We start from the raw sequence: 115,343 nt of genomic DNA on the forward strand, positions 1-115,343 counted from the left end.
GAAACCGAACGCGCAGCCGCCTACCCCGCCTGGCTGCACACCTACAATCACCACCGCGGCCACACCGCACTCCGCGGCAAGTCACCCATCCAGCTCGTGCCCAACCTGCGTGGACAGAACACCTAGGTCAGGTCAGCGCCTGCACCAGCAGGGCGAGCGCGGAGGCCGCGCAGACCAGCAGGACGCCGGTGCGGAACGCGTGGCGGGGCAGCCGGTCGCGGACGGCGGAGCCGGTCACGGAGCCCAGCACCACCAGCGGCGACATCAGCAGCCCGAGGTGCCAGGAGGCGGTGGTGAGCGCGCCGGACCAGGCGAGCCCGACCAGGCTCACGCACACGCCCAGGAAGAAGAACACCGACAGCGTGGACCGGACCACCTCCGGCTCCCGCCTCTGGAAGAGCAGCGCGATCGGTGGTCCGCCGATCGAGGTGGCGGTGCCGGAGACCCCGGCGACCAGTCCGGCCACGCTCAGCGAGACCGGGTTCACCGGGACGTGCACCGCGCGCACGGTGACCGCCACCGCCACCAGGACCATCACCCCGATGGCGACCGCGATGACCTGGTCGCTGAACGACACCACCAGCCACGCACCGATCACCGTCCCGGGAACCCGTGCCGGCAGCGCCCAGGCCAGGGAGCGCCAGTCCACGTGCCGCCGCTCCCCCAGCAGCATCGATCCGGAGATCAGCAGGGCCAGCCACAGCGGCAGCGCCGGGACCAGGCCGGGCTCGACCATCGCGACCACCGGCGCGACCAGCAGCCCGAGTCCCAGGCCCACGACGGACTGGACGAACGCTCCCACGCAGGTCACCCCCGCGATCAGCAGCACCACGTCCCACGGCACCCCGTCCACCGGCGCTCCTCCTCTTCGTCGTCCAGGGCCCTCCATGACTCCGGCCCGCAGCTCATGGGGAGCGGCGGGCCGGAGATCAGCGCGGGACGGGCGTCACGCCTTGCGGAGGCTCCGCAGGACGTACTGCATGATGCCGCCGTTGCGGTAGTAGTTCGCCTCGCCCGGGGTGTCGATGCGCACCACCGCGTCGAACTCGGTGTCGCCGGCCTTCACCTTGACGGTCTTCGGCGTGCGGCCATCGTTGAGCTCGGTGACACCGGTGATGGAGAACTCCTCCTCGCCGGTCAGGCCGAGCGACTCGGCGGTCTCGCCCTGGGGGAACTGCAGCGGCAGCACGCCCATGCCGATCAGGTTGGAGCGGTGGATCCGCTCGTAGGACTCGGCGATGACGGCCTTCACGCCCAGCAGCGCCGTACCCTTCGCCGCCCAGTCGCGCGACGAGCCGGAGCCGTACTCCTTGCCCGCGAGCACGACCAGCGGGGTGCCGGCGGCGAGGTACTTCTCCGAGGCCTCGAAGACCGTCGTGACGTCCCCTCCCCCAGATCCAGCAGAGCCCGTGAAGTCGCGGGTGAAGCCGCCCTCGGTGCCCGGCGCGAGCTGGTTGCGCAGCCGGATGTTCGCGAACGTGCCGCGGATCATCACCTCGTGGTTGCCGCGGCGCGAGCCGTAGGAGTTGAAGTCCCGCTGCTCGACGCCGTGCTCGGCGAGGTACTTGCCCGCGGGCGAGTCCTTCTTGATCGCACCGGCCGGGCTGATGTGGTCGGTGGTGACCGAGTCGCCCAGCTTCAGCAGCACGCGGGCGCCGTCGATGTCGGCGACCGGCTCCGGCTCGTCGGGCATGCCGTCGAAGTACGGGGGCTTCCGGACGTAGGTGGAGTCCTCGTCCCACGCGAAGGTCTTGCCCTCGGGCGTGGGCAGCGACTGCCACTGCTCGTCGCCGGCGAAGACGTCGGCGTAGTCGGTGGTGAACATGTCCGAGGTGATCGCCTCGGCGATCACCCGCTCGACCTCCGACGGCGCCGGCCAGATGTCCTTGAGGAACACGTCGTTGCCGTCGGTGTCCTGGCCCAGCGGGTCGTTGAACAGGTCGACGTCCATCGAGCCGGCCAGCGCGTAGGCGACGACCAGCGGCGGGGACGCGAGGTAGTTCATCTTCACGTCCGGGTTGATCCGGCCCTCGAAGTTGCGGTTGCCCGACAGCACCGACACGACCGCGAGGTCGTTGTCGTTGACGGCCTGGCTGACCTCGGGGATCAGCGGCCCGGAGTTGCCGATGCAGGTGGTGCAGCCGTAGCCGACCAGGTTGAAGCCGAGCTTGTCGAGGTACGGCGTGAGGCCGGCGCGCTCGTAGTAGTCCGAGACCACCTTCGACCCGGGGGCGAGCGTGGTCTTGACCCACGGCTTGCGCTGGAGGCCCTTCTCGACGGCCTTCTTGGCCAGCAGGGCGGCACCGATCATCACCGACGGGTTCGAGGTGTTGGTGCACGAGGTGATCGCCGCGATCGCGACCGCCCCGTGGTCCAGCTCGAACTTCGTGCCGTCGGACAGCTCGACCATCGCGGGGTTGCTCGGGCGACCGCCGTCGCTCGGGGCCGAGGAGTGGTAGTCCTTCGGCGGGGCCGAGCCGTTGCCCTCGTGGGACGGGGCGTCGGAGGCCGGGAAGGTCTCGGCGACGGACTCGTCGTACCCCTTCTCCTCGCCGGCCTCGTCGACGTAGTCGGTCAGCGCGCCGCGGAAGGCGTCCTTGGCATCGGTGACCTCGACGCGGTCCTGGGGCCGCTTCGGGCCGGCCAACGACGGCACCACGGTGGCGAGGTCGAGCTCGAGCTTCTCGGAGTAGCGGGGCTCGGCCGCCGGGTCGTGCCAGAGGCCCTGCGCCTTGGCGTAGGCCCCGACCAGCTTCAGCTGCTCCTCGGAGCGGCCGGTGAGCTCGAGGTACTTCACGGTCTCCTCGTCGATCGGGAAGACCGCGATCGTCGAGCCGAACTCCGGGCTCATGTTGCCGATGGTGGCGCGGTTGGCCAGCGGCAGCGCCGAGACCCCGGGTCCGTAGAACTCGACGAACTTGCCGACCACGCCGTGCTTGCGCAGCATCTCGGTGATCGTGAGCACCAGGTCGGTGGCGGTGGAGCCCTCGGGCAGGTCGCCGGACAGCTTGAAGCCGACGACGCGCGGGATCAGCATCGACACGGGCTGGCCGAGCATCGCGGCCTCGGCCTCGATGCCGCCGACGCCCCAGCCGACCACGCCGATGCCGTTGACCATCGTGGTGTGGGAGTCGGTGCCGACGCAGGTGTCGGGGTAGGCCTGCACCTCACCGTCCACCTCACGGGTGAAGACGGTGCGGGCGAGGTGCTCGATGTTGACCTGGTGCACGATGCCGGTGCCGGGCGGGACGACCTTGAAGTCGTCGAAGGCGCCCTGGCCCCAACGCAGGAACTGGTAGCGCTCGCGGTTGCGCTCGTACTCGATCTCGACGTTGCGCGCGAACGCCTCGGGGGTGCCGAAGACGTCGGCGATCACGGAGTGGTCGATGACCATCTCGGCCGGCGCGAGCGGGTTGATCCGGGACGGGTCGCCGCCGAGGTCGGCCATCGCCTCACGCATCGTGGCGAGGTCGACGACACAGGGGACGCCGGTGAAGTCCTGCATGATCACGCGCGCCGGCGTGAACTGGATCTCCTTGTCCGGGTCGGCGTTCTCGTCCCAGCCGGCCAGCGCCACGATGTCGTCGGCGGTGATGTCGGCACCGTCCTCGGTGCGCAGCAGGTTCTCCAGCAGGACCTTCAGGGAGAAAGGAAGCGACTTCACTGCGTCATCGGGCAGGCCCTCGCCGGTCACGGCGTCGAGCCGGAAGATCTCGTAGGACTTGCCGTCCACGTCCAGGGTGCTCTTGGCACCGAAGCTGTCCTGACTGGCCATCAGTCGTCTCCTCGTTGGGTGCTCGTCGTGGGTCCGGGCCCATCTTGCCGCCGCGCGCGCACACGGGGGAAGGCAGGGTTCCCTTGCCCGGACACGGTGGCGATATGTCTTGACGTCAAGATACACGATGCCGAGGGATCGTGGCGAGCGGTGTCCGGATCGTGTCCGGCTCAGGCCGGGACGAGGCCGTACGCCGCGAGGGCCGCGCACACGTCCGCCCGCGCCGCGGCGGCCAGCGCACCCCCGGTGAACCGCTCGTCGGCGGTCACCTCCGCCACGGGGTCCAGACCCGCGTCGGCGGGCGAGAGATCGCGCGCGCCGTCGATCTCCACCAGGACCAGTCCGGCGCAGTCCCCCGCGAAGACGTCGACGGCGACGACCCGCCCGTCGATCCGCAGCCGGCGGCGCTCCTTGCGCAGCTCGGCGGCCGGGAGCGCAAGGAGCAGCCCCCACTCCCCCTCGTCGAGGTACAGCGAGGTGCAGGCGATCTCCTCGGGCCCCTCGCCCAGGCGCACCTTGTGGCCGAGCTTGCGGACCCGGCTGCCGTCCACGGCGAGGGTCTCGCGCAGGCGCAACCGGCTGCCGAGGACGTACCGGTCGACGATGGTGAGCACGTCGTCGCCGCCCGGCAGCGGCGTGGTGGGGTCGAGCAGCCAGCGGCGCTCGCGCTCGACGTTCGCGTACTTCAGGGAAGGGTCGCTCACGCCGGCCGCTCGAGCAGCGCCACGCACTCGACGTGGTGCGTCATCGGGAAGAGGTCGAAGGCGCGCAGGCCCTTCAGCGCGTAGCCGTGCTCGGCGAAGTAGGCCACGTCCCGGGCCAGGGCGGCCGGGTCGCAGGCGACGTACGCCACGGCGCGCGGCGCCCGGTCCACGACCTGCTCGACCACGGGTCTGCGGGCCCCCTCGCGGGGCGGGTCCAGCACCACCAGGTCGAACGGCTCGTCGTACGCCGTCGCCAGCACCTTGTCGACGGCACCGGCCTCGACGGCGACCGCGCGGCCGAACTCGCCGAGGTTGGTCCGGGCGTGGCCGCAGGCGACCCGGCTGCCCTCGACCGCCACCACCCGGCCCCGCTCCCCCACCCGCTCGGCGAGGAAGGCGGCGAAGAGGCCGACCCCGGCGTAGAGGTCGAGCACCTTCTCCCCGGGCCGGGGGTCGAGCTGCTCGAGCACCGTCTCGACCAGCACCCGGGGCGCACCGGGGTGCACCTGCCAGAAGCCCTCGCCCGACACCACGAAGTCGCGCCCGAGCACGGACTCGTGGACCAGCTCCGGCGACGGCTCGCGGGCGTCCTCGCGGGCGATCAGGCAGTCGTCCACCGGGATCACGACGCGCGAGCGGTGCAGGCGCATGCCGCGCCGGCCCTGCTCGTCCTCGGCGTACTGCACCCGGGTCCGCCAGCGCAGGCCGTCCCGGTCTCCCGCGACCGGCTCGACCACGACGGGCACGTCGAGGTGGGCCAGGCGGCTGAGCTGCTCCCGGACGACGGCCGCCTTGAGCTCCCGCTGGGCCGGCAGCGACACGTGCTGGAAGTCGCAGCCCCCGCAGCGGCCGGGGCCGGCGTACCGGCAGGGCGCGGGGACCCGGTCCGGCGACGGCTCGAGCACCTCGACGGCGTCGCCGCGCCAGAACCGGTCGCCCTCGGTGCCCTCGGTGATCTCGAGCAGGACCCGCTCCCCCGGGATCGCGTGGCGGGTGAAGACCACCCGGGTCTCGGCGGGCTCGACCGACGGGTCGGTCGTGACCCGGACGATGCAGTGGCCGCCGTGGGCGACCGGCCCGACGACCGCCTCGAAGCGCTCGCCGACCCGGGACCGGCCACGGGCCTTGCGCCGGCGCGGGGTGCGGCTCACCGGTTGATCTGCCCGCGCTTGCTGCGGTCCCCGACCTGGCCGCGCCGGAGGTCGCCGGGGCGGACCCGCGCCAGCTCGCGCTCCTCACGCTCGCGCGCGATCTGCGAGGAGCGCAGCTGGTAGGGAACCGAGGTGACCATCACGCCGGGCGCGAAGAGCAGCCGGCCCTTGAGCCGCAGCGCGGTCTGGTTGTGGAGCAGCTGCTCCCACCAGCGGCCGACGACGTACTCGGGGATGTAGACCGCGACCACCCCGCGCGGGTTGGCCTTCTTGATCTCCATGGCGTAGTCGACGATCGGCTTGACCAGCTCGCGGTACGGCGAGTGCAGCACCTTGAGCGGGACGCCGAGGTTCCGCTCGTCCCACTCCTGCAGCAGCCGGGCGGTGGCCTCGGGGTCCGCGGCGACGTAGACGCCCTCGAGCACGTTGGGCCGGGTCGCCTTGGCGAAGGCCAGCGCCCGCAGGGTCGGCTTGTGCAGCTTGCCGACCAGGACGATGGCGTGCACCCGGGTGGGCATCACCTTGTCCTCCTCGTCGGCGGCGAGCTCTGCGTTCACGTTGTCGTAGTGCCGGCGGATGCCGCGCATGATCACGAAGAAGATGATCATCGCCAGGATCGTGATCCAGGCGCCCGCGAGGAACTTGGTGATCAGCACGATCACCAGGACCACCGCGGTGAACACCAGGCCGACCGCGTTGATCATCCGGGACCGCACCATCCGGCGCCGGACCGTCGGGTCCTGCTCGGACTTCAGGTGCCGCGTCCAGTGCCGGATCATGCCGAGCTGGCTGAGGTTGAACGAGACGAACACACCGACGATGTAGAGCTGGATCAATCGCGTCGTCTCGGCGTTGAAGGCCTGGATCAGGATGATCGCCATGAAGGCGAGGAAGACGATGCCGTTGCTGTAGGCGAGGCGGTCGCCGCGCGAGCCGAGCGCCCGCGGGGCGTAGCCGTCCTGGGCCAGGATCGATCCCAGCACCGGGAAGCCGTTGAACGCGGTGTTGGCGGCCAGCACCAGGATCACGCCGGTGACGGTGACGACCAGGTAGAAGCCGGGCGGGAAGTCGCTGAACACGGCGCGGGCGATCTGGGCGATGACCGCGTGCTGGTCGTAGCCGGGTGGCAGCGGCTGGCCGTCCAGCGTCAGCCGGTCGAGGTCGCTGGGGTCGACGTACTTCAGCCCCATCTGATTGGCCAGCACGATGACGCTCATCATCATCGTGATCGCGATCATGCCGAGCAGCAGCAGCGTGGTGGCGGCGTTCCTGCTCTTGGGCTTGCGGAACGCCGGCACCCCGTTGGAGATCGCCTCGACACCGGTCAGCGCCGCAGACCCCGAGGAGAACGCCCGGGCAAGCAGGAAGACCAGGGCGAACGTGGTGAGCGAGCCGCCGTACCCGGGCGCCGGGTCGATGTGGAGGTCGGCGCTCTCGACCTGCGGCAGGTCACCGGCGGCCAGCTGGAACATCCCGAAGGCGCACATCCCGAGGATGGCGACCATGAAGGCGTAGGTCGGGAACGCGAAGAAGGTCCCGGACTCGCGGATGCCGCGCAGGTTGATGGCCATCAGGACCAGCACCATGATCGTGGCGAACGTCGCCTCGTGCCCGCTCAGGGCGCCGATCGCGGAGGCGGCGTACTGGGCGCCCGAGGAGATCGACACCGCGACCGTGAGGACGTAGTCGACCAGGAGCGCGCTCGCGACGGTGGTGCCGGCGGTCGCGCCGAGGTTGACGGTGGCGACCTCGTAGTCGCCGCCACCGCTGGGATAGGCGTGCACCGTCTGCCGGTAGGACATCACCACGGCCGCCATCACCAGGGCGACGGCGATGCCGATCTTCCAGGACCAGACGTACGCCGACGCGCCCGCCAGCGACAGCATGATGAAGACCTCGTCCGGGGCGTAGGCCACCGACGACAGCGCGTCGCTGGCGAACACCGGGAGCGCGATGCGCTTGGGGAGCAGCGTCTCTCCCAGCTGGGAGCTGCGCAGCTTGCGCCCCAGCAGGATCCGCTTGGAAACGTCGCCGACACCCACGAGCGGAAAGGCTAGACCCCATCGGCGCCGGAGCGTGCGTCGCCACCCGAGCCGCGCCCGGCGCTGCGTGTAGCGTCTGCCCCGTGCACGTCGTGATCATGGGCTGCGGCCGCGTGGGTTCCACGCTCGCCCGCAGCCTCGAGGACCGCAACCACACTGTCTCCGTCATCGACAGCGAGCCAGACGCGTTCCGACGCCTCGGGCCCGGTTTCAACGGGGACAAGGTGACCGGCTACGGCTTCGACCAGGAGGTCCTCGAGAAGGCCGGCATCCGGCGCGCCGACGCGTTCGCCGCCGTCTCCAGCGGGGACAACTCCAACATCATCGCGGCCCGCGTGGCCCGCGAGACCTTCGGCATCGAGCAGGTCGTGGCCCGGATCTACGACCCCGGGCGCGCGGAGGTCTACCAGCGGCTCGGCATCACCACGGTGGCGACGGTCAAGTGGACGGCCGACCAGGTCCTGCGCCGGTTGCTGCCCGCGGGTGCCGAACCCGACTTCCGCGACCCCTCCGGCACCATCCGGGTCGACCACGTGCCGGTCACCGAGGCCTGGATCGGCCACCGCACCGTGGACTTCCAGTCCCAGTCGCAGAGCCGGATCGCCTGGATCGACCGGCTCGGCGAAGGAATGCTGCCCACCAAGGACAGCGTCATCCAGGAGGGTGACCTGCTGCACCTGGTGATGCGCGAGGAGAACGCCGCCCACGCCTACGCCGTCTTCGACCGCGGCCCCGAGGAGAGCTGACATGCGCGTCGCCATCGCCGGAGCCGGGGCCGTCGGCCGCTCCATCGCCCGCGAGCTGATCACCAACGGCCACGAGGTGCTGCTCATCGACAAGCAGCCGAGCGCCATCAAGCCCGAGCGCGTCCCCGACGCCGAGTGGCTGCTGGCCGACTCCTGCGAGATGTCCTCCCTGGAGGAGGCCCGCCTGGACCGCTGCGACGTGGTGATCGCCGCGACCGGCGACGACAAGGCCAACCTGGTCACCTCGCTCCTCGCCAAGACCGAGTTCGGGGTGCCCCGCACCGTCGGCCGGGTCAACCACCCCAACAACGAGTGGCTCTTCACCGAGGCCTGGGGCGTCGACGTCAACGTCTCGACGCCGCGCATCATGTCCGCCCTCGTCGAGGAGGCGGTCACGGTCGGCGACCTGGTCCGGCTGTTCACCTTCCGCCAGGGCAACGCCAACCTGGTCGAGCTGACGCTGCCGGCGGACTCGCCGTACGTCGGCAAGCCGATGGGGCTGATCCCGTTCCCGGAGAACTGCGCGCTGGTCACGATCCTGCGCGACGGGCAGGTCTACGTGCCCGAGCCGGAGCAGCCGGTCGAGTCGGGCGACGAGCTGCTGTTCGTCGTCTCGGCGGACGTCGAGGACAAGCTCGAGCACCTGCTGGCGCCCACCGGCCACCCGGGCTGACCCTAGGCGACGACCGGGGTCCGGTCGCGGGACAGCAGCCAGACCATCCCCGCCAGCGCGGTCAGCTGGAGCGGCCAGCCCATGACCACCTTGAGCACGCCCAGGACGGCGACCGCCGTGCTGGGGTCGACCGTGCCGGAGTGCCCGCCGAGCCACAGCGGAGCCTGGACCACCACGCGCAGCAGGCACGGCAGCACCAGCAGCCAGGTGAGCTGGGTGCACAGCTTCACGACCTGGCGGTCCTTGTGCCAGGCCGTGGGGTCACCGGTGACGCTGCCGACCATGAAGCCGACCAGCGGCCAGCGGGCCAGGCAGGTCAGCGACAGCACCACGGTGTAGCCGGCGTTGTAGATGATGCCGGGCAGGAAGTAGGCCAGCGCCTGGTCGTTGGCGTCGCCGCCGTTGCGCGCCGACATGGACACGAACAGCCAGCCGATGCCGATCCCGACCATCGCGTTGACCACGAACTGCACCGTCGACCGCTGGACGAGGCGCACCACGAGCAGCACCACCGCCGCGGCCACGCTGACGCCCAGCGCGAGCCGCAGCTCCTTGGTGGTCAGGAACATGATCGTGAACAACAAGGTGGGTGCCGCTGCCTCCAGCATGCCGCGCCGGCCGCCGAGCGCCTTGCTCAGCTGGGCGCGCACGACCGCCTCGACCGTGTCGACCGACGCGGCGCGCGCGTGGGCCCCCTCGGTGGGGTCGGCGGGCAGGGCGGCGGGCTCGCGGGTCTCGTCGGGCTCGGTCATGGCATCAGCTCGTATCGCGGGTTGTACATGATCCTCTGGCCGTCGTGCTGCCCGATCCGGCCCTGGATCTCCATGGACCGGCCCGGGGAGACGCCGGCGATCCGGCGCCGGCCCAGCCAGACCACGGTGATCACGCCGGAGCCGTCGAACAGCTCGGCCTCCAGCGCCGGGACGCCACCGCGGGGGCGCAGCGTGACCGTGCGGAGGGTGCCGCGCAGGCGCACCCGCTCCCGGTCGGGAGCATCCGCGATCTGCAGGACCCCCGAGTGGGCATAGGTCTTGCGCAGGTCGCGGGCATGCTGGTCACTGGTGTTGGCCCACTTGCTGATGCTGCGTCGCAAGCGGCTCTTCTCGGGCATGTTTCGAGCCTAGGCGGTGGGTGGGTCGACCCGGCGCGCATTGTCGGGCAGCACCACGGGCAGCACGTCCCCGACCGGCATCGCGCCGCTGCCACGGCGGACGGCGACCTTGGTGATCGTGTCCTCCCAGGCCGCGGAGTCCTCGACGTCCATGGCCGGACGGCCGAGCAGGGTGGCCCGCAGCATCCAGCGAGGGCCGTTGATGCCGATGATCCGGGAGGGCTGCTGGGCGGTGCTGCCGTCCTCGCGGCGCACGCTGAGCCGGCAGACCAGCTCGGTGCCGAAACGCCCCTCGCGCTCGCTGGCCACCCCGCCGTGCTGGGCCATGTCGGCCGCGATCTGCGGGCGCACCGTGCTCCACAGGTCACCGTTGCGGGGCGCGGCGAACGCCCGCAGCTCCACCGCGCCGTCGGCGCCGGCGAGGATCACCGACTGCACCTCGCCGGTGGACTCGTCCACCTGCAGGCGCAGCTCGCGGCCGGCCTCCGGCTCGATCAGCAGCGAGCCGAGGTCGAGCCGCTCGACCCCGTCCTCGGGGAGGTCATCGACGTCGTAGGGGCCCTCCACCGGGTCGGCCTGCTCCTCGAGCAACGCCTCGTCGGCGACGTCTGGCTCGGTGGACTTGCGACGGAACTTCACTGACACTCCTCCGTTCGGGACTCGGTCAGGACCGACCGAAGCCTCCGGTAGAACCGTATCCCCCGGACCCGCGCGACGAGTCGGGGAGTTCCCCCACCTCCACGAAGCGCGCGCGTTCCACGCGCTGGACGACCAGCTGGGCGATCCGGTCACCGCGGCGCAGCTCGATCGGCTCCCCGGGGTCGTGGTTGATCAGCATCACCTTGATCTCGCCGCGGTAGCCCGCGTCGACGGTCCCGGGCGCATTCACGATCGACAGGCCGTGGCGGGCGGCCAGGCCGGAGCGGGGGTGCACCAGCGCGACGTACCCGGCCGGCAGCGCGATCGCCACGCCAGTGGGGACCATGGCCCGCTCCCCCGGGCCGAGGGTGACGTCGACGGTGGTGAGCAGGTCGGCGCCGGCGTCGCCGGGATGGGCGTACGACGGCAGCGGCAGGTCGCCGTCGAGGCGGACGACCGCGATGTCGAGGTCGCCGGCAGTGTCGCGGGGCTCAACTCCGGGGGTCACGGCGGGAGACCCTACTCCGGCGTGAAAGTGTTCTCCCCGTGGAGTATCAGGAGCGGCTGGGCGTGCCGCTGCGGTGGTGGGCGCAGGGCACGATGCTGGTCGCCAGCCTCTGGTTGGCCGTCGTGGTGGCCCTGCCCGCCGTGGTCGCCTGGGGGGTCTCGGCGGCGGCGCTGGCGCTGATGGCGCTGGGACTGCTGTCCTACGGATCCGCCCGGGTCAGCGTCCACGACGGCGTCTTCCGGGCCGGCCGGGCCCGGATCGAGGCCACCCACCTGGGGACGGCCACCGCGCTGGACCCCGAGGAGACCCGGCGCACGGCGGGCCGGGACGCCGACGCCCGCGCCTACCTGCTGCTGCGGCCCTACCTCAAGCGCGCGGTGCGCGTGCAGATCTCGGACCCGCGCGACCCCACGCCGTACTGGCTGGTCAGCACCCGGCACCCGGAGGAGCTGGCCCGGGCGCTGCGCGCCCTCGCCGCCGCGGAATGAGCCACCGCCTCGCTGGGTAAGGTCGTGGCATGGCATCTGGTTCGAAGGTCTGGACGATCTTCTCGCTCGGCGCGGCGCTCGGCGCGGCCGCGATGGCGAAGAAGGCACTGAACACCTCCTGGAAGGCGGCGACGGGCAAGAACCCGCCCGCGAACCCCGCGGATCCCGACGTGGACCTGTGGGAGGCGGTCGCCTGGGCGGCCGTGAGCGGCACGGCCATCGGGCTGGCGCGCATGCTGGCCACCCGCAAGGCGGCGCACTACTACGCCCGCTCCACCGGGCACCTGCCGCCCGACCTGCAGAAGGACGACCAGGACGCCGACAAGGCGCCGGCCGCCACCACCTGAGGGTCGCACCCCACCCACGCAGAGACGCAGAAGGGCCGCAACCTCCGGGTTGCGGCCCTTCGTGACGTCAGGGGCGAGCGAGACGGGGTGATCCGTCAGGCACAGTCCTTGCAGATCATCTTCTTGCTGTCGGCGAGCTGCGAACGGTGGTGCACGAGGAAGCAGCTCATGCAGGTGAACTCATCCTCCTGCTTGGGCTTCACCTCGACCGCGAGCTCCTCGTGCGACAGGTCGGCACCCGGCAGCTCGAACGACTCCGCGGCCTCGGCCTCGTCCTCGTCGACCTTGCCGGAGTTCTTGTCGTGACGTCGCGCCTTGAGCTCTTCGATGCTCTCCTCGGACTGTTCGTCCTCGTTCTTGCGCGGTGCGTCGTAATCGGTGGCCATGCCTCACTCCACTCCCCTGGTGCGGCTACCCCACGCAGCCGCCCCAAACACGTTGTCTCTTCCCCGCCGTCGGCGCCAGATTGTGCACCATCCGCTGGCGATCGCGCACACCGTCCCACGACGTGTCCCGTGAACATCAGGGGCGTGAGGCCTATTCCCCCAAAACCGGGGCCGTCGGGGCCAGGAACCCCGCCTGGAGCACCGCCGCGCGGAACTCGTCGAAGCCGCGTGACGGTGCACACACCAGCGCCTGCCGGCCACCCGCCCCCGGAGAGAGCTCGGTGCGGGCACCGGCGGCCCGGGCCACCAGGGCGCCGGCGGCGAAGTCCCAGAGGTTGACGCCTTCCTCGACGTAGGCGTCGACGGACCCCTCGGCCACGTGGCAGAGGTCCAGGGCGCACGACCCCAGCCGCCGGATGTCGCGGACCCGCGGCAGCAGCCGGACCAGCGCCCGGGCCTGGACCTCGCGCAGGCCCGCGTCGTAGCTGAAGCCGGTGGCCACCAGGCGCTGGGACAGCGGCGCCGGGGCGCGTACGCCGATCGGCTCGCCGTCCCGGGTCGCCACCGCCCGGCCGTCGGCGGCCACGTGGGCCACGAACTCGGTGCCGGTGGCGGCGTTGAGGACGACCCCGGCCACCACCTCGCCGTCCAGCTCGGCCGCGATCGACACGGCGTACTGCGGGAGGCCGTAGAGGAAGTTGACGGTGCCGTCGATCGGGTCGACCACCCAGCGCACGCCGGACGTGCCGGCCTCCTCGGACTCCTCCTCGCCGAGGATCGCGTCGTCGGGACGTGCCTTGCGCAGCAGCTCCCGGACCAGCGCCTCGCAGGCCCGGTCGGCCTCGGTGACCACGTCGACGTCGCTGGACTTGGTCGCGGCCACCGTCACCCCGCGGCGGGCCCGGTCCCGGACCAGCGCGGCCCCGGCCCGGGCGGTGTCGAGGGCCAGCTCGGCCAGCTCCGCGCCGGCCGGGGTCACGAGTCCGACCCGCACAGCGCCGGGCGGTCGCCCCGGGGGTTCGGGCAGCAGCCGACCGGGCAGCGGTCCCAGAGCGCGTCCATGCTGCCGACGGCGGCCCGCTCGCGCTCGTCGCCGCGCTCGACCGCCGCCCTCTCGAGCAGCAGGTCCCGCACGGCGGAGACGAAACGGGGGTCGACCCCGGCGGTCGCCGCGCGACGGGTCGGCAGGCCGATCTCCTCCGCGGTCGCCATCGCCTCCGTGTCGAGGTCGTAGATGACCTCCATGTGGTCGGACACGAACCCCACGGGCACCATCACCACTCCCGGGACGCCCCGGTCCTTCAGGGCGCGCAGGTGGTCGTTGACGTCTGGCTCGAGCCACGGGACGTGCGGCGCCCCCGAGCGGGAGCAGTAGACGAGCTCGTGCGCGTGCCGCCGTCCGGTCTCCTCCCGCACCCGGTCGACGACCTCCTGGGCGACGCTGCGGTGCTGGGCGACGTAGGCGCCGCCGAGCGGGCCGCTGGTCTCGTTCATCACCACCGGGATCGAGTGCGTGACGAACGCCAGGTGCGCCCCCTCACGGGCGGTGTCGGGAAGCTCCGCGAGCGCCGCCAGCGTCGCGTCCACGACCGCCTCGACGAAGCCGGGGTGGTTGAAGTAGTGCCGCAGCTTGTCGAGGCGCGGCGCGTCCTCGCTCTGCTCGTCCATGGCCGCGACGGCGTCGGCGAGGTTCTCGCGGTACTGACGGCAGGAGGAGTACGACGAGTAGGCGCTGGTCATGAAGCAGGCGGCGCGGGTGACCCCGTCGGCCGCCATCTGCCGGAGCGTGTCGGTCAGGTAGGGGTCCCAGTTCCGGTTCCCCCAGTAGACCGGCAGGTCGATGCCGGCGCCGTCGAGGTCCTCACGCAGCGCGGCCAGGAACTCGCGGTTCTGGTCGTTGATCGGTGAGCGGCCGCCGAAGAGGAAGTAGTGCTGGCCGACCTCCTCGAGCCGCTCGCGCGGGATGCCCCGCCCGCGGGTGACGTTCTCCAGGAACGGCACCACGTCCTCGGGCTTCTCGGGGCCACCGAAGGACACCAGCAGCAGGGCGTCGTACGGGCTGGTGTCGGCCTTGTGGTTCTCGCGCTGGGGGGTCGGCGGCATGCGCCCATCGTAGGGAGGGCCAGGAATTGGTCGGGCGTGCTCCCGCGGTCCTACGCTCCGGACGATGCTGTCGTCCTATCGCCGGGTGCTCGCCGAGCCCGGCACGCTGCGCTTCAGCGCGACCGGGCTGGTCGCGCGGCTGCCGATGTCCATGGCCGGCCTCGGCATCGTGCTGCTCGTCTCCGCCGCCACCGGCTCGTACGGCGTGGCCGGCGCGGTCTCCGCGGCGTTCATGGTGGCCAACGCCGGCCTGGCGATCCTCCAGGGCCGGCTGCTCGACAGCTTCGGACAGGCCCGGGTCCTGGCCGGGGCCGGAGCGCTCTTCGGCGTCGCCATGGTCCTGCTGGTGGTCTCGGTCGAGGCGGACTGGCTCGGCGCGGCGTACGCCAGCGCCGCGCTGGCCGGTGGCTCGCTGCCCCAGATCGGGTCGGCGGTCCGGGCCCGCTGGTCGCACGCGCTGACCGCGGACCGCGACGGGCTCCAGACCGCCTACGCCCTCGAGGCCGTCGCGGACGAGGTGGTCTTCATGCTCGGCCCGATCGTGGTCACCGTGCTGGCGGCCGCCTGGGACCCGGTGGCCGGGATCGCGGTGGCCGTGGTCGCCTGCGTCGGCGGGACCCTCGCGCTCTGCGCCCAGCGCGCCACCGAGCCGCCCGTCCACCGGCACCGCCGGTCGACCGGCCGTCGACCGCGGATGCCCTGGGCCACGGTCGCTCCGTTGACCGTGGTGTCGGCCGCGCTGGGCATCCTCTTCGGCGGCGCCGAGGTCGCCACGGTGGCGTTCGCGGGCGAGCAGGGCCGGCCGGCCTGGGCCGGAGGCCTGCTCGCGCTGTGGGCGCTGGGCAGCCTGCTGGCCGGGCTGCTCACCGGCGCGGTGACCTGGCGTCGCGGGCCCACGGTCCGGGTCCGCTGGGGCGCCTTCGGCATGTTCGCCGCGATGGTGCCGCTCCACTTCGTGGGGTCGCTGCCGCTGATGGGCCTGGTGCTGCTCATCGGCGGCTTCGCGATCGCGCCGACCCTGATCGCGGCGCTCTCCCTCACCGAGAGCACCGTCCCCACGGGGCGGCTCACCGAGGGCATGGCGATCATGCAGACCGGCCTGGTCGCCGGGGTCGCCCCGGGGGCCGCCGTCGCCGGCGTCGTCATCGACGCGCACGGCGCGGCGGCGGCGTACCTGGTGTGCGCCGCCGCCGGCGCCGTGGCGGCGATTGCGGCCCAGGTGCTGCCACGTTCCCGCTAGCCTCGGCGGCGTGACGGTGTGGCGGAACTGGTCGGGCCTGGAGTCGGCGACGCCGACCCGCGTGGCGGAGCCGGAGGACACCGCCGCGGTCGTGACCGCGGTCGAGCGGGCACGCGCCGAGGGCGGCACCGTGAAGATGGTCGGGACCGGCCACAGCTTCACCGCGATCTCCGCCCCCGAGGGCACCATGCTCACCCCCCACCGGATGAGCGGCATCGTCGCCGTCGACCGCGACGCGATGACCGTGACCGCCCTGGCCGGCACCCCGCTGAAGGTGCTCAACGCTGAGCTCGAGCGGCTTGGGCTGAGCCTGCACAACATGGGCGACATCGCCGAGCAGACGCTGGCCGGCGCCATCTCGACCGGCACCCACGGCACCGGCGGCGTCGCGGCGGGGCTCGCCGCACAGGTCGCGGGCCTCGAGCTGGTCACCGGCACCGGCGAGGTGCTGCGGGCCACCGCCGAGGAGAACGCCGACGTGCTCGACGTCGCCCGCGTGGGGCTCGGCGCCCTCGGCGTGCTCACGACGGTCACCTTCCGGGTCGAGCCGCTGTTCCTGCTCGAGGCGACCGAGCAGCCGATGTCGTGGGACGAGGCGCTGGGCTCGTTCGACGAGATGGTGGCGGAGAGCCACCACGTCGACCTGTACTGGTTCCCGCACACCGACCGGATGCTCACCAAGCGCAACGTCCGCCTCGACGCCGACCTCGGCGAGGCCGAGCCGCTCCCCCGCTGGCGGGCCTGGCTCGACGACGACTTCCTGTCCAACACCTTCTTCGGCGCGGCGACCGCCGCCGCCAACCGGGCCCCGGCGGTCATCCCGCGGATGAACCGGCTCTCCGCCCGCGCCCTGTCCGCACGCCGGTACAGCGACGTGGCGCACCGGGTGTTCACGGCCCGGCGTGACGTCGTCTTCCGCGAGATGGAGTACGCCGTGCCGCGCGAGGCGGGTCTCGCCGCGCTGCGGGAGGCCCGGAAGGCGGTCGAGGGCTCGTCGTGGCGGATCAGCTTCCCCGTCGAGGTCCGGGTGGCCCCGTCCGACGACGTCCCGCTGTCGACCGCGGGCGGCCGCGACACGTGCTACCTGGCCTTCCACACCCACCGCGATGCCGACCACACGTCGTACTTCGCCGGCATCGAGGCCGTGATGCGCGCCCACGACGGCCGCCCGCACTGGGGCAAGGTGCACACCCGCACCGCCGCCGACCTGGCCCCCGCCTACCCGCGGTTCGGCGAGTTCCTGGCGATGCGCGACCGGCTCGACCCCGACCGGGTGTTCACCAACGCCCACCTGCGTCGGGTCCTCGGCGACTGACCCGCCACGCGAGTGATCCTGACGGGGCCCGGGCGCCGCCGAACCTTTCGGGCCCGCCATCGCGTCACAATGGGCACGGGACAGCACGACCCGTCGACGAGAGGACCAGGGTGAGCCGGGACAGGGCCCAAGACAAGGCGGAGTTCGCGGAGTTCGTGGCCGCGCGCTCGGGTGCGCTGCACCGCGCGGCCTACCTGATGGTCGGCGAGACCTCGCTGGCCCAGGACCTGGTCCAGGAGGCGCTGGCCAAGACGTACGCCGCGTGGCCGCGGCTGCGCGACAAGGGCAACGCCGAGGCCTATGCCCGCAAGGCGATCACCACGACCGCGATCTCGTGGTTCCGCCGGAAGGGCTGGTCGCACGAGCGGAGCACGGCCGCGCCCCCGGACCGGGCCACGCCCGGACATGCCGACCAGGTGACCCAGAGCGCCTGGCTGTGGGAGTGCCTGCTCGCCCTCCCGGTCCGTCAACGCGCGGCGATCGTGCTCCGGTACTACGAGGACCTGACCGAGGCCCAGACGGCCGAGACCATGGGCTGCGCGGTGGGAACCGTGAAGAGCCAGGTCTCGGCGGGCCTCGCGAAGCTCCGCCAGCAGCTGGGGGACGACGCCGACGTCCTCCCCCTCGACACTCTCACGACCGGACGGTGACCCCATGACCGAGAAGCTCAAGAACCTGCTCCACGAGCGTGCCGCCGACGTGGACTTCGCCGTCCCCGACGTCGACTCCCTCACCCGCGCCGGGGACCGCCGCCGCCGGCGCCGCACCGCGGCGGTCGTCGCCGGCAGCGTGGCCGTCCTGGCCGTCGTCGGGAGCGCGGTCGCGCTGCCCCGGCTCGTGGGCGGCGACGGCTCGCCCGAGCCGGCCGGTGGCACTGCGCAGACCCCGGCGCTGTCGTGGGTGATGGGCCGGACGTTGTACGCGCCCGCGATGCCGGGCGGCCAGGTCGACCTCGGGCACGACGTGCGCGCCTACGTGCGGACCGAGGCCGGCTTCGTCTACGCCGACCCCGACGGCACGGTCTGGTCGTGGACCGACGGGTCCGAGACCCGGGTCGGCAGCACCGACGCCAAGGACCCGCACCTGGTCTCCGACACCGACGGCACGCTCGCCGGCTGGCTCGACAGCGGCAGCGGGAAGCCGGCGTACGTCGTGCTCGACCAGGCGACCGGCGACACCACGACCTGGGACGACCAGCCGGCCGGCTCCAGCGACGCCGCCGGGCCCGGCAGCTCGCCGTACTTCTACGCCCTCGACGGCCGGACGGCGTACTGGCGCGACGCCCGGGGCGCGGTCGCCACCGACCTCGACTCCGGGGACGCGACCGTCGTCGACCCGCGCACGAACGGTGACGTCGACATCTCCGCGGCCGAGGACGGGCTGATCGCCTTCGCCGGCGCGAACGGCACCTCCCTCGGCAGGACGCCCGAGCAGGCCAAGGAGCTCAAGTACTCCTTCGGCGGCCCGGCGGCCTTCAGCCCGGACGCCCGGTGGTTCACCGAGGACGCCGACGAGCCCAAGGTCTACGACACCCGGTTCGGCGAGAAGGTCGCCCTGGACCTCCAGTACAACTTCGCGTCGGGCTACGGCTGGTTGGACGACAGCACCCTGCTGCTGCTCGGCCAGGACGGCTGGCGCGACAAGGTCGAGCTGCTCAGCTGCACGGTGCCCGCCGGCACCTGCAAGACCCTCGAGCCGGACCTCGGCACCTTCAACCAGCTGGACCGCGAGGGCTTCGCGCTCCCGGTGGGCTCGACGATGGGGCAGTGACCGGCGGTCGGGGGGCGCGGCGTCAGACGCTGGCCGAGCCGGCAGGCACCGGTGCCTGCCAGTTGCGCCACATCGCGACCAGGCGCCAGACGATGCAGACCCCCGCGCCCGCGACGGCGACGACCAGGACGGGCAGGTCCAGCCGGGAGCCGGCCACGGTGACGAACGCGCCGGCCAGGGCCGGGGTGGCGTAGAGGTCGCCGCGGAACACCACCGGGACGCGCGCGGACAGCAGGTCGCGCGCCATGCCGCCGCCGATCCCGGTGACCATGCCCATCAAGGCCGCGGGCACCGGCCCCAGGCCGTACTCCAGCGCCTTGAGGGTCCCGGTGACGCAGAAGAGGCCCAGCCCGAAGGCGTCGAGCACCGTGACCGCGCGCTCTCGGCGTCCCACGGCGGGGTGGAACCAGAAGGTCAGCAGGCCCGCGGCCACGGGGACCAGCAGGTAGCGCCAGTCCTCCAGGGCCGCCGGGGGCGTCGCGCCGATGAGCACGTCGCGCAGGAATCCGCCGCCGAGACCGGTCGTGCCGGCGAGGATGAGGATGCCGAACACGTCGAGGTCCTTGCGGACACCGACCAGGGCGCCGGTGATGGCGAAGACGAAGATCCCCACCAGATCCAGGACGACCAAGGTCACGCAGGGAGGTTACCGGGGCACGCCGCCACGGTGACGCATCCGGCTCCCCCGCTGGCGTAGGCTCGGCGCACCGATGAACACCGCTGACCAGCACAGGAAGGACCAGGCCACCTCCATGGTGCACCTCACGCTCGCCGGAGTGAGCGACGACGGACAGCGCCTGCTCCTGGTCAGCGATGCAGGCGTCGAGTTCACCCTCGACATCGACGCCCGCCTCCGGGCCGCTCTGCGCGGCGACACCGCACGCCTCGGTCAGTTGGAGACAAAAATGGACAGCACCCTCCGTCCCCGCGACATCCAGGCCCGCATCCGTGCGGGCGAGACGCCGGAGGTGGTCGCCCAGGCGGCGCAGACCAGCGTCGACAAGATCATGGCGTTCGCCGCGCCGGTGCTGGCCGAGCGCCAGCACATCGCCGAGCGGGCGCAGCGGTCCTCCGTACGCCGGCGCTCGGGCGGCGACCAGGCCGCGGCCGCGGCGCGCACCCTCGGCGACGCGGTCGCGGGGCACCTGCGCTCCCTCAACGTCGATCCCGAGACCGTGCTGTGGGACGCCTGGCGGCGCGAGGACGGCCGCTGGTCGCTGACCGGGGAGTTCGCCTCGACCCGCAAGAGCGGGCACGCCCAGTTCACGTTCGACGCCCCGGGCAACTACGTCACCGCCGAGAACGACGACGCGCGCTGGCTGCTCGGTGAGGTCATCGCGACGATGCGCGCGCCGGAGCCCCGCAACGACCTCGAGCAGGCTCGCCAGCGCCGGCTGTCCGCCATGAACCCGACTGCGGCCGAGGAGCTGCCCCTGGGCGACGACGCCATCGAGCTGGTCACCGGGTCGGGCACCGACCTCGGCGCCGAGCAGCCGCTCGAGGCGTTCCTCACCGAGGAGCCGCCGCCGGCCCAGGAGCGCGAGCTGCGCGAGGAGGCCGCGGACGCGGCCGCCCGGGACACCTCTGGTGCTGCCGAGGCGACCGCCGCCCAGGGCCAGGCTCCCGAGGCCCCGGCTCCCGACGCCCCGGCGCCGGCCGACGACGAGCCGCCGGCGCGGCGCCCGGTGCGCAAGAGCCGCGGACGGGCGTCGGTGCCGAGCTGGGACGAGATCATGTTCGGCGGCGGCAAGTCCGACTGAGGCTGCTTCCCGGGACGGGTGTGACGACAGCCGTCACATCGCAGCCCCTGCCCGTGGAGGTTTCCGGCCGGTAGTCTCCCGGCATGTCGTACTTCGTCACGGGTGCCACGGGGTTCATCGGCCGACATCTCGTCCAGGAGCTGGTCGACCATCGCGAGGGCGAGATCTTCGTCCTGGTCCGCGAGGGGTCCCTGGCGCGCATGGAGACGCTGATCCGCCACTGGGGCAGCGACCGCGTGACCCCGGTCGTCGGTGACCTCGGCGAGGCCGACCTCGGCGTGGCGAAGAAGTGGGTCACCGAGCACCGGGGCTCGGTCGACCACTTCTTCCACCTCGCCGCGATCTACGACATGACCGCCGACGACGCCACCAACGAGGCGATGAACGTCGGCGGCACCCGCCACGCCCTCGGTCTCGCCGAGGCGCTGGAGGTCGGCTGCTTCCACCAGGTCTCGTCGGTGGCGGCCGCCGGCGACTACCACGGCCGCTTCGACGAGACGATGTTCGACGAGGGGCAGTCGCTGCCCTCGCCGTACCACCGGACCAAGTTCGAGTCCGAGAAGATCGTCCGCGAGGAGGCCACCGTGCCGTGGCGGGTCTACCGGCCCGCCGTCGTGGTCGGTGACTCGCAGACCGGGGCCATGGACAAGGTCGACGGCCCCTACTACTTCTTCCCGCTGATGAAGCGGATGCGCGACAACCTGCCGGCCTGGCTGCCGCTGGTCGGCGTCGACCTCGGTGACACCAACGTCGTCCCGGTCGACTACGTCGCCGCGGCGATGGACCACATCGCCCACCTGCCCGACCGCGACGGCGAGGCCTTCCACCTCGTCAACCCCGAGCCGCAGCCGGTCGTCGAGACGATCAACGCCCTCTGCGCGGCCGCGGGGGCGCCGCAGTTCGCGACCCCGATCGACCGCCGGCTGACCCGCTCGGGGCCGCTGGGGCTGGTGCCGCGCGCCCTGCGCCCGCTGACCGTGCTCAACGGAGTGGTCCGGTCGGCGCCGGCCCAGCTGGTGCTCGAGCAGACCATCGGCCGGCTCGGCATCCCCGCCGAGGTCGTGGCGCACACCTCCTTCAACGCGGTCTTCGACTCCCGCCGCACCGAGAAGGCGCTCTCGGGCTCCGGGATCGGCGTCCCCGAGCTGGAGTCCTACGCGCGCACCCTGTGGACCTACTGGGAGGAGAACCTCGACCGGTCCACCGGCCGCGACGCCGCGGTCCGCGAGGCGCTCACCGGCAAGCACGTCGTGATCACCGGGGCCTCGTCCGGCATCGGCCACGTCACCGCACTGAAGGTCGCCCAGGCCGGGGGCATCCCGGTGCTCGTCGCCCGCGGCAAGGAGAAGCTCGAGGACACCCGCGACGCGATCGAGCTGCGCGGCGGCACGGCGTACGTCTACCCCTGCGACCTCTCCGACCTCGAGGCGATCGACCGGCTCTGCGAGGCGATGTCGGCCGAGCTCCCCTCGATCGACTTCGTGGTCAACAACGCCGGCCGCTCGATCCGCCGGTCGCTGCGGCTCTCCCAGGACCGGTTCCACGACTTCGAGCGCACCATGCAGCTCAACTACTTCGGCGCGATCCGGCTGGTGATGGGCCTGGTCCCGAAGATGCAGGAGCAGAAGCACGGCCACGTCGTGAACGTCTCCTCCATCGGCGTCCAGACCAACCCGCCGCGCTTCTCGGCGTACGTCGCCTCCAAGGCCGCGCTCGACTCGTGGAGCAACGTGGTCGCCTCGGAGCTGGTCGGCGACGGCATCACCTTCACCAGCATCCACATGCCGCTGGTGCGGACGCCGATGATCGCCCCGACCAAGCTCTACGACAAGTTCCCCACCATCTCACCGGCCCAGGCCGCGGACCTGGTGGTCAAGGCGATGGTCGAGCGCCCGCACGAGATCAACACGCTGCTCGGCAACGCCGGCGCGGTCGCCCACACGGTCGCCCCCAAGCTGGCCTTCCGGGTGCTCAACATGGCCTACCAGGTCTTCCCCGACTCGGCCGCGGCCAAGGGCGAGGTCTCCGGCGGCACCCGGGAGTCCGAGCAGATCATGCTCGCCAAGCTGTTCAAGGGGATTCACTGGTAGTGGCGAGGGGCCGGCGCGGGTCGGTGATCCAGCCGCTCCAGCTCCCCGGGTAGAGCGCGGCGCGCACCCCGGCCACCTCCATCGCGAGGATGTCGTGGACGGCGGTGACGCCGGAGCCGCAGTACGCCGCGACGTCGCCGCGGTCGCCCGCCTCCGGGGTGGCGCCGACGGAGCCGTAGAGCGCCTGCAGCTCCTCCGCGGGCAGGAAGCGCCCGTCGGCGCCGAGGTTCCGCGACGTGGGCACGTTCACCGCGCCGGGGATGTGGCCGGCGACCGGGTCGATCGGCTCGGTCTCGCCCCGGTAGCGCTCGGGTGCGCGGGCGTCGACGAGCACCTCGATGTCGAGCACCTGCTCCGCCTCGACCACGGCCAGGTGACCCGGGTCGGCGGTGAAGTCACCCGGCGTGACCGCCGTGGTCGAGCCGGTCTCGACCGGCCCGCCACCGGCGACCCAGGCGTTCCACGCGCCGTCCAGGACGCGCACGTCGGCGTGTCCGTGGTACCGCAGCAGCCACCACGCGCGGCCGGCCGCCAACCCGGACCAGTCGTCGTACACGACCACCGGGCGGCCGTCGCAGACCCCGGCCCGGCGCATCGCCGCCTCGAGGACCGCGACGTCCGGCAGCGGGTGCCGGCCGCCCGCACCCGGAGGCGAGGCGAGCGCGGTGTCCATGTCGACGTACACCGCGCCCGGCACGTGGCCGGCGGCGTACTCCCCAGGGCCGGACGGCCCGCCCGTCCGGTAGCGGACGTCGAGGACGGTGGGCGTCGACGGGCCCGGCTCCCGGGTGAGGGCGGAGCGCAGCTCGTCGACGGAGATCAGCGGACCGGTCATGGCGGCCATCCTGCAGGACCGGGGCTGTGAAAGGATCGCGACCCGTGGCTGAACTGCATTTCTTCACCGGGACCATGGACTCGGGCAAGAGCACCCTCGCGCTCCAGACGAATCACAACCACGCGGCGCGCGGGCGGGTCGGCCGGATCTTCACCACCCGGGACCGGGCCGGCGCGGCCATGCTCTCCAGCCGCCTCGGCCTCACCCACGAGGCCCTCGAGGTCGACGACACCTTCGACTTCTGGACCTACGTGGTGCGCACCCTCACCCAGGGCGCCCGGATCGACTACCTGATCTGCGACGAGGCCCAGTTCTACACCCGCGACCAGATCGACCAGCTCGCCAAGCTCGTCGACGAGCTGCAGATCGACGTGTTCGCGTTCGGCATCCTCACCGACTTCCGCACCGCCCTGTTCGAGGGCAGCGCGCGCCTGGTCGAGCTGGCCGACCGGATGAACGTGCTCCAGGTGGAGGCGTTGTGCTGGTGCGGCAAGCGGGCGACCCACAACGCCCGCACCGAGAACGGCGTGATGGTCGTCGAGGGCGACCAGATCGTGGTGGGCGACGTCGAGCAGCCCGACGAGAACCCCGCCGAGGTCGCCTACGAGGTGCTCTGCCGCCAGCACCACCGGCGCCGGCTCACCGCCGCCCGCGCCAAGGCGGTCAGCCTCGCCCCCGAGCCGTTGCCGTTCGGCTGAGGTTCGCCCAGGATTTCTGGAACAGGTTCTTCCCCCGGGACCGGATCTCCCCCTAGGTTGCTGGACGGCGCCGACCCAGGCGTCAGCATCGCCACGCCTCAATCTCGGGAGATCACGTGTCGTCCTCACCCCGTCCCCTGCCCGCACGACCTCGTCGGACCGTCCCGGCCACGCTGGCCGGCCTGCTCCTCACCCTGCTCGGCGGGCTGCTCGTCGCCGTCACCCCGGCCGCACCCGCCCGGGCCGACGGCCCCGGAGTCGGCATCCCCTGGGTGGTGACCGTCGGCGACTCCTACATCAGCGGGGAGGCCGGCCGCTGGGCGGGCAGCTCCAACAGCTCCACGACCACCGCCGACGCGCTCGGGTCCACGGCGTACTACGACAACGGCAACAGCGAGAGCATCCCGCGCTGCCACCGCAGCAAGTCCGCCGAGGCCTACGTCGGCGGCGGGGTCAACGGCTACAACCTGGCCTGCTCGGGCGCCACGACGGCGACCACCACCGGTACCTACTTCAAGCCCGGCCTCGACTTCTACGACGACGGCGCCGGTCACCTCGGCCAGGCGAAGTCGCTGCAGCAGTTCGCCGCGGGCCACAACGTCGGCATGGTGGTCGTCTCGATCGGCGGCAACGACTTCCACTTCGGCGACGTCGTGCAGACCTGCGTCACCGACTTCCTCAGCTCCTTCTCCTGGGCCAAGGACTACTGCAAGGACGACAGCTCGGTCACGTCGAACTTCACCGCCGGCAACATCGCCGCGGTCCGCGCGCGGATCGCCGCGGCGTACACGAACCTCCGCACGGCGATGCGCAACGCCGGCTACGCGGACGACGCCTGGACGCTGCTGGTGCAGAACTACCCGTCCCCGCTGCCCCGCGGCAGCGGGTTCCGGTACTCCGAGTCCGGCTACTCGCGCCAGGACACCGGCGGCTGCGGCTTCTGGAACGCCGACGCCGACTGGGCCAACGACAGCGCCCTCCCCACGATCAACACGGCGGTCACCGGGGCCGCTGCCGACGCCGGGCTCACCAACGTGCAGACCCTGGACCTGGCCTCGGCGTTCAACGGCCGGCGGCTCTGCGAGAGCACCGTCGGCCTCTACGAGGAGAAGGGCCTGTCCAGCTGGACCCAGGCCGGCGCGGTCGACCAGACGGAGTGGGTCAACCAGATCCGCACCGTCACGACCTGCTGCTCGGGCAGCCCCTACTACGTCCAGGAGTCGCTGCACCCGAACTACTGGGCCCAGCTGGCCACCCGTTCGTGCGTGCGCCAGGCCTGGAACGGCGGGGCGCCGCGCGGCGGGAGCTGCTCGATCGCCGGGACCGGGCTGCTGAACGGCGAGCCGCGGATGTCGCTCGGCTGAGGTCGCGCGCGGGTCGCCGGCCTCAGAATCCAGGCTCAGCAGACCAGCATGGGGATGAGCATCTCCTCAGGGGTCAGCGACCCGTGCAGGCCGACCAGCGTCGCCTCGTAGGGGAAGTCGGTCGTCGAGAGGATCGCGGTGTCGCCGTGGCAGGCCACGACGACGTCGCCCAGCCGCGGGAGCACGGAGGGCTGGACCGGGCCGAACCAGCCGCGGGCGACCGCGGCGTCGCGGGTCATCACCTCGGCCCGGTCGCCCAGCAGCCCCGCCCAGGTCGCCGCCACGTCGGTGACGGCGCCACGGTGGCAGTAGAGGTGGCGGAAGCGCGCCTCGCCGCCGAGCAGCGCGACCCCGTCCCGCAGCTCGTGCAGCTCGTCGACGTCGACCCGGCTCTCCAGCGGGGAGTCGACCATCCCGTGGTCGGCCACCACCAGCAGCCGGGTGGAGCGCGGCAGCGAGTCGCGCAGCTGCTCGGCCTCGGAGTCGATGATCGAGAGCTGCTGCAGCCACGGGCTCGAGGCGACGCCGTAGCGGTGCCCGGTCCAGTCGAGGTCGCCGTCGTAGAGGTAGGTCAGCGACGGGTCGTCCCGCGAGGACGCGACGGCCGCGGCGATCCGCTCACCCACCTTGTCGGCGCCGACGTAGTCGGCGCCCCGGTGCGCGGCGACGGTGAGCCCGCTGCCCACGAACTCGCGCTTGTTGACCACGGTGACCGACGCGCCGCGGGCGCGCAGCCGCGAGAACGCCGTGGGGTGCGGCTGCCACTCCAGCGGGTCGACGTCCTTGTCCCACAGCAGCGCGTTGAGCAGCCGCTCGGTGCCGGGCACCCGCGAGGTGAAGCCCACCAGTCCGTGGGCGCCCGGCGTGAGGCCGGTGCCCAGCGAGGTCAGGCTGGTGGCGGTCGTCGACGGCACGCCGGCGGTGGCGGTCCGCTGCTCGGCCAGCAGGCTCGAGAGGTACGGCGCGGCGTGGGCGTAGCGCTCCAGCAGCCGGGCCCCGAGCCCGTCGACGAGGAACACGACGTACGCCGCGGCCTCGGGCAGCAGCAGGTCGGACGGCTCGTCCCCCACCGACACGCCGAGCGCCGCCGCCACCGCGGGCACCACGTCGCCGAGCGAGCGCTGGTGGTAGGCCGGCTCGACGAAGCCGGCCCCGGGAGCGTGGTTCACGCCCCGTGGGTCCGCGCGGAGAGCGACTCCGCGAAGGACAGCAGCCCGGCCACCGCGTCGGTGCCGTCGGCGGCGGCGGAGACGCGCAACGAGAAGTCGTCGGAGGCGAGGACACCGGTGTAGCCGTGGTCGGCGTCGCACTGGGGGTCGCTGCACCCGGCCGGCTCGAGGTCGACCCGGCTCACACCGCCCCAGCCGATGGTCATGACCGCCTCGGCCGGCGGGGTCGGCCCGGAGGTCGGGTTGGCGATCATCCGGGTCACGACGACGGACTTCACCGCCGTGAGCCGCACCGCCTCGGTCGAGGTGGAGGTGTAGGGCTCGGGCAGCAGGTCGTCACCGGTGTGCTCGTCGGTGTGCGCCAGGACCAGCCGGGTCGGCGTGAGCACGACGACGCTGAGGTGGCGGCGCACCTCGTCCCGCTCGAAGGTCGGCTCGTGGTGGACGAAGAAGGAGACCACCTGCTCCCCCGCGACCGCCGCCTCCACGCCGTCGGCCACCACCTCGGGGTAGTAGCCGGTGCGGTCGATGGCGTCCCTCAGCTCGAGGGTCCGGTCCCGGTCGTCGGTGGTCCTGCTGCGCATGCGTGCAGTCTGTCACGCGGCGCCGACGACGACCGGCTCGGACTCCCTCAGCCCGGGATGGTGTCGCCGGGGTGCTCCGGCATCCGGCGCACGAACCAGTCCGAGCGCGAGTCCGCGACCGCGTCGACGCGGGCAGCGGCGGTCAGCACCGTGGCGCCCTCGGCGCCGGCCAGGACCAGGGACAGGTCCAGCGAGCTCACCTGCGGCAGGTCGTTCTGCAGCTGCGCGACCCGGCGGATCAGCCGCTCGACCTCGGCGACGTCGACCACCTCGCTGCCGCGGTAGCCGAACAGCATCGGCGAGGACTTGATCTCCCGGACCATCGCGGCGGCGTCCCGCTCCCCCAGCGGCGGGATCCGGTAGGACTTGTCGGCCAGCAGCTCGATCAGCGGCCCCGAGATCCCGAACGACACCACCGGGCCGAACAGCGGGTCCTCGATGCTGCGGATCGCGATCGGCACCCCGGGCGTGGAGTTCTTCTGCACCACGAAACCGGCCTTCTCGGGCTCGGTGATCCGCAGCGCCAGCGACTCCCAGGCGTCCCGCATCTCCTCGGGGGTGTCGATGTTGCGCCACACGTGCGCCTGGTCCGGGCGCTCGCGCAGGTGGTCGGCGGTCGCCTTGAGCACCACGTCCCAGCCGAGGTCCTCCCCTGCCTTCTCGGCCTCCTCGAGCGTGGTGACCCGGCGGTTCTCCCACAGCTCGATGCCGTACGCCCCCAGCAGGGACGTCAGCTCGTCCTGGTCGAGGTGGGTGCCCTCGGGGTTGCGCCGCAGCAGGTCGTTGACGAGCCGCTTGGCGGCCTGCTGGTCGACCTCGTCGGGGCCCACCGGCGGGCCGTCCGGGGTGCGCAGCCACACGGCGTACTCCACGACACGCGCGAGCGCCCGGACCGCGGCCTCGACGGCGGGGTACGACGGGACCGAGCCGCGGCCGGCCGTCGAGCCGGCCACATCGGGGACGCGGAGCAGCTCGGGCACGCCCTCGGCGCCGAGGAAGGAGGAGACCAGCGGCTTGTCGGACTGCTCGCCGACCGCGGCCAGCACGTTGGCGACGTCCTCGCCGGAGACGTTGAGCGGCGGGATGTAGACCGCGACCACCGAGTCGACCTCGGGGTCGTCGATGGCCGCGTCGAGGGCGTCCTCGAAGTCCTCGGCGGTCGCGTCGGCCCCCAGCGCGACCGACTTGTTGACCACCAGCCCGACCGCGGCCGCCGCGTCGGCGGCCAGCAGCCCGAGCGCGTCGGAGTTCCCGACGATCGCGACCCGGCGGCCGCGCGGCAGCGGCTGGTGGGCCAGCAGCTGGGCGACGTCGAACATCTCCTCCAGGGTGTCCACCTGGATCACCCCGGCCTGCCGGAACATCGCGTCGACGGCCTGCGGCGGCGCGGCGATCTTCCGCACCGCGTGGCCCATCGGCACGCCCTGGGTGGTGCGGCCCGAGCGGACGGCGATGATCGGCTTGCGCAGCGAGACCCGTCGGGCGATCCGGGAGAACTTCCGGGGGTTGCCGATGGACTCGAGGTAGAGCAGGACGACCTCGGTGGAGTCGTCCTCCTCCCAGTACTGCAGCAGGTCGTTGCCGGACACGTCGGCACGGTTGCCGGCGCTGACGAACGTGGAGAGGCCCAGGCCCCGGTTGTTGACCTTCTCCAGGATGGCCGAGCCGAGCGCGCCGGACTGGCAGAAGAACCCGGCGCGACCGCGGGGCGGCATCACGCCCGACAGCGAGGCGTTCAGCGAGACACCCGGGTCGGTGTTGATGATGCCGAGGCAGTTGGGGCCGATGAGGCGCAGGCCGTAGGACCGGGAGAGCCCGACCAGCCGCCGCTGCCGCTGCCGGCCCTCCTCGCCGGTCTCCGCGAAGCCGGAGGAGATCACGACCAGGCCGTGCACCCCCTTGGCGGCACAGTCGAGCACCACGTCCTGGACCGCCTCGGCGGGCACCGCCACGATCGCCACGTCCACCTCGTCGGGGATGTCGCCCACGGTGGCGAACGCCGGCATCCCGGAGACGGCCGCCGAGCTCGGGTTGACCACGTAGACCCGGCCGGTGAAGTCGCCCATCACCAGGTTGCGCACCAGCGCCTGCCCGATGGTGTCCTGCCGCCGGCTGGCGCCGATGACCGCGACCGAGCGCGGGTTGAAGAACCGTTCGATCGAGGCGGACTCGGCGCGGTGCTCGCGATTGACCATCAGGCCGATGGCGGTGTCGGTCGGCTCGATGGGGAACTCCAGCGCGAGCACGCCGTCCTCGTACTCGCTGGCGACCCGGTAGCCCGCGTCGCGGAAGGTCTGGATCATCCGGCTGTTGTCGGGCAGCACCTCGGCGACGAACTTCTCGACGCCGCGCTCCCGGCCGGCCTGGGCGAGGTGCTCGAGCAGCAGCTGCGCGATCCCCCGGCCCTGGTGCTGGTCCTCGACGAGGAACGCCACCTCGGCCTCCCCCGGGCGGACCACGTCGTACCGCCCGACGGCGATCATCTGGCCGGACAGGGTCAGCACGAAGGCCACCCGGTTCACGTGGTCGACCTGGGTGAAGCGCGCGACGTCGCGCTCGGACAGCTTGGGCATAGGTGAGAAGAACCGGTAGTACTTCGACTGGTCCGAGACCCGCGCGTAGAAGTCCACCAGCAGGGCGGCGTCCTGGGGACCGATCGGCCGGATGTGGGCGGTCCGGCCGTCGCGCAGCAGGACGTCGGCCTCCCAGTGTCGGGGAGCGGGCGGGCCCTGCTCGGTGTCCTCGGTGCCGGTCACGAGGCGCAAATCTAGCGTGCGCGGCCCAATCGGCGTGCCCCCGGCGGATCCGTGGGACCCACCGGGGAGAATGCCCCCATGGCTGGGCGCAAGACGACGAAGGATCTCCCCGACGACTTCGAGGAGCACATCCTCGACACCGACATCAAGCAGGAGATGGAGTCCTCGTTCCTCGAGTACGCCTACTCCGTCATCTACTCCCGGGCGCTGCCCGACGCCCGGGACGGCCTCAAGCCGGTCCAGCGCCGCATCCTCTACACGATGAACGACATGCGGCTGCTCCCCGACCGCGGTCACGTCAAGAGCGCCCGCGTCGTCGGTGAGGTGATGGGTCGGCTGCACCCCCACGGCGACAGCGCGATCTACGACGCGATGGTGCGGATGGCCCAGCCCTGGTCGATGCGGGTGCCGTTCATCGACGGCCACGGCAACTTCGGCTCGCCGGACGACTCCCCCGCCGCCATGCGCTACACCGAGGCCCGGATGGCGCCCGCGGCCGTCGCGATGACCGCCTCCATCGACGAGGACACCGTCGACTTCAAGCCCAACTACGACAGCCGTGAGTTCGAGCCGTCGGTGCTGCCGGCCGCCATCCCGAACCTGATCGTCAACGGCACCACCGGCATCGCGGTCGGCATGGCCACCAACATGGCCCCGCACAACCTGGTCGAGGTGGTCCAGGCGCTGCGGCACCTGATCAACCACCCGAACACCGACGTCGACGGGCTGATGCGCTTCATCCCCGGCCCCGACCTGCCGACCGGAGGCAAGATCGTCGGCCTCGAGGGGATCCGCGACGCCTACGAGGCCGGGCGCGGCACGTTCCGGATGCGCGCCACCGCCCGCGTCGAGTCGGTCACCCCGCGCCGCAAGGGCATCGTCGTGACCGAGCTGCCCTACGGCGTCGGCACCGAGAAGGTCATCGAGCGGATCAAGGTCCTGGTCCAGGGCAAGAAGCTGCAGGGCATCTCCGACATCAAGGACCTCACCGACCGCGAGAAGGGCCTCCGGCTCGTGATCGAGGTCAAGAACGGCTTCCACCCCGAGGCCCTGCTCGAGCAGCTCTACAAGCAGACGCCGATGGAGGACACCTTCGGCATCAACAACGTCGCCCTCGTCGACGGCCAGCCGCGCACGCTGGGCCTCAAGGAGATGCTGCAGGTCTTCCTCGACCACCGCTTCGAGGTCGTACGCCGTCGCTCGCAGTTCCGGCGGAACAAGAAGGCCGAGCGGCTGCACCTGGTCGACGGCCTGCTGATCGCGCTGCTCGACATCGACGAGGTCATCCAGGTCATCCGCACCAGCGACGACTCCGGAGCCGCCAAGGAACGCCTGATGTCGGTCTTCGACCTCTCGACGGCCCAGGCGGAGTACATCCTCGAGATGCAGCTGCGCCGGCTGACCCGCTTCAGCCGGATCGAGCTGGAGAAGGAGCAGGAGATCCTGCGCCGGGAGATCGAGGAGCTCGACGCGATCCTCAGCGACGACAAGCTGCGCTGGAAGGTCGTCTCCGACGAGCTCGCCGAGGTCGCCAAGACCTACGGCACCCCGCGTCGTACCGTGCTGCTGGAGTCTGCCGGCACCACCGTCACCTCGGCGGCAGTGCCGCTCGAGGTCGCCGACGACCCCTGCTTCGCGTTCCTGTCCTCCAGCGGCCTGCTGGCGCGCTCCACGACCGACGAGGCCCTCGGCAGCGGCGGCGGCCGTGCCAACCACGACGTCGTGGTCTCCGCGGTCCGCACGAGCGCACGCGGCGAGATCGGGCTGCTCACCTCGCGGGGCCGGCTGGTCAAGCTCAGCGTCCTCGACCTGCCCGCGATCCCCGCCTCGGCCAACGACCCCAACCTGCAGGGCGGCGTGCCGCTGAGCGAGGTGCTCTCGCTGGAGGCCGGCGAGCGTGCCCTCGCGCTGTCCGCGCTGGCCGGGGACGGACCGGGCCTCGCGCTCGGCACCCGCCAGGGTGTGGTCAAGCGGGTGAACCCGGAGGTCCTGGGCCGCGACGAGTGGGAGGTCATCTCGCTCAAGGACGGCGACGAGGTCGTCGGCGCCCTCGACCTGGCCACAGGTGACGAGACGCTCTGCTTCATCACCTCCGACGCCCAGCTGCTCCACTTCGGCGCCGACGGCGTGCGACCCCAGGGGCGCTCCGGTGGCGGCATCGCCGGGGTCCGCCTGACCGCGGGCCAGCACGTCGCGTGGTTCGGGGCGGTCGATCCCACCGACGCGGTCGTGGTCACGGCCTCGGGCTCCTCGACCGCGCTGCCCGGCACCGAGCCCGGCTCGGTCAAGGTCACCCCGTTCTCGGAGTACCCGCCCAAGGGCCGCGCGACGGGCGGCGTCCGTTGCCACCGCTTCCTCAAGGGCGAGGACGCGCTGGTCCTCGCCTGGGCCGGCACCGGGCCCGCCCGCGCAGCCGCCTCGAGCGGCGCGCCGGTGGACCTCCCGGAGGCCAACGGCAGGCGGGATGGTTCGGGCGTGCCCGGCAGCCAGCCGATCGCGGCCTGCGCCGGACCGGTCGCGGTCAGGCTCGCCACCGCCCGTGTGGAAGGCTGATCGCATGCTGACGCGTCCCCGACGTACCGCCGCACTGGCGGCCGCCGTGCTGATCGCCCTGGCGCTGACGTCGTGCACCGACGCGAGCTCCTCGGCGGGTGACGGGAAGTCTCCCGAGGACGTCCTGGCCGCCGCCAAGGCGAAGCTCGACGAGACCAGCGGGGTCAACCTCAGCCTGACCACCGACGACCTCCCCTCCGACGTGACCGGCGTCGAGAAGGCGTCGGGCGTCGGCACCCACGACCCGGCCTTCGACGGCTCGATCACCGTGGTGCTGTCCGGGCAGGCGTTCGAGGTGCCCGTCGTGTCGGTCGACCAGAAGGTCTGGGTGCAGCTCCCGCTGACGCCGGGCTGGCAGGACATCGACCCGGGCGACTACGGCGCACCCGACCCGGCCCGGCTGATGAGCGACGACGAGGGCTTCTCCTCGCTGCTGCCGGCCACGACGGACGTCCAGAAGGGCGACAGCGTGCGGGGCGGCTCAGACAACAGCGAGGTGCTGACCGAGTACACCGGCACGGTCTCCGGCGACGTGGTGAAGAACATCATCCCGACCGCCTCCGGCGACTTCGACGCGACGTACACCGTCAGCGACGACGGCGAGCTCCGCGAGGCCGACCTGACCGGGGTCTTCTACAAGGACTCCGACTCGATGACCTACACCGTCACCTTCGACGACTACGGCACCGAGAAAACCATCACCGCGCCGTGAGGCGCCGATGACCGGCCGGCCCCGGCTGCTGCTCGGACTGGCGGCGATCGCCGTCGCCTTCGCCGCCGCCGACACCTACGTCGTGGTGCTCGCGCTGCCCGACATGATGGACAGCGTCGGCATTCCGATCGACCAGCTCCAGCGTGCCGCGCCGATCGTCTCCGGCTTCCTGCTCGGGTACGTCGCGATGCTGCCGCTGATCGGCAGGATCGCCGACCTCCGCGGCCGGGTCCCGGTGCTGGTGGCCGCGCTGGTGCTGTTCGCGCTCGGCTCCCTGGTGACGACGCTGGCCTACGACATGCCGACCCTCGTCGGCGGCCGGTTCCTGCAGGGCGTGGGGGGCGGCGGCCTGGTGCCGGCGACGCTCGCCCTGGTCGCCGACCTGTACCCCGCCGACCGCCGGGGCGTCCCGCTCGGTGTCGTCTCGGCCGTGCAGGAGCTCGGCAGCGTCCTCGGGCCGCTGTTCGGTGCGCTGGTGCTCGCCGTCGCCGACTGGCGGGCGATCTTCCTGGTCAACCTGGTCGTGGGGCTCCTCCTCGCGGCCGCCATCCGGACCGCCGCGCGCACACCCGCGGTCGAGGCGAGCGCGCAGCGAGTCCCCCGACCCCGCTTCGACTACGTCGGCCTGCTGCTGCTCCTGGTCACCCTCGCGTCCGGGGCGCTGGTCTTCGTCCGGCCGACGCCGGTGCTGCGCGACCTGACCTGGGGACAGATCTTCATCCCGTTCGTCGCCGACGGCCGCTGGCTCACGCCGGTCGGCGTGGTGGCCATCGCGGCCGCCCTGCTGCTCGTGGTGCGCTGCGCGACCGCGGCACGGCCGCTCGTGGACCTGCCCGCCTGGGTCCGGACCATGCGCGAGGCCGACCTGGTGGGGGCGCTGTTCCTGGCGGTCGCGCTGGCCGGCGTGATCCTGGCCTTCGCGACGGCCGACCCGAAGGTCCAGGTCTTCTCCGACCAGGGGGCGTGGTACCTCCTCGGCTCCGCCCTCGCGACGGTGGCCTTCGTCCTGCACCTCCGGCGCGCCGAGGCGCCGCTGGTGCCGCGCGGCGCGCTGCGGCGTACCCCCGCCTGGGGCGCGATGCTGGTGTCCTTCTTCGTCGGCGCCGCGCTGATCGCGGCCCTCATCGACATCCCGATCTTCGCCCGGACCACCGTGCACGCCGACTCGCAGCTGATGGCCGCCCTGGTGCTGGTGCGCTTCCTGGTCGCGCTGCCGGTCGGCGCGGTGGTCGGCGGCTACCTGACGCGCACGCTGAACGCCGGCCTGGTCACCGCCGGCGGGATGCTGCTCGCCGCGCTCGGCTTCGGGCTGATGAGCCGCTGGGGGCTGGACAGCCTCGACCACCTCTCGTCGAACCTGCCGCTGCTGCTCGGCGGCCTGGGCTTCGGCCTCGCGCTCGCGCCCGTGAACGCGGCCGTGCTCGCCAGCACCGACGACCTGGTCCACGGCCTGGCCAGTGCGCTGGTGGTCGTCGCCCGCATGGTGGGGATGCTGGTCGGCATCTCCGCGCTGACGACGATCGGGCTGCGTCGCTACTACGCCGAGCAGGCCGACCTGCCCTCCGCCCGCCAGGTCTGCGGCGACAGCACCCGGTGCGACGAGTTCACGCACCTGCTCAAGGTGGCCGGCATCGCCCAGGAGCACACGGTCTTCGCCGGCGCCGCGATCTGCGCCCTCGTGGCCGCGGGACTCGCGCTGCTGCTGTTCCGCGGCGCCCCCACCCGGGCGCTGGACCCGGGTGAGATGCTGCGCACCGCCGGATGAGGGTCGGCTAACGTGCTCCCCGTGGCTGACTTCGACGACCTCCTCGCCGCCAACAGGACCTACGCCGACGCCTTCGAGATCGGTGGCTTCGACGGCATTGCACACGCAGGGGTGGCGATCGTCACCTGCATGGACTCGCGCATCGACCCGCTGAACATGCTCGGCCTGCGCGCCGGCGACGCCAAGATCTTCCGCAACCCCGGTGGCCGGGTGACCGACGCGGCGCTCGAGGCGCTCGTGCTCGGCGTCCACCTGCTCAACGTGAACCGCATCCTGGTGGTCCCGCACACCCGCTGCGCGATGGCGTCCAGCACCGAGCAGGAGCTGCACGAGCGCGTGGGCCAGTCCGCCGGCCAGGACGTCTCCTGGCAGCGGTTCAACGTGGTCGAGGACCAGCTCACGGCTCTCGAGGAGGACATACACCGGGTGCGCGCGCACCCGCTGATCCCCGAGTCGGTCAAGATCGGCGGCTTCGTGTACGACGTGGACTCGGGGCTGCTCGACCAGAAGTTCTGAGCCACCTCAGCCGACCTCAGGCATCGAGCGCCTCGACGTCGACCTCGTAGGCACCCTGCACGATGAACTCCTTGCGGGGCGCGACCTCCGAGCCCATCAGCAGCTCGAAGATCCGCGCGGCGTCGTCGGCGTCGTCGACGGTGATCCGGCGCAGCGTCCGGTGGCGCGGGTCCATGGTGGTCTCCGCGAGCTGGTCGGCGTCCATCTCACCGAGACCCTTGTAGCGCTGCACCGGGTCCTTCCAGCGGACGTTCTTCTTCTTCAGCTCCGCGAGCTTTCGCTGCAGCTCGTCGTCGGAGTAGGTGTAGACGTACTTGTCCATCCCCTTCTTCGGGTTGGAGATCTCGATCCGGTGCAGCGGTGGCACGGCGGAGTACACCCGGCCCTCCCGGATCAGGTCCGGCATGTACTTGAAGAACAGCGTCGCGAGCAGGCAGCGGATGTGGGCGCCGTCGGAGTCGGCGTCGGCCATGAAGATGATCCGCCCGTAGCGGGCCGCCTCGAGGTCGAAGGTCCGGCCGGACCCGGCGCCGACGACCTGGATGATCGAGGCGCACTCGGTGTTCTTCAGCATGTCGCCGACCGAGGCCTTCTGGACGTTGAGGATCTTGCCGCGGATCGGCAGCAGCGCCTGGAACTCCGAGTTGCGGGCCAGCTTGGCGGTGCCGAGCGCGGAGTCACCCTCGACGATGAACAGCTCGGTCCGCTCGTTGTCGGCGGCCCGGCAGTCGGCGAGCTTGGAGGGCAGCGCGGAGGACTCCAGCGCGTTCTTGCGGCGCTGGGTCTCCTTGTGCTGGCGGGCCGCGATCCGCGTCTTGGACGCGCCGACGACCTTCTCCATCACGAGCTTGGCCTGGGCCTTCTCGTCCCGCTTGGTGGAGGTCAGGAACTTCTTCAGCTCCGCCGAGACCACCTTGCGCACGACGGTGCGGGCCGCCGGGGTGCCGAGGATCTCCTTGGTCTGGCCCTCGAACTGGGGCTCGGCCAGCCGCACCGTCACGACGGCGGTCATGCCCTCCAGCACGTCGTCCTTGATGACGTCGGCGTCGTTGACCTTGAGCGCCTTGGTGGTGCGCATGACGTCGTTGAACGTCTTGGTCACCGCCTGCTCGAAGCCGCTGAGGTGCGTGCCGCCCTTGGGGGTCGCGATGACGTTCACGAACGAGCGCAGCTCGGTGTCGTAGCCGGTGCCCCAGCGCGCTGCCACGTCGACCTGCAGCTCCCGCTCGACCTCCTGCGGGGTCATGTGCCCCTGGTCGTCGAGCAGCGGGACCGTCTCGGTGAAGGTGTCCATGCCCTGCAGCCGCAGGATGCCGGTGACCGGCTCGTCGGCGGCGAGGTACTCGGCGAACTCCGCGATGCCGCCGTCGTGGCGGAACTTCTCCTCGACGGGCGTCTCGCCCCGCAGGTCGCGGATCACGAGCTCGAGGCCCGGCACGATGAAGGAGGTCTGCCGGGCCCGCCCGAGCAGGCCCTCGAACTCGAATGTCGCGTCCTTGGTGAAGATCTGCCGGTCCGGCCAGAACCGGATGCGGGTGCCGGACTTCCCCTTCGCCACGCGGGCGCCCTTGCGGGTCAGACCGGACTGCGCGGTGAACTCCGCCGTCGGGCCGTCACCCTCGAACACGCCCGGGACACCGCGGCGGAAGCTGAGGCCCTGCTGCGCGGGCGAGCGGTCGACGTCGATGTCCATGCGCGAGGAGAGCGCGTTGACCACGGAGAGCCCGACACCGTGCAGGCCACCGGTCGCGTTGTAGGAGCCGCCGCCGAACTTGCCGCCGGCGTGGAGCTTGGTCGCGACCACCTCGACACCGGGCAGCCCGGTCTTGGGCTCCTTGTCGGTGGGGATGCCGCGCCCGTCGTCGTACACCTCGACGGAGCCGTCCTGGTGCAGGGTCACCTCGACCCGGTGGGCGTGCTCGGCCAGCGCCTCGTCGACGCCGTTGTCGATGATCTCCCACAGGCAGTGCATGAGCCCGCGGGTGTCGGTCGACCCGATGTACATGCCGGGACGCTTCCGGACCGCCTCGAGGCCCTCGAGGACCAGCAGGTGTGCGGCGTTGTACGTGTTGTCGATCGTCGGCTCCCAGCGTGCGCAAATCCGGTTGTCGTGCGGGGACGAATCTACCCGCGACACGCCGGACGACGCAGAAGGCTCGCCTGCCGGGGCGTGACGGTGGCCGGGTCTAGCGTGGGCGCCAGTCATCAGCAGCGCCCCACGGTGTGGGTGACGTCACGATGTGGACACGATCGGGTCTCCGGCTCGGCGTTCCGCAACCCGACTCAGCACCCACGCGTCACACTCGCAGGGCCGATCCAGTGCCAACTGAACAGGGCTAGACAACTTCCTCCCCAATATTGGCTTCCCGATGTGTGGGAACCGGGAGGGCGGGGAAGACCCACCATGATTGGATGACGTGTCCGGTCACACGGGGGGACGGGAATCTTTGGGGCCCGCCACTACGTTGAGCAAGACACGATGATCAGAAATGAGGCCGATGTGACCACTGCAGTTGCCCCCAGCCCCGCCGCGCTGACCGCCGCGGACCGCTGTGACCGGTGCGGAGCGCAGGCCTACCTCCGTGTGGAGCTCCAGACCGGCGGCGAGCTTCTCTTCTGCGCCCACCACGCGCGGGAGCACGGCGACAAGCTGCGAGAGATCGCGGCCAACGTCGTCGACGAGACCCACAAGCTCTCCAACACCCCCGCCATCGCGCCCGAGGGCGAGATCTGACCGACACCCCCAGCGACTCGACGGCCCCGGACCTGTGTCCGGGGCCGTCGGCATTTCCCCGTGTGCGAGGGTGTGCGGCGTGAGTCCGCTGGAGGTCTGCGTCGCCCTGCTCATCCTGGTCGGGATCGTCGGCGTCGTGGTGCCGGTGCTGCCCGGCTCCGTGCTGGTCCTCGGCGCCGTGCTCGTATGGACGCTCGTCCAGGGCGGGGCGACCGCGTGGACGGTCCTGGTGGTCGCCACCGCGTTCCTCGCCGCGGGCGCGGTGGTCAAGTACGTCGCGCCGGGCCGCCGCCTGCAGCAGGCCGGGATCCCCTCCTCGACCCAGTGGTGGGGGGCGCTCGGGGCGCTGGTCGGCTTCTTCGTGGTCCCCGTGGTGGGCCTGTTCCTCGGCTTCGTCGTCGGGGTGTACGCCGCGGAGCGCCGCCGCGTCGGGCACGCCGACGCCTGGCCGTCCACCCGGGCGTCCCTGCACGCGGTCGGCCTCAGCATCCTGATCGAGCTGGCGGCGGCCGTGCTGGCCGCCGCGACCTGGGTCGTCGGGGTGGCCGTCAGCTGATGGCCGTCCTGCTGTCCCTGCTCGCGGCCCTCTCCTACGGCCTGGCCGACTTCGTCGGCGGGGTGACCTCCAAGCGGGTCAGCCCCTGGTCGGTGGCGCTGGTCGCCCAGCTCGGCGGCGCCGCGCTGGTCTTCCTGGTGACCCTGTGGGTGCCGGGGTCGCCCACCCGCTCCGACGTCGCCTGGAGCGTCGTGGCCGGCCTGGGCAACGGGTTCGGCACGGCGTTCCTCTACCGCGGTCTCGCCGCGGGCCGGATGGGGGTCGTGGCCCCGATCTCCGGCGTGGGCGCGGCCCTGGTCCCCGTCGCCGTCGGCGTCCTCACCGGCGAGCGCCCGGCCGCGCTGGTCTGGGCGGGCATCATCCTCGCGCTTCCCGGCATCTGGCTGGTCGCCCGCGAACCCGCCACCGGTCCGGGGCCGCTGGGCGCCGGCCTGACCGACGGTGTCCTGGCCGGCCTGGGGTTCGGCTCCCTGTTCGCGGCGCTCGCGCAGATCCCCGAGGGCGCCGGGCTGGTGCCCCTGGCCCTCAACCAGGTGGTCGCGGCCGTGACGATCGTCGCGGTGGCGGTGCTGCTCCGCTCCCCCTGGCTGCCGCGGGACCCGCGCGTCCTGGGCGGTGTGGTCAGTGGCGCCCTCGGCGCCCTCGCCACCGGTGCCTTCCTGGTGGCGACCCACAGCGGCTACCTGACGGTCACCGCGGTCATCGCCTCCCTCTACCCCGCCGCGACCGTGATGCTCGCCGCGTCGCTCCTGCGCGAGCACGTCCATCGCGCCCAGGCCCTGGGCCTGGGCCTGTGTGCCGTGGCGGTGTCCCTGGTGGCGGCGGGCTGAGGGTTGCATTCCAGGGCCCGGGGTACACAGGTGACATGAGTGACGCGTCCGCCACCCCGCCGACCGAGCCGGCCACGGAGCCCACGACGAAGCCCGAGCCGGTCCCGGGCCGCGATCCGCTGCGCGGCTCCCGGACCAGCGGCATCTGGGTCGCGGTGGTCGGGCTGGGCGTCGTCCTGCTGCTCCTGATCATCTTCATCGCCCAGAACACCCAGACCGTGAACGTGTCCTACTTCGGCTGGGACGGCGAGGCGCCGCTCGCGGTGACCCTGCTCATCGCCACGGCCGCGGGGCTCTTCCTGGCCGCGGTGGCCGGCAGCCTGCGGATCCTGCAGCTGCGGCGGCGGGTGCGCCGCGAGAAGAGGCACTGAGCCCCTCAGGCGGGCGTCGAGAGCGACAACGCGAAGTCGCCCGCCTGATCGGTCCACCAGTGGGTCAGCCGCAGCCCGGCCTGCGCCAGCTCCGCCTCGACGCTCTCCCGGCGGAACTTGGCGGAGATCTCGGTGCGCATCTCCTCCCCCGCGGCGAAGGTCACGTCCAGGTCCAGCCTGCTCACGTGCACGGTCCGGTCGCGCACCGAGCGCAGCCGCATCTCGATCCACTCCCGCTCGGCGTCCCACACCGCCACGTGCTCGAAGGCATCGGGGTCGAAGTCGGCACCCAGCTCCCGGTCGAGCACGACCAGGACGTTCTTGTTGAACGCGGCCGTGACGCCCCGGGCGTCGTCGTACGCCGCCACGAGCCGTTCCGGCGACTTCACCAGGTCGGTGCCGAGCAGGAAGTGGTCGCCGTCGGTCAGCGTGGCCCGGACCTCGGCGAGGAACGCCGCGCGCGCGTCGGGCTCGAAGTTGCCGATCGTGGAGCCCAGGAAGGCCAGGAGCCGGTGGGGCCCACCGGGCAGCTCCCCCAGGTGGCTCTCGAAGTCCCCCACCACCGGGGCCACGTCGAGGCCCGGGAACTCCTCGGCGACCGCCGTGCTCGCCTCGCGCAGCACCGCCGGGTCGACGTCGAAGGGAACGAAACGGGTCAGCGTGCCGGCGTCGCGCAGGGCCCGGAGCAGCAGCCGGGTCTTCTCCGAGGTGCCGCTCCCGAGCTCGATCAACGTCTGCGCCCCGGTGGCCGCCGCGACCTCCTCGACCCGGTCGCCGAGGATCTCGCGCTCGGCTCGGGTCGGGTAGTACTCCGGCAGCCGGGTGATCTCGTCGAACAGCTCGCTCCCGCGGGCGTCGTAGAAGTACTTCGGCGGCAGCGTCTTCGGGGTGCCGCCCAGGCCGGCCCGGACGTCCGCGGCCATCTGTTCGGCCAGGCTGCCCGGGCCCAGGTGCACGGCGAGGTCGGAAAGCGTCATCGGTCCTCCAGTCGGGTTGCGGTGAGCCCGTCCGGGGTCACCTCGAGCAGGTGGTGGTCGGGGACGTCGACCCAGCGCGGGTCGTCGTCCCAGGGTTCGCTGGCCACGACGACACCGTCGGGCTCGACGAGGTAGCTCAGCGGGTCGCCCCAGCTGACGGCGAGGATCCGCGTGCCGTCGGTCAGCAGCAGGTTCAGCGAGGCCTCCGGGTCCAGCCGGGCGACCTCGCGCACCGTCCGCCCGACCTCGTCCACGCCGGCGGCGAACACGTGGGCGGCGAGCACGGCCGAGTCGCACACCGACTCGGCGTCGCCGCGGGCCGGCAGGACCGCCCGGTCGACCCGGCCGTTGTGGGAGAGCAGCCAGCGCCCGTCGGTGAACGGCGCGGCCGCGCTCTCGTCGAGGGGCATCCCGACGGTGGCCGAGCGCACGGCGGCGAGCACGGCCCCGGAGCTGAGCACCGGGGAGACCGACGCGAAGGACGCATCCCCCCACAGGGGGCGCGCAGAGCGCCAGCGCACCGGCTCCGGCCGGTCGGGCGCGAAGAACCCGACCCCCCAGCCGTCGGCGTTCAGCAGCCCGCGCTGCTGGCGGCGCGGGGCGTAGGACTGTCGCAGCAGCCCGTGCGAGGGGTCGAGCACGAGCGAGGCGAGCGTGCGCGGCCGTCCCAGCCACGCCAGGTGCCTACACAACGTCCCAGGCCAATCGCACGCCCGAGAAGATCTGCCGCCGGACCGGCAGGTCCCAGTTGCGGAACGACGGCCGGACGGCGGCGCCGCCGACCGCCCAGGAGCCGCCGCGGAGCACCCGGTAGTCGCCGCCGAAGAACGGCGCGCTGTAGTCGGCGTACAGCATCGGCGTGAAGCCCGGCCACGGCTCGAAGCCCGAGGAGGTCCACTCCCAGACGTCGCCGATCATCTGCTCCACGCCGTACGCCGACGCCCCCGCCGGGTAGGCGCCCACCGGCGCCGGGCGCAGCGCATCACCGCCGAGGTTGGCCAGCGCGGGTGTCCACTCGGTGTCGCCCCAGGGCCACCGGCGACGGCGTCCCCGCTCCGGGTCCCACGCACAGGCCTTCTCCCACTCCTGCTCGGTGGGCAGCCGCGCGCCGGCCCACGCGGCGTACGCCTCGGCCTCGAAGAAGCAGACGTGCTGGACGGGCTCGTCCGGCGCGATGTCCTCGACCAGCCCGAAGCGCCTCCGGGACCCGTCCGCGGCCCAGAACAGCGGGCGCTCCAGGCCTGCCTCCAGCCGGTGCGCCCAGCCGCGGGGCGACCACCAGCGCTGCTCGTCGTAGCCGCCCGCGGCGACGAACTCCTGCCACTGGGCGTTGGTGACGGGCACCCGCCCGATCCGGAACGCCGGCAGGTCCACGGTGTGTGCGGGGCGCTCGTTGTCGAGCGACCAGGGCTCCTGGTCACCGTCCACGCCCAGGGTGGCCGGGCCGGCGGGCACCAGCACCGAGCCCTCGGGGACCGGCCGGCCGGGCGGGAGCGGCGCGCCGTGCCCCAGGATCGGGCTGCCGTCGCGCAGCTGGTGGGTGGCCAGCATGGTCTCGACGTGCTGCTGCTCGTGCTGCTCCACCATGGCGTACGGGAAGAGCCCCTGCTCGTCGGCGTGCTCCAGCCCGTCGAGCACGCGGCCCCGGACCTCGGCGATGAACCCGCGGGCCTCGGTGGGGCTCAGCAGCGGCAGTGCCACCCGCCGGGCCCTCGGGTGCTCGAAGGCGTCGTAGAGGCTCTCCACCTTGGCCGACAGCAGCCCCTGTGCCGCGGCGTTGCCGCCGCGCAGCAGCCAGAGGTCCTCCTGCTGGCCGATGTGGGCCAGGTCCCAGACCAGCGGGCTCATCAGCGCGCTGTGCTGGGTGGTCAGCTCGTGGTCGTCGAAGTCGGTGAGGCGGCTGGTGCGCTCCCGCGCGGCCTCCAGTCCTCGGGCGGTGGTCTCACGCACGGGCTTCCTCCTCGAGAAGTCGCAGTGGTCCGTGGGTGCCGGCCCGGGCGCGGAGCTCGTCCCCGACGCAGCGCCCGTCCTCGGCCAGCTCGGCGATGGTGGCGACGTCGGCCGCCAGCCCGGCCGGCGCCCGCTCCGCCGCGAGCCGGGCGCAGCCACGGGCCGCGGCCCGCACCGCCGGGTCGGCCGTCCCGCGCCGGGCGGCCACCTCGGGTTCGCGCGACAGCGGCTCGCACAGCTCCGCGGCCCGGTCCGCGGCGACCGGGTCGTCGGCCAGGGTGGCGGTGAGGGCCGCGAGCGCGGGCCACCAGCGGTCCGGCAGCGCGTCGAGGCAGCGGATCTCGAGGTACCCCCGCGGCCGGACCGGCGGGAAAAGGGTCGTGAGGTGGTGGTCGAGGTCGGCCGCGGTCGCGGGGCGCCCGAGGCTCGCGGGGTGCCGCAGCCACTCCGCGAAGGACAGGCGACCCGTGACGGGCACCAGCCGGTCACCGTCACGGACCATCATCACCGGCGCCGCGAGGGCGTAGTCGGCCCAGCGCTCCCCCGGCGCCCCGGGCGGCAGCGCGCCGGTGCGACCGCGGTCGATGCCGGACCAGGCCTGCTGGCGCGCGGAGTGCCAGCCCGTGGCGCGACCCGCGAGGTACGCCGACGTGGCGGACAGGGCGACCAGCACCGGCACCAGCGAGTGCAACAGGTCCATCCGGGCGGTCCAGCCCCCGGCGGGCCCGGCGTCGAGGTTCACCTGGAGGGCGGCCGTCGCCGTCATCATGGCGCGGCCGGGCCCCGGACAGCCGACGGCCTCGAAGTGGCGCTCCATGGCGGCGTAGCGCGGGTGCGGGTTGATCCGCCCGGGCTCGCGGGCAGGGTCGGTGCCCAGCGCGGCAGCGCCGAAGCCGGCCGCGGCCAGGGCGGAGGCCAGCACCGCCCGGTCCGCGCGCAGGGCGGCGACCGCCGCGCCGACGTCGGGAAGCGGGGGCGTGGAGAGCTCCACCTGTCCCCCGGGCTCGACGGTGACCGTGCTGCCCGCGGGCATCGCCGGGAGCGCGGCCACGAGGGCCTGCACCCGGGCCCAGCCCGGCCGGCGGGGCGGCTGCGCCAGGTCGACGAGGTGGAGCTCGAGCTCGAGGCCGACCTGCCGCGCGGTGCCGGGACGCAGGGCGGCGGCGCTGACGCGCTCACGCGCGGCGGCGACGGGGTCGGCCACGCCGGCGAGCGCGTCGCTCGCGGAAGCTGTCTGAGCGGACATCCGCCCCCTCCAGGTCCGGACCGGCCCCCGGCGAGCTCGCCGGCGACCGCGGGTCGGTGCGGGGGCGGCCGCGGTGGACCGTCCTCGTCGTACGTGCTCTGTCCCACGTACGACTCCATGCTTACCCGATCATCGCGCCGAGCCCAACCGTCCGCGCCCGGAGCTCAGCGTTCCGTCGCCTCCGCGTTCCCACCGCGGGCCCGAAATGCGGCTCGCCCGCCGCGGCCGGGGCCGGGCGGGCGAGCAGGGTTCGTGCCGAGGTCAGTCCAGGTAGTCGCGCAGCACCTGCGAGCGCGACGGGTGGCGCAGCTTCGACATGGTCTTGGACTCGATCTGGCGGATCCGCTCGCGGGTCACGCCGTAGACCTTGCCGATCTCGTCGAGGGTCTTCGGCTGCCCGTCGGTCAGGCCGAAGCGCATGCTGACCACGCCCGCCTCACGCTCGGAGAGGGTGTCCAGCACCGCGTGCAGCTGCTCCTGGAGGAGCGTGAACGACACGGCGTCGGCCGGGACGATCGCCTCGGAGTCCTCGATCAGGTCGCCGAACTCGGAGTCGCCGTCCTCACCCAGCGGGGTGTGCAGCGAGATCGGCTCGCGGCCGTACTTCTGGACCTCGATGACCTTCTCGGGGGTCATGTCGAGCTCCTTGGCCAGCTCCTCGGGCGTGGGCTCGCGGCCCAGGTCCTGGAGCATCTGCCGCTGGACGCGGGCCAGCTTGTTGATGACCTCGACCATGTGCACCGGGATGCGGATGGTCCGGGCCTGGTCGGCCATGGCGCGGGTGATCGCCTGGCGGATCCACCACGTCGCGTAGGTCGAGAACTTGTAGCCCTTGGTGTAGTCGAACTTCTCGACCGCACGGATCAGGCCCAGGTTGCCCTCCTGGATCAGGTCCAGGAAGAGCATGCCACGGCCGGTGTAGCGCTTGGCCAGCGAGACGACGAGGCGGAGGTTGGCCTCGAGCAGGTGGTTCTTGGCGCGGCGGCCGTCCTCGGCGATCCACTCCAGCTCCTCGAGGAGCTTCGGGGTGATCTTGCCGCCCTTGGCGAGCTTCTCCTCCGAGAACAGGCCGGCCTCGATCCGCTTGGCGAGCTCGACCTCCATCTCGGCGTTCAGCAGCGGGACCTTGCCGATCTGCTTGAGGTAGTCCTTGACCGGGTCGGCGGTCGCGCCGGCGACCATGACCTGCTGCTCGGGCTCGCCGGTGTCGTCGGCGTCCGAGACCACGAACGTGGCGGACTTCTCGTCCTCCTCGATCGTGGGGTCGGCCTTGACGTCCTTCTCGAACTGCTCGTCCGGGACGTCGGGGAGGATCTTCTTGCCATCGGGACCGATGACCGGGGCCGCCTCGACGACCACCTCGACCTCGGGCTCGGCGGCCGCCGCCTTCTTGGCGGCGGTCTTCTTGGCCGCCGCCTTCTTGGCGGGGGCCTCGGCCGCCGCCTTCTTGGCGGGCGCCTTCTTGGCGGTCTTGGCCGTGGTGGTCTTGCGCGTCGAGGTCGCGGCGACCGCACGGCTGCTGGAGGCGTTCACGTGCACCGAGATGCCCAGCGCACTCAGGTGCATGAGCAGGGCCTTGAGGTGGCGTGGCTCCACCGCCGCGTCCTCACTGGCCTGGCGCACCTCCTCCGGCGTCAGGCTGCCGGTGGGGGTGCCCCGTTCGACCAGGGCCACGACGGCAGGGTGCGACAGCACCTCGGCAGGAAGCATCTTGCGTGCGTTCGAGGACACGAACACCTCTCGTCAACTGGCAGTTCAGACCACGTGGGCGCGGCGAGGCCCGGATACGTCAAGGCCGCCCGGTCATTCTGCCACGGGTGCGGTGAGGGACCGGCATTCGCCCCGGGCCCGCAGGCGGAGGGTGCGAGGTACGCCGCACTCATCCGGCCTTGGCGGCCGCCTTCTTCTGCTTCTTGTAGTCACGGACCTTCTGCAGCGAGGCCTCGTCGACCACGTCGGCCACCGAGCGGTAGCCCTCCTCGGCGTACGCGCCGACCGCCTGCTCCCACCCCTCGGGGCGGACACCGAGCTGCTTGGCCAGCAGCGCGACGAAGATCTGCGCCTTCTGCTTGCCGAACCCGGGCAGCTCCATGACCCGCGCCAGCAGCTCCTTGCCGGTGGTGGCCTCGGTCCAGAGCCGCTCGGTGCGGCCGTCGTACCTGTCCTCGACCAGCGCGGCCAGGGCCTGCAGCCGTGCCGCCATCGAGCCCGGGAACCGGTGGATCGCCGGCGGTGTGGCGCACAGCGCCGCGAACTCCTCGGGGTCGGCGCTCGCGATCCGGGCCGGCTCCAGCGTCCCGAAGCGGTCCAGCACCTTCGCCGGGCCGCGGAACGCGTGCTCCATCGGGTACTGCTGGTCGAGCATCATCCCCGCGAGGAGCGCGAACGGGCTCTCGGAGAGGACCTGGTCGGCGGCGGGGTCTCCGGTGATCTGGATGGCCATGGGCTCATCCTGCCGCAGCGCCGACGTTGCCTCTAGCATCGGGCGATGACGTCGTCCCCTGAGCTCACGACCGACGGTGCCGAGCGCGTCGCCCTGGTGCTGGACGCCGGCGGTGCCCGCTCGGCGTACCAGGTCGGGGCGCTCGAGGTGCTGCTGCCGGCGCTCGCGGAGCGCGGCCAGCGCCCGACGCTGCTGCTCGGCACCAGCGCGGGCGCCCTGCTGAGCGCCGCCCTGACCGCCACCGCCCACCTCGACGCCGAGGAGCAGGCCGCGCTGCTGCTCGACACGCTGGGACGCGCCACCAAGCGCAACGTCATGCAGCCGCTGTGGCGACAGGTCCCGGTCGTCGCGGTCCGCTACGCCTCGGAGACCCTGGGCATCTCGCGGTTCCGGCTCCGCGGGCTGTTCGGGACCGCGCCGCTGGCGCGGACCCTGGCCCGGGCGATCGACTGGCCGGCCCTGCACGGCAACGTCGAGCGGGGCGTGGTCACGGCGAGCGCCGTCACCGCGACCACGGTTCGCAGCGGCCGGGTGACGATGTTCACCGAGACGGCCGGGCCGGAGGCGGCGTTGCCCCAGCCGCCCGTCGAGCACCACCGCTGCTACGTGCGGACCCGGCTCGGTGTCGAGCACCTGATGGCCTCCTCCGCGATCCCGGCCCTGTTCCCGTCGGTGCGCGTCGAGGAGCCCACCGAGGCGGCGGGGTGGTACGTCGACGGCGCGACCCGCCGCCGCTACCCCCTCGCGCCCGCCCTCGAGCTGGGTGCGGACCGGATCGTGGCGGTCGGCACCGGCAGCCTCCACCCGCCGGAGGACGACCCCGACCTCGACGTCGCCGGGGTCGACCTCGGCGACGGTGCCGCCACGCTGCTGGGCGCGGTGATGGACGACCCGCTGCGCCACGACCTGCGCCGGTTCGCCGCCGTCAACGCCGAGGCGGCCGACCCCGACATGGCCCCGCACCTCAACCGGCACCGGGAGGCGCGCGGTCGCGCGGCGTACCGCGCCGTGCCGTACGCCGCGGTGGCGCCGCAGCGGGGCGAGGAGCTGAGCCGGGTGGCGATGGAGGTGTTCCGCGCCAACCACGGCAACCTGCTGAGCACCCTCGGCGACCCCGACCTGCAGGTGGTCCACCGCATCCTCGGCAGCGACAGCCCCCTCCAGGGCGAGCTGCTGTCCTACCTGATGTTCGACCCGGACTTCTTCGCCGAGGCCGCCGACCTCGGACGGCGCGACGCGCGCCGCTGGCTGGCCTCCGACGAGGGGCTGTGGCGCACCGGGCCGCTCGACCCTGCCGGCGGCGTCAGTCGCCTGCCTTGACCGCCAGCACCGGGCAGTGCGCGTCGAGGAGGATGCGCTGGGCGTTGCTGCCGAGGATGAGCTTCCCCACCGGGGAGCGGCGACGCAGCCCGATCACGATCAGCTCGGCGCCGTTGGCCTCGGCGATGCTGATCAGGTCCTCGGCCGGCTCGAAGCCGCGCACCAGCTGGCGCAGGTCGTAGCTCACGCCGGCCTCGTCGAGACGGGCCCGCACGGCGTCCATGTCCTTCTCGGCCTGGATGGCCGCGTCGCCGTCGAACTCCTGGCCACCCCGGTGGGAGTTGACCACCACGAGCTTGGTGCCACGCAGCTTCGCCTCGTCGATCGCCTTGCTCAGTGCGGCATCGCCCTCAGGCTTCGGCACGTAGCCCACCACGACGGTCCCCATCGGCCCTCCTCATCTCGCTTCGACCGGGTATCCGGCCCGTGAAATTCACGCTACCGGTTCGTGGCCCGCCGGGGCAGCCTGTGGACGAACGGCGCGCGGCGGGTCTCGCATCGGGCAGGCTGGCGGAGTCGGCCGAGGGGGCCGAGGGAAGGGGCCTGGTGGAAGGGATCGAGGAGCCGGTCAGCGGCCGGCTGTACCAGGCCTTGCGCCGCGCCGTGCTCGAGCACGTCACCTCCGAGCGGCGGCGGGTCTTCGGTCCGCTCCTCCACGTCGGCACGCCGGGCGAGCGCGAGGACCTGTTCGCGCCGGACCCGGTCGACCCCGCCCCCGAAGGTCGCGGCCCGTTGGACCAGGCGCTGCGCGCGGACGTGGTGGCAGCGCTGCTGCGCCGGCACCGGTCCGCGAGCCCCGCTCCCCTGGTCTGGCTGACCCGCCCGGGCGAGCTCTGCCTGCAGGACGTCGACGCCGCGTGGCTGGCGGCGGCGCGGACCGCGGCCGCCGAGGCGGACCTGCCGCTGACCATGGTCGTGGTCACCCGGCAGGGCTGGTGGGACCCGCGCAGCGGCGCCACCCGGACCTGGCGGCGGCTGCGGGCCCGGTGATCACTCCCAGGTGTGCACCGGCTCGTTGCTGTGCATCCCCTGGCGGTACTCCAGCAGCGTGGCCCGCAGCGCGTCGAAGCGCTCCATGTCGGAGCGCGCCTGCATCCGGCGCACGAACCATTCCGCGCCGTTGACCCCGGTCAGGCAGCGTTGCTCGATGATGCCGAGCAGCCGGTCGCTCTCCTCGCCCGAGGCACCCCAGGCGTCCAGGCCCTCCTTCGCCATCGGCAGCAGCCGTCGCAGGATCAGCTCGGTGGCGCGGACCTGGCCGACACCGGGCCAGTAGATCTGGGCGTCGATCCCCTGCTGGGCCGCGACGTGGAAGTTCTCCTCGGCGGCGCTAAAGGACATCTGCGACCACAGCGGCCGCTCGCTCTCGGCGAGGGCGCGGACCAGGCCGAAGTAGAAGGCGGCGTTGGCGATGGTGTCGGCGACCGTGGGGCCGGCCGCGAGCAGCCGGTTCTCCACGCGCAGGTGCGGAACCCCGGCGGCGATGTCGTAGACCGGGCGGTTCCAGCGATAGATGGTGCCGTTGTGGAGCCGGAGCTCGTGGAGCGTCGGGGTGCCGCCCGCCTCGAGGACCTCGAGCGGGTCCTCCTCCTCGGTCACCGGCAGCAGGGCCGGGAAGAACCGGACGTTCTCCTCGAAGAGGTCGAAGACCGACGTGACCCACCGCTCGCCGAACCACACGCGGGGCCGCACGCCCTGCGCCTTCAGCTCCTCGCTGCGGGTGTCGGTGGCCTGCTCGAAGAGCGGGATCCGGGTCTCGCGCCAGAGCTGGCGGCCGAGGAGGTACGGCGAGTTGGCGGCCGCCGCGAGCTGGACGGCGGCGATGGCCTGCGAGGCGTTCCAGTACGCCGCGAACTGGTCCGGCGACGTCTGCACGTGGAACTGGGTGCTGGTGCACGCCGCCTCCGGCACGATCGAGTCGGCGGTCGTCTCCAGCCGCTCGGGGCCGGAGATCGAGATCGTGATGTCCTCGCCGCGTGCGTTCAGGATCTGCTCGCTGAGCAGCTTGTAGCGCGGGTTCGCGCTCAGGCTGGCCAGGCTCATGTGCCCCTCGCCGAGCGTGGGCAGGATGCCGATCATCACCATGTGCGCGCCGACCTCGGCGGACTTGGAGTCGGCCTCGTTGAGGCTCTCGCGCAGGGACTCCTCGAAGGTGGTCAGCCCGCCCTCGCGGAGCTTGGCGGGCGGCACGTTGATCTCGACGTTGAACTGCCCGAGCTCGGTCTGGAACTCCGGGTTCGCGATCGCGGCCAGGGCCTCGGCGTTCTTCAGCGCCGGGTCGCCCATCTCGTCGATGAGGTTGAGCTCCACCTCGAGGCCGGTCATCGGGTCGTCGGTGTCGAAGCGCGCCTCGCGCAGCATCCGGGCGAAGACGTCGAGGCAGCGACGCACCTTCTCGCGGTGCCGCGTGCGGTCCGCCCTGGAGAACTCCTGCAGCTCCACCTCTTCGCCCATGTCGGAACCCTAAGGCGTGTCGCCCAATCCGGGGCCGCTACGCACCGCCCCAGACGTCCTCGCTGCGGTGCACGAGGTCGTCGACGACGCCGGCGATGCTGCCGGTTCTTTCGTACGCCGCCCGCTGGCGCGCCGCTCCCCCGCCCGCGAGCACCCGCTCGAGGCCCTCGTCGACCAGCCCGGCGGCCCCCGCCTCCTCGAGCTCCTCGCGGACGTGGGCGACGACCGCCTCCAGCACGTCGCGGGCGGGTGCGAGCCGACGCTGCACCGGGTGCACCAGGGTGCCGTCGAGCCCGAGCCGGGAGGCGCGCCAGTGGGCGGCCCGCAGCGTCTCGGTGCGCCAGTCAGGCGGCTCGCCACCCGACCTCCAGCACCGCGCGGCGTGCTCGACCAGGCCGCGGACGAGGGCCGTCAGCAGCACCGCGTCGGACGGGTCGGTGCAGACGTCGAAGATCCGGACCTCGACGGTCGGCTGCCGCACGGAGAGCCGGGCGTCGAAGTAGAGCATCCCGGGGTCGCGAGCGGCACCGAACTCCTGCAGCTCCCGGCACAGCTGCTCGTAGGCCGCCAACGAGCCGAACGGCGCCGTCGGCCCGGCGCTCGGCCAGTGCGACCACAGCTGGGAGCGCCAGGAGGCGTACCCGGTGTCGCGCCCCTCGGCGAACGGCGAGTTCGCGCTGACCGCGCGCAGCGCGGGCAGCCACGGCCCGATGCGGTCGATGATCGCGACCCCCTCCTCCTCGTCCTCGATCCCGACGTGCACGTGCATGCCGCAGGTACCGGCGTGGCGGGCGATCTCGGCGTACCGCGCGAACATGTCCGCGTAGCGGTCGTCGGGGGTGGGGCGGATGTCCTCCACCAGGGGCACGGTCGCCACCGCGATCGCCGCCAATCCCAGGGACCGGGCGGCCCGCCCCGCGGTGGCCCGGGCGACCAGCAGCTGGGCACGCAACGAGGCGAGGTCGGCGGTGGGGTCGGTGCGTGTCTCGAGCTGGTGCTGGAACAGCTCCTTGTCCAGCTCGTGCCTCGCCTTCACGGGCCGCACCCGGTGCCGTCGCAGGTGCGCGGCCAGCACCTCACCGGAGCTCGGGCTGGCATGGCGCGTGGCCGGGTCGATGAGGAGCAGCTCCTCCTCGACGCCCACCGTCCGCAGACCCATGGCGCATCGTAAGCACGGATCACGGGCCGGCCCGTCGCCCGGAGCGGGTGAGGTGGCGAGGCCCTCTGGTCAGGCCGGATCACCGAAGACGTCGTCCAGGCGACCGTCGTGGTCCCACTCGGTCGGGGGCACCGCGTGCACCAGCAGCTGGGACAGGATGTCGGCCAGCCCGTAGTCGGGGTCCGCCTCCTGGCACGCGTCGACCGCGCACCAGGCGAGCGCACCGTGCCCGCCCAGCCAGGCAGCGAATCCGAGCAGGGCGGCCGGCGCGGGGAGCAGGTCGGCCGGGCTGCGCCGGACCAGGTCGGTCCAGAACGCCACGTGGTCGCGCGCCGTCTCCCGGCCCATCAGGGACCAGGCCACGTCCCGGAGGCCGACCTCGCGCAGCGCGGCCAGCAGCCGCGCCGCCTCCCCGTCGTCGGCGACCGTGCCGGCGGCGACGTGCCGGGCCACCGTCGAGCGGACCCAGGCCGCCTGCGCGGCGGGCTGGCCGGGCCCGCCCGACGTGCCCGCCGCCACGGCCGCGACCGCCGCCACCCGCTCGGGCACCCGGGACAGCGTCGCGGCCAGCTCGTCGCGGCTGCCGTGGGTGACGCGTCCGTCCACCACCGCCTGCGCGACGAACCGGTGCGCGGACACGTCGTACGGAACGCCCACGCCCCGCCCCGGTGCACCGTCGCGCCCCGGGAGCAGCGGGAACCAGAGGTGGCCGTCGGCGCGCAGCGCCTCCACGACGTCGACACCGGCGTCCTCGAACGCTGCCACCAGGGCCCCGGACACGTGCACGGCGAGGCCCGCGTCGTCGGTGTAGAGCACGAACACGACCCGCCGGACCAGGTGCCGGAGCGCCGGGTCGAGCAGCAGCGTGACGGCCTCGGGGACGTCCTGCGGGGGCGGCAGGTCGATCCGGGCGTGGAAGGCGCTGGTGGCGCCGAAGGTGAGCATGACGACGGAGTCCTGCGGGACGAAGCCGAGCACGACGGGCACGACGGCCAGGACGTCCTGGGGGCTGCGCGCGACGAGGGTGGTCGGGGTGGTGGGTGTGGTCATGGCGTGCACGCTCCCCGGCGACGCCGACGCTGTCACCGGCCGCGCGGAGGGCCTGTGGAGGAGGGCGCCCGACCGGGCTCCTGTGGACGGTCCGTGGCCCGCGGCGGCGGCCGTCCGGGAGTCGGTGGCCCGCGATACCTTGCCGCCATGCCCCCTGCGTCCGGAGCCTGCTGAGTGCGCGCCCACGCCTCCGTGCTCCACCTCGACCTCGATGCGTTCTTCGCGGCGGTCGAGCAGCGCGACAAGCCCTCGCTGCGCGGCAAGCCCGTCGTGGTCGGCGGTGTGGGCGGCCGCGGCGTGGTCGCGACGGCGTCGTACGAGGCCCGCACCTACGGCGTCCACTCGGCCATGTCCACCCGCGAGGCCCGGTCCCGCTGCCCGCACGCGGCGTTCCTCTCCGGCCGCTTCCACGCCTACCGGGACACCAGCAAGGTGGTGATGGCGCTGCTGCGGGCCGCCTCGCCCCTGGTCGAGCCGCTCTCGCTCGACGAGGCCTTCGTCGACCTCGAGCACTCCGGACTGCCCGACCTCGAGATCGAGACCGTGACCGCCTTCGCCGCGGACCTGCGCGCACAGGTCCGCGAGGCCACCGGGGGGCTCACCGCCTCGGTCGGCCTCGGCACCTCGAAGTTCATCGCCAAGGTCGCCAGCGACCTCGACAAGCCGGACGGACTCACGGTGGTGCCACCCGGCACCGAGCTGACGCTCCTGCGGCCGATGCGTGTCTCGGTGATCCCCGGCGTCGGCCCGGCCACCGCCGAGAGACTGCGCCGGGCGGGGATCCACACGGTCGAGGACCTCGAGGCGGTCAGCCTCGACGAGCTGGTCCGGCTGCTGGGGAAGGCGCACGGCGGTGGCCTCTACCACCTGGCCCGGGCCGAGGACGACCGCCCGGTCGTCCCGGAGCGCGAGGCGAAGTCGGTGAGCGTCGAGGGCACCTACGACACCGACCTCACCGACCGGCGCCTGATGGAGGGGCTGCTCACCCGCCAGGCCGGCGAGGTCGCCGGGCGGCTGCGCAAGCACGGCCTCTCCGGCCGCACAGTCACCATCAAGGTGCGGCTGCACGACTTCACCACCCTGAGCCGGTCCTCCACGCTGCCCTCCCCCACCGACCGCACCTCCACGATCGCCCGGGTGGCCCGTGGCCTGCTCACCGACCTCGACACCTCCGGTGGCGTACGGCTGCTCGGGGTCGGTGTCTCCGGGCTGGCCGACTGGATCCAGGAGGACCTCTTCGGTGAGGACCAGGAGGACGAGGAGGTGCCGGTCGAGGTCGAGGTGCCGACCAGCCGCCAGCGCCGCACCTGGGCGCCCGGCATGGACGTGGTGCACGCCGGGATGGGCCGGGGCTGGGTCTGGGGCTCGGGCCGGGGCGTGGTGACGGTCCGGTTCGAGACGGCCGAGTCCCCGGCCGGGCCGGTCCGCTCCTTCGCCGAGGACGACCCGGAGCTCAGCCCCTGGGTGCCCCAGGAGCCGGCCGAGGATCCACCGCCGTGAAGCGCACCGGGTCACCGGGCCGCAGCTGCGCGCACTGCCACAGGTCGTCCTCGAGCACGACCGCCACCACGGGGTAGCCGCCCGTCGGCGGGTGGTCGGCCAGGAACACCACGGGTGTGCCGCTCGGGGGCACCTGCACGGCGCCGACGACCATGCCCTCGCTGGCGAGCTCGTCGGTGCGGACCCGGACCAGCGGCGGCCCCTCGAGGCGGAGCCCGATCCGGTTCGAGGCCGCCGAGACCGTGTACGCCGTGTCGCACAGGGCCGCGACGGCGTGGTCGCCGAACCAGTCCGCCCGCGGGCCCGGGGTCACCCGGAGCGGGCCAGGGTGCCGCGGCCGCGGCGTGTCGTGCGGGCGGGGCGCACCGCCCGGCCGGCCGAGGGGCAGTCTCGCCCCCGCGGCCACCACGGGCGGCCCCACCCCGGCGAGCGTGTCGGTGGACCGCGAGCCGAGCACCGGTTCGACGGCGATCCCGCCGCCGACCGCGACGTACGACCTGACCCCGTGGCGCGGCTGGCCCACCCGCACCGTGGCGCCCGCCGGGACCCACTCGGCGCGGTCGTGGCCGCGCGCGCGGCCATCCACGAGCACCGGGCAGGGCGCGCCCGTCACGGCCACCCAACGGCCGGTGGAGAGGCGGAACTCCAGGCCGCCGAGGGTGACCTCGAGCAGGGCGGCTGCGGGATCGTTGCCCACGAGCCGGTTGGCGAGCCCCGCGGCGGGTGCGTCGAGAGCGCCGGCGCGCGGCACACCGAGGTGCGCGTGCCCGCGCCGGCCGCGGTCCTGGATCGTGGTGAGGGTCCCGGCCTGCACGACCCTGAGCTCCGCGCTCATGCCGGCACGAACCGGACCCGGGTGCCGGGCGGCACCAGGGCCGGCTGGTCGCGGACCTGGTCCCAGAGCACCGCGTCGGTGGACCCGAGGATCCGCCAGCCACCCGGCGAGGCCGACGGGTAGATCCCGCACCAGGCTCCGGCCAGGGCCACCGACCCGGCGGGGACCCGCGACCGGGGGGACTCGAGCCGCGGCACGGCCAGCTCACCGGACAGTCCCTGCAGGTAGGCGAACCCGGGTGCGAAGCCGCAGAAGGCCGCGACGTACTCCACCGAGCTGTGCCGCTCCACCACACCCTCGGTGTCGGTCCCCCACGCCTCGGCCACGAAGGCGAGGTCGGGGCCGTCGTAGCGCACCTCGATCTCGATGGTCGCCTGCCGTGGCGGCTCGGCCGTCGGCGACCACCCCGCCAGCACGTCGCGCAGGACCTCGAGCTCGGCGACCTCGTCGAACAGCACGGTGGCGGCACCGGGGACGATCTCGCTGGCCCCGACGCCCTCTCGCCGTGCCCAGTCGGCCAGGGCCAGCGCCGCGGCGGCGTCGGCCACCTCGACGAGCAGGGCCCGAGGGCCGACGGAGCGGGTGCGCATGTCCCCAGTCTGGTCCACCCCCGGGCACGCTCAAGTCCTCGCGCCCGGGAGCCGACACTGATCCCGGGGTCGGGTGCGACCGCGCGGGGGGCCGGGCGCACCCGGCCCCGCTGACGTCAGAGGCCACGCAGGCCGAAGCCCGCGGCCTCCAGCGAGCGGCGTACGGCCTGCGCGTGCGCGACCGCCCCGGGGGTGTCGCCGTGCACGCACAGCGAGTGCAGCGCGGGCGACTCCTGGAGCGCCAGCTCGACGGCGCGCACGGCGATCGTCTCGGCGTCGGTGAGCACCGCCCCCGGCTCGCCGCGGGGCACCAGCCGGCCGTCCTCGGCGTAGGCCCGGTCCGGGAAGCCCTCGTGCAGCACCTGGCGCCCGGAGCCGGCCGCAAGCGCCAGCAGCAGCCCGCCCGGCAGTCCCAGCACCGGCAGCGACCCCGAGCCGGCGAGCACCGCGACGGCCTGCTCCTCGTCGTGCACCACCCGGTGGTAGAGCGCACCGTGCGGCTTGACGTAGCGCACCACGGTGCCGCAGGCGACCGCGATCTCCGACAGCGTCCCGACCTGGTCGGTGACCTGCTCGCACAGCACCTCGGCGGACACGTCGAGCTCGACCCGGCCGAAGTTCTCCCGGTCGGCGTAGGAGACCTGCGCGCCCACCGAGACGCCCAGCCGCGCCGCCTCCTCGCACACAGCACGCATGATCGCGGGCGTGCCCGCGTGGTAGCCACAGGCGACGTTCGCGCTGGTGACGACCGCGAGCAGCGCCTCGTCGTCGGTGACCTCCTCGCCGAGGTCGGCGTTCAGGTCCAGGTGCCGTGTCTCCACGCCTCCGACGCTATCGCGCAGCACGTGCACCGCTAGGTTCGGAGGCATGGAGCACCCCGCCACCGCCCCGACCTCGCCCGCGCCGACCGCCCCGCCGACTGCGGAGCCCCGGCCCGCGACCACCGAGGTGCACGGCACCACCCGTGTCGACGACTACGAGTGGCTGCGGGAGAAGGACTCCCCCGAGGTCACGGCGTACCTCGAGGCGGAGAACGCCTACACGCAGGCCCGCACCGCGCACCTCGCCGACCTGCGCCAGACCATCTTCGAGGAGATCAAGGCCCGCACCCTCGAGACCGACCTCTCGGTGCCCACCCGGATCCGTGGCCACTGGTACTACTCGCGCTCCTACGAGGGCCTGGAGTACGGCGCCAGCTGCCGGGTCCCGGCTCTCGGCGAGGACGACTGGTCCCCGCCGAAGCCGGCCGAGCACTGCTCGCCGACCGAGCCCGCGCTCCCGGGCGAGGAGCTGCTGCTGGACCTGAACGCGCTGGCCGAGGGGCACGACTTCTTCTCGCTCGGCGGCTCCTCGGTCAGCCCGGACGCAGGCCTGCTGGCCTACTCGACCGACGTCACCGGGGACGAGCGCTACACGGTCCGCGTCAAGGACCTCGCGAGCGGAGAGCTGCTGCCCGACGAGATCACCGGCGTCATCGGAGGTGCCACCTGGAACCGGGAGGGCACCGACCTCTACTACACGACCGTCGACGACTCCTGGCGCGCTGACAAGATCTGGCGGCACCGGCTGGGCACCGCGCAGGCCGAGGACGAGCTGGTCCTCCACGAGACCGACGGCCGGTTCTGGGTGGGCGTGGGCCGCACCCGCTCCGACCGCTTCCTGGTCATCGCGTCGGGGTCCAAGACCACCAGCGAGTACCACTACCTCGACGCGGACTCCCCCGGCTCGGGCTGGCAGCTCTTCGCGGGTCGCCGCGAGGGGCTGGAGTACAGCCTCGACCACTGCGTGCTCGGTGGGCAGGACGTGTTCCTGGTGCTGCACAACGCGACCGGTCCGGACTTCGAGATCGGCACCGCGCCGGTGGCGCCGACCGAGCCCCAGCGGTGGGAGCCCCTGGTCCCGCACGACCCGGCGGTGCGGCTGGAGGACGTCGACGCCTTCGCCGGCCACGTGGTCGTGCACCAGCGCAGCGAGGGCCTCACCCAGCTCCGGATCCTGGAGCTGGGTGACTCGGCCGAGCAGCCGGTCACCGACGACTACCTCGTCCGCTTCGACGCGGAGGTCTACACGGTGGGCTCGGGCAGCAACCCGAACTTCCGCCAGCCGACCGTGCGGCTGGGCTACACCACCATGGCGGTCCCGGCGTCGGTCTACGACTACGACGTCCGCACCCGCGATCTCACGCTGCTGCGGCGTACCCCCGTGCTCGGCGGCTACGACCCCGCCGACTACGAGGAGCACCGCCTGTGGGCCACCGCCGACGACGGCGAGCAGGTGCCGATCTCCATCGTCTGCCGCCGCGGCGCCCGGGAGGACGCCGGAGGCGGCACGGCGCCGATCCCGGTGCTGCTCTACGGCTACGGCGCCTACGAGATGTCGATGGACCCCTACTTCTCCAAGCCCCGCCTCTCGCTGCTCGACCGGGGCGCCGGCTTCGCGATCGCACACGTGCGCGGCGGCGGCGAGATGGGCCGGCGGTGGTACGACGACGGCAAGCTGGCCCGCAAGCAGAACACCTTCTCGGACTTCATCGCCTGCGCCCGGCACCTGGTGGAGACCGGGTGGACCAGGCCGGAGGTCCTCGTGGCCGAGGGGGCCTCGGCGGGCGGCCTGCTGATGGGCGCCGTGGCGAACCAGGCGCCGGAGCTGTTCGGTGGCGTGGTCGCGGGGGTGCCGTTCGTCGACGCGCTGACCAGCATGCTCGACTCGACGCTGCCGCTCACGGTGACCGAGTACGACGAGTGGGGCAACCCGGAGGCCGACCCGGAGGTGTTCGCCTACCTGTCCGGATACTCGCCGTACGACAACGTGGCCGCCGTCGACTACCCGCCGATCCTGGCCGAGACCTCGCTCAACGACACCCGGGTGCTCTACGTGGAGCCGGCCAAGTGGATCGCGCGGCTGCGGGCCACCGCCACCGGGCGGCGCGACTTCCTGCTGCGCACCGAGATGGCGGCGGGCCACGGAGGCGTCTCCGGGCGGTACAAGTCCTGGCACGACCGGGCCTTCACCCTGGCCTGGATCCTCGACCGGATGGGGCTGGCCGAGACGCCTCCGGCGGTGCCGCTGCCCTGAGAACTGCCTGAGAGTTTCGCGTCGACGCAACTCCAACCCATCTCCAACCGTCCTTGGGTACGAAGAGTTCATGCACCCCGCCGGGATAGATCCGGGAATCTCCGGGTACGTCGGGGCGTTGGACAGGACGTGTGGCACTGCCGCTGGCGGAGCCCATGAGCAGAGGAGGGCGTCCATGGCGACACGCACCGCAACGGTCGGCGCGCGGGTCGGGTCACGCGAGATCGAGGGACGGGACAGCGTAGGGCTGTACCTCGACGAGATCGCGCGGAACCCCCTGCTCGACGCCGCGAGCGAAGTAGAGCTCTCCAAGACGATCGAGGCCGGCCTGATGGCCGAGGCCCTGCTCGCGGAGGGACGCGTCGGCCGCAAGAAGGGCGGCGCCCCGATGTCGGCCACCCAGGAAGAGCTCGAGTGGCTCGCCGAGGAGGGCCGCAAGGCCGTCGACACGTTCATCACCGCCAACCTGCGGCTGGTGGTCTCCATCGCCCGCAAGTACGGCCGGGCCCAGATGCCGATGCTCGACCTGATCCAGGAGGGCAACACCGGCCTGATCCGCGCGGTCGAGAAGTTCGACTACACCAAGGGCTACAAGTTCTCCACCTACGCCACGTGGTGGGTGCGCCAGGCCATCACCCGCGGCATCGCGCAGCAGGCCCGCGTGGTCCGGCTCCCGGTCCACGTGGTGGAGGAGCTCAACCAGGTCGGCGGCGCCCGCCGCACCCTGGAGCGCCAGCTCGGGCGCGAGCCCGAGCCCCACGAGATCGCCACCGAGCTCGGCATGGACGTCGACCGGGTCCTCGACCTGATCGCCTGGGGCCGCGAGCACGTCAGCCTCGACTCCCCGGTCGACGAGGACGGCGACACCTCGCTGGGCGACCTGATGGCCCAGGAGACCTCGCCCAGCCCCGACCTGACGGTCCTCGACGTGGAGTCCCGTGAGCGCCTCAACCGGCTCGTCGGGCAGCTCGACGACCGGGCCGCCGACATCATCCGGTCCCGCTACGGGCTGGTCGACGGCCGACAGCACAAGCTGGCCGACATCGGCGCCAAGCACGGGATCTCCGCCGAGCGGGTCCGCCAGCTCGAGCGGGAAGCTCTGCAGAAGCTGCGCCGCCTGGGCGACCCCGACCTGGCCGCCTGACCCCCCTGGACGGCCGGAGTCCAGCCCGGCGACGCGCACGAGGGCCTCGCCACCTGACGGTGGTGGGGCCCTCGTCGTCCGTCCGGACGACCCTCGGCCGGCCTCAGCCCCGGGCCGCGAGCTCGTCGTACACGCGCTCGACCTCGGTGCGCAGGTCCGCGAGCGAGCCGGTGTTCTCGATGACGTACGTCGCGATCGCGCGCCGCTGCTCCCGGGACGCCTGGGCGCCGATGCGGGCCCGGGCTTCCTCCGGGGTCATCCCCCGGAGGACGGTCATCCGCTCGGCCTGCACCTCGGCTGGGACGTCCACGACCACGACCGCGTCGAAGCCGTCCGCCTGGCCGGTCTCGGCCAGCAGCGGGATGTCGTGCACGACCACGGCACCCGCAGGCGCCGCCGCCTCCATCTCCGCGGCCCGGGCGCGCACCCGCGGATGGATGACCGACTCCAGCACCCGACGCTTCTCGGGGTCGGCGAAGACGATCGCGCCCATCGCGGGCCGGTCGAGCTCCCCCTCGGCGGTCAGCACGTCGTCCCCGAAGGCCGCGACGACCTCCGCGAGCCCCGAGGTCCCGGCGGCCACCACCTCCCGCGCCAGCTGGTCGGCGTCGATGACCACCGCCCCGAGCTCGGCGAGGATCGCCGAGACGGTGCTCTTCCCCGAGGCGACCCCGCCCGTCAGTCCCACACGCATGGGGTGAGCGTAGGGGGTCGTATCGTTCGGCGGGTGAGCCACGTCGAGCTGCGCGAGGGGTCGCGCGTCGCCCTGCTGGTGCCGGGTTCGCTGGAGTACGTCGACGTCGTGATGTCGCTGCTGGCCGCGGGGATGTTCCCGATCCCGCTGGACCCGCGGCTCACGGCGTACGAGCGCGAGCGGATCCTGGCGGGGCTCCGCCCGCACCTCGTGGTCGAGACCCGGGACCAGCTGGCCTCGATGGTCGAGCACACGCCCGAGCAGTACCGGTGGGGCCTCCCCCGGGGCCGGCCGATGCACTGCACCAGCGGCACGACCGGGACCCCCAAGGGCGTCGACAGCGGTCTCCTGCCCCCGGACCTGGCCGAAACCCTCGTCGCCGAGGAGCGCGAGCTGTGGGGCTTCACCGCCACCGACGTGAACCTCGTGCTCAGCCCGCTGCACCACTCCGCGCCGCTGCGGTTCGCGATGGGCACGATCCTCGCCGGCGGCCGGGTCGTCGTGCCGGGCCCGTTCGACCCGGCGCTGGTCACCGAGACCATCCGGCGCGAGCGGCCGACCACCATGTTCTGCGTGCCGACGCACCTGCAGCGCCTCTTCGCGCACTGGGACGAGGTGGGCGCGCCCGACCTGTCGTGCTTCCGGCTGGTCGCGCACGCGGGCGCACCCTGCCCGGTCGCGGTCAAGGAGCGGCTGATCGCCGAGCTCCCCGCCGGCTCCACGTGGGAGTTCTACGGCTCCACCGAGGGCCAGTTCACCGCCTGTCGCAGCGAGGAGTGGCTCGCGCGTCCGGGGACCGTCGGTCGCGCGCGGCCGGGGCGGACGCTGGAGCTCGACGACGACGGCACCATCTGGTGCACGGTGCCCGAGCACGCCCGCTTCTCCTACTTCGGGGACCCGGAGAAGACCGCCGCGGCCTGGCGCACCACCGCCGACGGCCGGCAGGCCTTCACCGTCGGTGACCTGGGCCGGCTCGACGAGGACGGCTACCTCTACCTCGACGGCCGCCGCGAGGACCTCATCATCAGCGGCGGCGTCAACGTCTACCCGCTCGAGGTCGAGCAGGTCCTGCTCGAGCACCCCGGCGTCGACGACGTGGCCGTGCACGGGATGCCCGACGAGCAGTGGGGGCAGCGGGTCTGCGCCGCCGTGGTCGGCAGCGCGGGCGAGGACGACCTCACGGCGTACGCCCGGGAGCACCTGGCCCCGCCCAAGCGCCCCAAGACCTGGACCTTCCTCGACGAGCTGCCCCGGACCCTCACCGGGAAGGTGCGCCGCGACCAGCTGTGAGCAGGCGCCGCCCGATCACGGACGGCCCAGGCGGATCCTCGCCGTCGCGGTGGTGCCGCCGAGGAGGTGCTGGTGGACGGCACGGACCCGGAGCGCGACCGTACGCCGGGTCCGGACCGGGGTCGTGACGAACCGGGTCGTGGCGGTGGTCCGGGCCACCCGCCAGCCGTCGTCACGGCGGCGCAGGAGCTGGTACGCCGTCGCCTCGACCGACGGGTCCCAGCGGACCACGAGCCGGCGGTCGCGCCGAGCCCGCACCGACAACCCTTCCGGGGCCGCCGGCACGGGGCCGGTCGGGGTCGCGAGGAGGCCGGCCGACGGGCCGGGGGTCCGGTCGTTCACCGGCTCGATCCCGACCCGGTAGGCCAACCCCGCCTGCAGGGAGCCGATCTCGAGGCTGAGTCCGGTGACGGTGGAGACCGTGACGGCGGCGGGGTCGTCGGACGGTGCCCAGCTGACCCGGTAGCTCGTCGCCATGTCGCTCGCCCCCCAGGTCACCAGGAGGCCGTGGTCCAGCGCGCCGACCTCCGGCCCCGGGACCGGCCCGGGGGCCGGCCGCTGCGGCGTCACCGTGACCACGTCGGAGTAGAGGTCCTCCGCCGCCACCGACCCCTTCTCGGCCTGCAGCCGGAACTGGTAGTCGTCGTAGTTCGTCAGTCCGCCGGCGGTGAACGTCGACGCTCCGAGCGCGTACGGGAGTCGCCCCCACGGCTCGCCGGTGGTGGCGTCCCGGATCCAGACGTACTCCGCGGTCGCCCCCGGCGGGGACTGCCAGGTGAGCGTGGCCTCGCCGTCGCCGGCTCGGACCGACAGGGTGGCGGGAACGCGGGGGCCGTTGGGCACGGTGGGCAGCGGGCGGGGGTACGGCGAGCCGACCCCGAGCACGGCGAGGGCGTCGGCGACGCCGGCCGCGATCCTGAGCTCCCCGGTCGCCGTCGGGTGGGCCGCGTCGTAGGTGTCCACACCCTCGACGAACGGCTGCTCGGGGCTCGCCACCACCACGGGAGATGTGTCGGTGCTCAGCTCGTCCGCCAGGGCCGGGAGGCTCGCGTCGTACTCCTGGGCTCCCGGGATCCAGGTCTGTGGCAGCCCGCCGAGAACCACCGCGACCGTGGGATCCGCGACGCGGGCGTCCTCGACGAACCGACGGGCGAAGGCCGCGACCTCGGTCGCCGACCTGCGGTCCCAGGCGAGGTCGTTGACGCCCAGCTGCTCGACGACGACGTCGGGGTGGTACTCCTCGACGAGGTCGCCGATCGGGACGTCCTGCGCGGCGAAGGTCATGCCCCAGCGGGACGCGTGGTCGGTGTCGAAAGCCGGGTCGGCGTAGGCGTGTGATCCCTGGGTCGAGGTGACGTTGTCCAGCAGGTCGTCACGAGGACCCACGAGGTCGACCGCCGTCCCGTTGTCGACCAGGTGGTGCCAGAGGCGGTAGCGCCACGTCCAGTCCCCAGCGGACCCTTGGGTCACCGAGTCGCCGACGAGGAGAACCCGGATCGGGTCCGCGCCCGTTCGCGAGACCGAGGGCGGAGCCATCGAGACGAGCGTCAGCGCCAGCCCCGCGACAGCAGCGATCCGCACCCCACGCGCCCGTGACATCCCGCCCCCTCCGACGGGCTCATCCTAGGCATCGGCCATCAGGGGGTCGGTCCGGGCGTCACCGTGACCACGTTCGAGTAGAGGTCCTCGGCTGCCACCGAGCCCTTCTCCGACTGCAGGCGGAACTCGTAGGCGTGACCGTTGACCAGGTCCCCCGCGGTCCAGGTCGGCCCCGGGAGCGGGTACGGCAGCCGGCTCCAGGACTCCCCGTCGGTGGTGTCGCGGAGCCAGACGTACGCCGCGGTGGCGCCCGGCGGCGAGACCCAGGACAGCTCTGCCTCGCCGTCACCGGCCCTGGCCGACAGCTGCGCAGGGAGGCGCGGACCGAGGGGCACGTCCGGGAGCGGTCGGGGGTACGGCGAGCCGATGCCGAGCCCGGCGAGGGCGTCGGCGACCCCCGCGGCCACCTTGACCTCGCCGGAGGCGCTCAGGTGGGCGGTGTCCCACGTGTCGACCCCCTCGGCGAACGGCCCGGGGGCCGTCGCGGTCACCACGTCCGAGGCGTCGGTGTCGAGCTCGGCCGCCAGCACGGGCAGGCTCTCGTCGTACCGCTCGACGCCCGAGATCCACGTCTGCGGCAGCGCCCCCAGCACGACATCGACGTCCGGGTCGGCCGCCCGCGCGTCCTCGACGAACTGGCGGGCGTCCCCCGTGACGCCCTCGGGCGTGGCGTCGGTCCAGGCGAGGTCGTTGACGCCGAGGATCTCGATCACGACGTCGGGGTGGTACTCGTCCACCAGCTCGCCGATGGGCCGGTCCTGGCCGGCGAAGAACATCCCCCAACGGGCAGCGTGGTCCTGGTCGAATGCGGGGTCGAGGTAGGCGTGCGACCCGAACTCCCCCGTCACGTTGTCGAGCAGGTCGTCACGGGGTCCGACGAGGTCCACGCGGACGCCCGACCCGACGAGGTGGCGCCACAGCCGGTACCGCCAGGTCCAGTCCCCCGCGGATCCCTGCGTCACCGAGTCGCCGACCAGGAGGATGCGCACCGGCTCCTTCGCCGTCCCGGGCGCCGACGAGACGAGCGTCGCGCCCAGCAGCAGCGCCGTACCGACGCCGATCCCCAGGGTGCGCCCCCACCGCATCAAGCGCTGCGGACGGCGGCGCCGGAGAAGGTGCGCCGGTACTGCTGCGGGCTGACGCCGCGGGCGCGGGTGAAGTGGTGACGCAGCGTGGCCGCGTTGCCGAAGCCCACCTCGTCGGCGATCCAGTCGACGGAGTGGTCGGTCAGCTCGAGCAGCTCCTCGGCGGCCTGGACCCGCTGGGCCGTCACCCAGCTGTGCGGGGTGGTGCCGGTCTCGGCGCGGAACCGCCGGGCGAAGGTCCGCGGCGACATGTGGCACCGACGCGCGAGCTCGTCGACGCTGAGGTCCTCGGCGAGGTTCTCGACGATCCAGACCAGCAGCGGGCCCAGGGTCTCCGCGTCGCAGTCGGGAACGGCGCGGGCGATGAACTGGGCCTGGCCGCCGGAGCGGTGCGGGGGCACCACCATCCGGCGGGCCGCCGCGGCGGCGGTACGTGCGCCGAACTGCTGGCGCATCAGGTGCAGCGCGGCGTCGAGACCGGCCGCCGAGCCGGCTCCCGTGACGATGGTGCCGTCCTGCACGTAGAGGACGTTCTCGTCCACCTGCGCCTCCGGGTAGCGCGCGGCCAGCACGTCGGTGTGGCGCCAGTGCGTCGTGCACCGGCGGCCGTCGAGGAGTCCGGCCTCCCCGAGGACGAACGCGGCGGTGCAGTGCGCGAAGACGAACGCCCCGCGAGCATGAGCAGCGGCCACGGTGGCGGCGACCTCGGGTGACGGATCGAGGTAGTCCCGCTTGGGAGCGATGCACAGCAGGTCGGCGTGCGCGGCCGCCTCGAGGCCGTGCTCGACGTGCAGGTCGAAGCCCGAGGGCCCTCGCACGCGGCCGGGCCGCGGGGTCGCCACCACGAAGTCGAAGACCGGGTTGTCGTCCTCGGGGTGGTAGGGCTCGGCCCACACCTCGCACATCGCGCCGAGCCCGAACGGCTCGACCCCGTCCTGGACGAGGACGGCCACGCTGGTCACGGTTGGCGGCATGCCGTCAGCCTGCCGCAGGTTTGGCAGGAAATCAATGCCCCATGTCTTTCCTGCCACTGGTGGCGGGATGTCGACCGGCGCAGACTTACTGCCATGACCTACCTGATGATCCTCCTGGCGATCGTCGTCCTGATGAGCGCGGAGACCATCCGCCTCGCCGTTCGCGACGGCCGCGGCCCCCAGCGGCCCCCGCGCTCGCACCTCGACGACCCGCGCTTCGAGTCCCCCGCCCTGCCCCACTGAGACGTGTTGCCGAACGTCGCACGAAAATGGGCGAAGGGCCCGGCCACCTGTTGGTGACCGGGCCCTTCGCTGTGAACGTGTGCTACCTGCGGATCAGTTGCCGCCGCCGGTGAGCTTCTCGCGCAGCGCCTGCAGCGCCTCGTCCGAGGCGAGCGAGCCGCCGCCGCCCTCGGTCTCGGCCTCGGCCGTCTCGCCGCCGCCGCTGGAGTACGACGTGGCCTCGCCGGCCTCGACCTCGGCCTTGGCGGCCTCGGCCTGCTGCTTGACGTGCTGCTCCCAGCGAGCGTGCGCCTTGGCGTACTGCTCCTCCCAGGTCGCGCGCTGCTCGTCGAAGCCCTCGAGCCACTCGCCGGTCTCCGGGTCGAAGCCCTCGGGGTAGACGTAGTTGCCCTGCTCGTCGTAGGTCGCAGTCATGCCGTAGAGGGTCGGGTCGAACTCCTCGACGTCGGTAGCCGCGGCCGTGTCGTTGGCCTGCTTGAGCGACAGCGAGATCCGGCGACGCTCGAGGTCGATGTCGATGATCTTGACCATGACGTCGTCGTTGACCTGGACGACCTGCTCGGGGATCTCGACGTGACGCTCGGCGAGCTCGGAGATGTGCACCAGGCCCTCGATGCCCTCCTCGACACGGACGAACGAACCGAAGGGCACCAGCTTGGTGACCTTGCCCGGGACGATCTGGCCGATCTGGTGGGTGCGGGCGAAGTGCTGCCACGGGTCCTCCTGCGTCGCCTTCAGCGACAGGGAGACACGCTCGCGGTCCATGTCCACGTCGAGGACCTCGACGGTGACCTCGTCGCCCACGGCGACGACCTCGGACGGGTGGTCGATGTGCTTCCAGGACAGCTCGGAGACGTGGACGAGGCCGTCGACGCCGCCGAGGTCCACGAACGCACCGAAGTTGACGATCGAGGAGACGACGCCCTTGCGGATCTGGCCCTTCTGGAGCTGGGTCAGGAAGCCGTGGCGAACCTCGGACTGGGTCTGCTCGAGCCAGGCGCGACGCGACAGGACCACGTTGTTGCGGTTCTTGTCGAGCTCGATGATCTTCGCCTCGAGCGTCTGGCCGACGTACGGCTGCAGGTCGCGCACGCGGCGCATCTCGACCAGCGACGCCGGCAGGAAGCCGCGGAGGCCGATGTCGAGGATGAGGCCACCCTTGACGACCTCGATGACGGTGCCCTCGACGACGCCGTCCTCCTCCTTGACCTGCTCGATCGTGCCCCAGGCGCGCTCGTACTGGGCGCGCTTCTTGGACAGGATCAGGCGACCTTCCTTGTCCTCCTTCTGGAGGACCAGGGCCTCGACCTTGTCGCCGACCTCGACGACCTCGGAGGGGTCGACATCGTGCTTGATCGACAGCTCACGCGAGGGGATGACGCCCTCGGTCTTGTAGCCGATGTCGAGCAGGACCTCATCGCGGTCCACCTTGACGATGGTGCCGTCGACGATGTCGCCGTCGTTGAAGTACTTGATGGTCGCGTCGATCGCGGCGAGGAAGTCCTCTTCGGAACCGATGTCGTTGACCGCCACCTGGGGGGCGTCGTAATCGGGAAGAGTGGAGATCGTGCTCGTCATAAGGGAAAGGGATCCTTGGGTGGTCATTTGGTCGTGCGGGCGCACGCTGAGTCCGGTTTCACTACCGATGAGATGCCCCGCGTGAGAAGCGGGACGTGATAGCGAGCGAGAGTCCACTCCGTCCGGGACGCAGGCAGACATCAGGCGCGACAGCCAGCGTACGCCGGTGCGCGCGGCAGAGTCCAACCGAGAGCGGGACCGGCGAGCGAGACTGCCGGGGCAGGTGGGGCAGGGCCGGGCCACGGCCGCCGGCGGTCAGCTCTCGCCGACCGGACGCGAGGCCCGCGAGAGGGCCACGAGAACGAGTGCCGCAAGGCCCGCCAGCCCTCCCCCGGCCACGTTGCGCACGATGTCCGAGGTCTGGCAGGTGCCTGCCCCCGTGACGCTCTGCACGGCCTCGACCAGCAAGCTCGCGAGCAAGGTCAGGGCCAGGACGGGCAGGAGCCTGCGGCACGCGAGCACCGCGAAGAAGCAAGCGGGAGCGAAGAGCAGGAAGTTCAGCCTCGCCTCGGGTGACGTCAGGGACAGTCCGGGCTGCAGCAGGCAGCCCCGGCCCCAGCGCAGCAGCATCCCGTCCTGGTAGCGCCCGAGAGTCACGGCGAGGACCAGTGCGGTCCCGAGCCCGGCCAGGCCGGCTGACGCCGTCCGCCACCAGGAGCAGCCTGCCCGGCGAGCGGCGACTGCGACCAGCGGGACCAGCACGAGCGAGCTGAACCCCAGGGTCATCAGGACCTGCCGCTGCCCGAGCAGGATCCGCGTGATGACCTCCATGTCCCCCACGGAGCGAACCCTAGGGCCTTGCTGCAGGTCAGGCGGCCTTGCTGGCGCAGTGTTCCCACCACAGGCGGGCCAGGCTGCGTTGGAGGGGGTCGGGGCTGGTGAACCCCTCGGCGTCGAAGTCGCTGATCGGGTGGGTGCCGCGGGGGTCGACGACACGCCAGAGCCCGTGCGGGGTGCGCCACAGCCAGGCGTCGACGCCGATCTGGAGGACCCGGTAGCCGAGGTGGGTCTTGGCCCGGTGTGTGGTGCGGCCCAGGGGCGCGGCATTGTGGTCGCCGGTCTGCTTCGGCGGGCCGGTGGGGTCGTAGGGGGTGGGGTGGTCCAGGTCGATGCGTTGGCTGTTCCCGGTGACCCGGGTGGCGTGCGGGGCGGCCTCGGCGGGCATCCGCAACCTCGTGCGGTGCCGGACCGCCTGGGGGAACTCGTAGCCGTCCACGGCGTGCCGATCGGCCAGGTCGACCACCGGCGTGACGGTGACCCGGGTGTGCGCCACCAGACCCACCACCTGTTCGAGCAGGTGCGGACCGATCCCCTCCACGCGGGCGACGCCGGGGGTGCCGTCCAGCACCTCCTGGTGCAGGTGCACGAACAGCTGCACACTCGGGGCCAGCGTGGTCAGGTCGGCGGCCCGGAACAGGTCCAGCGCCTCCTGCGACAGCGCCGTGGAGCGGGACTCCGCGAGCGGATCGACCCGCTCGGCATCGGGGTCGGGCTCGGGCTCGGGGTCCGCGTCGGTGTCGTCCTCGGACGCCTCGGATTCTGCGGCGTCGGCCCCGGCGGCGTCGGCCCCGGCCTCGGGCTCCGCGGCATCGGTCTCGTCCGCCGCCTGGGTGTCCTGCTCGGCGGTGTGGGCGGCCTCCAACAGCAGGTGGAGGAGCTGGGCGGGGCGTGCCAGCCACCCGAACGCGAGCGCGCGGAGCTCGTCGCGGGTGAGGTCGTCCCCGGGGTCTTCGGGGCGCAGGTCGGGGCGGGTGGCGAGGATGTCGGCGACCCGGTCCACGGTGGCGTCGATCCAGACCGCGTCCCCGGCGGCGACCCGGGCGATCACGGTGCGCAGCCCGTGCTCATCGGTCCGCGACAGCCCCACGTACCGGCGCCGCCGCTCCGCGGCGAGCTTCTCGGCGTGCCCGGCGACGTCGGCCTCGATGATCGCGGCCTCCGCGATCGCCAGCACCCGCCCCGCGGACAGCCGGCCGAGGACCGCGGCGACCGCGACGTCGACCAGCCCCACCAGCCCCAGCGGCAGGTCGCGGGTCTTGGCGGCGACCTTGCGGGCCACGAACGCGTCCCCGGCCAGCGCCTCCAGCCGGGCCCAGGTCAACGGCAGCCGGTGCTGCAGGTCCAGCACGTCGGCCACCAGGGCCCGGGCGGCCTGGGCGTGCACCTGCCGGGCGATGCCCAGCTCGTGGAAGCACAGCTCCCGCACCTTCGGGGTGCCCTCCCCGCCCACGCTGATCAGCCGGTCCGCGCCCGGCCGGCCCCGCACGAACCCCGGGTCCTCCCGCGGGTCGCTGCCGTGCAGCGCGGCCCAGTGCGCCGCGACCCGCAGGTCCTCCAGCTCCACCTCGCGGCGCCGGACCACCAGCCGCTCGGCCAACGCCAACGTCTCCACGGCGTCCGCCGGCAGCGCGTCGGGGTCGGTGGCCGGGTCCATACCTGATTGTATCGAACGTGTGTTCGAGTCGACAAGAGTCAATTCACCGATGTGGAAAGGCGCATCTGACTGGGTGCCCGGAGCGGGTGAGCCTCGCGGAGCGACAGGCGGCATCCCGCGCAGCAGGCCCACGATCTGGAAAGCCCAGGTCTACGGCGTGCCACCTCGATCCCGTGACCTCCCCGTGACCTTCGCCTCTCCCCCGCCCGACGGGGCCTTCCTAGCGTGAAGGTCCCATGACCCCGCGGAGGTGGACAGGATGAAGTCCCTCTACATGACGACCTACAGGTACCGCGAGCACTTGGACGCAGACGACCTGCGCGCCCTGACCAAGCAGTTCCTCGAAGTGGGAACCTCGCCCGGCGTCATCGCCCACTACACCTCGCTGGACGGCAGTGGTGGCTTCGTCGTGCAGGAGGCGGATGCCGACCCGGCGGAGAGCTTCAAGGTCACCATCCAGTACGGCCCGTGGATCGAGTTCGAGACGACGCCGATCACGACCATCGAGGATGCGTTCCCCGTCATCCAGAGCGTCTACGGCTGACGCCCGGCTCAGGGGGTCGCGTCGAGATCCCCCGACCGGGCGATCGCCCGCAGCAACCGGTCGGCCTCCTGCGCGACCGGGTTGTCGGCGCGCCGGGGCGCGAGGTCCAGGAGCGCCCACAGGTCCGCCGCCCGGGCCAGGGCCAGCGCCTCGGCGGCGGTGCCGCCGCGCCGTGCGACGTACGCCTCGAGCACCGCCTGGGCGAACACGTCGTCACGCTCGAAGCGGAGCAGGTTGCCCAGGTCGGTGAAGGGGTGGCCGGCGTGCGCGTACTCCCAGTCCAGCAGCCCAGCCACCGCCAGCGTGTCTGGGTCGACGAGCAGGTTCTTGGGGTTGAAGTCGCTGTGGACCAAGCAGTACCGCCCGACCGTGTCCAGCAGGGCCTGGGCGTCGACGGCCACCTCGCGGAGCCCGGCGAGCTCCTCGGGCGTCCACCAGCCCAGCGACGGCTCCACGAGCTGCACCATCGCCGGCAGCCCGTCGAGCGGCTCCCCGTCCGCGGTGAAGCTGCCCACGGTGAGGTCACCGTCGACGAAGGGACCGGCCTTCAGCTGCGGCATGCCGCCCAGGTCGGCCAGCAGGTCGCCCAGGCGCGCGCCCAGCTCGGCGCGGCGACGGTCGTCCAGCCGAGGCAGCAGCAGGTCGGCGCGCTCCCCCGGGAGGTACGACGTCACCAGCAGCGCGGGCAGGCCAGCCGACGGGTCGGCCCGGCGCACCTCGAGCACCTCGGGGACCAGGACCAGCCCCCGGACCAGCCGCAGCAGCGCGGCGTCCACCTCGTGCGCGGCCGCGCCGCGGTGACAGGGACGCGCATAGATGCGGACCACGCTCCGCTCACCGGCGACGTCCGCGACGAAGGTCTCCCCGGACCAGCCACCGCCCAGCGGTTCGAGCGATGCCAGGTCGAGGGAGGGCTCCATGCCGCGATCGTGGCACACCCGGTGTACGCCTCAGTCCACCGTCCTGAGCTTCCAGGCCAGGCCCCCGGGGTTGCTCGTCGGCTGGTAGCCACCCAGGTTCGTCACGGCGAACGTCAGGACGTGCTCGCCCGGGGACAGGGTCAGGTCGGTGGAGGTCGGCGACGTGAAGCCCCCCGAGAGCACTTGCCGGCCGTCGACGCTCGCGGTCATCACGTCGTCACCGAGGGCCGTCAGCCTGAGCAGGTGACCGGCCTGCGCCTCCGAGAGTGTCACCGTGCGAGTGAAGGTCACGGTGCCCTCGCCGTTGCGGGGGAACTGGTGCGCCCAGATCCAGGGGGCGTCGTCGACGACGGCCCATCCCCCGCTGACGCAGCGCAGCGCGACGTCCAGGGCGGAGCAGCCGCTGTGCCCGTAGGAGAGCTCGGCCAGCCCGGTCGCACCCGTCTGGTCCGTCCAGGCGTCTCCGGGGTTCGAGGAGGCGATCACCGTGCTCGAGGTCGACACCGGCGTGATGACGATGTCGTCCAACGCCGCTCCACCGCAGGAGCCCGTCTGGTCGGACTGGAAGGCGATCGTGGTGCGGTCCCCCGTGGCCACGAAGGCGGTCACCGCGGAGGTCCAGCCCATCGACTGCGTGGTCCTGCCGGTGGTGTCGAACGTACGGCGGTCCACGACGGCACCGTCGACCTCGACGTGGAACTTCTTGAGCCGGTCGGAGGTCTCGGGGTTGCCGGCGTAGGAGTAGGCGATGCGGTAGCGCTGACCCGGCTCCACGGCCATCGTCTGCGCGATGCGACCCGGAGAGCAGCTGTTCAGGTCGAGGGACTGGCTTCCCGCGGCGGGCTGCCAGTAGCTGCTGTGCACGAGGTCGACCGACCCGCTCACCACCGTCCAGGCGCCCATGGTCGCGCCGACGCCGAGACTGACGAACCGCGAGCCGATGGCGGGGTCCTCGAAGCTGCCGTTGCCGACGCCGCCGGCGCCCGTGCCGGACTGCATGACCAGCGCGCCGGCGGCCATGTCCTCGTCACCGCTGAGCGCCACGTCCAGCGCGCAGGAGTCCAGCGCGGCCTGCCCGACGACACCGGACGCCTCGCAGGAGGCGAAGGCGGCGTCGGCCTGGGCGGTGGGGAGGTCGGAGACCGACACGTGGACGTGCGGGAAGGCCCGATCGACGAACGACTCCGTGCTCTCGCCCTCGGCGTAGTCGAACAGCGACTCACCCGCACGGAGACGCCACGTGTCGGCGAAGTCCGAGTGGATCTTGTCGGCCGTCGAGCCGACGGCGACGACGTCGCCGTCCCTCGTGCTCAGGTCGTCGGACCGGTCGCCGTCGGCGTCGCCGAGCAGCCCGCGCAGGGTGCCGAGCCGGTCGGTGGTGAGGCTCATCCGGATCGTGATGTACGAACCGGGCACGTACGACGCGCTCAGCGACGTGCCGTCGGCCCAGCTGACCACCACCAGGTGACCCGGTTGGTCGTGACGGATGCTGCCCCCACCGGGCAGCGCACGGCCCGCACCGTCCACCGAGACCGGGTCCCCGTCGACGAGCGTCCGGACACCGGTCGGGGTCAGGTAGATGCCGACGCGCGTGCCGTCGACCATCATCGCGGTGGCCGTGTTGACCGCTACCAGCTGGGAGCCGTTCCAGGGCTGCTGACGGACCTGGACCTCGAAGTCGTCAGCCGTCGAACGGGTGAGCACCAGCTCGCCCGCGAGCTGGTCGTCGTAGGACAGCCCGTCGTAGGTCACCAGGTGCGGGTCACCCCAGGAGGTGCCGCACGCGGCGAGGCAGGCCGGCGGCGCCGTGATCGGCCCCGTGCCCGTCCCCGAGACCGGGGGCGGCAGGTCGGTCACGCTCCAGGAGACGTCGCCCTCGGCGACCAGGCCGTCGGCGTCCGCGACCTGGACGTGGAGGGTCCCCGCCCCCGCGGACTCCGGCTCGCCCGTGACGGAGCCGTCCGGGTTGACCGTCAAGCCCGGTACCGAGCCGCTGAGGACCGTCCACGTGTAGGGGCCCTGACCGCCGTCGGCGGACAGGACGCCGGCGTACGGAACTCCCACGACACCGTTCGGCAGCGAGCCCGTCGCCACGAGGAGGACGTTCGGCTGGACCACGAGCGACAGCGTCATCTTGATGACGCGTCCCTCCATGTCGGTGAAGGTCACCCGTACGTCGAAGGCGCCCTCCTGCTGCGGCGTCCCCGACAACGTGCCGCTGCTGCTCAACGACAGACCTGGGGGCAGGGAGCCCTCGTGGCCCCAGTAGCCCGTGCGGTCGTCCTCGGTCTCGAGCGTTGTGGAGTAGTCCTGCCCCTCGGTGCCGTCAGGCAGCCACTCGGTCTTGATGCGGGGGTTGAGCGCGCAGTCGTCCTGCCGGTACAGCTCGATGTCGTCCTCGGCGGTCCACTCCCACTCGAGCTCGAAGATCAGGATGTCGACCCCGGCCGCGACTCCGCCGCCGATCCGGATGCCGGCGGTCACCGGACAGGCCAGCCCGTCGACGTCGGCCTCGTACTTGCCGTAGGCGAGCATGCTGGCCGTCAGGCCGACGAGGCCGTAGATCTTGGTCGTCTCCTTCAGACCCGCGGACGCCTCGAGTGTCACCGAGCCCTGGGCACCCCCGGCCTCGGCGGTGTGGCTGCCGTCGTGCTCCCACACGGGTGAGACGCCGTGGCCCCTGGTGTACTCGAAGCCCACGGCGGCGGTGTCGGTGGACTCGAACGACGTCTCGGCGCCCGCCGTCATCGAGAGCTCGATCTTGAACGGGATCTCCGACGTGTCCGTGATCACGACGGGAATCGGGCCCAGCGGGAAGGTGTAGTAACGCGTCACCTCGCCCATCGAGGCCCCGTACGTGCCGTGGACCTCCCCGGCGACCGTGGTCGTGGTCGTGGTCGTCGTCGCCGTGTGGAACGCGGCGCGCACCCGGTCGACCCCGAACGGACCCTGTTCCCACACGAGCTCCGCGCTGGACTGGAACTTCAGGTCGCTGGCGAGCGAGTAGGTGCCTTGCCCCCACACCCCGGACCCGTCCTCGGGCTTCGGCGTCGAGACGGTGGCCGACGACTTCAGGGAGAAGGTCAGGTCCGGGAACGGCAGCGAGGCGGAGAACCCTTGCGGGCGCTTGGCACGGTCGACCGCGACACCCTCCGCCGGCGCGGCCACCTGCTTCTCGAGCGTCCCCGTCACGTGCTGGGCGCCGACGGTCCGGACGATCGCCTGGTTCAGCGACGCCTGCTCGGTGGCCAGCGCCCAGCCCCCCTCGGGCGTCCGCGCGATGTCGGTCACCCGGCGGAGCAGTCCGTTCGGCGTCCGCTCGGAGTAGCCACCGGCGAGGATGCTCCCGATCCGAACGTCGGTGACGTCTGCCTCCGGGTCCAGCTCGAGCCGACCGGACTCGAGGTCGAAGGACTCCAGGTGCGCGAGGTCCTGGTCGGTGAGGATCACCGTCTCGTCAGCGAGCTCCACCGACGACACGTTCACCACCACCACAGGGCTCACGCCGACACCCACGGCTCCGAGCGCCGCCTTGACCACCCGGAGCCGCTGGTCCCCGAGGTCCTCGAGGACCGCCGACAGCGAGTAGCGCGAGTGGGCGTCGAGCGAGGTGGTCGCGATGGTGCGCCACTCCCCCTCGCTGCGCTGCTGCAGCCGCACGGGCCGGTACGGCGCGGCCGGGCGGACCACGCCGGTGACCGTCAGCGTCCCGCCGGTGACGAGGTACTCGTGGTCGGCGACCGCGGTGACCGTGTAGCTCGGCGGACCCGCAGCGGCGGCGGCCGGGCCGTGCACCCCGGCCATCAGCAGCATCAGACCGAGCGAGGCGACGAGCAGACGCAACAGACGCATGTGTTCCCCCGAACGAACGGCGACTCAGACGCCGCATCGTGACAACTCCGGAGGCCGGAGGCCCCGGTAATCGGCAAATTCACGCGTCCGGAGGGGGTGGTGGCGTACACCAGTGCCCTCCCGGTGGTCCCGTAGTCTCCCGACGTGGAGAACGAGCAGCCGTCCGGCCACCCGCCGGTCCGCGTCGAGCGCCGCCCGGTCGACGAGGCCGAGTCCCGACGGGCCAACGGACCCGACTGGGACCGCTACGCCGACGAGTACCAGTCCACGCACGGGGCCTTCCTCGGCGACGTGGGCTTCGTGTGGGGCCCCGAGGGCCTGACCGAGGCCGCGGCCCGCGTCCTCGGCGACGTCACGGACCGCGACGTCCTCGAGGTGGGCTCGGGGGCGGGGCAGTGCTCGCGCTGGGTCCGCGCCCAGGGCGGCCGCGGCTACGGGCTCGACCTGTCCTTCCGGCAGCTGCAGCACTCACGCCGGATCGACCTGGAGAGCGGGATGCCCGTGCCCTCGGTCCTCGGCACCGCGACCCACCTGCCGTTCGCCGACGCGAGCTTCGACGTGGTCTTCTCGTCCTTCGGGGCGCTGCAGTTCGTGAGCGACATCGAGCTCGCCGTGGTCGAGACCGCGCGGGTGCTGCGGCCCGGCGGCCGGTTCGCCTTCTCGATCACGCACCCGACGCGCTGGATGTTCCCCGACGACCCGGGCGAGGCCGGCCTCGTCGCGAGCCAGTCCTACTGGGACCGCACGCCGTACGTCGAGGTCGACGACGCGACCGGCGTGGTGTCGTACGTCGAGCACCACCGCACCCTGGGCGACTGGGTCACCCTGCTGGCGGACGCGGGCTTCGCGCTCACCCGGCTGCTCGAGCCCGAGTGGCCCGAAGGCCACGACCGGGTGTGGGGCGGCTGGTCGGGCACCCGGGGCAGGTACACCCCGGGCACCGCGATCTTCGTGGCCGACCTGCGTTAGCGGGAAGCGGTCCCCGCGGGCGTCGGCCGCTCGGTGTCCTCCACAGGAACCTCGCCCGGGCCGCTGTTCCGGCGGCGCACGAACAGCAGGGCCAGCCCCACCAGGAGGACCGGGATGCCCACGGCGTACCCGACGACCGGGAGGATGTTCAGCACCAGGTTGATCTGGTCCCACTTGGTGTTGGCCTCGTCGACCTTCGCCTGCTGGGTGTCGTCGGTGAACTCGAGCTGGAGGTCGAGGATCTTCTGCCCGTCCTCGAGGTAGCGCTGCTGGTTCTCCGTCGTGTTGAGGATGGCGCCGGTGCGGGGATCGATGGAGATCTCCTTGACGTCGTCGTAGACGCCCTGCACGCCGTCGAGGACCTCGGCGGGCTCGTCCTTGATGTCGACCCGGTAGACGTAGGCCTCGAGGCCCTTGACCTCGGTGGTCCGCTCGTAGACCGCGTCCACCGAGCGGCCGAGGGTGCCGTCCCAGTAGGGGTACGTCGTCTTCTGCGCGTCGAAGGGCCACTTGTTGTTGAGGCCGGTGTGCTCGACCGTCTGGTCGGGGACGTACTTCTCGTCGTTGAGCGACAACGCCGTGTGGCGGTCGGCGGCGAAGACATCCACCTCGTGGGTCAGGAGGTTCGGGTCCTTGTCGCTGACACAGACCCGGTCCTGGCCGGTGTCGATCACCACGCAGGTGTTCTGCACGAAGACGGCGACCTCGCCGTCGGACTTGTTGCTGTCGGTCTGGTTGATCTGCAACGCGTAGACCGGGTCGCTCTCGAGCTTGCCGGTCTCGGGGTTGAGGTGATCGGCCTGGCCGTCGAGATACGTCGTGTTGTTGACGTCGATCGGGGTGCGCTTGACGTTGTCCGGCGCCCAGACCTGCGCCACGATCGCCGCCACCACCAAGAAGGCGCCCAGTGCCACCAGCACCGAGCCCAACCACTTGCGCTTCACGTTTTTCCTCCCCAGGAGCCCCTCCCTCCCCGGGAGGTGAATCGCTGAACGGTAGCAGGACGGACGGGGCGGATGTGGCGACCGCCACGATCCTTCGCCCAGATCGGGGGTGCCCGTGTGAGATAGTCCGGCCCGTGCTCGCCCGACTTCGACGGTACCTCCGCGGGACCACCACGGAGCGTCGGATCATGGCGGTGGGGCTCGCGCTGGTGGCCGCGCAGCTCGCCTACCGCGGCTGGGCGCTCGCGGGCTCCTGGTTCTACTTCGACGACCTGGCCTTCATGTCCCGGGCGATGAACCAGCCCTTCGGCGTCGGCTACCTCACCGAGTCGTACGGCGGCCACCTGATGCCGGCCGGTTTCGCCGTCACCTGGGCGATGACGAGGTGGGCCGTCTTCGACTGGACCCCGTGGGCGGTCGTGCTGCTGGCGATGCAGGCCGTGGCGGGCGTCGGCATGCTGCGCCTGCTGATCTCGCTCTTCGGCAGCCGGCGCCTGGTGCTGGTGCTGCTGGCGGGCTACCTGGTCTACGTGTTCACGCTGCCGGCCGGCCTGTGGTGGGCCGCCGGGATCAACCAGCTGCCGCTCCAGATCGCCCTGGTCTTCGGGCTGGCCTCCCATGTGGCCTACCTGCGCACCGGCCGGCTTCGGCACCTCGTCGCCACACTCTGCTGGACCGTCGGTGGGCTCCTCTTCTACGAGAAGACGCTGCTGCTCTTCGGGGTGTACGCCCTGGTCGCCCTCTGCTACTTCACCGAGGGCGACACGACCACGCGGCTGAAGGTCCTGTGGGCCCGGTACCGCCCCGGGGTGGTCGCGCACACGGCCGTGGCCGCGGCGTACCTCTCCCTGTATGTCGAGTACGGCCTGAACTTCTCCCCCGGCGACGGCAGCAACCAGCCGTGGACCCCGATCGCCTGGGACCTGATCGCCGTCGCCCTGCTGCCGGCGCTGATCGGCGGGCCGCTGACCTGGCAGCCGCTCACGGTCGGCTCGTTCGCAGACCCCACGCAGCTCACCCAGCTCGTGTCGTGGGCGGTGGTGGCTGCCGTCGTCTACTACGCCCACCGCACCCGCACGATCAGCAAGCGGGCCTGGGCGCCGCTCGGCTTCACGCTGCTGGCCAACATCGCGCTGCTCGCCTCGGCCCGCGCCAACATCGTCGGCCCCGACATCGCCCGCGAGTACCGGTACCAGACCGAGTCCGGCGCGCTCTTCGTGCTCTGCGCCGGGCTCGCCTTCCTGCCGCTGCTCGGCGCGCGCGAGGCGAACACCGAGCGGATCGGCGTCCCCCGCACCTACGAACGGCGCAGCGTGGTCCTCCTGGCGACCCTCGCCGTCGCCGTCGCGGCTCTCACGTCCAGCACCCGCTACGTGGACCTGTGGCAGTCGCGGAACCCGACCGAGGCCTACATCGACGAGGTGCGGAACAGCCTGGCCGAGGCCGAGCACAAGCCGGTCCCGCTCGTCGACACCGGGATCCCGCAGACGCTGCTGTGGGCCTTCCGCTACCCCGAGAACACCTACAGCCACGTGCTCCGGCCGTTCGCTGACCAGACGACCTACCCGCGGTCGGCGATCGACCGGCTGTACATGTTCGACGACCGGGGTCGGCTCTCCCCCGTGGTCATCCCGCCCACGCGGAGGATGGTGCCGAACGTCGGGTGCGGCTACCCGCTCGAGGGGAAACGGACCACGATCCCCCTCGACGGACCGGTCATCGGCGGCGGATGGTGGATCCAGATCGGGTATGCCAGCCCGCGTCCGGTGTCGTTGCGGGTCGAGGCGGGTGAGGATGTACACGACCTCGACCTGCCCAAGGGCCTGCACAACGCGTTCGTGAAGGCGTCCGGTGAGTTCAAGGAGGTGACCGTGAGCAGGTACCCCCGCGGAAGCCATCTCTGCGTGGTCGACCTGACGCTCGGCGTCCCCGTACCGGCGGTCACCGGGTCATGACCGGCACGCACGTGCGGACCGGCCGGACGACGTCCGCCGGGACCGCCCCGGCGCACGACCGGTCGATCCCCCACTGGGACACCTGGCGCCACGACCGGGTGATCTGGGCCGCGGCCGCGATGATCGTGGCGCAGCTCGCCTTCCGGGCCTGGCTCACCTACGGGACGTGGTTCTTCGGCGACGACTTCAACTTCGTGTCGCGGATGGTGAACGAGGGGCCGGGTGCGGCCCTGCGGCAGTACGCCGGCCACGTGATGCCGGCGGGCATGTACCTCTCCTGGCTCGCCGACGTGATCGCACCGTTCGACTTCCGGGTCAACGCCACCATGCTGCTGGGCATGCAGGGCCTCGCCGACATCGGCCTCCTGGTCCTGCTGGTGCGACTCTTCGGCTCACGGCCGGGGATCCTGCCGCCCCTGGCGATCTACCTGTTCTCGGTGATCTCGGTCCCGGTGGCCATCTGGTGGGCCGCCGGGGTCAACCAGCTCCCGATGCAGGTGGCGCTGTTCTGGGGCCTCGCCAGCCACGTCACCTACCTGCGGACCGGCCGCTTCCGCTCGGCCGTCGCCGCCGCAGCATGGGTGGTCGCCGGGCTGGCGTTCTTCGAGAAGACCCTGCTCGTCCTCGGGGCCTTCGCGATCGTCGGGATCGCCTGGTTCGCCTCCGGCTCCCTCGCTCACCGGCTGCGCACGCTGCTCAGGGAGCGCCGGGCGGGTGTGCTCCTCTACGTCGGCGTCGGGCTCGCCTACCTGGCGGTCTACATCCCCGTCGGCCTCACGTTCAGCCCGGGGCGGGCCGGGAACGACGCGCTGCCCCAGGTGGTGTCGAACGTGGTGCTGCACGGCTACCTGCCCGGTGTCCTCGGTGGTCCGCTCCAGTGGGACCACGTCGACCAGTGGTCGCTGCCCGCGCCCGGACCCCTGGGGCTGCTGCTCGCCGTCACGGCGTTCGTCCTGGTGGTGCGCGAACTGGCCCGAAGTCGTCGCCGGGCGCTGCGGGCCCTGTGGCTGCCGGGCTTCTTCCTGGCCTGTGACATCGCGCTCGTCTCGGCCGGGCGGGCGTCCTTCGTCGGGGCGCTGATCAGCCTCGACTACCGCTACCAGGGCGAGCTGGCCGCAGTCACGGCCGTGGCCCTGGCCTGCGCGACCATGCCGATCCTCGGGGCCACCGAGCCCGTCGAGACCACGAGGCCGAGCCCCTTGCTCGATCGCCCGCAGCGCGTCAGCGCGCTCGTCGCGCTGATCAGCCTTCTCGGCGTCGTGTCGTCGCTGCAGTACGTCCACCACTGGGACACCACGACCCAGGCCCGCCCCTACTTCCGGACCCTGTTCGCGTCCCTCGACGAGCAGGAACAACCCGTGCCGGTCGTCGACACGATCGTGCCGACGAGCGTGATGCTGGGCTGGTCCTACCCCGACAACCTGCTGAGCCACCTGTTGCAGCACTACCCCGACCGGATCGCCTACCCGGACGCGGCGACCGACCACCTGAACATGGTCGACCACCGCGGGAACGTCGTACCCGCGGTCGTTCCCGACACCCGGCGCGGGCGCCCCGGCCCGAAGCCGGGCTGCGGCTACCGCGTGCGGTCGCGACCGGTCACGATCCCGCTCGACGGCCCGGTGGTGTTCGGCGGCTGGTGGGTGCGGATCGGCTACATCGCGAGCGGCGGCAGCCCGGTCACGGTGACGGCGGGCGACGCGTCGTACGACACCACCGTCGAGCCGGGGGTGCACGCGCTCTACGTGCGCGGAGGCGGCAGGTTCGACCGGGTGCACCTCTCGGGTCTCGCGGAGGGTGTGTCATTGTGCACCGACGACGTGACCGTCGGCCGCCCAGTTCCCAGGACGGAGTTCTCGCCGTGAGCTTCCAGGACCGGTCCTTCCCGACGCTCAACGCGGTCCGCGCCGCCGGCGCGATCATGGTCGTGCTCACGCACGCCGCCTTCAACACCGGGCAGATCAACCACGGCTGGACCGGGGCCGTGCTCTCCCGCCTCGACTTCGGCGTGACGCTCTTCTTCGTGCTGTCGGGGTTCCTGCTGAGCCGGCCGTACTTCCTCACCCGCGAGCTGGGCCGGGACTGGCCCTCGACCCGGCACTTCTACTGGAAGCGTGCGCTGCGGATCCTGCCGATCTACTGGGTCGTGGTCGTGGTGGCCCTGCTGATCGACCCGGAGAACGACGACGCCACCTGGCAGGACTGGCTCAGCCACCTCACCCTGACCCAGCTCTACCGGCACGACCTGCTGGCAAGCTCGCTGACCCAGATGTGGAGCCTCTGCACGGAGGTCGCGTTCTACCTCCTGCTGCCGGTGCTGTGCCACCTGCTGCTGCGCGGCGCCATGCGCGACGGCCGCCCGCACCTGCCCGCGATCTACCGCCGGGCCGCGGTGCTGAGCGTGCTCGGGATCGGCTGGCAGGCCGTGGTCGCCCAGGTCCCCGGGCACGAGGGCCACTACGCCCAGTGGCTGCCGGGCTACCTGCCCTGGTTCCTCGTCGGCGTGTGCTACGCCGCTCTCTCGGCCAGCCTGGCGACGCGACCGCGGGAGCACCCGATCGAGCGGCTGGCCCGGGACCTCCCCGGCTGCTGGATCCTCGCCACCGCCGTCTTCGCCATCGCCTGCACCCCGATCGCCGGACCGCGGCTGCTGCTCACGCCCACGGGCTGGGAGGCCGCACTGAAGGTGGTGCTCTACACGGTCGCCGGCGCCTTCTACCTGCTGCCGCTCGTGTTCGGCCCGGAGCGCGAGGGTCGGGCCCGTGCCCAGCTCAGCGGGCCGATCCCGCTCTGGCTGGGGGACATCTCCTACGGGGTGTTCGCCCTGCACATGATCTTCCTGAACCTGGTCTTCCGGGTCCTGGACATCGACATCTTCACCGGGCACTTCATCACCGTCGCACTCGGGACGCTGCTGCTGACCGTCCCGGTGGCCACGCTGTCCTTCTACTGGTTCGAGCGCCCGATCATGCGGGCGAAGAACGTCCGGTTCTTCGCGCGCATGGACGCGGGTGCCCGGCCGGTCGGCGCCACCGTGGAGTGACCCGGCCGGGCCCGGGGCACCTCGACGTCGTGCTCGCGGTCGGCCCGGTGCCGCGGCAGGCGACGCAGCGCCGCGAGCCCTGCCACCGCGCAGCAGACCGCCGCCAGGCTCCAGCCCTGGCTCCAGGTCACCGCCCAGGAACGGTCGGTGATCGGTCCCCAGGCCAGGGCGAGGGTCCCCACCAGGACCGACAGCCCTGCCAGCACCGGCCAGCCCTGGAAGCGCCGCAGCCCGGCGCCGAGCCCGATCGCGACCAGGACCCCGGCCAGCCCCCACCAGCCACACAGCAGGCCACCGGCGACGACCGCCACCGAGGCGTCCAGCAGGCCGGGTCGCCCGGTGCGCAGGGCGGGCGCCCGGTCGGGCTCGTGCCCCCGGCGCTGCCGCCGCCACGACCACGCGACGGCGAGGACGCACAGCGCGGCCAGGACCGCCCCGGCGACCAGCAGCCAGGTGAAGGTGCCCGCCGGTGCGAACGTGAGCGTGACCTGGCCGGCTGCGCCGGCGGGCAGTCGCCAGCCCTGCTTCCAGCCGTCGACGCGTTGCGCCGGCAGCTCCTCGCCCTGCCAGGTCGCCGTCCAGCCGTCGTTGAAGTTCTGCGGCAGGGTCAGCAACGTGTCGCTCGACCGGGACGGCACGGTGACCGACGTCGGCGTACCCCGCCCGTTCCTCGTCACCGGCACCGTGCGCGTGAGCCCGGTGGCCCCGGTCTCGCTGCGGCGCAGCAGCAGCGAGTCGACGCGGAACAGCGGCGACGGCGCGGCCAGCACGTCGACGGTGGAGCCGTCCAGGTCGACCTCTCCGTCGCCGCACGCGCGGAACGGCACGCTCTCACCACGCACCAGCGCCTTCGACGAGGCGCGCAGCTTGGTCCGGACCAGCCGGTCGCCGACCCGGACCACGGGTCCCGAACCACAGCCGAACGACCGGGACCGGAGGGCGTCGGGGTTGAGGGACCGGCCGTCGACCCGGAGGGCGCTGATCCCGGCCGGGGCCTCCACGAACTGCCGCCCCACCACGGAGAACGCCGGGTCGGTCGCCAGGACCCGCACCGTGAACCGGTCGGTACGCCAGCCGGGCAGCTCGGCCCTGCCCTCCTCGTCGAGGTCGAACGCCCGGGTCCGTCCCCCGGCGGAGACCTGGAGCCGGGTTGGCATCGACGCCGGGGCGCGGCGGTTGACCCGCACCGTCAGCGAGTCGAGCGTCTGGGGCCGCGGCAGCCGCACCTCCAGCCTCGGTCGCGACCCGGTGCCGACCCAGGTGCTGGCGTGGTCACCGTCCACCGCGGCGATCGGCCCCTCCGCGACGTCGGCGACGCGGCCCGTCGACGTCGCCGTCACCCGGGACCGCAGCAGCGCGCGACCGGCGGTGGTGGTGCGGCGCAGCGAGGCCGTGCCCGACAACTCGTACCCACCGGCGTACGCCGGGGTGAGGCGGCGCGCGAGCGTGTCCCCGTCCTCGCCGGGCGAGACCAGCGCGACGTCACAGGGCAGGGCGTGCCGCACCATCACGCAGGCGGCCCGGTCCGGGTCCCGCGCCAGGGCGATGGCGTCCAGCGGCTGCCGGTCGTCGGGCAGGGGCAGCTGGAGGTAGCGCTGCGTCACCAGGCCGGGCAGCCGCACCTCGGCGAGCCCGAAGGACCCGGGGAGCCGCAGGTCGCGACCGGCCGCGGTGACGCGCAGCTCCGAGGCATCAGGGAACCCGAGCTGGTAGGTCCGGGACTCGCCGGGCTCGGGGGCGTCGACGACCCGCGAGTCCGCTCCGGACCGCAGGGCCAGCTCCGGGACCCGCGCCGAGTCCCGCGAGAGCGTGATCGTGACCTCCCCGAGGTCCTGCGGCTGCGTGAAGGACATCTGCCACCACTGGCCGGTCGGGTCGAGCTGCCGTGCCGAGCGCCAGGCGGTCGCGGGGTCCCGGTCGAGAGCCGCCCCGGGGTGCGCCCCGATCTGGAGCGGGGGCAACGCGTCCGCGAACGCCTCGGAGCTGCTGGCCTGGACCCCGCTCACGGCACCGGTCCAGATGGCGGTGGTCTGCCAGCGTTCGGGGTCGGAGAGATAGCGGTGGTCGTGCTCGGGTCCGTGCAGCCGCCACGGGTCGGTCGCCGTCATGGTGCTCGAGCGGTTCCAGCGCACCGCGGCGAAGTTGGTCTCCCGACGACGGGCCCCGTCGGTGAGCACCTGGCCGGGCTCGTCGCCCTGCGCGTCCTCGGCCAGCACGCGCTGCTCCGGGCCGCTCAGCCCGGGCCGCAGCCCGGCCGCCGGGTCCCCGACGAGCACCTCCGGTGCGGAGGTGAGCCGCGCGGAGGCGGGCGGCGCGACGTCGTACACGTCGATCGAGCCGGTGCGGCCGGCGATGCCGGTGCCGCTGACCAGCCGGGTGCCGGTGCCGTCCTCGGAGCTGTAGCTGAACGGGCGGGAGCCGACCCGGGGGCCGAACGACCGCGCCAGCGAGATCCCCCGCGACCGGATGAGCACGCTGCGCAGGTAGGCCGGGTCGGGGGTCCCGGTCTGGAACCGGGCGAGGTCGTTGCGGACGACCAGGCGGCTGACGCCGTTGGCTGCGAGGTACGACGCCAGGGTGTCGCTCGGGTGCCCCGACTCGACGACCCGGGTGACCGCGTCGAGGAAGACGACGTTGCCCGGGGGTGCCAGCGGGATCACGTTGCGAACCGCCCACGGGCTGTCGGCCAGGCCCTGCATCACGTCGTCGTGGACGTTGCCCCAGTCGTAGACGCCGAAGGCCGAGGCCGGGAGCTCGAGCGCGACCGACCCGTCGTCGTCCTCCTCGGCGAGGTAGGCCGCCGCGGCGGACCAGTAGCCGGGCACGGCCGTGACACCGGCGCGCGGCGCGATCTCGTCCTGCGCCCACGGCAGCGCCAGCGCGACCAGCGCGAGGACGGTCGCGACCTGGACCGTGCGCAGTGCCGGACGGGCACCCGTGCCACGCAGCATCCGGGGGATCACCCGGAGGGCGTGCGCCATCCCGAGGACCAGCGGGATGCGCAGCACGACGTCGAACTTGTGCAGGTTGCGGAACGGTGCGAGGGCGCCGTCGAGGAGGCCGGTGCGGTCCTCGGCCCACCAGCCGGCCAGGTCTCCGGAGTAGCCGAACCCGACCAGGGTGACGCCGGCCAGCAGGCCCAGGGTCAGGAAGCGCTGGTGCGGGTTGCCGCGCAGCACGATGCCGACCAGCCCCAGCGCGACGATGCCGGCGGCGTCGAGCAGCAGGAACGGCGTGGTGACCAGGTGCTGCCCGGCGGGGTAGTCGATGCCCGCGAAGTAGGCGACCCAGTCCGACGTGCCGAGCAGGCTGCGGGCCAGCCCGGTGGGGATCGTGGTGATGGTGGCGTTCTCGATGTAGTCGAGGAACGGCGGGCTGTAGCGCCCCAGCACCAGCAGCGGCCCGAGCCACCAGGCGGTCGCCAGCCCGGTGAACAGCACCCACCAGCCCAGCAGCGGCCACTTCCGCGGGCCCGCGGCCCGGGTGAGGATCCAGATCAGGCCGAGCGGGAGCACCGCGGCCACGGCGACCGCGTTCACTCCCCCGCAGGTCGCCACGGCGAGCGCGCTGAGCGCGGCCGCCCGGCGGACCGACCCGCGCTCGCTGGCGGTGACCAGCGGCAGCAGCACCCAGGGCGCCAGCGCCATCGGCCACACCTCGACCGAGACCCCGCCCAGCAGGGTCGTGATCCGGGGGGTGAGCACGTAGGCGAAGCCGGCCAGCACCTGGGTCGTGGGCGAGCCGAGGTCCAGGCGCTGGGCCAGCCGGACGATACCGACGAAGGCGACGACCAGCAGCAGGCTCCACCACAGCCGCTGGATCACCCACGGTGGCAGGTGCACCAGCTCGCCCAGCCAGAAGAAGGGCCCCATCGGCCACGCGTAGCCGTAGGCCTGGTTCTGCAGCTGGCCGAACGCGGCCGTGGGGTCCCACAGGTGCAGGCCACCGGTCAGGAACCTGCCCGGGTTCGTGACCAGGTCGAACTTCGTGTCGGCCACCGTCCTGCCCGCCGACTGCGCGAAGCAGAACGCCGTGAGGATGGCGGCGTACCCCCACATGCGCAGGCGCGACGTGGCCAGCGCCCGCGCCGGCCGCTCCCTGACCTGGCTCACGCCTTGCGCACCACGAGGACGAGGTTCCACGTCGCGACCTCACGCAGGCCCGGCAGGCGCAGGACACCGCGCGCCCAGCGTGGGTGGTAGCGCGGCAGCACGTCGACGACCTCACCGGCCGTCTGCCGCTCCGCCCAGTCCAGGCCGGCCCGCACGGTCACCGGGAACAGCGACTCGCCGTACCGGTTCTTGGGCTCGTGCCCGTGCCGCGCGGCGTACCGCCGCCGGGCCCGCTGCCCCCCGAGGTAGTGCCAGGGCGCGGTCTCGTGGCCACCCCAGGGGCCGTACCAGACGGTGTAGGAGATGAACGCGATCCCGCCGGGCCGGGTGACCCGCAGCATCTCGTCGGCCATCCGCCACGGGTCGGGCACGTGCTCGAGCACGTTGGAGGAGTAGCAGAGGTCCACGCTGCCGTCGCGGAACGGGAGGTTCATGCCGTCGCCGATGACGGTGCCGGGCTCGATCCGGCCGGCGCCCGACAGCTCGCCCACGTCGGCGTCCAGCGCCCAGTAGTCCGCCCCGGCGGCGCGGAAGGCGGCGCGGAAGTAGCCGGGCCCGCCGCCGACGTCGAGGACGGTCCTGCCGGACAGGTCGAGGTAGGTCGACAGCTGCCCCACCGAGTCCTCGGCGATGGCCGAGTAGAAGCGGTTCGGGTCGGTCTGCTCGTGGCGGAACTCCCCCAGCAGCCGCACGGATCGGCGCAGGTCAGGCGTCCAGGCTGCCGTGGACGAGGTGGACCCGGTCTGCATGGCGCAGACCCTATCCCGGGCCCGCGATAGCCTCGCCGGATGCCGACCTCCGACGCCGACCTGCTCGCCGGCAGGCACGTGGTCTTCCTCAGCTGGCGCGACACGGGCAACCCGGAGGGCGGCGGCGCCGAGCGGTACCTCGAGAAGATGGCCGCCGGGCTCGCCGCCCGGGGTGTGGGTGTCACGGTCTTCAGCGCGGCGTACGCCGGCGCCGCCCCCGACGAGGTCGTCGACGGCGTGCGCTACGTACGCCGCGGCTCGAAGCTCACGGTCTACCTCCAGGGCATGCGGCTGCTCGCCCTGCGGCGCTTCGGGCGCGTGGACGCCGTGGTCGACGTGCAGAACGGGCTGCCGTTCTTCTCGGCCCTCGTCACCCGCCGGCCGGTGATCGTCCTGGTGCACCACGTCCACCGCGAGCAGTGGCCCGTCGTCTACCCGGGGGCCACCGGCCGGGTCGGCTGGTGGATCGAGAGCAGGTTCGCGCCGTACCTGTACCGGCGCAAGCAGTACGTCGTGGTCTCCCGGGCGACCCGGGACGAGCTGCGGGGGCTCGGGGTGCACGGCCCCCGGGTGGCGGTGGTGCACAACGGCACCGACCCGGTCGTCACCGTGGACGCCCGCAAGACCGCGAACCCCTCGATCTGCGTCGTCGGCCGCCTCGTCCCGCACAAGCAGGTCGAGCACGCGGTGGACGCGGTGCTGGCCCTGCGCCCCGAGTTCCCGGACCTGCGCCTGCGGATCGTGGGCAGTGGCTGGTGGGACGCCGAGCTGCGGCGCTACGTGCAGGAGCGCGGCGGGTGCGACGCGGTGGTCTTCGAGGGGCACGTGACGGAGGTCCGCAAGCAGGAGATCTACGAGGAGTCGTGGGTGATGGCGCTGCCCTCGGTCAAGGAGGGCTGGGGCCTGGTGGTGGGCGAGGCGGCCGCCCACGGGACCCCCACGGTGGCCTACTCCGGCGCCGGGGGCACCCGCGAGTCGATCGTGCACGGCGTGTCAGGCGTGCTCGTGGAGACCGCGGAGGAGTTCACCGCCGCGATCCGCGACCTGCTGGCCGACGCCGAGCGCAGGCGGGAGCTCGCGGACGGGGCGCGCCGGCACAGCGTCCGGTTCAGCTGGGGGCACTCCCAGTCGGCCTTCGCACACGTCGTCGCGTCGGCCCTGAGAGGTGAGAAGGTCGACAGTCAGGACGCCGTCGAGGAGTGAGGACTACGGGGCGGTGCCGTAGTCGATGACGGGCTCGCTCACGTTGGCCGGCGACTGGCCGGGGCCATCGGTCTGCGACTCGATCACGCCGATCAGCGTGACGCCCGCCAGGGTGCCGCCGACGACCATGCCGACGACGGACATCAAAATTGGGTTCACTTCTTCGATCCTCCCTCTCCTGGCGAAAAATTATCACCTCGGAGGTCATCGGCCGGCATCAACAGGCCTTCTTCGCCAACCCGCGGTAAGGAGCGCCGCCAGCGGCAGGGCCAGGAAGGCCAGCCAGCCGATCCCCGCCGCCACCCACCAGGTCACCGGAACCGCACGACGGTGCACCGGTACGTCGAGTCGCACGACGTCCAGCTCGGGCCCGTCGTGGATCGTGGTGCCGGCCACCGGCGCGTCGTACTCCGGGGTCGTCGTCACCCCGTGCTCGCGCACGACCAGGCCGATGCCCAGCTCACCGAGCCGCTCCGCCCGGGCCGCCGGGTCGGGAAGCCGCAGGGCGGCGAGCACGGCGGGAACCCGCGGGTCCTCCCCCGCCAGCACCCGGCCCGAGACGCTCAGCTGGTCGCTGGCGAGGTAGTCGGGGGTGAGGAAGCGCCCGGTGGGGTCGAGCACCTTGCGGCCGTCGTTCCACGCCGGGGCCCGGTAGGCGGTGAACGGCAGCACCAGGAGGTCGCCGTCCGCGTCGCTGCGCACGACGGACTCCCGGGCGCGGGAGTAGTCGTCGGGGTAGGACACGGCGTGGAGGTTGCGGCCGAGCCCCCAGGCGACGTCGGGCAGCAGCGCCAGGGGCAGCAGCGCGGCGGTCACGGCGACCAGGACGCGGGGACCGCGCTCGTGCCAGTGCGCCGCGAGCCGCTCGACCGCGGCCGCCACCAGGGCAGCCGTCAGCGGTGCGCAGAGTGCCAGGGCCCGGCTGCCGTCCCGCAGCAGGCCACCGCCCGGCACGTGGCTGGCGACCCAGCCGGCCGCGCCCGGAGCTGCCCACGTGGACAGCGCCACGGCGTACCCGACCACCCACAGCGCCACCAGGGACCCGCAGGTGCGCGCCCCCAGCCGCCGTCGGAGCGGACGGAAGCCGTACGCCGCCGCGGCCAGCACCGCCGCGGTGGCCAGCACGACGGTCGGCAGGATCCCACGGGAGCCCGGGACCACCTCGGCGTTCCAGATCCCACCCAGGGTCAGCGCCATCACCGGCCCGGGCAGCGACCCCTCGTCGCCGAGCCCGAAGACCGACCCCGCCCCGCTCGAGGTCGCGTCGGACACGTGCAGCAGTCCCGTGACCAGCCACGGCGCGTTGGCCGCGAGGCAGAGCAGCACCATCAGGGCGCCCCGGCGCCGGTCCCGGCGGGACAACCCCGGCACCAGCAGCGCGAGCGAGGACATCAGGCCGGTGCTCGCGCTCAGGCAACCCAGCGGCAGCAGCAGGAGCAGCCTCGGGCCGACCCGCCCGCCCTCGCGTAGCCGGGCTCCCTCGAGCACCAGCCAGGGCAGCACGGCGTACCCGAGCAGGACCGGCCAGTGGCCGATCCAGAGCCGTTCGACCACGAACGGGTTCCAGAGGAACACGCTGACGGCCGCGCACCGCGCCGCCACGGTGCCGTCGACCAGCCGGAGGATGCCGAACCCGGCCAGCACCAGGCCGCCGAGCAGCACCAGCTTCTGGAGCAGCATGCCGCTCAGGACCGTGTCGAGCACGGAGACGACCGCGTCGGAGGGCACCGCCCTCGGCAGCCCGGTGCCCAGCCCCAGGAAGTCCGACCGCAGGGCGAGGTCGGGGACCCAGACCATGTCGTAGGTCAGCACGTAGCCGACCCCCAACGCCGGGCCCAGCAGCAGCACGGGCAGGAGGACGGCCCACGCGCCGGGGAGGTACCTGGTCACGAGGCTTCGCCGGTCAGAGGGGAAGTCGCCGGAACAGCGGGCGCGGTACGTGCCGCAGGCCGGACATGACACCGCGCAGCGCCGTCGGCACCCACACCAGGTCGTCGCGCCGGGCGACGCCCTTCACCACCGCGTCCGCGACCTGCTCGGCGGTCACCGACAGGGGGGCCGGACCACGACCCTGCGTCATCTTGGTGTGGACGAACCCGGGACGCACCACCAGCACGCGCGCGCCGCTGCCGCGCAGCGCCTCGCCCAGCCCGAGGTAGAACCCGTCCATCCCCGCCTTGGTGGAGCCGTAGACGAAGTTCGACCGGCGCACCCGCTCCCCGGCGACCGAGGAGAGCGCGACGATCACGCCGTGACCCTGCCGCCGCATCACGTCCGCCAGGCAGACCCCCACGCTGACGGCACCGACGTAGTTCACGCGGGCCAGCTCGACGGCGGCGTCGTGGTCCTGCCAGGCCCGCTCCTCGTCGCCCAGCAGGCCGAACGCCACCAGGGCGACGTCGATGTCCCGCTCCTGCGCGAGCGAGGCGATCAGGTCGGGGTGCTCGTCGGTCCGCTCGGCGTCGAAGTCGACCACCTGCGCGGAGAGCCCGAGCTCCTCGACCCGGGCGGCGGCCCGGTCCCGGCGCGGCCCGGGGCGGGCCGCGAGGACCACGTGGGGGCGGCAGGTCCGGGCCCACGCGGCGACGACCGCCTGCGCGATGTCGCTGGTGCCGCCGAGGAGCAGCACCGTCTGGGGCTGGCCGAGCGCGTTGATCATCGTCTCTCCCTCACGTGGGTCACAGCTCCAGCCGCCGCGACAGGTCGGACCGGAACACCCGCGCGGGGTCGACCCGGCGGCGTACGGCCAGGAAGTCGTCGACGCGGGGGTACATCTCGCGCAGGCGCGCCGGTCCCACGCGGGCGTCCTTCGCCAGGTAGACGCGGCCGCCCACGCCCACGACCAGCTCGTCGAGCTCCTCGAGCAGCGTGGCCAGGCCCGGGTGGGCAGGCAGGTCCAGGGCCAGGGTCCACCCGGCCATCGGAAACGAGAGCAGGCCGGGGTCGCCCGGGCCGAAGCGCTTGAGCACGGAGAGGAACGACGCGTGGCCCTGGCCGGAGATCCGTTCGACGATCCGCGTCATGGTCTCCTCGGCGTCGTCGGGGACCACGCACTGGTACTGCACGAAGCCGCGGGGACCGTAGAGCCGGTTCCAGGCCCCGACCCCGTCGAGCGGGTGGAAGAACGACGCGATCGACTGGATCTCGCCGCTGCGGTGCCGGGGTGCCTTGTGGAACCAGGCCTCGTTGAAGGCGCGCACCGTGGCGGGGCGGACCAGCCCCCCGGGCAGGCGGCGCGGGGCCGCCAGCCGGGGGCGTCCGGGTGGCGACAGCGGGTGCCGTGCGGCCCGGCCGGCCAACTCGCCCCGGGTGGCGTGCTCGCCCTGGGAGAGCACCGAGCGTCCCATGCTCCGACCGCGGGCCAGGGTGTCGATCCAGGCGACCGAGTAGGTGAAGCCCGCGTCGGTGGAGCGCATCGCGGCCATCGCGGCGTCGAGGTCCGGGAGCCGGGTCGTCGTCACGGACATGGACGAGGTCTCCACCGGGATCGTGCGCAGCTCGGCGCGGGTGATCACGCCGGTGAGTCCCATCCCGCCCACGGTGGCCCAGAACAGCTCCGGGTCGCGGTCGGGCCCGAGGGTCCGGGTCGCTCCGTCCGCGGTGACGAGGTCGAGCGACACGACGTGCTCGCCGAAGCTGCCGGCCACGTGGTGGCTCTTCCCGTGCACGTCGCAGGCGATGGCACCACCCACGGTGACGTAGCGCGTGCCGGGGGTGACCGGGAGGAACAGTCCGCGGGGCAGCAGCTCGACCATCAGGTCGTGCAGGCTGGTGCCCGCGGCGACCCGGACCACGCCCGCGGTGGCGTCCACCTCGAGGGGTCCCGGCACCGGGAGCAGCACGTCCCCGCCGGCGTTCTGGGCCGGGTCACCGTAGGAGCGGCCCAGCCCCCGCGCGATCAGTCCGCGGGCACCGGCACGTCGTACCGCCTCCGGGACGCCGGCCGCGTCCGAGCGGATCGTGGCAGCCACCGTCGGGGCGGTCCGGCCCCAGCCGGTGAGCTCGTGCGGCTCAGACATCGACCACTCCCAGCGAGAGCAGCACCAGCCAGACCAGGCCGATCGCCTGGAGCAGCCGGTCCCCCCACACGATGTCCTCCGGCTCGGCGGCCTCCCCCGCGTCGATGTCCACGGCGTACCGCAGCAGCCCGACGACGAAGGGGACGATCGACAACGTGTGCCAGGGGACCTCGGAGTCCCCGTTGTTCTCGAAGGCCCACAGGCAGTACGCCGTGATGGTGGCGGCCGCCGCGATGCTCCACACGAAGCGCAGGTAGGTGTCGGTGTAGCGCACCAGGGAGCGCCGGGTCCCCGCCTCGCTGCCCAGGGTGTGCAGCTCGGAGTAGCGCTTGCCGGCCACGATGAAGAGCGAGCCGAACCCGGCCACCAGCAGGAACCAGTCGGAGATCGGCAGGCCCGCCGCCAGACCGCCGGCGACCGCGCGCATCAGGAAGCCGCTCGTGACCAGGGTGATGTCGAGCACCGGCTCGTGCTTGAGCCAGCAGGAGTAGAGCACCTGGGCCGCGAGGTAGGACACCAGCAGCACGCCCAGCTCCCAGGAGGTGAGGAAGCCGGCCACGAGACCGGCCGCCATCAGGAGCGCGGCGACGACCAGCGCCACCGGCACCGCGAGCTCGCCCGCCGCGATCGGCCGCAGCCTCTTGCGCGGGTGCAGCCGGTCGGCCTGCACGTCCGCGCAGTCGTTGACCAGGTAGATCGCCGAGGACACCAGGCAGAACGCCACGAAGGCGACCAGCGTCGGGCCCAGCACGCCGGGCTCGGCGATCTGGCCCGCGGCGAGGGGGGCCGCGACCACCAGGAGGTTCTTGGTCCACTGCTTCGGCCGCATCGACCGGAGCACGGCGCCAAAGAGACTCACGCGGCGGAGTCTAGGCGCCGAGACACTCCGGGGCGGCGCTCCGGGCGCGTGGCGTGCACGGTGGCCCACTACGCTCCGTCCCGTGCTCTCCCGATCCGGCCGTCTCGGCTCGCTGCTGAGCGGAGGCGGATCGATCGCCGTCGCGATGGGCATCATGAACGTCGCGACCTACGGCTTCACGATGATCGCGGCGCGCCTGCTCGGCCCCCAGTCGTACGGCGCGCTGGCGGCGCTGATGGCCACGCTGCTCGTCATCACGGTGCTCCAGCTGGGGCTGCAGGCCACCGCGGCCCGCAGGATCTCCGCCGAGCCGGAGCACGTGGCCCAGATCGAGCGCACGATCCTGGGGGTGACCTACCGGGCGGCGCTCGCCCTCGCGGTGCTGCTGCTGGTCCTGGCCCCGCTCGTCAACCGGCTGCTCCGCCTGGACAGCCTGCCGACCGCGGCCCTGGTGGCCGTCGCGTCGGTGCCGTTCACGATCATGGGCGGGCAGGCCGGCATCCTCCAGGGTGAACGACGCTGGGCGGCACTCTCGGTCCTCTACGTCCTCAGCGGCGTGCCCCGGCTGGTGATCGGCACCGCCCTGATCTGGTGGCAGCCCAGCGAGACCAGCGCCCTGCTCGGCACCGCCCTCGGCGCGGTGGCGCCGGTCGTGGCCGGCTGGTGGTTCCTGCGTCGCGCGCGCGACCCCGGCCTCGGCAGCGAGACGCACGGCTTCCGCCGGGTGATCTTCGAGACGGCGCGCAACTCCCAGGCCCTGTTCGCGTTCTTCGCGCTCTCGAACGTCGACGTCATCGTGGCGCGCAACGTGCTGCCCTCGCACGATGCGGGCCTGTACGCCGGCGGCCTGATCCTGACCAAGGCGGTCCTGTTCCTGCCCCAGTTCGTCGTGGTCGTGGCGTTCCCGTCGATGTCCACCATCGCCGAGCGGCGCCGCGCCCTGACCCTGAGCCTGGTCTCCGTGCTCGGGATCGGCGCCGCGGTGACGCTGGGGGCGGCGGTGCTCCCGCAGCTGGCCCTCGTGTTCGTCGGTGGGCAGGACTACACCGAGATCTCCGACAACCTCGCCGCCTTCGCGGTGCTGGGCACCGTGCTCTCGATGCTCCAGCTGCTCGTCTACTCCGTGCTGGCCCGCCAGGCCCACCGCTCGGTGCTGCTGGTGTGGCTGGCCCTGGTGGTGGTGGTCGGCCTCGGACTGCTCACCTCGGAGTTCGAGCAGCTCCTCGCCGTCGTGATCGCGGTCGACTCCGCACTGTTCGCCGTGCTGCTGGTGCTGAGCCTGCAGCGGACCCGGGTGATCACCGAGGCCTGATCAGTGGGCGGCCTCGTGCCAGCTCCGGCCGGTGCCGACGGACACGTCCAGCGGCACGGCGAGGTCAGCGGCGCCGCCCATCTGGGCGCGCACCAGGGCGTCGAGGGTCTCGCGCTCCCCCGGCGCCACCTCGAACACGAGCTCGTCGTGGACCTGGAGGAGCATCCGCGAACGCAGGCCGGCCTCGGCGATCGCCCGGTCGACATTGAGCATCGCCACCTTGATCAGGTCGGCGGCCGACCCCTGGATGGGCGCGTTCAGCGCCATCCGCTCGGCCATCTCGCGACGCTGGCGGTTGTCGCTGGTGAGGTCGGGCAGGTAGCGGCGCCGGCCCCAGATCGTCTCGGTGAAGCCGGAGCGCCGCGCCTCGTCCACGACCCCGGCGAGGTAGTCGCGCACCCCGCCGAAGGTCTGGAAGTACTCGTCCATCAGCCCGCGCGCCTCGCCGGGCTCGATCCGCAGCTGCTGGCTCAGCCCGAAGGCCGACAGGCCGTAGGCGAGGCCGTAGTTCATCGCCTTGATCTTGGCGCGCATCTCGACCGTCACCTCCTCGGCCGGCACGTCGAAGACCCTCGCTGCGGTGATCGAGTGGAAGTCCTGCCCGGACCGGAAGGCCTCGATGAGCAGCGCGTCCTCGGAGAGGTGCGCCATGATCCGCATCTCGATCTGGCTGTAGTCGGCGGTCAGCAGGCACTCGTAGGCCTCGCCGTCGAGGCTCTGCCCCACGACGAACGCCTCGCGGATCCGCCGACCCTCCTCGGTGCGGATCGGGATGTTCTGCAGGTTGGGGTCGGTGCTGGAGAGCCGTCCGGTCGCGGCGATCAGCTGGTTGAACGTCGTGTGGATACGGCCGTCGCCGGCCACGGTCTTGAGCAGGCCCTCGATGGTCTGCCGGAGCCGGCTGACGTCGCGGTGCCGCAGCAGCGCGAGCAGGAACGGGTGCTCGGTCTTGACGTAGAGCTGCTGCAGCGCGTCCGCGTCGGTGGTGTAGCCGGTCTTGGTGCGCTTGGTCTTCGGCATGTCCAGCTCGTCGAAGAGCACGACCTGGAGCTGCTTGGGCGAGCCGAGGTTGATCTCCTTGCCGATCACGTCGAACGCCTCGTCGGCGGCCTTCTTCACCTCGCCCGCGAAGTGGCTCTCCAGGCTCTCGAGCCGGTCGACGTCGACCGCGATACCGGTGCGCTCCAGCTGCGCGAGCAGGTGGACCAGCGGGAGCTCGATCTCGGCGAGCAGCTGCGCCCCGCCGTGCTGCTCGATCGCCTCGTCCAGCGCGTCCGCGAGGTCGAGGACCGCGCGGGCGTGCAGCATCGCGGTCTCCGCCGCGCCGGTGTCGGCGCCCTCGAGGCTGTCGAGGGTGAGCTGGCCGCTGTCGGCCACCTCCTGCTTCAGCTCGCGCTTGAGGTAGCGCAGCGTCAGGTCGGCGAGGTCGTAGGAGCGCTGGTCGGGGCGCACGAGGTACGCCGCCAGCGCGGTGTCGCTCACCAGGCCGTCGAGCGACCAGCCCCGCGCCGACAGCGCCAGCATCGGCCCCTTGGCGTCGTGGAGCACCTTGGGGGCGCCGGCGTCCGCGAACCAGGCCGCGACCGCGGCGTCGTCCTCGGGCGTGACCTCGGCCGCATCGAACCACGCGGCGGTGCCGTCCGGCGCGGCCAGCGCGACCGACCAGACCTCGCCGGTGCCGGCGCGCCACGCCCCCTGGATGGCCACCCCGGTCCGCGCGCTCGCGTCACGGGCGTGGGACGCCAGCCAGCCGGCGACCTCACCGGCACCCAGCCGGGCGCCCGCCATCTCGAAGCCGGAGTCGTCGATGACCTCCTCCGACTGGAGGGTCTCGAAGAGCCGGTCGCGCAGCACCCGGAACTCCAGGCTGTCGAAGAGCGTGTGCACCTCCTGCCGATCCCAGGGGCGCACCGCGAGGTCGACGGGGTGCAGCTCGAGCTCGAGGTCGCGCACGAGGGCGTTGAGCCGGCGGTTGCGGATCACCTCACCGAGGTGTGCGCGCAGGTTGTCGCCCGCCTTGCCCTTGATCTCGTCGGCGTGCGTGATGACGTTGTCGAGGCCGTCGTACTGGGTGATCCACTTCGCGGCGGTCTTGGGACCGACGCCGGGGACGCCGGGCAGGTTGTCGGAGTCCTCCCCCACCAGCGCCGCGAGCTCGGGGTAGCGGTGCGGCGGTACGCCGTACTTGGTCTCGACGGCGTCGGGGGTCATCCGGGCCAGGTCGGAGACGCCGCGCATCGGGTAGAGCACCGTCGAGTGGTCGGTCACCAGCTGCAGGCTGTCCCGGTCGCCGGTGAGGATCAGCACGTCGAGGTCGTCCGCGAGGGCCTGGGTGACGAGCGTGGCGATGATGTCGTCGGCTTCGTACCCCTCCTTCTTCAGGAAGGGGACCCGGAGCGCGTCGAGGACCTCCTCGATGAGCGGCAGCTGGCTCTTGAACTCGTCGGGGGTCTTGTTGCGCTTGGCCTTGTACTCCGGGTACTCGTCCATCCGGAAGCCCTGCCGGGAGACGTCGAAGGCGACCGCGAGGTGCGTCGGCTGCTCGTCGCGGAGCACGTTGATGAGCATCGAGGTGAAGCCGTAGACGGCGTTGGTGTGCTGACCCGTCGTCGTGGAGAAGTTCTCCACCGGGAGCGCGAAGAACGCCCGGTAGGCCAGCGAGTGGCCGTCGAGCAGCAGCAGGCGCGGGCGGTCGGGGTTGGTCGGGGTGGCGGCGAGCTCAGGCACGGCGCGACTCTATCCGGCGCCGGGGACGGTCCTCGGGCCGGTGAGGGCGTCGGCAACAATGGCGCCATGCCCCACGACAAGACCGACAAGACCGACGAGACCACCGCGTCCGCTGTCGGCATCCCCGTCGACGACTTCATCTCCGCGATGCCCCAGGGCATGGGCAGCCTGAACGAACGGATGGGCATCGAGCTCGTCGAGGTCTCGGCCGAGCGGGTCGTCGCGACGATGCCGGTCGAGGGGAACACCCAGCCCTACGGCCTGCTGCACGGCGGCGCCTCCGTGGTGCTCGCGGAGACCCTCGGCTCGGTCGGGTCCGCCGCGCACGCGCACCCGGACCGGCTCTCGGTCGGCGTCGACATCAACGCCACCCACCACCGCTCGGCGAGGTCCGGACTGGTGACGGGTGTCGCCACCGCCGTGCACCTCGGCCGGAGCACCGCGACCTACGAGGTCGTGATCTCCGACGAGAGCGGCCGCCGGCTGTGCACGTCCCGGATCACCTGTGCGCTGATCCCGCGGGAGAAGCTCAGCGGCTGAGCCGGCTCCTCGCTCAGCCCTGTGCGTCGCCGACCGGCGATGCCTGGTTCTTGCGCATCGACCGCCTGGCCGCGAGGACCTGCGTGAGCTGTCGTCCGCCGGCACGCTGCGCCGACGGGCGCTGGGCGGTGAGCTTGGAGCGTACGGCGTGGGTCGTCGCCACGCGCAGCACGGCCTGCGGCCCCAGCGAGAGCCTCGCCATGAACCGGTTCGCGTCCCGGGAGCCGGAGGCGGCGGCGGTCGCCACGTGGCCGATGCCGAGGTCCTCGGCGAAGGAGACGGCCGAGTCCATGAGTGCCCGGCCGACCCCGTGCCGGCGGAAGTCGGGGAAGACGTGCGGGGAGACGGCCAGCACCGCGGGCTCGAGGTTGAGCGGGGTCATCGTGGTGACGCAGAGGTGGACCGCCCCGGCGACCTCACCGTCGTACTCAGCGACCACGACGCGCTCGTCCGTCGCGCCGGCGGCGCGCTCGATGATCGAGAGCAGGTCCGCGGCCTGCTCCTCGTGGTCACCGCGCCGCAGCACCTCGGCCCAGAGCTCGGCCAGCCGGGATGCGTCGGAGGGCATCGCGCAGCGCAGCGTCACCAGGGAGCGGGTCATCTCGTCGTGAGCCTTTCGGGCGGTCCTGCCGTGCCGGCCGCGCCTCTTGGTCCCCCGAGCGCGACTCCAGACCGCGAGACTACGCTCATGCCTCCCGACCTGTCAGAGGAGTCCCGTGTTCCCCGGTATCGGCACGGCCGTCAACGTCGCGACGGTGCTGGTCGGATCGACCGTCGGAGTGGTGCTGGGGAACCGGCTGCCGGTCCGGACGCGCGACGTCGTGACCGACTCCCTCGGCCTGGTGACGCTGCTCATCGCGGGCACCTCCGCCGTGGCGGTCCTCGACTCCGACCTGTCCGACGCGGTCGGCTCGAGCGCCCCGATGCTGGTGGTGCTCGGCTCGCTCCTGCTCGGCGGGATCCTCGGCTCGCTGCTGCGCCTCGAGCAGCGGGTGGAGTCGTTCGGCGGCTGGCTCCAGACCCGGCTCGCCGGTGACGCCGGGTCGGTCGAGCGGCACCGTTTCATCGAGGGGTTCGTCACCGCGTCGCTGCTGTTCTGCACCGGCCCGCTGACGATCCTCGGCTCCCTGAACGACGGCCTGGGCAACGGCGCGGACCAGCTCTTCCTCAAGGCGGTCCTCGACGGCTTCGCCGCGATCGCGTTCGCTGCCTCCTTCGGCTGGGGCGTCGCCGCGAGCGCGATCACCGTCATCGCCGTCCAGGGCAGCCTGACCGTGGTCGGCTTCCTGCTCGGTGACGTGCTGCCCGCGCCGCACCTCGCCGCCCTGACCGCTACCGGAGGACTGCTGCTGGTCGGGGTCGCCCTGCGGCTGCTGCGGGTGCGGGAGATCCCCGTCGCGGACCTGCTCCCCGCGCTGGTCTTCGCGCCACTACTCGTGCAGCTCGCGGCGTGGATTCATTGACGTAACGGTTCGGTCACGACAGGGTGCGCTGCATCCCGAGGCCCTGCACACGGTCCTACCGTGTCAGGGCCTGCCCAACCTCTCGGGGGACGGGTTGCGGTGAAGTGCACCGAATCGCGACAGAAAGGTTCACCAAGTGAATCGATCCAGAACCGCCACGTGGGGCAGGCTGATGGCCGGCACCGCCGTACTCAGCCTGGCCCTGACCGCCTGTGGGTCCGACAACTCCTCCGAGGGCAGTGCTTCGGACAACCCGTCGTCCACGGGATCCGACAGCAGCTCCTCGAGCGACAACTTCACCAACGACAAGTGCTCCGGTGGCCAGACGAGTGCCAACGCCCTCCGGGTCGGCGGCATCCTGCCGCTCACCGGAAACCTGGCGTTCCTCGGTCCCCCGGAGGTCGCTGGCGTGGGTCTCGCTGTCTCGGACATCAACGCCGCGGGCGGCGTGGACGGCGCCAAGGCCTGCCACGACATCCAGGACTCCGGCGACTCGACCGACATGTCGGTCTCCACGTCCTCGGCCGGCACGCTCGTCGCCAACAAGCCGTCGATCGTGGTCGGCGCCGCCTCCTCCAGCGTGTCGCTGAACGTGGTCGACACGTTCGCCGACAACAAGATCGTCGAGGTCTCCCCCGCCAACACCGCGGTGGACCTGAGCGGCTACTCGCCGTACTACTTCCGTACCGCTCCGCCGGACGGCATCCAGGGCAACGCCCTCGGCACGCTGATCAGCACCGACGGCTACCAGAAGGTCGCGTTCCTGGTGTTCAACGACACCTACGGCACCGGCCTGCGCAACGCGGTCCAGCAGACCGTGGAGTCCTCCGGTGGCGAGTGCGTGTACGGCTGCAAGGGTGACGGCGACGAGTTCCCGGCCGGCCAGACGACGTTCTCGTCCGAGGTCGGCGCCGCGCTCGCGTCCAAGCCCGACGCCATCGTCGTGCTCGCCTTCGACGAGACCAAGCAGATCGTCCCCGAGCTCGCCTCGCAGGGCTGGGACATGTCGAAGACCTACTTCTCCGACGGCAACACGGCCGACTACAGCGACACCTTCGAGGCCGGCACCCTCGAGGGCGCCCAGGGCACCATCCCCGGCGCTGACCCCGACCGGACCTTCAAGGACCGGCTCAGTGGCTGGGCCGAGAAGGGCGAGGGCAAGGCGCTGACCGACTTCGCCTACGGCGCGGAGTCCTACGACGCCACGATCCTCGCCGCCCTGGCTGCGGTGAAGGGTGGTGCCACCGACCCCGAGACGATCCAGAAGAACTACGCGGCCGTCTCCGGTGCCACCGACGGCGAGGAGTGCAAGACCTACGCCGACTGCGTCAAGCTGCTCGAGGACGGCAAGGAGATCCGGTACGCCGGACCTTCGGGCATCGGTCCGATCAACGACAAGAACGACCCGTCGTCGGCCTTCATCGGCATCTACACCTTCAACGGCGACAACAAGAACGAGCTGACCAACTCGGTGGAGGGTTCCTCCTGATCCCGACGCTCGTGTGAACCACACGGAAGGGCCCCGGACCACTCGGTCCGGGGCCCTTCTGCGTGTCTGCCGGGCGGTCGAGCGTCAGGCGTGCTCGGTGCGCTCCTCCTCGACGTCCTCGGCCAGGGTGCCGAGGTACAGCTCGACGACCTTGGGGTCGTTGGCGAGCTCGCGGCCGGTGCCGGTGTAGGCGTCGCGGCCCTGGTCGAGCACGTAGCCGCGGTCGCAGATCTGCAGGCAGCGCCGGGCGTTCTGCTCCACCATCACCACGCACACGCCGGTCTTGTTGATCCTGCGGGTGCGCAGGAACGTCTCGTCCTGCCGCACCGGGGACAGGCCGGCCGAGGGCTCGTCGAGCAGCAGCACCGACGGCTCCATCATCAGTGCCCGGGCCATGGCGAGGGACTGCCGCTCACCTCCGGAGAGCGCACCGGCCCGCTGGTTGCGGCGGTCGTGCAGGACCGGGAACAGGTCCCACATCGCCGCCAGCCGCTCGGTGATCTTCTTGGGGCGCATGAACAGCCCCATCCGGAGGTTCTCCTCGATCGTGAGCGTCGGGAAGACGTTGTTGGTCTGCGGCACGAAGCCGACGCCCATCTCGACCAGCCGGTTGGTCCTGGCGTTGGTGATGTCGCGGTCGCCGAGCATGACGGTGCCGGAGTGGACCTTGACCAGGCCGAACATGGCCTTGAGCAGCGTCGACTTGCCGGCGCCGTTCGGGCCGATGATGCCGATCATCTCGCCGGGGTAGGCCACCAGGCTGCAGCCGTTGAGGATGTTGACCCCGGGCAGGTAGCCCGCGACCACGTCCTTGGCCTCGACGACCGCCTGCTGCGTGCTGGGCTGGGGCTCTGCGCTCATGACTTGTCCTCCTGCTCGGCGGCGACCTGCTGCTCGATCTCCTCGACCACCTCGTCGGTGAGGAGCGCGTCGTCACCGAGGTCGGTGTCGTGGTGGGCGCCGAGGTAGGCGTCGATGACCGCTCTGTCGGACATGACGGAGTCGGCGGGCCCCTCGGCGACCAGCTTGCCCTCGGCCATCACGGCCACCCAGTCGGAGATGTGACGGACCACGTGCATGTCGTGCTCGACGAAGAGCACCGTGGTGCCCTCGTCGCGCAGGCTCTGGATGTGCCCGAGGAGCGACTGCGTGAGCGCGGGGTTCACGCCGGCCATGGGCTCGTCCAGCATGATCATCTTCGGGTCGCTCATCAGCGCGCGGGCCATCTCGAGGAGCTTGCGCTGGCCGCCGGACAGGCTGCCGGCGTAGTCGTCCTTCTTCTCCAGCAGCTTGAAGCGGGCCAGCAGCTCCTTGGCCTTGTCCTCGATGGCCCGCTCCTGGCCGCGCCACATCGGCTTGAAGACGCACTTGAGGAGGTTCTCCCCGGCCTGGCCCTGGGCACCGAGCATCATGTTGTCCATCACGGTCATCCGGCTCAGCGCCTTGGTGAGCTGGAACGTGCGCACCATGCCGGCCTTCGCCACGCTGGAGGCGGAGGTCTTGTCGAGGGTGGCGCCGTCGAAGGACCAGTGCGCCCCCGTCTTCGCGGAGCTGGGCCGGTCGAAGCCGGTGATCAGGTTGAAGAACGTCGTCTTGCCGGCGCCGTTCGGACCGATCAGCGCGGTGATGATCCCGCGCTGCACCTCGAGGTGCTCGACGTCGACGGCGGTCATGCCGCCGAACTGCCGGACGATGTTGTCGACCACGAGGATCGGGTCCGGCTTGGTGGAGCCCGGCGTCGTGTCGACGCCGGCCATCAACGCCCGACGGGCTGTGGGGTCGGCCAGGTCGGACCGGGCCATGGTGGACTCAGACATTGAATCGCAGCTCCCTCTTGTTCCCGAGGATTCCCTGTGGCCGGAAGATCACGATCAGCATCAGCGCGACGCCCACGACGATGAAGGAGAACTGCTCGGTCTGCTGGTTGTTCATGATGGTGTCCGGGATGTAGGCGTTGGCGACGCCCTTGATCATGATGCGCGCCGCGTAGAACAGCACGGCTCCCAGGATCGGCCCGAAGATCGTGGCCGCGCCGCCGAGCAGCAGTGCCGTGTAGCAGAAGAACGTCAGCGAGCGGCCCATGGAATCGGGCTGGACCGACGCCGGCAGCACGTAGACCATGCCGCCGAGGGCGCCGAACAGGCCGCCGATGATGAGCGCCTGCATCTTGATGGCGAAGACGTTCTTGCCGAGGCTGCGGATCGCGTCCTCGTCCTCGCGGATGCCCCGCAGGAGCCGGCCCCAGGGGCTGCGCACCAGCAGGAACACGGTGAGCGCCGAGATGGCGACCAGCAGCCACGCTGCGAACCGCACCCACCAGCCGCTGACACCGGTGTTCTGGTAGCTCGCGGGCGCCAGGAAGAACAGCAGGAACGCGGTCACCACGAACAGCCCGCCGATCCCGGCGTACCGCACCGCCGGGCTGTGCTGCGCCCCGCGGACGAGGAGCACGATCCCGGTGATGCAGGCGATCACGAGGAGCCAGCCGAGCAGCCGCACCCACACGGCGCCGCCCGCGACGTCCGCGTAGTTGAACGGGCTCAGGGTGGTGGTGCCGCCGCCGAAGAACGACAGGTCGGTGAACGGCGTGCGGTACGTGACGCCCTGGAGGCCCTGGGCCGCACCGGTGAAGTCGGTCAGCAACGCGGATCTGCCGACGTACCTGATGATCTCCGCTGCGGAGATCGTCACGATCGCCAGGTAGTCGCCCCGTAGCTTCAGGGTCGGCGCGCCCAGCACCAGCGCGAAGACGAACGCCGCGCCGAATCCGATCAGCAGGCCCGCGATCAGCGGAAGGTCGTGGCCGAGGGAGATCGCGAACCCGTAGGCACCGAGCAGCATGAAGCCCGACTGGCCGATGTTGAGCAGGCCCGTGAAGCCGAAGTGGACGTTGAGGCCGATGGCCGCGATCGCGACGGCGGCCGTCTGCGGCGAGATCGCCTCGCGCATCATCGAGTTCAGGATTGCCTGGATGGTGTCCATACCCGTGTCCTTCCTAACCGACCCGCTCCGGGCGACCGAGCAGGCCTTGCGGCCTGACCAGCAGCAGGAGGATGAGGATCAACAGCGCGGTCGCGTACTTGAAGTCGCCGGGCATGCCCAGGACCGGGGAGAGCTCGACGACGAGGCCGATGATGAGCGACCCGACCAGGGCCCCGAACGCCGTACCGAGGCCACCGAGGGTGACCGCCGCGAAGAGCAGCAGCAGGATCTGCATGCCCGAGTCCCACTTGATGCCGTTGGTGACCAGGGCGTACAGCAGGCCGGACAGGCCGGCGAGCGCCATGGCGACGGTCCACACGAGCCGGATCACCTTGTCGACGTCGATGCCCGAGGCCGCGGCGAGGGCCGGGTTGTCGGAGACGGCGCGGGTGGCGCGTCCCACGCGGGTGCGCAGCAGCGCGTAGCCGACGGCGGCGATGACGACGATCGAGATGCCCATCGCCACGAACGACTGGTTCGTCATCGTGATCGGGCCGAACTCGCGGACCGAGGGGTTGTCCTGGACGACGCGGACGGTGCGCGCGCCGACGGTGTACTGGAAGGTGTACTGCAGTGCGAGCGAGAGACCGATCGTCACGATCATCAGCTGCGTGAGCCCGAGACCGCGGCGGCGCAGTGGCTGCCACATCACGCGGTCCTGGAGCCAGCCGGTGAACCCGCAGAGGATCACCACGAGGATGCCGCCGACCCAGAGGTTGAGCCCGTGCTCGTTGATGAGGACGTAGCCGAGGATGCCGCCGAGGCCGACCTGCTCGGCGTGCGCGAAGTTCGACAGGCCGGTGGTGCCGTAGATCAGCGACAGCCCGATCGAGGCAAGCGCCAGCAGCAGCCCGAGCCGCAGGCCGTTGGCCGAGCTCTGGACCAGCTCGTCGAACTTGCTGGTGGAGGAGACGTACGCCGAGGTCCGCACCGGGATCAGCGCCGGCGTGGTCTTGGAGAACTTCGCCTGGACGGTGATCTCGGAGGCGCCGGAGGCGGCCACGCCGTCGGGCAGCGTGTCCTCCTGCAGGGCGACCTTGTAGGGCCCCTCCTCCTTGACCGAGACGTTCCACCGTCCGTCCTCGCCGGTCACGACCTCCTGGGCGTTGCCCGCCTCGTCGGTGACCGTCAGCTTCACGTCCGGGACGACGCCCTCGTCGGAGCGGACGGTGCCGGCGATGCAGGCCGCGGTGTCGGACGGCAGGCACAGGGTGCCGACGGCACCCGCCGGCGGGGCCGAGATCAGCAGGAGGAGCGGGGACAGGAGAAGCAGTGCGACGAAGCCGGCAACGCCTCGGGCGACGCCCGTTCCTGGGTCCCGTTCACGGACTGTGGGTCGAGAAATCAACTGGCCCTCCTCACGCACCCGGGCGGGCGCTGCCCGGCAGTCTAGGGGTCCCGCACGTGGGCCGCGCCACAACCCAGGCGAGACCAGGCGCGGCCTTTACCGAGTCGTGACATCGGCGAGACGTGCCCGTGCCACCAGCGCCCCGGAAGGTCGGAGCGTCAGCCGGCCAGGCCGGGACCGTGGGCGACGACACCCTCCGCGACCTGTCGCATCGACAGCCGCAGGTCCATGGCGGTCTTCTGGATCCACCGGAAGGCCTCCGGCTCGGAGAGCTCGAGCTGCTGCTGCAGGACGCTCTTGGCCCGGTCGACCGCCTTGCGCGTCTCCAGCCGGTCCTGCAGGTCGGCGACCTCCTGCTCGAGCAGGGTCACCTCCGAGAACCGGCTGACGGCCATCTCGATCGCCGGCACCAGGTCGCCCTTGGAGAACGGCTTGACCAGGTAGGCCATCGCGCCGGCGTCCCGTGCCCGCTCGACCAGGTCGCGCTGGGAGAAGGCAGTGAGGATGACCACCGGGGCGATGCGCTGGCTCGCGATCCGTTCCGCGGCCGCGATCCCGTCGAGCACCGGCATCTTGACGTCCAGGATGACCAGGTCGGGCCGGAGCTGCTCGGCGAGCTCGACGGCCTTGGCGCCGTCGCCGGCCTGGCCCACGACGTCGTACCCCTCCTCGGTGAGCATCTCGGCCAGGTCCATGCGGATCAGCGCCTCGTCCTCGGCGATGACGACGGTGCGCGTGGCGGGGGTGGCGGGCTGGGTCACGCGCACAGATTATCCGCAGCGGACCGGCTGCTCCCCCGCCGGTCAGGTCAGGCGGAGGCGGCGCGCCGGCTGTTGAGCTCGGCCAGGTGGAGCTCGACCTCGTCACGCTCGACGCGGCGCCGGCTCAGCTCCGTCGCCAAGGGGTGCTCGCGGTCGCGCATCGGATAAGGTCATGCCGCGCCGGCCCCGGTAGCCCAACGGCAGAGGCGATGGTCTCAAACACCATTCAGTGTGGGTTCGAATCCCACCCGGGGCACGGATCGGCACCTCCTGTCGGCGCTGGCTGGCACCCTCACGGCATGCGCTCCCGCGCGGTGCGACAGCAGGCACTGGATCGACTTCGGTCGGGCGCCACGCTGTCCGAGGTCAGCCGGGAGCTGTCGGTCAGCCGCTCCACCCTGCGGTGCTGGCGCGAGCAGGGCCCCCGCCCGGAGCAGGCCTGCTGTCCCGCGTGCGAGGACTCGGACCTGCCCGGCCCCGAGTACGCCGCGCTCCTGGGCTACTACCTCGGCGACGGATGCCTGAGCGAGGCTGCCCGCTACGTCGCACTTCGCATCTCATGCGACACGCAGTACCCCCTCGTCGTGCACGACGTCGTTGCCGCCGTGACGGCAGTGCATTCCACACGCGCCGCCTTCCGGGTCACGGCACCCGGGTGCGTCGTCGTCCAGTCGCACTGGAAGCACTGGCCCTGCCTCTTTCCCCAGCACGGGCCGGGGCGCAAGCACGAGCGGCCGATCGTGCTCGAGGAGTGGCAGCGGGAGATCGTCCAGGCTCAACCCGCCGACTTCCTCCGCGGGCTGTTCCACTCCGACGGGTCCTGGGTGCGAAACTGGGCGAGCCGGATGGTCGCGGGCGAGCGCAAGCGCTACGACTACCCGAGGTGGCAGTTCACCAACGTGTCCGACGACATCCGCGGGCTCTGCGGCTGGGCGCTCGACCTGGTCGGGGTCGCCTGGCGCCGGTCGAACTGGAAGACGCTCAGCGTCTCACGGCATGCGGACGTTGCGCGGCTCGACGAGCTGATCGGGCCGAAGCGGTGAGCGTCACTGAGGACGGCGATAGGCGGGGGCGACCTGGTTGATCGCGTCGCCCATGCGGTGGATCCGCAGCGCGTTGGTCGACCCCGGAATGCCGGGCGGGCTGCCCGCGATGATGACGACGAGATCGCCCTCCTCGACCCGGCCGATGCGCAGCAGCTGCTCGTCGACCTGGCGCACCATCTCGTCGGTGTGCTGCACCGGCGAGGTCTTGAACGTCTCCACGCCCCACGACAGGGACAGCTGCGAGCGCACCGCGGCCTCGGGGGTGAAGGCGAGCAGCGGGACCGGTCCGCGCAACCGGGACATCCGGCGGGCCGAGTCGCCGCTCTGGGTGAACGCCACGACGTACTTGGCCTCCATCCGCTCGGCGACCTCCGCGGCCGCCTTGGCGATCACACCGCCCTTGGTGTGCGGGTCCCAGTCGATCTCGCGGACCCTGCCCGGACCGGCCTGCTCCATGGCTCGCCGCTCGGTCGCGGTGATGATCCGGGCCATCGTCTCGACGGTGTGGACGGGGTACTCCCCCACACTCGTCTCGCCGGACAGCATCACCGCGTCGGCACCGTCGAGGACGGCGTTGGCGACGTCGGAGGCCTCCGCGCGTGTCGGCGCCGGGTTGGACACCATCGACTCGAGCATCTGCGTGGCCACGATGACGGGCTTGGCGTTGAGCCGGGCCTTCTCGATGACCTGCTTCTGCAGGAACGGCACGTCCTCGAGCGGACACTCCACGCCGAGGTCGCCGCGCGCCACCATGAAGCCGTCGAACGCCGCGATCACCTCGTCGAGGTTCTCGATGGCCTGCGGCTTCTCGATCTTCGCGATGACGGGGAGGCGGATGCCCTCCTCGTCCATGATCTTGCGGACGTCGTCGGCGTCCTTGGCGTCGCGAACGAAGCTGAGCGCGACGAAGTCCACGGTCAGGTGCAGCGCGAACCGCAGGTCCTCGATGTCCTTCTCCGACAGCGCCGGCACGGAGACCGCGACCCCGGGCAGGTTGATGCCCTTGTGGTTGCTGACCTTGCCGCCGACGAGGACCTCGGTGCGGACGTCCCGGTCCTCCACCGCCGTCACCCGCAGGCGCACCTTGCCGTCGTCGATGAGGATCGGGTCGCCGACGTTCACGTCGCCCGGCAGCCCGGAGTACGTCGTACCGCACTGCTTGTCGTCGCCCGGGACGTCACGCGTGGTGATGGTCCACTCCTGGCCCCGGCGCAGCGTCACCGGCCCGTCGGCGAACGTCGCCAACCGGATCTTCGGGCCCTGCAGGTCGGCGAAGATGCCGACCCCGTGGCCGCTCGCGTCCGAGGCCTCCCGCACGAGGCGGTAGGCCTCGGCGTGGTCGGCATGGCTGCCGTGGCTCATGTTCAGCCGCGCGACGTCCATGCCGGCGTACACCAGCTCGCGGATCCGTCGCGGGGAGGAGGTTGCCGGGCCGAGGGTGCAGACGATCTTGGCTCTACGCACGGACGCAGCCTAGCGGGTTCTTAGATCGTTCCAACACTGGCCGCGTCGACACCCCGGGCGATCAGTCGGCCGAGTCGGCGCAGTTGTTCCGGATGTCCGGGACAACTGCGCCGACTCGACGTGCGCTGCGGGTGGAACTGCGCCGACTCGGCGTCGGAGCTCAGACCACCAGAGGGCGCTCGGTGGGCTCGATCGGCGCGGGCAGCGTGGTGGAGCCGGTGAGGAAGGTGTCCACGGCCGCGGCGGCGGCCCGGCCCTCGGCGATCGCCCACACGATGAGCGACTGGCCGCGGCCGGCGTCGCCGGCGACGAAGACACCCGGCACCGACGACATGTACGCCGCGTCGCGCGCGACGTTGCCGCGCCCGTCGAGGTCCACGTCCAGCTGCTCGACCAGCCCCGCCTTCTCGGGGCCGGTGAAGCCCATGGCGAAGAGCACCAGCTCGGCCGGGATCTCCCGCTCGGTGCCCTCGAGCTCCACCAGCTTGCCGTCCTCGAACTTCACGTCGACCAGGCGCAGCGCCCGGACGTTGCCGTCCTCGTCGCCGAGGAACTCCTGGGTGGAGACGGAGTACACCCGCTCCCCCGCCTCCTCGTGGGCCGAGGAGACCCGGAAGATCATCGGGTAGGTGGGCCACGGCTGGCCGGACGGCCGCAGCTGCGGCGGCTCGGGCATGATCTCGAGCTGCGTGATCGAGGCGGCACCCTGGCGGGTGGACGTGCCGAGGCAGTCCGCGCCGGTGTCACCGCCACCGATGATCACGACGTGCTTGCCCTCGGCGGTGAGCTGGCCCTCCACCTCCTCGCCGAGCGCCACCCGGTTGGCCTGCGGGAGGAACTCCATGGCCTGGTGGATCCCGCCGAGCTCGCGGCCGGTGATCGGCAGGTCGCGGGGCTCGGTGGCGCCCATCGCGAGCACGACCGCGTCGTACCGCTCGCGCAGGCTCTGGCCGGTCAGGTCGCCCCCGACATCGACGCCGGCCCGGAACACGGTGCCCTCGCGCCGCATCTGGTCCAGCCGCCGGTCGAGGTGCTGCTTCTCCATCTTGAACTCGGGGATGCCGTAGCGCAGCAGCCCGCCGATCTTGTCGGCCCGCTCGTAGACCGCGACCGTGTGGCCCGCGCGGGTCAGCTGCTGCGCGGCGGCCAGGCCCGCGGGTCCGGAGCCGACCACGGCGACCGTGCGGCCCGAGAGCCACTCCGGCGGCTGCGGCCGGACGTTGCCGGTCTCCCAAGCCTTGTCGATGATCGAGACCTCGACGTTCTTGATGGTGACCGGGTCCTGGTTGATGCCCAGCACGCAGGCGGTCTCGCACGGGGCCGGGCACAGGCGACCGGTGAACTCCGGGAAGTTGTTGGTCGCGTGCAGGCGCTCGATCGCGCCCTCCCAGTCGTCACGCCAGACCAGGTCGTTCCACTCCGGGATGATGTTCCCGAGCGGGCAGCCCTGGTGGCAGAACGGGATGCCGCAGTCCATGCAGCGGCCGGCCTGCTCGGTGATGATCGGCAGCAGCGCACGCCCGGCACTTCCCGGGTAGACCTCGTTCCAGTCCTGCACCCGCTCCTCGACGGGCCGGCGCCCGGCCACCTCGCGGCCGTGCTTGAGGAATCCCTTGGGGTCAGCCATTGCACGCCTCCTTCGTCGGCGAGCAACGGCCCGCCATGCTGTGCTGGAATTCCATGTCTTCGCTTCGCTCAGCCATGGAGGGCCTCCTTCGCCGGCGAGCAACGGCCCACCATGCTGTGCTGGAATTCCATGTCTTCGCTTCGCTCAGCCATGGAGGGCCTCCTTCGCCGGCGAGCAACGGCCCACCATGCTGTGCTGGAATTCCATGTCTTCGCTTCGCTCAGCCATGGAGGACCTCCATGATCCGGGCCGCGGCCTGCTCCTCGTCGAGGCCGTCCTCGATGGCCTCGGCGCGAGCGTCCAGGACCCGCTTGTAGTCACTGGGCATGACCTCGGTGAACCGCGCGACCGCGGCCGGCCAGTCGGCCAGCAGCTCCTCGGCGATGGCCGACCCGGTCTCCTCGAAGTGGCGGGTGACCAGGGCGTGCAGCTCGTCGACCGCGTCCCCCTCGACCTTGCCGAGGTCGACGAGCTCCGGGTTGACCCGGGCCTCGTCGAGGTCGAGCACGAAGGCGTACCCACCGGACATGCCCGCCGCGAAGTTGCGGCCGGTCGGGCCGAGGATGACGACGATGCCGCCGGTCATGTACTCGCACCCGTGGTCGCCCACGCCCTCGACGACGGCGTGGGCACCGGAGTTGCGCACGCAGAAGCGTTCGCCGACGACGCCGCGCAGGAAGATCTCGCCCGAGGTGGCGCCGTACCCGATGACGTTGCCGGCGATGATCTGGTCACCGGCGTCGAACGCCGCCGCCCGGTCCGGGCGTACGACGACCCGGCCGCCGGAGAGGCCCTTGCCGACGTAGTCGTTGGCGTCGCCCTCCAGCCGCAGGGTGACGCCCCGCGGCACGAACGCGCCGAAGGACTGGCCCGCCGAGCCGGTGAAGGTCAGGTCGATCGTGCCGTCGGGCAGGCCCTCGCCGCCGTACCGCTTGGTCACCTCGTGGCCGAGGATCGTGCCGACCGTGCGGTTGACGTTGCGGATCGCGACCTGCGCCCGGACCGGCTCGCCCTTCTCGAGGGCGGCCCGGGCCAGCGGCACCAGGTCGGTGACGTCGAGCGCCTTGTCGAGCCCGTGGTCCTGGACCGTGGTGTTGCGCAGCGCCGCACCCTCGGGCAGCGCGGGCTTGTGCAGGATCGGCGACAGGTCGAGCCCGGCCGCCTTCCAGTGGTCCACGGCCCTGGCCACGTCGAGCACGTCCACCTGGCCGATCGCCTCGTCGAGCGTGCGGAAGCCCAGCTCGGCCAGCAACTCGCGGACCTCCTGCGCGATGTACTCGAAGAAGTTCATGACGAACTCCGGCTTGCCGGTGAACCGCTCGCGCAGGGTGGGGTTCTGCGTCGCGACGCCCACGGGGCAGGTGTCGAGGTGGCAGACCCGCATCATGATGCAGCCCGACACCACCAGCGGCGCGGTGGCGAAGCCGTACTCCTCCGCGCCGAGCAGCGCGGCGATCACGACGTCGCGGCCGGTCTTCAGCTGGCCGTCGGTCTGCACGACGATCCGGTCGCGCAGGCCGTTGAGCAGCAGCGTCTGCTGGGTCTCGGCGAGGCCGAGCTCCCAGGGGCCGCCGGCGTGCTTGAGCGACGTCAGCGGCGAGGCCCCGGTGCCGCCGTCGTGGCCGGAGATGAGCACCACGTCGGCGTGCGCCTTCGACACACCCGTCGCGACCGTGCCGACGCCGACCTCGGAGACCAGCTTCACGTGCACGCGGGCCTCGGGGTTGGCGTTCTTCAGGTCGTGGATCAGCTGCGCCAGGTCCTCGATCGAGTAGATGTCGTGGTGCGGCGGCGGGCTGATCAGGCCCACGCCCGGCGTGGAGTGCCGCGTCTTGGCCACCCACGGGTAGACCTTGTGGCCGGGCAGCTGGCCGCCCTCGCCGGGCTTGGCGCCCTGGGCCATCTTGATCTGGATGTCGTCGGCGTTGGTGAGGTACTCAGACGTGACGCCGAACCGGCCGGACGCGACCTGCTTGATCGCGCTGCGGCGCTCGGGGTCGTGGAGGCGGTCGGAGTCCTCGCCGCCCTCACCGGTGTTGGACTTGCCGCCCAGCCGGTTCATCGCGATCGCGAGGGTCTCGTGGGCCTCCTGCGAGATGGACCCGTAGGACATCGCGCCGGTGGAGAACCGCTTGACGATCTCGGAGACCGGCTCGACCTCGTCGATCGGGATCGGCCCGCGACCCGAGACCGACGCGTCGGCGAAGCGGAACAGCCCGCGCAGCGTCATCAGCCGCTCCGACTGCTCGTCGACGCGCGAGGTGTACTGCTTGAACACGTCGTAGCGCCCGGCACGCGTCGAGTGCTGGAGGCGGAAGACGGTCTCGGGGTCGAACAGGTGCGGCTCGCCCTCGCGCCGCCACTGGTACTCCCCGCCGATCTCGAGCTCGCGGTGCGCGGGCGCGATGCCGGCCCGGGGGTACGCCGTGGCGTGGCGCCGGGCGACCTCCTCGGCGATCGTGTCGAGCTCGATGCCGCCGAGCTTCGAGGTGGTGCCGGTGAAGTACTTGTCGACGACCGACTGCGAGAGCCCGACCGCCTCGAAGATCTGGGCCCCGGTGTACGACGCGACCGTGGAGACGCCCATCTTGGACATCACCTTCAGCACGCCCTTGCCGAGGGCCTTGATCAGGTTGGCGACGGCCTTGTCGGCCTCGGCCTTGACGTAGTACCCCTCGCGGGCGAGGTCCTCGACGGACTCCATCGCGAGGTACGGGTTGACCGCGGCCGCGCCGTAGCCCACCAGCAGCGCCACGTGGTGCGTCTCGCGGACGTCACCGGCCTCGACGAGGAGGCCGACCTGGGTGCGGGTCTTCTCGCGGACCAGGTGGTGGTGCACCGCGCCGGTCAGCAGCAGGGACGGGATCGGCGCCAGCTCGGCGGTGGAGTGCCGGTCGGAGAGCACGATGATCCGCGCCCCGTCGGCGATCGCCTCGCTGACCTCCTGGCAGATCTCCTCGATCCGCTCGGCCATCGCACGGCCGCTGCCCTCGACGTCGTACAGGCCGCGGGCCACGTGGGTGATGAAGCCCGGCATGTCGCCGTCACGGTTGATGTGGCGGATCTTGGCCAGGTCGTCGTTGGAGATGACCGGGAACGGCAGCACCACCTGGCGGCACGACGCGGGCGCCGGCTCGAGCAGGTTCGCCTCCGGGCCGATGGTGCCGTTGAGCGAGGTGACGAGCTCCTCGCGGATGGCGTCCAGCGGCGGGTTGGTGACCTGGGCGAACAGCTGCGCGAAGTAGTCGAACAGCAGCCGGGGCTTCTCGCTGAGCGCCGCGATCGGGGTGTCGGTGCCCATCGACCCGATCGGCTCGGCCCCGGTGTTGGCCATCGGGGTGAGCAGGATGCGCAGCTCCTCCTCGGTGTAGCCGAACACCTGCTGGCGCCGGGTGACCGAGGCGTGGGTGTGCACGATGTGCTCGCGCTCGGGGATGTCGTCGAGGTGGATCAGGCCGGCGTGCAGCCACTCGTCGTACGGGTGCTCCGACGCGAGCTCGGCCTTGACCTCCTCGTCCTCGATGATCCGGTGCTCGTCGGTGTCGACGAGGAACATCCGGCCCGGCTGCAGCCGGCCCTTGCGGACCACCTTCGCGGGGTCGATGTCGAGGACGCCGACCTCCGAGGCGAGCACGACCAGGCCGTCGTCGGTCACCCAGTAGCGCGACGGGCGCAGCCCGTTGCGGTCGAGGACCGCACCGATCTGGGAGCCGTCGGTGAAGACGACGCAGGCGGGGCCGTCCCACGGCTCCATCATCGCGGAGTGGAACTCGTAGAAGGCGCGGCGCCGGGCATCCATCTCGGCGTGGTTCTCCCACGCCTCGGGGATCATCATCAGCACCGAGTGCGGCAGCGACCGGCCGCCCATGTGCAGCAGCTCGAGCACCTCGTCGAACGACGCGGAGTCCGAGGCGCCCGGGGTGCAGACCGGGAACAGCCGCTCCAGGTCGCCCGGGACCAGGTCGGAGTCGAGGAGCGCCTCGCGGGCGCGCATCCAGTTGCGGTTGCCCATGACCGTGTTGATCTCGCCGTTGTGGGCGATGAACCGGAACGGGTGCGACAGCGGCCAGCTCGGGAAGGTGTTGGTCGAGAACCGCGAGTGGACCACGGCCATCGCCGAGGTGACCCGCTCGTCGCGCAGGTCGGGGTAGACCTCGTCGAGCTGGGCCGGGGTCAGCATGCCCTTGTAGACCAGCGTTCGCGACGACAGCGAGGGGAAGTAGACGTCGGTCTCCCGCTCCGCCCGCTTGCGCAGGCAGAACGCAAGCCGCTCGAGGGCCATGCCGGTCACCCGCGAGCCGGCGCCGGCCACGAAGAGCTGGCTGAACGACGGCATCACGCCGCGGGCGGTCTCGCCGAGCGACTCGGGGTCGACCGGCACCTCGCGCCACCCGAGGACCGCGAGGCCCTCCTCGGCGGCGATCTCCTCGATGCGGCGCCGGGTCTTGGCGACTGCCTCGGCGTCGCCGGGCAGGAAGGCGGTGCCGACGGCGTAGGAGTGCTGGCCCGGGAGGTCGAAGTCGACCACCGCGCGCAGGAACGCGTCCGGCACCTGGATCAGGATCCCCGCACCGTCACCGGAGTTGGGCTCGGCGCCCGCGGCTCCGCGGTGGTCGAGGTTGAGCAGGGCGGTGATCCCCTGCTTCACGATGTCGTGGCTGGCGACGCCGGTCAGGGTGGCCACGAACGCCACACCACACGCATCATGCTCGTGGGTGGGGTCGTAGAGCCCTTGGGGCGGCGGGAATGCGTGCTGGTACGGCACCGGGCATTCTCCCGTCGTCGTCGTGCCGGTGCGCCCCGGAGCACCGGGACCGCGCCGACGGATCGGCCGTGCAAGTGGGTTGCAGCGAAGGCGTTGCAGGGGACGACATTGGCCCTAGCGGAGGACTCAGGCTACCACCGAGTCAGGACCGGGAGCACCGGCTGCCTGCGGTGCGGACACCCTCACCCGGCGGTGTCGGAGCTCCCGCCGACGGGGCGGTCGGCGGCGTGCGCGTCGGCCACCTCCGGCTCGTGACCGGGCCGGTAGACCTCCTCCTCACGGCCGGGTCGCAGCCTGCTGCTGACCACGAAGTAGATCGCTGCCGCGACGAAGAGCACGATCGAGGTCCACACGTTGAAACGCAGCCCGCCGACGTCCTTGAGCTCCACGTCGTCGATGCGCAGCATCTCGATCCAGCCCCGCCCCGCGGTGTAGGCCATCACGTAGAGCGCCACCACCCGACCGTGGCCGAGCCGGAACTTGCGGTCGGCCCAGATCACGAAGCCGAACGCGCCGAGGTCCCACAGGCACTCGTAGAGGAACGTCGGGTGGAAGGTGTCGTACTGGAAGTAGCCCTCCGGACGGTTCCCGGGGGCGATCTCCAGCCCCCAGGGCAGGTCGGTCGGCTTGCCGAACAGCTCCTGGTTGAACCAGTTGCCCCAGCGTCCCAACGCCTGGGCGACGAGCACGCCGGGCACCATCGCGTCGAGGACCGGCAG

The 115,343-nt window shown here is 72.3% G+C and carries 97 protein-coding genes, 1 tRNA gene and 1 pseudogene (1 of these 99 running past the window's edge); 40 read left to right on the plus strand and 59 right to left on the minus strand.

Translation table 11 applies throughout. The features are described from left to right. Positions 1-126 (plus strand): annotated as a pseudogene (locus ABD268_RS18210) (IS481 family transposase); the annotation flags it as partial. 1 nt (position 127) lies between these two features. Here ABD268_RS18210 and ABD268_RS18215 read toward each other — a convergent pair. The 5 genes from ABD268_RS18215 to ABD268_RS18235 form a co-directional block, all read right to left on the minus strand. Continuing rightward, the gene (locus ABD268_RS18215) at positions 128-853 is read right to left on the minus strand and encodes a sulfite exporter TauE/SafE family protein (protein WP_344155623.1); all 726 of its coding nucleotides are present in this window, start codon (positions 851-853) and stop codon (positions 128-130) included. 93 nt (positions 854-946) lie between these two features. Beyond that, complete coding sequence (locus ABD268_RS18220) at positions 947-3,775, minus strand: aconitate hydratase (protein WP_344155626.1); 2,829 nt, start codon at positions 3,773-3,775, stop codon at positions 947-949. Between the two features lie 170 nt (positions 3,776-3,945). Next, positions 3,946-4,479, minus strand: a complete 534-nt coding sequence (locus tag ABD268_RS18225; protein WP_344155629.1) for a hypothetical protein — start codon at positions 4,477-4,479, stop codon at positions 3,946-3,948. Beyond that, positions 4,476-5,630 (minus strand): class I SAM-dependent RNA methyltransferase, encoded by a 1,155-nt coding sequence (locus tag ABD268_RS18230; protein WP_344155632.1) that lies wholly within the window; start codon positions 5,628-5,630, stop codon positions 4,476-4,478. Before ABD268_RS18230 ends, ABD268_RS18225 begins: the two co-directional genes overlap by 4 nt. Then, positions 5,627-7,672 (minus strand): APC family permease, encoded by a 2,046-nt coding sequence (locus ABD268_RS18235; protein ID WP_344155635.1) that lies wholly within the window; start codon positions 7,670-7,672, stop codon positions 5,627-5,629. Before ABD268_RS18235 ends, ABD268_RS18230 begins: the two co-directional genes overlap by 4 nt. A 98-nt stretch (positions 7,673-7,770) precedes the next feature. On the opposite strand from ABD268_RS18235, the gene ABD268_RS18240 reads away from it, so the two are divergent. After that, entirely contained in the window at positions 7,771-8,418 is a 648-nt protein-coding gene (locus ABD268_RS18240; protein ID WP_425573756.1) for a potassium channel family protein, read from the plus strand. Between the two features lies 1 nt (position 8,419). Then, positions 8,420-9,091 carry a potassium channel family protein gene (locus ABD268_RS18245; RefSeq protein ID WP_344155641.1) on the plus strand — a complete coding sequence of 224 codons (672 nt, stop codon included), beginning with the start codon at positions 8,420-8,422 and terminating at the stop codon, positions 9,089-9,091. 2 nt (positions 9,092-9,093) lie between these two features. On the opposite strand, the gene ABD268_RS18250 is transcribed toward ABD268_RS18245, so the two are convergent. From ABD268_RS18250 to dut, 4 genes are read right to left on the minus strand one after another with little or no spacing between them, the layout of a single operon-like run. Continuing rightward, entirely contained in the window at positions 9,094-9,843 is a 750-nt protein-coding gene (locus ABD268_RS18250) for a DUF3159 domain-containing protein (RefSeq protein WP_344155644.1), read from the minus strand. After that, positions 9,840-10,202: an OB-fold nucleic acid binding domain-containing protein gene (locus ABD268_RS18255; protein ID WP_344155647.1), complete on the minus strand. Its 363-nt coding sequence runs from the start codon at positions 10,200-10,202 to the stop codon at positions 9,840-9,842. Before ABD268_RS18255 ends, ABD268_RS18250 begins: the two co-directional genes overlap by 4 nt. Positions 10,203-10,211: 9 nt before the next feature. Next, a complete protein-coding gene (locus ABD268_RS18260) occupies positions 10,212-10,841 on the minus strand; it encodes a DUF3710 domain-containing protein (protein WP_344155650.1) in 630 nt (209 codons plus the stop codon). A gap of 25 nt (positions 10,842-10,866) precedes the next feature. Continuing rightward, positions 10,867-11,349 carry a dUTP diphosphatase gene (gene dut / locus ABD268_RS18265; RefSeq protein WP_344155653.1) on the minus strand — a complete coding sequence of 161 codons (483 nt, stop codon included), beginning with the start codon at positions 11,347-11,349 and terminating at the stop codon, positions 10,867-10,869. A 38-nt stretch (positions 11,350-11,387) separates the two neighbouring features. On the opposite strand from dut, the gene ABD268_RS18270 reads away from it, so the two are divergent. After that, positions 11,388-11,837: a DUF3093 domain-containing protein gene (locus ABD268_RS18270; RefSeq protein ID WP_344155655.1), complete on the plus strand. Its 450-nt coding sequence runs from the start codon at positions 11,388-11,390 to the stop codon at positions 11,835-11,837. 29 nt (positions 11,838-11,866) lie between these two features. Beyond that, positions 11,867-12,184 carry a DUF4235 domain-containing protein gene (locus tag ABD268_RS18275; protein WP_344155658.1) on the plus strand — a complete coding sequence of 106 codons (318 nt, stop codon included), beginning with the start codon at positions 11,867-11,869 and terminating at the stop codon, positions 12,182-12,184. A gap of 95 nt (positions 12,185-12,279) precedes the next feature. Here the strand turns inward: ABD268_RS18275 and ABD268_RS18280 are convergent, their stop codons facing one another. From ABD268_RS18280 to ABD268_RS18290, 3 genes are all read right to left on the minus strand, one after another. After that, the gene (locus ABD268_RS18280; RefSeq protein WP_180933543.1) at positions 12,280-12,570 is read right to left on the minus strand and encodes a DUF4193 domain-containing protein; all 291 of its coding nucleotides are present in this window, start codon (positions 12,568-12,570) and stop codon (positions 12,280-12,282) included. A gap of 151 nt (positions 12,571-12,721) precedes the next feature. Continuing rightward, the gene (locus ABD268_RS18285) at positions 12,722-13,549 is read right to left on the minus strand and encodes an inositol monophosphatase family protein (protein ID WP_344155664.1); all 828 of its coding nucleotides are present in this window, start codon (positions 13,547-13,549) and stop codon (positions 12,722-12,724) included. Next, positions 13,546-14,673: a ferrochelatase gene (locus tag ABD268_RS18290; protein WP_344155667.1), complete on the minus strand. Its 1,128-nt coding sequence runs from the start codon at positions 14,671-14,673 to the stop codon at positions 13,546-13,548. The genes ABD268_RS18285 and ABD268_RS18290 overlap by 4 nt, the downstream gene beginning before the upstream one ends. 64 nt (positions 14,674-14,737) lie before the next feature. Here ABD268_RS18290 and ABD268_RS18295 point away from each other — a divergent pair, with 64 nt between their 5' ends. From ABD268_RS18295 to ABD268_RS18310, 4 genes are all read left to right on the plus strand, one after another. Further along, a complete protein-coding gene (locus tag ABD268_RS18295) occupies positions 14,738-15,913 on the plus strand; it encodes an MFS transporter (protein ID WP_344155670.1) in 1,176 nt (391 codons plus the stop codon). Positions 15,914-15,923: 10 nt separating this feature from the next. Further along, complete coding sequence (locus tag ABD268_RS18300; RefSeq protein ID WP_344155673.1) at positions 15,924-17,228, plus strand: D-arabinono-1,4-lactone oxidase; 1,305 nt, start codon at positions 15,924-15,926, stop codon at positions 17,226-17,228. Positions 17,229-17,338: 110 nt separating this feature from the next. Further along, positions 17,339-17,878, plus strand: a complete 540-nt coding sequence (locus ABD268_RS18305) for a SigE family RNA polymerase sigma factor (protein WP_344155676.1) — start codon at positions 17,339-17,341, stop codon at positions 17,876-17,878. Between the two features lie 4 nt (positions 17,879-17,882). Further along, positions 17,883-18,998 (plus strand): hypothetical protein, encoded by a 1,116-nt coding sequence (locus tag ABD268_RS18310; RefSeq protein WP_344155679.1) that lies wholly within the window; start codon positions 17,883-17,885, stop codon positions 18,996-18,998. Between the two features lie 22 nt (positions 18,999-19,020). Here ABD268_RS18310 and ABD268_RS18315 read toward each other — a convergent pair whose 3' ends face one another. Next, a complete protein-coding gene (locus tag ABD268_RS18315) occupies positions 19,021-19,635 on the minus strand; it encodes a trimeric intracellular cation channel family protein (protein WP_344155682.1) in 615 nt (204 codons plus the stop codon). A gap of 73 nt (positions 19,636-19,708) precedes the next feature. Between ABD268_RS18315 and sepH the strand changes: the two genes are divergently transcribed. Next, positions 19,709-20,758, plus strand: a complete 1,050-nt coding sequence (sepH, locus tag ABD268_RS18320; protein WP_344155685.1) for a septation protein SepH — start codon at positions 19,709-19,711, stop codon at positions 20,756-20,758. Between the two features lie 83 nt (positions 20,759-20,841). Then, positions 20,842-22,848, plus strand: a complete 2,007-nt coding sequence (locus ABD268_RS18325; RefSeq protein WP_344155688.1) for an SDR family oxidoreductase — start codon at positions 20,842-20,844, stop codon at positions 22,846-22,848. Here ABD268_RS18325 and ABD268_RS18330 read toward each other — a convergent pair. After that, positions 22,829-23,683, minus strand: coding sequence for a sulfurtransferase (locus ABD268_RS18330; RefSeq protein WP_344155691.1), 855 nt, complete (start codon positions 23,681-23,683; stop codon positions 22,829-22,831). The genes ABD268_RS18325 and ABD268_RS18330 overlap by 20 nt on opposite strands. A gap of 44 nt (positions 23,684-23,727) precedes the next feature. On the opposite strand from ABD268_RS18330, the gene ABD268_RS18335 reads away from it, so the two are divergent. After that, positions 23,728-24,381 carry a thymidine kinase gene (locus ABD268_RS18335; protein WP_344155694.1) on the plus strand — a complete coding sequence of 218 codons (654 nt, stop codon included), beginning with the start codon at positions 23,728-23,730 and terminating at the stop codon, positions 24,379-24,381. Between the two features lie 116 nt (positions 24,382-24,497). Further along, positions 24,498-25,745, plus strand: coding sequence for an SGNH/GDSL hydrolase family protein (locus tag ABD268_RS18340; protein ID WP_344155697.1), 1,248 nt, complete (start codon positions 24,498-24,500; stop codon positions 25,743-25,745). A 35-nt stretch (positions 25,746-25,780) separates the two neighbouring features. Here ABD268_RS18340 and ABD268_RS18345 read toward each other — a convergent pair whose 3' ends face one another. Genes ABD268_RS18345 through ABD268_RS18355 form a run of 3 tightly spaced genes read right to left on the minus strand, consistent with a single transcriptional unit; the run spans position 25,781 to position 30,254 of the window. Continuing rightward, the gene (locus tag ABD268_RS18345) at positions 25,781-26,914 is read right to left on the minus strand and encodes an alkaline phosphatase family protein (protein WP_344155699.1); all 1,134 of its coding nucleotides are present in this window, start codon (positions 26,912-26,914) and stop codon (positions 25,781-25,783) included. Then, positions 26,911-27,498, minus strand: coding sequence for a DUF5998 family protein (locus tag ABD268_RS18350; RefSeq protein ID WP_344155702.1), 588 nt, complete (start codon positions 27,496-27,498; stop codon positions 26,911-26,913). The genes ABD268_RS18345 and ABD268_RS18350 overlap by 4 nt, the downstream gene beginning before the upstream one ends. A 47-nt stretch (positions 27,499-27,545) precedes the next feature. Then, positions 27,546-30,254 carry a bifunctional acetate--CoA ligase family protein/GNAT family N-acetyltransferase gene (locus tag ABD268_RS18355; RefSeq protein WP_344155705.1) on the minus strand — a complete coding sequence of 903 codons (2,709 nt, stop codon included), beginning with the start codon at positions 30,252-30,254 and terminating at the stop codon, positions 27,546-27,548. Positions 30,255-30,332: 78 nt separating this feature from the next. Between ABD268_RS18355 and ABD268_RS18360 the strand changes: the two genes are divergently transcribed. The 4 genes from ABD268_RS18360 to ABD268_RS18375 are packed head-to-tail and all read left to right on the plus strand — an operon-like array spanning position 30,333 to position 35,800. Continuing rightward, positions 30,333-32,807 (plus strand): DNA gyrase/topoisomerase IV subunit A, encoded by a 2,475-nt coding sequence (locus ABD268_RS18360; protein WP_344155708.1) that lies wholly within the window; start codon positions 30,333-30,335, stop codon positions 32,805-32,807. A gap of 4 nt (positions 32,808-32,811) precedes the next feature. After that, complete coding sequence (locus ABD268_RS18365; RefSeq protein ID WP_344155711.1) at positions 32,812-33,519, plus strand: LppX_LprAFG lipoprotein; 708 nt, start codon at positions 32,812-32,814, stop codon at positions 33,517-33,519. A 7-nt stretch (positions 33,520-33,526) separates the two neighbouring features. Further along, positions 33,527-35,284, plus strand: a complete 1,758-nt coding sequence (locus ABD268_RS18370; RefSeq protein ID WP_344155714.1) for an MFS transporter — start codon at positions 33,527-33,529, stop codon at positions 35,282-35,284. 21 nt (positions 35,285-35,305) lie between these two features. Next, the gene (locus tag ABD268_RS18375) at positions 35,306-35,800 is read left to right on the plus strand and encodes a beta-class carbonic anhydrase (protein ID WP_344155717.1); all 495 of its coding nucleotides are present in this window, start codon (positions 35,306-35,308) and stop codon (positions 35,798-35,800) included. A gap of 16 nt (positions 35,801-35,816) precedes the next feature. Here ABD268_RS18375 and ABD268_RS18380 read toward each other — a convergent pair whose 3' ends face one another. Beyond that, on the minus strand, positions 35,817-37,901 hold the full coding sequence (locus ABD268_RS18380) for a DNA gyrase/topoisomerase IV subunit B (protein WP_344156034.1): 2,085 nt from the start codon (positions 37,899-37,901) through the stop codon (positions 35,817-35,819). A gap of 378 nt (positions 37,902-38,279) precedes the next feature. On the opposite strand from ABD268_RS18380, the gene ABD268_RS18385 reads away from it, so the two are divergent. The 4 genes from ABD268_RS18385 to ABD268_RS18400 all read left to right on the plus strand — a co-directional run bounded on the left by ABD268_RS18385 (position 38,280) and on the right by ABD268_RS18400 (position 40,291). Next, positions 38,280-38,534 (plus strand): DUF7455 domain-containing protein, encoded by a 255-nt coding sequence (locus tag ABD268_RS18385; protein ID WP_344155720.1) that lies wholly within the window; start codon positions 38,280-38,282, stop codon positions 38,532-38,534. Between the two features lie 79 nt (positions 38,535-38,613). Continuing rightward, on the plus strand, positions 38,614-39,090 hold the full coding sequence (locus tag ABD268_RS18390) for a DUF456 domain-containing protein (RefSeq protein ID WP_344155723.1): 477 nt from the start codon (positions 38,614-38,616) through the stop codon (positions 39,088-39,090). Beyond that, a complete protein-coding gene (locus ABD268_RS18395) occupies positions 39,090-39,920 on the plus strand; it encodes an EamA family transporter (RefSeq protein WP_344155726.1) in 831 nt (276 codons plus the stop codon). The genes ABD268_RS18390 and ABD268_RS18395 overlap by 1 nt, the downstream gene beginning before the upstream one ends. Before the next feature lie 35 nt (positions 39,921-39,955). Continuing rightward, positions 39,956-40,291, plus strand: a complete 336-nt coding sequence (locus ABD268_RS18400) for a LapA family protein (protein ID WP_344155729.1) — start codon at positions 39,956-39,958, stop codon at positions 40,289-40,291. A gap of 5 nt (positions 40,292-40,296) precedes the next feature. Here ABD268_RS18400 and egtD read toward each other — a convergent pair whose 3' ends face one another. From egtD to ABD268_RS18430, 6 genes are all read right to left on the minus strand, one after another. Beyond that, positions 40,297-41,268, minus strand: a complete 972-nt coding sequence (gene egtD / locus ABD268_RS18405; RefSeq protein WP_344155732.1) for an L-histidine N(alpha)-methyltransferase — start codon at positions 41,266-41,268, stop codon at positions 40,297-40,299. Further along, entirely contained in the window at positions 41,265-41,960 is a 696-nt protein-coding gene (egtC, locus tag ABD268_RS18410) for an ergothioneine biosynthesis protein EgtC (RefSeq protein WP_344155735.1), read from the minus strand. The genes egtD and egtC overlap by 4 nt, the downstream gene beginning before the upstream one ends. Beyond that, positions 41,953-43,218: an ergothioneine biosynthesis protein EgtB gene (egtB, locus tag ABD268_RS18415; RefSeq protein ID WP_344155737.1), complete on the minus strand. Its 1,266-nt coding sequence runs from the start codon at positions 43,216-43,218 to the stop codon at positions 41,953-41,955. The genes egtC and egtB overlap by 8 nt, the downstream gene beginning before the upstream one ends. Next, positions 43,211-44,464, minus strand: a complete 1,254-nt coding sequence (egtA, locus tag ABD268_RS18420; RefSeq protein WP_344155740.1) for an ergothioneine biosynthesis glutamate--cysteine ligase EgtA — start codon at positions 44,462-44,464, stop codon at positions 43,211-43,213. Before egtA ends, egtB begins: the two co-directional genes overlap by 8 nt. A 261-nt stretch (positions 44,465-44,725) precedes the next feature. After that, positions 44,726-46,174 carry an RNA polymerase sigma factor gene (locus ABD268_RS18425; RefSeq protein ID WP_425573757.1) on the minus strand — a complete coding sequence of 483 codons (1,449 nt, stop codon included), beginning with the start codon at positions 46,172-46,174 and terminating at the stop codon, positions 44,726-44,728. 169 nt (positions 46,175-46,343) lie between these two features. Continuing rightward, positions 46,344-46,907, minus strand: a complete 564-nt coding sequence (locus ABD268_RS18430; protein ID WP_344155743.1) for an HhH-GPD-type base excision DNA repair protein — start codon at positions 46,905-46,907, stop codon at positions 46,344-46,346. A gap of 45 nt (positions 46,908-46,952) precedes the next feature. On the opposite strand from ABD268_RS18430, the gene ABD268_RS18435 reads away from it, so the two are divergent. Then, a complete protein-coding gene (locus ABD268_RS18435) occupies positions 46,953-48,227 on the plus strand; it encodes a patatin-like phospholipase family protein (RefSeq protein ID WP_344155746.1) in 1,275 nt (424 codons plus the stop codon). Here ABD268_RS18435 and ABD268_RS18440 read toward each other — a convergent pair. Beyond that, complete coding sequence (locus tag ABD268_RS18440; RefSeq protein ID WP_344155749.1) at positions 48,211-48,615, minus strand: universal stress protein; 405 nt, start codon at positions 48,613-48,615, stop codon at positions 48,211-48,213. The two genes, ABD268_RS18435 and ABD268_RS18440, sit on opposite strands and share 17 nt — an antisense overlap. 158 nt (positions 48,616-48,773) lie before the next feature. Here ABD268_RS18440 and ABD268_RS18445 point away from each other — a divergent pair, with 158 nt between their 5' ends. Next, positions 48,774-49,217 carry a hypothetical protein gene (locus ABD268_RS18445; RefSeq protein ID WP_344155752.1) on the plus strand — a complete coding sequence of 148 codons (444 nt, stop codon included), beginning with the start codon at positions 48,774-48,776 and terminating at the stop codon, positions 49,215-49,217. On the opposite strand, the gene ABD268_RS18450 is transcribed toward ABD268_RS18445, so the two are convergent. The 3 genes from ABD268_RS18450 to ABD268_RS18460 form a co-directional block, all read right to left on the minus strand. Continuing rightward, positions 49,218-50,681 (minus strand): glutamate-cysteine ligase family protein, encoded by a 1,464-nt coding sequence (locus ABD268_RS18450; protein ID WP_344155755.1) that lies wholly within the window; start codon positions 50,679-50,681, stop codon positions 49,218-49,220. A 37-nt stretch (positions 50,682-50,718) separates the two neighbouring features. Further along, positions 50,719-51,840 (minus strand): carboxylate-amine ligase, encoded by a 1,122-nt coding sequence (locus tag ABD268_RS18455; protein WP_344155758.1) that lies wholly within the window; start codon positions 51,838-51,840, stop codon positions 50,719-50,721. A 69-nt stretch (positions 51,841-51,909) separates the two neighbouring features. Further along, positions 51,910-52,890, minus strand: a complete 981-nt coding sequence (locus ABD268_RS18460) for a DUF4192 domain-containing protein (protein WP_344155761.1) — start codon at positions 52,888-52,890, stop codon at positions 51,910-51,912. Positions 52,891-53,064: 174 nt separating this feature from the next. On the opposite strand from ABD268_RS18460, the gene ABD268_RS18465 reads away from it, so the two are divergent. Continuing rightward, entirely contained in the window at positions 53,065-54,390 is a 1,326-nt protein-coding gene (locus ABD268_RS18465; RefSeq protein ID WP_344155764.1) for a DNA polymerase IV, read from the plus strand. Here the strand turns inward: ABD268_RS18465 and ABD268_RS18470 are convergent. The 3 genes from ABD268_RS18470 to ABD268_RS18480 all read right to left on the minus strand — a co-directional run bounded on the left by ABD268_RS18470 (position 54,344) and on the right by ABD268_RS18480 (position 56,636). Then, positions 54,344-55,225, minus strand: a complete 882-nt coding sequence (locus ABD268_RS18470) for a 5-oxoprolinase subunit C family protein (protein ID WP_344155767.1) — start codon at positions 55,223-55,225, stop codon at positions 54,344-54,346. The two genes, ABD268_RS18465 and ABD268_RS18470, sit on opposite strands and share 47 nt — an antisense overlap. Next, positions 55,222-55,815, minus strand: coding sequence for a 5-oxoprolinase subunit B family protein (locus ABD268_RS18475; RefSeq protein WP_344155770.1), 594 nt, complete (start codon positions 55,813-55,815; stop codon positions 55,222-55,224). The genes ABD268_RS18470 and ABD268_RS18475 overlap by 4 nt, the downstream gene beginning before the upstream one ends. Before the next feature lie 116 nt (positions 55,816-55,931). After that, positions 55,932-56,636: a 5-oxoprolinase subunit PxpA gene (locus ABD268_RS18480; protein WP_344155773.1), complete on the minus strand. Its 705-nt coding sequence runs from the start codon at positions 56,634-56,636 to the stop codon at positions 55,932-55,934. A gap of 46 nt (positions 56,637-56,682) precedes the next feature. Here ABD268_RS18480 and ABD268_RS18485 point away from each other — a divergent pair, with 46 nt between their 5' ends. Both ABD268_RS18485 and ABD268_RS18490 read left to right on the plus strand, forming a co-directional pair. After that, positions 56,683-58,890: a S9 family peptidase gene (locus ABD268_RS18485; protein WP_344155775.1), complete on the plus strand. Its 2,208-nt coding sequence runs from the start codon at positions 56,683-56,685 to the stop codon at positions 58,888-58,890. A 175-nt stretch (positions 58,891-59,065) separates the two neighbouring features. Then, the gene (locus ABD268_RS18490; protein ID WP_344155776.1) at positions 59,066-60,034 is read left to right on the plus strand and encodes a sigma-70 family RNA polymerase sigma factor; all 969 of its coding nucleotides are present in this window, start codon (positions 59,066-59,068) and stop codon (positions 60,032-60,034) included. Between the two features lie 103 nt (positions 60,035-60,137). Here ABD268_RS18490 and coaE read toward each other — a convergent pair whose 3' ends face one another. Beyond that, a complete protein-coding gene (gene coaE, locus ABD268_RS18495; protein WP_344155778.1) occupies positions 60,138-60,728 on the minus strand; it encodes a dephospho-CoA kinase in 591 nt (196 codons plus the stop codon). Positions 60,729-60,761: 33 nt separating this feature from the next. On the opposite strand from coaE, the gene ABD268_RS18500 reads away from it, so the two are divergent. Continuing rightward, the gene (locus ABD268_RS18500) at positions 60,762-62,018 is read left to right on the plus strand and encodes a class I adenylate-forming enzyme family protein (protein ID WP_344155781.1); all 1,257 of its coding nucleotides are present in this window, start codon (positions 60,762-60,764) and stop codon (positions 62,016-62,018) included. Positions 62,019-62,033: 15 nt separating this feature from the next. On the opposite strand, the gene ABD268_RS18505 is transcribed toward ABD268_RS18500, so the two are convergent. The 3 genes from ABD268_RS18505 to ABD268_RS18515 are packed head-to-tail and all read right to left on the minus strand — an operon-like array spanning position 62,034 to position 65,676. Continuing rightward, positions 62,034-63,617 carry a GDSL-type esterase/lipase family protein gene (locus tag ABD268_RS18505; protein WP_344155784.1) on the minus strand — a complete coding sequence of 528 codons (1,584 nt, stop codon included), beginning with the start codon at positions 63,615-63,617 and terminating at the stop codon, positions 62,034-62,036. A 38-nt stretch (positions 63,618-63,655) separates the two neighbouring features. Continuing rightward, entirely contained in the window at positions 63,656-64,702 is a 1,047-nt protein-coding gene (locus ABD268_RS18510) for a GDSL-type esterase/lipase family protein (protein WP_344155787.1), read from the minus strand. After that, positions 64,702-65,676, minus strand: coding sequence for a GlxA family transcriptional regulator (locus ABD268_RS18515; RefSeq protein ID WP_344155790.1), 975 nt, complete (start codon positions 65,674-65,676; stop codon positions 64,702-64,704). The genes ABD268_RS18510 and ABD268_RS18515 overlap by 1 nt, the downstream gene beginning before the upstream one ends. A 93-nt stretch (positions 65,677-65,769) precedes the next feature. On the opposite strand from ABD268_RS18515, the gene ABD268_RS18520 reads away from it, so the two are divergent. Beyond that, positions 65,770-65,919 carry a hypothetical protein gene (locus tag ABD268_RS18520; RefSeq protein ID WP_344155793.1) on the plus strand — a complete coding sequence of 50 codons (150 nt, stop codon included), beginning with the start codon at positions 65,770-65,772 and terminating at the stop codon, positions 65,917-65,919. Between the two features lie 93 nt (positions 65,920-66,012). Here ABD268_RS18520 and rpsA read toward each other — a convergent pair whose 3' ends face one another. The 3 genes from rpsA to ABD268_RS18535 form a co-directional block, all read right to left on the minus strand. Further along, the gene (rpsA, locus tag ABD268_RS18525; RefSeq protein ID WP_344155796.1) at positions 66,013-67,497 is read right to left on the minus strand and encodes a 30S ribosomal protein S1; all 1,485 of its coding nucleotides are present in this window, start codon (positions 67,495-67,497) and stop codon (positions 66,013-66,015) included. A 255-nt stretch (positions 67,498-67,752) separates the two neighbouring features. After that, positions 67,753-68,268: a VanZ family protein gene (locus tag ABD268_RS18530; RefSeq protein ID WP_344156040.1), complete on the minus strand. Its 516-nt coding sequence runs from the start codon at positions 68,266-68,268 to the stop codon at positions 67,753-67,755. Positions 68,269-68,305: 37 nt separating this feature from the next. Then, on the minus strand, positions 68,306-69,931 hold the full coding sequence (locus ABD268_RS18535) for a hypothetical protein (protein ID WP_344155799.1): 1,626 nt from the start codon (positions 69,929-69,931) through the stop codon (positions 68,306-68,308). Positions 69,932-70,190: 259 nt separating this feature from the next. Here ABD268_RS18535 and ABD268_RS18540 point away from each other — a divergent pair, with 259 nt between their 5' ends. Next, positions 70,191-70,475 carry a DUF3303 domain-containing protein gene (locus ABD268_RS18540; protein ID WP_344155802.1) on the plus strand — a complete coding sequence of 95 codons (285 nt, stop codon included), beginning with the start codon at positions 70,191-70,193 and terminating at the stop codon, positions 70,473-70,475. Positions 70,476-70,483: 8 nt separating this feature from the next. Here ABD268_RS18540 and ABD268_RS18545 read toward each other — a convergent pair whose 3' ends face one another. Together ABD268_RS18545 and ABD268_RS18550 are read right to left on the minus strand one after the other, a co-directional pair. Next, positions 70,484-71,395: a phosphotransferase family protein gene (locus ABD268_RS18545; RefSeq protein ID WP_344155805.1), complete on the minus strand. Its 912-nt coding sequence runs from the start codon at positions 71,393-71,395 to the stop codon at positions 70,484-70,486. 30 nt (positions 71,396-71,425) lie between these two features. Next, entirely contained in the window at positions 71,426-75,247 is a 3,822-nt protein-coding gene (locus ABD268_RS18550; protein WP_344155807.1) for a choice-of-anchor C family protein, read from the minus strand. A 144-nt stretch (positions 75,248-75,391) separates the two neighbouring features. Here ABD268_RS18550 and ABD268_RS18555 point away from each other — a divergent pair, with 144 nt between their 5' ends. Then, positions 75,392-76,216 carry a class I SAM-dependent methyltransferase gene (locus tag ABD268_RS18555; protein ID WP_344155810.1) on the plus strand — a complete coding sequence of 275 codons (825 nt, stop codon included), beginning with the start codon at positions 75,392-75,394 and terminating at the stop codon, positions 76,214-76,216. On the opposite strand, the gene pgfA is transcribed toward ABD268_RS18555, so the two are convergent. Next, a complete protein-coding gene (gene pgfA / locus ABD268_RS18560) occupies positions 76,213-77,160 on the minus strand; it encodes a cell envelope lipid trafficking protein PgfA (RefSeq protein WP_344155813.1) in 948 nt (315 codons plus the stop codon). The two genes, ABD268_RS18555 and pgfA, sit on opposite strands and share 4 nt — an antisense overlap. 188 nt (positions 77,161-77,348) lie before the next feature. Between pgfA and ABD268_RS18565 the strand changes: the two genes are divergently transcribed. The 3 genes from ABD268_RS18565 to ABD268_RS18575 are packed head-to-tail and all read left to right on the plus strand — an operon-like array spanning position 77,349 to position 82,158. Beyond that, the gene (locus ABD268_RS18565) at positions 77,349-79,115 is read left to right on the plus strand and encodes a hypothetical protein (protein ID WP_344155815.1); all 1,767 of its coding nucleotides are present in this window, start codon (positions 77,349-77,351) and stop codon (positions 79,113-79,115) included. Continuing rightward, positions 79,112-80,980 carry a hypothetical protein gene (locus ABD268_RS18570; RefSeq protein ID WP_344155817.1) on the plus strand — a complete coding sequence of 623 codons (1,869 nt, stop codon included), beginning with the start codon at positions 79,112-79,114 and terminating at the stop codon, positions 80,978-80,980. The genes ABD268_RS18565 and ABD268_RS18570 overlap by 4 nt, the downstream gene beginning before the upstream one ends. Next, entirely contained in the window at positions 80,977-82,158 is a 1,182-nt protein-coding gene (locus ABD268_RS18575) for an acyltransferase family protein (protein WP_344155820.1), read from the plus strand. Before ABD268_RS18570 ends, ABD268_RS18575 begins: the two co-directional genes overlap by 4 nt. Here ABD268_RS18575 and ABD268_RS18580 read toward each other — a convergent pair. Further along, entirely contained in the window at positions 82,062-86,270 is a 4,209-nt protein-coding gene (locus tag ABD268_RS18580; RefSeq protein ID WP_344155822.1) for an alpha-(1->3)-arabinofuranosyltransferase domain-containing protein, read from the minus strand. The two genes, ABD268_RS18575 and ABD268_RS18580, sit on opposite strands and share 97 nt — an antisense overlap. Continuing rightward, positions 86,267-87,019 carry a class I SAM-dependent methyltransferase gene (locus ABD268_RS18585; RefSeq protein WP_344155825.1) on the minus strand — a complete coding sequence of 251 codons (753 nt, stop codon included), beginning with the start codon at positions 87,017-87,019 and terminating at the stop codon, positions 86,267-86,269. The genes ABD268_RS18580 and ABD268_RS18585 overlap by 4 nt, the downstream gene beginning before the upstream one ends. A gap of 39 nt (positions 87,020-87,058) precedes the next feature. Between ABD268_RS18585 and ABD268_RS18590 the strand changes: the two genes are divergently transcribed. Beyond that, a complete protein-coding gene (locus tag ABD268_RS18590; protein ID WP_344155828.1) occupies positions 87,059-88,222 on the plus strand; it encodes a glycosyltransferase family 4 protein in 1,164 nt (387 codons plus the stop codon). Between the two features lie 3 nt (positions 88,223-88,225). Here the strand turns inward: ABD268_RS18590 and ABD268_RS18595 are convergent, their stop codons facing one another. Genes ABD268_RS18595 through ABD268_RS18615 form a run of 5 tightly spaced genes read right to left on the minus strand, consistent with a single transcriptional unit; the run spans position 88,226 to position 93,256 of the window. Beyond that, the gene (locus tag ABD268_RS18595; RefSeq protein ID WP_344155831.1) at positions 88,226-88,381 is read right to left on the minus strand and encodes a hypothetical protein; all 156 of its coding nucleotides are present in this window, start codon (positions 88,379-88,381) and stop codon (positions 88,226-88,228) included. Positions 88,382-88,426: 45 nt separating this feature from the next. After that, positions 88,427-90,112 carry an MmpA family trehalose lipid delivery protein gene (locus tag ABD268_RS18600; RefSeq protein ID WP_344155834.1) on the minus strand — a complete coding sequence of 562 codons (1,686 nt, stop codon included), beginning with the start codon at positions 90,110-90,112 and terminating at the stop codon, positions 88,427-88,429. A 13-nt stretch (positions 90,113-90,125) separates the two neighbouring features. Continuing rightward, positions 90,126-90,881 (minus strand): decaprenylphospho-beta-D-erythro-pentofuranosid-2-ulose 2-reductase, encoded by a 756-nt coding sequence (dprE2, locus tag ABD268_RS18605; RefSeq protein ID WP_344155837.1) that lies wholly within the window; start codon positions 90,879-90,881, stop codon positions 90,126-90,128. 19 nt (positions 90,882-90,900) lie between these two features. Further along, a complete protein-coding gene (gene dprE1, locus ABD268_RS18610) occupies positions 90,901-92,241 on the minus strand; it encodes an FAD-binding protein (RefSeq protein ID WP_344155840.1) in 1,341 nt (446 codons plus the stop codon). Continuing rightward, the gene (locus ABD268_RS18615; protein WP_425573755.1) at positions 92,234-93,256 is read right to left on the minus strand and encodes a decaprenyl-phosphate phosphoribosyltransferase; all 1,023 of its coding nucleotides are present in this window, start codon (positions 93,254-93,256) and stop codon (positions 92,234-92,236) included. The genes dprE1 and ABD268_RS18615 overlap by 8 nt, the downstream gene beginning before the upstream one ends. Between ABD268_RS18615 and ABD268_RS18620 the strand changes: the two genes are divergently transcribed. Continuing rightward, on the plus strand, positions 93,183-94,412 hold the full coding sequence (locus ABD268_RS18620; RefSeq protein ID WP_344155846.1) for a lipopolysaccharide biosynthesis protein: 1,230 nt from the start codon (positions 93,183-93,185) through the stop codon (positions 94,410-94,412). The genes ABD268_RS18615 and ABD268_RS18620 overlap by 74 nt on opposite strands. Here the strand turns inward: ABD268_RS18620 and polA are convergent, their stop codons facing one another. Continuing rightward, the gene (gene polA, locus ABD268_RS18625) at positions 94,413-97,139 is read right to left on the minus strand and encodes a DNA polymerase I (protein ID WP_344155849.1); all 2,727 of its coding nucleotides are present in this window, start codon (positions 97,137-97,139) and stop codon (positions 94,413-94,415) included. It abuts the gene before it with no gap. A gap of 66 nt (positions 97,140-97,205) precedes the next feature. On the opposite strand from polA, the gene ABD268_RS18630 reads away from it, so the two are divergent. Then, positions 97,206-97,679 carry a PaaI family thioesterase gene (locus ABD268_RS18630; RefSeq protein ID WP_344155852.1) on the plus strand — a complete coding sequence of 158 codons (474 nt, stop codon included), beginning with the start codon at positions 97,206-97,208 and terminating at the stop codon, positions 97,677-97,679. A 13-nt stretch (positions 97,680-97,692) separates the two neighbouring features. Here ABD268_RS18630 and ABD268_RS18635 read toward each other — a convergent pair whose 3' ends face one another. Then, a complete protein-coding gene (locus ABD268_RS18635) occupies positions 97,693-98,280 on the minus strand; it encodes a GNAT family N-acetyltransferase (protein WP_344155855.1) in 588 nt (195 codons plus the stop codon). 115 nt (positions 98,281-98,395) lie between these two features. On the opposite strand from ABD268_RS18635, the gene ABD268_RS18640 reads away from it, so the two are divergent. Together ABD268_RS18640 and ABD268_RS18645 are read left to right on the plus strand one after the other, a co-directional pair. Next, positions 98,396-99,142, plus strand: a complete 747-nt coding sequence (locus ABD268_RS18640; RefSeq protein WP_344155858.1) for a DUF554 domain-containing protein — start codon at positions 98,396-98,398, stop codon at positions 99,140-99,142. 136 nt (positions 99,143-99,278) lie between these two features. Beyond that, complete coding sequence (locus ABD268_RS18645; RefSeq protein WP_344155860.1) at positions 99,279-100,631, plus strand: ABC transporter substrate-binding protein; 1,353 nt, start codon at positions 99,279-99,281, stop codon at positions 100,629-100,631. 84 nt (positions 100,632-100,715) lie between these two features. Here the strand turns inward: ABD268_RS18645 and ABD268_RS18650 are convergent, their stop codons facing one another. The 5 genes from ABD268_RS18650 to ABD268_RS18670 form a co-directional block, all read right to left on the minus strand. Next, complete coding sequence (locus ABD268_RS18650) at positions 100,716-101,492, minus strand: ABC transporter ATP-binding protein (RefSeq protein ID WP_344155862.1); 777 nt, start codon at positions 101,490-101,492, stop codon at positions 100,716-100,718. Next, entirely contained in the window at positions 101,489-102,448 is a 960-nt protein-coding gene (locus ABD268_RS18655) for an ABC transporter ATP-binding protein (RefSeq protein WP_344155864.1), read from the minus strand. Before ABD268_RS18655 ends, ABD268_RS18650 begins: the two co-directional genes overlap by 4 nt. Continuing rightward, positions 102,441-103,613 carry a branched-chain amino acid ABC transporter permease gene (locus ABD268_RS18660; RefSeq protein ID WP_344155867.1) on the minus strand — a complete coding sequence of 391 codons (1,173 nt, stop codon included), beginning with the start codon at positions 103,611-103,613 and terminating at the stop codon, positions 102,441-102,443. The genes ABD268_RS18655 and ABD268_RS18660 overlap by 8 nt, the downstream gene beginning before the upstream one ends. A gap of 13 nt (positions 103,614-103,626) precedes the next feature. Continuing rightward, entirely contained in the window at positions 103,627-104,961 is a 1,335-nt protein-coding gene (locus ABD268_RS18665) for a branched-chain amino acid ABC transporter permease (RefSeq protein ID WP_344155870.1), read from the minus strand. Between the two features lie 158 nt (positions 104,962-105,119). Continuing rightward, on the minus strand, positions 105,120-105,722 hold the full coding sequence (locus ABD268_RS18670) for an ANTAR domain-containing response regulator (protein ID WP_344155873.1): 603 nt from the start codon (positions 105,720-105,722) through the stop codon (positions 105,120-105,122). 183 nt (positions 105,723-105,905) lie between these two features. Here ABD268_RS18670 and ABD268_RS18675 point away from each other — a divergent pair. Then, a tRNA-Leu gene (locus ABD268_RS18675) sits at positions 105,906-105,978 on the plus strand. A 43-nt stretch (positions 105,979-106,021) separates the two neighbouring features. Beyond that, the gene (locus ABD268_RS18680) at positions 106,022-106,765 is read left to right on the plus strand and encodes a helix-turn-helix domain-containing protein (RefSeq protein WP_344155876.1); all 744 of its coding nucleotides are present in this window, start codon (positions 106,022-106,024) and stop codon (positions 106,763-106,765) included. Between the two features lie 3 nt (positions 106,766-106,768). Here ABD268_RS18680 and pyk read toward each other — a convergent pair whose 3' ends face one another. The 4 genes from pyk to lgt all read right to left on the minus strand — a co-directional run. Further along, entirely contained in the window at positions 106,769-108,232 is a 1,464-nt protein-coding gene (gene pyk / locus ABD268_RS18685; RefSeq protein ID WP_344155879.1) for a pyruvate kinase, read from the minus strand. 160 nt (positions 108,233-108,392) lie between these two features. Then, entirely contained in the window at positions 108,393-109,859 is a 1,467-nt protein-coding gene (locus ABD268_RS18690; protein ID WP_344155882.1) for a glutamate synthase subunit beta, read from the minus strand. Between the two features lie 220 nt (positions 109,860-110,079). Further along, positions 110,080-114,624: a glutamate synthase large subunit gene (gene gltB / locus ABD268_RS18695; protein ID WP_344155885.1), complete on the minus strand. Its 4,545-nt coding sequence runs from the start codon at positions 114,622-114,624 to the stop codon at positions 110,080-110,082. A 182-nt stretch (positions 114,625-114,806) separates the two neighbouring features. After that, positions 114,807-115,343, minus strand: partial view of a prolipoprotein diacylglyceryl transferase gene (gene lgt, locus ABD268_RS18700; protein WP_344155888.1) — the 3' portion only. It continues 372 nt past the right edge of the window; the window shows 537 of its 909 coding nt (coding positions 373-909); its start codon lies beyond the right edge, outside the window; its stop codon occupies positions 114,807-114,809.

Origin of the sequence: Nocardioides koreensis, from assembly GCF_039531775.1 — a bacterium.
GTDB classification, from domain to species: Bacteria; Actinomycetota; Actinomycetes; order Propionibacteriales; family Nocardioidaceae; genus Nocardioides; species Nocardioides koreensis.

Coding starts and splice junctions, on each gene's coding strand:
- ABD268_RS18220 (WP_344155626.1), bottom strand. CDS start 3,775: ATGGCCAGTCAGGACAGCTTCGGTGCCAAGAGCACCCTGGACGTGGAC.
- ABD268_RS18240 (WP_425573756.1), top strand. CDS start 7,771: ATGGGCTGCGGCCGCGTGGGTTCCACGCTCGCCCGCAGCCTCGAGGAC.
- ABD268_RS18245 (WP_344155641.1), top strand. CDS start 8,420: ATGCGCGTCGCCATCGCCGGAGCCGGGGCCGTCGGCCGCTCCATCGCC.
- ABD268_RS18250 (WP_344155644.1), bottom strand. CDS start 9,843: ATGACCGAGCCCGACGAGACCCGCGAGCCCGCCGCCCTGCCCGCCGAC.
- ABD268_RS18255 (WP_344155647.1), bottom strand. CDS start 10,202: ATGCCCGAGAAGAGCCGCTTGCGACGCAGCATCAGCAAGTGGGCCAAC.
- ABD268_RS18275 (WP_344155658.1), top strand. CDS start 11,867: ATGGCATCTGGTTCGAAGGTCTGGACGATCTTCTCGCTCGGCGCGGCG.
- ABD268_RS18280 (WP_180933543.1), bottom strand. CDS start 12,570: ATGGCCACCGATTACGACGCACCGCGCAAGAACGAGGACGAACAGTCC.
- ABD268_RS18290 (WP_344155667.1), bottom strand. CDS start 14,673: ATGCCGCCGACCCCCCAGCGCGAGAACCACAAGGCCGACACCAGCCCG.
- ABD268_RS18295 (WP_344155670.1), top strand. CDS start 14,738: ATGCTGTCGTCCTATCGCCGGGTGCTCGCCGAGCCCGGCACGCTGCGC.
- ABD268_RS18310 (WP_344155679.1), top strand. CDS start 17,883: ATGACCGAGAAGCTCAAGAACCTGCTCCACGAGCGTGCCGCCGACGTG.
- sepH (WP_344155685.1), top strand. CDS start 19,709: ATGAACACCGCTGACCAGCACAGGAAGGACCAGGCCACCTCCATGGTG.
- ABD268_RS18325 (WP_344155688.1), top strand. CDS start 20,842: ATGTCGTACTTCGTCACGGGTGCCACGGGGTTCATCGGCCGACATCTC.
- ABD268_RS18330 (WP_344155691.1), bottom strand. CDS start 23,683: ATGACCGGTCCGCTGATCTCCGTCGACGAGCTGCGCTCCGCCCTCACC.
- ABD268_RS18350 (WP_344155702.1), bottom strand. CDS start 27,498: ATGCGCAGCAGGACCACCGACGACCGGGACCGGACCCTCGAGCTGAGG.
- ABD268_RS18360 (WP_344155708.1), top strand. CDS start 30,333: ATGGCTGGGCGCAAGACGACGAAGGATCTCCCCGACGACTTCGAGGAG.
- ABD268_RS18365 (WP_344155711.1), top strand. CDS start 32,812: ATGCTGACGCGTCCCCGACGTACCGCCGCACTGGCGGCCGCCGTGCTG.
- ABD268_RS18370 (WP_344155714.1), top strand. CDS start 33,527: ATGACCGGCCGGCCCCGGCTGCTGCTCGGACTGGCGGCGATCGCCGTC.
- ABD268_RS18385 (WP_344155720.1), top strand. CDS start 38,280: ATGATCAGAAATGAGGCCGATGTGACCACTGCAGTTGCCCCCAGCCCC.
- ABD268_RS18395 (WP_344155726.1), top strand. CDS start 39,090: ATGGCCGTCCTGCTGTCCCTGCTCGCGGCCCTCTCCTACGGCCTGGCC.
- ABD268_RS18400 (WP_344155729.1), top strand. CDS start 39,956: ATGAGTGACGCGTCCGCCACCCCGCCGACCGAGCCGGCCACGGAGCCC.
- egtD (WP_344155732.1), bottom strand. CDS start 41,268: ATGACGCTTTCCGACCTCGCCGTGCACCTGGGCCCGGGCAGCCTGGCC.
- egtA (WP_344155740.1), bottom strand. CDS start 44,464: ATGTCCGCTCAGACAGCTTCCGCGAGCGACGCGCTCGCCGGCGTGGCC.
- ABD268_RS18425 (WP_425573757.1), bottom strand. CDS start 46,174: ATGCTTCCTGCCGAGGTGCTGTCGCACCCTGCCGTCGTGGCCCTGGTC.
- ABD268_RS18430 (WP_344155743.1), bottom strand. CDS start 46,907: ATGGCCATCCAGATCACCGGAGACCCCGCCGCCGACCAGGTCCTCTCC.
- ABD268_RS18435 (WP_344155746.1), top strand. CDS start 46,953: ATGACGTCGTCCCCTGAGCTCACGACCGACGGTGCCGAGCGCGTCGCC.
- ABD268_RS18440 (WP_344155749.1), bottom strand. CDS start 48,615: ATGGGGACCGTCGTGGTGGGCTACGTGCCGAAGCCTGAGGGCGATGCC.
- ABD268_RS18450 (WP_344155755.1), bottom strand. CDS start 50,681: ATGGGCGAAGAGGTGGAGCTGCAGGAGTTCTCCAGGGCGGACCGCACG.
- ABD268_RS18455 (WP_344155758.1), bottom strand. CDS start 51,840: ATGGGTCTGCGGACGGTGGGCGTCGAGGAGGAGCTGCTCCTCATCGAC.
- ABD268_RS18460 (WP_344155761.1), bottom strand. CDS start 52,890: ATGACCACACCCACCACCCCGACCACCCTCGTCGCGCGCAGCCCCCAG.
- ABD268_RS18470 (WP_344155767.1), bottom strand. CDS start 55,225: ATGAGCGCGGAGCTCAGGGTCGTGCAGGCCGGGACCCTCACCACGATC.
- ABD268_RS18475 (WP_344155770.1), bottom strand. CDS start 55,815: ATGCGCACCCGCTCCGTCGGCCCTCGGGCCCTGCTCGTCGAGGTGGCC.
- ABD268_RS18485 (WP_344155775.1), top strand. CDS start 56,683: ATGGAGCACCCCGCCACCGCCCCGACCTCGCCCGCGCCGACCGCCCCG.
- ABD268_RS18490 (WP_344155776.1), top strand. CDS start 59,066: ATGGCGACACGCACCGCAACGGTCGGCGCGCGGGTCGGGTCACGCGAG.
- coaE (WP_344155778.1), bottom strand. CDS start 60,728: ATGCGTGTGGGACTGACGGGCGGGGTCGCCTCGGGGAAGAGCACCGTC.
- ABD268_RS18505 (WP_344155784.1), bottom strand. CDS start 63,617: ATGTCACGGGCGCGTGGGGTGCGGATCGCTGCTGTCGCGGGGCTGGCG.
- ABD268_RS18510 (WP_344155787.1), bottom strand. CDS start 64,702: ATGCGGTGGGGGCGCACCCTGGGGATCGGCGTCGGTACGGCGCTGCTG.
- ABD268_RS18515 (WP_344155790.1), bottom strand. CDS start 65,676: ATGCCGCCAACCGTGACCAGCGTGGCCGTCCTCGTCCAGGACGGGGTC.
- ABD268_RS18520 (WP_344155793.1), top strand. CDS start 65,770: ATGACCTACCTGATGATCCTCCTGGCGATCGTCGTCCTGATGAGCGCG.
- rpsA (WP_344155796.1), bottom strand. CDS start 67,497: ATGACGAGCACGATCTCCACTCTTCCCGATTACGACGCCCCCCAGGTG.
- ABD268_RS18530 (WP_344156040.1), bottom strand. CDS start 68,268: ATGGAGGTCATCACGCGGATCCTGCTCGGGCAGCGGCAGGTCCTGATG.
- ABD268_RS18535 (WP_344155799.1), bottom strand. CDS start 69,931: ATGGACCCGGCCACCGACCCCGACGCGCTGCCGGCGGACGCCGTGGAG.
- ABD268_RS18540 (WP_344155802.1), top strand. CDS start 70,191: ATGAAGTCCCTCTACATGACGACCTACAGGTACCGCGAGCACTTGGAC.
- ABD268_RS18545 (WP_344155805.1), bottom strand. CDS start 71,395: ATGGAGCCCTCCCTCGACCTGGCATCGCTCGAACCGCTGGGCGGTGGC.
- ABD268_RS18550 (WP_344155807.1), bottom strand. CDS start 75,247: ATGCGTCTGTTGCGTCTGCTCGTCGCCTCGCTCGGTCTGATGCTGCTG.
- ABD268_RS18565 (WP_344155815.1), top strand. CDS start 77,349: ATGGCGGTGGGGCTCGCGCTGGTGGCCGCGCAGCTCGCCTACCGCGGC.
- ABD268_RS18570 (WP_344155817.1), top strand. CDS start 79,112: ATGACCGGCACGCACGTGCGGACCGGCCGGACGACGTCCGCCGGGACC.
- ABD268_RS18585 (WP_344155825.1), bottom strand. CDS start 87,019: ATGCAGACCGGGTCCACCTCGTCCACGGCAGCCTGGACGCCTGACCTG.
- ABD268_RS18590 (WP_344155828.1), top strand. CDS start 87,059: ATGCCGACCTCCGACGCCGACCTGCTCGCCGGCAGGCACGTGGTCTTC.
- dprE2 (WP_344155837.1), bottom strand. CDS start 90,881: ATGATCAACGCGCTCGGCCAGCCCCAGACGGTGCTGCTCCTCGGCGGC.
- dprE1 (WP_344155840.1), bottom strand. CDS start 92,241: ATGTCTGAGCCGCACGAGCTCACCGGCTGGGGCCGGACCGCCCCGACG.
- ABD268_RS18615 (WP_425573755.1), bottom strand. CDS start 93,256: ATGATGCCCATCGCGACGGCGATCGATCCGCCTCCGCTCAGCAGCGAG.
- ABD268_RS18630 (WP_344155852.1), top strand. CDS start 97,206: ATGCCCCACGACAAGACCGACAAGACCGACGAGACCACCGCGTCCGCT.
- ABD268_RS18635 (WP_344155855.1), bottom strand. CDS start 98,280: ATGACCCGCTCCCTGGTGACGCTGCGCTGCGCGATGCCCTCCGACGCA.
- ABD268_RS18650 (WP_344155862.1), bottom strand. CDS start 101,492: ATGAGCGCAGAGCCCCAGCCCAGCACGCAGCAGGCGGTCGTCGAGGCC.
- ABD268_RS18655 (WP_344155864.1), bottom strand. CDS start 102,448: ATGTCTGAGTCCACCATGGCCCGGTCCGACCTGGCCGACCCCACAGCC.
- ABD268_RS18660 (WP_344155867.1), bottom strand. CDS start 103,613: ATGGACACCATCCAGGCAATCCTGAACTCGATGATGCGCGAGGCGATC.
- ABD268_RS18680 (WP_344155876.1), top strand. CDS start 106,022: ATGCGCTCCCGCGCGGTGCGACAGCAGGCACTGGATCGACTTCGGTCG.
- ABD268_RS18690 (WP_344155882.1), bottom strand. CDS start 109,859: ATGGCTGACCCCAAGGGATTCCTCAAGCACGGCCGCGAGGTGGCCGGG.